Source organism: Ornatilinea apprima (assembly GCF_001306115.1).
GTDB lineage: Bacteria > Chloroflexota > Anaerolineae > Anaerolineales > Anaerolineaceae > Ornatilinea > Ornatilinea apprima.
The window spans coordinates 115344-219703 of sequence record NZ_LGCL01000026.1; the positions used below are offsets into that span (position 1 = coordinate 115344).

The 104360-nt window shown below is 55.0% G+C and carries 108 protein-coding genes, 1 tRNA gene and 1 other RNA gene (1 of these 110 only partly in view); 41 read left to right on the forward strand and 69 right to left on the reverse strand.

What is annotated here, in order from left to right; all coding sequences use genetic code 11:
- The 10 genes from pseB to ADN00_RS12235 all read right to left on the reverse strand — a co-directional run.
- Positions 1-446: the 5' portion of a UDP-N-acetylglucosamine 4,6-dehydratase (inverting) gene (gene pseB / locus ADN00_RS12190; RefSeq protein ID WP_075063268.1), read on the reverse strand. It extends 562 nt beyond the left edge of the window; only the first 446 of its 1008 coding nucleotides appear in the window; its start codon is at positions 444-446; its stop codon lies beyond the left edge, outside the window.
- A 37-nt stretch (positions 447-483) separates the two neighbouring features.
- On the reverse strand, positions 484-1071 hold the full coding sequence (locus tag ADN00_RS12195) for a GNAT family N-acetyltransferase (protein ID WP_075063269.1): 588 nt from the start codon (positions 1069-1071) through the stop codon (positions 484-486).
- 10 nt (positions 1072-1081) lie between these two features.
- On the reverse strand, positions 1082-1936 hold the full coding sequence (locus ADN00_RS12200) for a class I SAM-dependent methyltransferase (protein ID WP_075063270.1): 855 nt from the start codon (positions 1934-1936) through the stop codon (positions 1082-1084).
- Positions 1933-3552 (reverse strand): capsular polysaccharide export protein, LipB/KpsS family, encoded by a 1620-nt coding sequence (locus ADN00_RS12205; RefSeq protein WP_075063271.1) that lies wholly within the window; start codon positions 3550-3552, stop codon positions 1933-1935. Before ADN00_RS12205 ends, ADN00_RS12200 begins: the two co-directional genes overlap by 4 nt.
- A gap of 5 nt (positions 3553-3557) precedes the next feature.
- On the reverse strand, positions 3558-4823 hold the full coding sequence (locus ADN00_RS12210; RefSeq protein WP_075063272.1) for an ABC transporter ATP-binding protein: 1266 nt from the start codon (positions 4821-4823) through the stop codon (positions 3558-3560).
- Between the two features lie 26 nt (positions 4824-4849).
- Positions 4850-5701, reverse strand: a complete 852-nt coding sequence (locus tag ADN00_RS12215) for an ABC transporter permease (RefSeq protein ID WP_075063273.1) — start codon at positions 5699-5701, stop codon at positions 4850-4852.
- Positions 5702-5752: 51 nt separating this feature from the next.
- The gene (locus ADN00_RS12220) at positions 5753-6691 is read right to left on the reverse strand and encodes a GDP-L-fucose synthase family protein (RefSeq protein WP_082390110.1); all 939 of its coding nucleotides are present in this window, start codon (positions 6689-6691) and stop codon (positions 5753-5755) included.
- Between the two features lie 42 nt (positions 6692-6733).
- A complete protein-coding gene (locus tag ADN00_RS12225; protein WP_075063275.1) occupies positions 6734-7270 on the reverse strand; it encodes a winged helix-turn-helix transcriptional regulator in 537 nt (178 codons plus the stop codon).
- A gap of 144 nt (positions 7271-7414) precedes the next feature.
- Positions 7415-9100: an LIC_10190 family membrane protein gene (locus ADN00_RS12230; RefSeq protein WP_075063276.1), complete on the reverse strand. Its 1686-nt coding sequence runs from the start codon at positions 9098-9100 to the stop codon at positions 7415-7417.
- Entirely contained in the window at positions 9097-10749 is a 1653-nt protein-coding gene (locus ADN00_RS12235; protein WP_075063277.1) for an ArnT family glycosyltransferase, read from the reverse strand. Before ADN00_RS12235 ends, ADN00_RS12230 begins: the two co-directional genes overlap by 4 nt.
- Positions 10750-10885: 136 nt before the next feature.
- Between ADN00_RS12235 and ADN00_RS12240 the strand changes: the two genes are divergently transcribed.
- The 5 genes from ADN00_RS12240 (at position 10886) to ADN00_RS12260 (ending at position 16392) form a co-directional block, all read left to right on the forward strand.
- On the forward strand, positions 10886-11950 hold the full coding sequence (locus tag ADN00_RS12240; protein WP_075063278.1) for an NADH:flavin oxidoreductase/NADH oxidase: 1065 nt from the start codon (positions 10886-10888) through the stop codon (positions 11948-11950).
- 86 nt (positions 11951-12036) lie between these two features.
- Entirely contained in the window at positions 12037-12726 is a 690-nt protein-coding gene (locus ADN00_RS12245; RefSeq protein WP_075063279.1) for a TetR/AcrR family transcriptional regulator, read from the forward strand.
- A 52-nt stretch (positions 12727-12778) separates the two neighbouring features.
- On the forward strand, positions 12779-13720 hold the full coding sequence (locus ADN00_RS12250; protein WP_075063280.1) for an SDR family oxidoreductase: 942 nt from the start codon (positions 12779-12781) through the stop codon (positions 13718-13720).
- A 159-nt stretch (positions 13721-13879) separates the two neighbouring features.
- On the forward strand, positions 13880-15382 hold the full coding sequence (locus tag ADN00_RS12255; RefSeq protein ID WP_075063281.1) for a phytoene desaturase family protein: 1503 nt from the start codon (positions 13880-13882) through the stop codon (positions 15380-15382).
- A 32-nt stretch (positions 15383-15414) separates the two neighbouring features.
- Positions 15415-16392 carry a 2-hydroxyacid dehydrogenase gene (locus ADN00_RS12260; protein ID WP_075063282.1) on the forward strand — a complete coding sequence of 326 codons (978 nt, stop codon included), beginning with the start codon at positions 15415-15417 and terminating at the stop codon, positions 16390-16392.
- 51 nt (positions 16393-16443) lie between these two features.
- On the opposite strand, the gene ADN00_RS12265 is transcribed toward ADN00_RS12260, so the two are convergent.
- The 6 genes from ADN00_RS12265 to ADN00_RS12290 form a co-directional block, all read right to left on the reverse strand.
- A complete protein-coding gene (locus ADN00_RS12265; protein ID WP_075063283.1) occupies positions 16444-17115 on the reverse strand; it encodes a potassium channel family protein in 672 nt (223 codons plus the stop codon).
- Positions 17116-17132: 17 nt separating this feature from the next.
- Positions 17133-17780 carry a potassium channel family protein gene (locus tag ADN00_RS12270; RefSeq protein WP_075063284.1) on the reverse strand — a complete coding sequence of 216 codons (648 nt, stop codon included), beginning with the start codon at positions 17778-17780 and terminating at the stop codon, positions 17133-17135.
- A gap of 33 nt (positions 17781-17813) precedes the next feature.
- Complete coding sequence (locus ADN00_RS12275; RefSeq protein WP_075063285.1) at positions 17814-20666, reverse strand: cation-translocating P-type ATPase; 2853 nt, start codon at positions 20664-20666, stop codon at positions 17814-17816.
- A 235-nt stretch (positions 20667-20901) separates the two neighbouring features.
- Positions 20902-21984, reverse strand: coding sequence for an ABC transporter ATP-binding protein (locus ADN00_RS12280; RefSeq protein WP_075063286.1), 1083 nt, complete (start codon positions 21982-21984; stop codon positions 20902-20904).
- Between the two features lie 12 nt (positions 21985-21996).
- Positions 21997-22698, reverse strand: a complete 702-nt coding sequence (locus ADN00_RS12285; RefSeq protein WP_075063287.1) for an ABC transporter permease — start codon at positions 22696-22698, stop codon at positions 21997-21999.
- A gap of 3 nt (positions 22699-22701) precedes the next feature.
- Complete coding sequence (locus ADN00_RS12290; RefSeq protein ID WP_152966340.1) at positions 22702-23571, reverse strand: substrate-binding domain-containing protein; 870 nt, start codon at positions 23569-23571, stop codon at positions 22702-22704.
- 247 nt (positions 23572-23818) lie between these two features.
- Here ADN00_RS12290 and ADN00_RS12295 point away from each other — a divergent pair, with 247 nt between their 5' ends.
- From ADN00_RS12295 to ADN00_RS12310, 4 genes are all read left to right on the forward strand, one after another.
- Positions 23819-24154, forward strand: coding sequence for an STAS domain-containing protein (locus ADN00_RS12295; protein WP_075063288.1), 336 nt, complete (start codon positions 23819-23821; stop codon positions 24152-24154).
- A 3-nt stretch (positions 24155-24157) separates the two neighbouring features.
- Positions 24158-24589: an ATP-binding protein gene (locus ADN00_RS12300; protein ID WP_075063289.1), complete on the forward strand. Its 432-nt coding sequence runs from the start codon at positions 24158-24160 to the stop codon at positions 24587-24589.
- Positions 24589-28416: a GAF domain-containing protein gene (locus tag ADN00_RS12305; RefSeq protein ID WP_075063290.1), complete on the forward strand. Its 3828-nt coding sequence runs from the start codon at positions 24589-24591 to the stop codon at positions 28414-28416. Before ADN00_RS12300 ends, ADN00_RS12305 begins: the two co-directional genes overlap by 1 nt.
- A 91-nt stretch (positions 28417-28507) precedes the next feature.
- Positions 28508-29167: an HAD family hydrolase gene (locus tag ADN00_RS12310; protein WP_075063291.1), complete on the forward strand. Its 660-nt coding sequence runs from the start codon at positions 28508-28510 to the stop codon at positions 29165-29167.
- A gap of 74 nt (positions 29168-29241) precedes the next feature.
- Here the strand turns inward: ADN00_RS12310 and ADN00_RS12315 are convergent, their stop codons facing one another.
- Entirely contained in the window at positions 29242-29625 is a 384-nt protein-coding gene (locus ADN00_RS12315; RefSeq protein ID WP_075063292.1) for a septum formation initiator family protein, read from the reverse strand.
- 126 nt (positions 29626-29751) lie between these two features.
- Positions 29752-29835, reverse strand: a tRNA-Leu gene (locus ADN00_RS12320).
- A gap of 192 nt (positions 29836-30027) precedes the next feature.
- On the opposite strand from ADN00_RS12320, the gene ADN00_RS12325 reads away from it, so the two are divergent.
- The 4 genes from ADN00_RS12325 (at position 30028) to ADN00_RS12340 (ending at position 35180) form a co-directional block, all read left to right on the forward strand.
- Positions 30028-32334 carry a sensor histidine kinase gene (locus tag ADN00_RS12325; protein WP_075063293.1) on the forward strand — a complete coding sequence of 769 codons (2307 nt, stop codon included), beginning with the start codon at positions 30028-30030 and terminating at the stop codon, positions 32332-32334.
- Positions 32331-33017 carry a LysM peptidoglycan-binding domain-containing protein gene (locus ADN00_RS12330; protein ID WP_075063294.1) on the forward strand — a complete coding sequence of 229 codons (687 nt, stop codon included), beginning with the start codon at positions 32331-32333 and terminating at the stop codon, positions 33015-33017. The genes ADN00_RS12325 and ADN00_RS12330 overlap by 4 nt, the downstream gene beginning before the upstream one ends.
- Before the next feature lie 57 nt (positions 33018-33074).
- Entirely contained in the window at positions 33075-34109 is a 1035-nt protein-coding gene (locus tag ADN00_RS12335) for an LCP family protein (protein WP_075063295.1), read from the forward strand.
- A gap of 147 nt (positions 34110-34256) precedes the next feature.
- Positions 34257-35180 (forward strand): tyrosine-type recombinase/integrase, encoded by a 924-nt coding sequence (locus tag ADN00_RS12340; RefSeq protein WP_075063296.1) that lies wholly within the window; start codon positions 34257-34259, stop codon positions 35178-35180.
- On the opposite strand, the gene tilS is transcribed toward ADN00_RS12340, so the two are convergent.
- On the reverse strand, positions 35153-36664 hold the full coding sequence (gene tilS / locus ADN00_RS12345) for a tRNA lysidine(34) synthetase TilS (protein WP_075063297.1): 1512 nt from the start codon (positions 36662-36664) through the stop codon (positions 35153-35155). The two genes, ADN00_RS12340 and tilS, sit on opposite strands and share 28 nt — an antisense overlap.
- Positions 36665-36779: 115 nt before the next feature.
- On the opposite strand from tilS, the gene ADN00_RS12350 reads away from it, so the two are divergent.
- The 5 genes from ADN00_RS12350 (at position 36780) to ADN00_RS12370 (ending at position 41642) form a co-directional block, all read left to right on the forward strand.
- Entirely contained in the window at positions 36780-37559 is a 780-nt protein-coding gene (locus ADN00_RS12350) for a metal ABC transporter ATP-binding protein (RefSeq protein ID WP_075063298.1), read from the forward strand.
- Between the two features lie 4 nt (positions 37560-37563).
- Complete coding sequence (locus tag ADN00_RS12355; RefSeq protein WP_407944719.1) at positions 37564-38400, forward strand: metal ABC transporter permease; 837 nt, start codon at positions 37564-37566, stop codon at positions 38398-38400.
- 145 nt (positions 38401-38545) lie between these two features.
- Positions 38546-39694, forward strand: coding sequence for a response regulator (locus tag ADN00_RS12360; RefSeq protein ID WP_075063300.1), 1149 nt, complete (start codon positions 38546-38548; stop codon positions 39692-39694).
- Entirely contained in the window at positions 39691-40455 is a 765-nt protein-coding gene (locus tag ADN00_RS12365) for an SIR2 family NAD-dependent protein deacylase (RefSeq protein ID WP_075063301.1), read from the forward strand. The genes ADN00_RS12360 and ADN00_RS12365 overlap by 4 nt, the downstream gene beginning before the upstream one ends.
- Positions 40452-41642 carry a sensor histidine kinase gene (locus ADN00_RS12370; RefSeq protein ID WP_075063302.1) on the forward strand — a complete coding sequence of 397 codons (1191 nt, stop codon included), beginning with the start codon at positions 40452-40454 and terminating at the stop codon, positions 41640-41642. The genes ADN00_RS12365 and ADN00_RS12370 overlap by 4 nt, the downstream gene beginning before the upstream one ends.
- Positions 41643-41717: 75 nt before the next feature.
- On the opposite strand, the gene ADN00_RS12375 is transcribed toward ADN00_RS12370, so the two are convergent.
- Together ADN00_RS12375 and mutL are read right to left on the reverse strand one after the other, a co-directional pair.
- Complete coding sequence (locus tag ADN00_RS12375) at positions 41718-42581, reverse strand: DegV family protein (protein WP_075063303.1); 864 nt, start codon at positions 42579-42581, stop codon at positions 41718-41720.
- Between the two features lie 45 nt (positions 42582-42626).
- Positions 42627-44414 (reverse strand): DNA mismatch repair endonuclease MutL, encoded by a 1788-nt coding sequence (gene mutL / locus ADN00_RS12380; protein WP_075063304.1) that lies wholly within the window; start codon positions 44412-44414, stop codon positions 42627-42629.
- A gap of 180 nt (positions 44415-44594) precedes the next feature.
- Between mutL and ADN00_RS12385 the strand changes: the two genes are divergently transcribed.
- From ADN00_RS12385 to ADN00_RS12415, 8 genes are all read left to right on the forward strand, one after another.
- Positions 44595-45275, forward strand: a complete 681-nt coding sequence (locus ADN00_RS12385) for an HAD family hydrolase (RefSeq protein WP_075063305.1) — start codon at positions 44595-44597, stop codon at positions 45273-45275.
- Between the two features lie 165 nt (positions 45276-45440).
- Positions 45441-45799, forward strand: an RNA gene (gene rnpB / locus ADN00_RS12390) — RNase P RNA component class A.
- 650 nt (positions 45800-46449) lie between these two features.
- A complete protein-coding gene (locus tag ADN00_RS12400) occupies positions 46450-48024 on the forward strand; it encodes a hypothetical protein (RefSeq protein ID WP_075063307.1) in 1575 nt (524 codons plus the stop codon).
- Positions 48021-49322, forward strand: a complete 1302-nt coding sequence (locus ADN00_RS12405; protein WP_075063308.1) for a TolB family protein — start codon at positions 48021-48023, stop codon at positions 49320-49322. The genes ADN00_RS12400 and ADN00_RS12405 overlap by 4 nt, the downstream gene beginning before the upstream one ends.
- A gap of 238 nt (positions 49323-49560) precedes the next feature.
- Positions 49561-49863, forward strand: a complete 303-nt coding sequence (locus ADN00_RS19820) for a hypothetical protein (protein ID WP_152966341.1) — start codon at positions 49561-49563, stop codon at positions 49861-49863.
- 371 nt (positions 49864-50234) lie between these two features.
- Positions 50235-50915, forward strand: coding sequence for a hypothetical protein (locus ADN00_RS19825; protein WP_152966342.1), 681 nt, complete (start codon positions 50235-50237; stop codon positions 50913-50915).
- 242 nt (positions 50916-51157) lie between these two features.
- On the forward strand, positions 51158-51676 hold the full coding sequence (locus ADN00_RS19830) for a hypothetical protein (RefSeq protein ID WP_152966343.1): 519 nt from the start codon (positions 51158-51160) through the stop codon (positions 51674-51676).
- A gap of 313 nt (positions 51677-51989) precedes the next feature.
- Positions 51990-52604: an imm11 family protein gene (locus ADN00_RS12415; RefSeq protein ID WP_075063310.1), complete on the forward strand. Its 615-nt coding sequence runs from the start codon at positions 51990-51992 to the stop codon at positions 52602-52604.
- A 268-nt stretch (positions 52605-52872) separates the two neighbouring features.
- Here the strand turns inward: ADN00_RS12415 and ADN00_RS12420 are convergent, their stop codons facing one another.
- Positions 52873-53682, reverse strand: a complete 810-nt coding sequence (locus tag ADN00_RS12420) for a nucleotidyl transferase AbiEii/AbiGii toxin family protein (protein WP_075063311.1) — start codon at positions 53680-53682, stop codon at positions 52873-52875.
- The gene (locus ADN00_RS12425) at positions 53679-54317 is read right to left on the reverse strand and encodes a type IV toxin-antitoxin system AbiEi family antitoxin domain-containing protein (protein ID WP_075063312.1); all 639 of its coding nucleotides are present in this window, start codon (positions 54315-54317) and stop codon (positions 53679-53681) included. Before ADN00_RS12425 ends, ADN00_RS12420 begins: the two co-directional genes overlap by 4 nt.
- Before the next feature lie 371 nt (positions 54318-54688).
- Here ADN00_RS12425 and ADN00_RS12430 point away from each other — a divergent pair, with 371 nt between their 5' ends.
- From ADN00_RS12430 to ADN00_RS12455, 5 genes are all read left to right on the forward strand, one after another.
- Complete coding sequence (locus tag ADN00_RS12430; protein ID WP_075063313.1) at positions 54689-57061, forward strand: alpha/beta hydrolase family protein; 2373 nt, start codon at positions 54689-54691, stop codon at positions 57059-57061.
- Positions 57062-58145: 1084 nt separating this feature from the next.
- Positions 58146-59252 carry a class II glutamine amidotransferase domain-containing protein gene (locus ADN00_RS12440; protein WP_075063315.1) on the forward strand — a complete coding sequence of 369 codons (1107 nt, stop codon included), beginning with the start codon at positions 58146-58148 and terminating at the stop codon, positions 59250-59252.
- Positions 59253-59329: 77 nt separating this feature from the next.
- Positions 59330-60967 (forward strand): glutamate synthase-related protein, encoded by a 1638-nt coding sequence (locus ADN00_RS12445; protein ID WP_075063378.1) that lies wholly within the window; start codon positions 59330-59332, stop codon positions 60965-60967.
- Positions 60968-60988: 21 nt separating this feature from the next.
- Positions 60989-63313: an FAD-dependent oxidoreductase gene (locus tag ADN00_RS12450; protein ID WP_075063316.1), complete on the forward strand. Its 2325-nt coding sequence runs from the start codon at positions 60989-60991 to the stop codon at positions 63311-63313.
- Between the two features lie 144 nt (positions 63314-63457).
- Positions 63458-64000, forward strand: a complete 543-nt coding sequence (locus ADN00_RS12455) for a hypothetical protein (protein WP_075063317.1) — start codon at positions 63458-63460, stop codon at positions 63998-64000.
- Positions 64001-64054: 54 nt separating this feature from the next.
- Here the strand turns inward: ADN00_RS12455 and ADN00_RS12460 are convergent, their stop codons facing one another.
- Both ADN00_RS12460 and ADN00_RS12465 read right to left on the reverse strand, forming a co-directional pair.
- A complete protein-coding gene (locus tag ADN00_RS12460; RefSeq protein ID WP_075063318.1) occupies positions 64055-64621 on the reverse strand; it encodes a hypothetical protein in 567 nt (188 codons plus the stop codon).
- A gap of 13 nt (positions 64622-64634) precedes the next feature.
- Positions 64635-64967: a hypothetical protein gene (locus tag ADN00_RS12465; RefSeq protein ID WP_075063319.1), complete on the reverse strand. Its 333-nt coding sequence runs from the start codon at positions 64965-64967 to the stop codon at positions 64635-64637.
- 142 nt (positions 64968-65109) lie between these two features.
- On the opposite strand from ADN00_RS12465, the gene ADN00_RS12470 reads away from it, so the two are divergent.
- The 8 genes from ADN00_RS12470 (at position 65110) to ADN00_RS12505 (ending at position 75395) form a co-directional block, all read left to right on the forward strand.
- Entirely contained in the window at positions 65110-65484 is a 375-nt protein-coding gene (locus tag ADN00_RS12470) for a hypothetical protein (protein ID WP_075063320.1), read from the forward strand.
- A gap of 75 nt (positions 65485-65559) precedes the next feature.
- A complete protein-coding gene (locus ADN00_RS12475) occupies positions 65560-68232 on the forward strand; it encodes a CBS domain-containing protein (RefSeq protein WP_075063321.1) in 2673 nt (890 codons plus the stop codon).
- Between the two features lie 7 nt (positions 68233-68239).
- A complete protein-coding gene (locus tag ADN00_RS12480) occupies positions 68240-68788 on the forward strand; it encodes a GNAT family N-acetyltransferase (protein ID WP_075063322.1) in 549 nt (182 codons plus the stop codon).
- Positions 68789-69023: 235 nt separating this feature from the next.
- Entirely contained in the window at positions 69024-71090 is a 2067-nt protein-coding gene (gene fusA / locus ADN00_RS12485) for an elongation factor G (protein ID WP_075063323.1), read from the forward strand.
- 131 nt (positions 71091-71221) lie between these two features.
- Entirely contained in the window at positions 71222-72442 is a 1221-nt protein-coding gene (locus ADN00_RS12490; protein ID WP_075063324.1) for a glycosyltransferase 87 family protein, read from the forward strand.
- A 9-nt stretch (positions 72443-72451) separates the two neighbouring features.
- Positions 72452-72982, forward strand: coding sequence for an LOG family protein (locus ADN00_RS12495; protein WP_075063325.1), 531 nt, complete (start codon positions 72452-72454; stop codon positions 72980-72982).
- A gap of 71 nt (positions 72983-73053) precedes the next feature.
- On the forward strand, positions 73054-74487 hold the full coding sequence (gene proS, locus ADN00_RS12500) for a proline--tRNA ligase (protein ID WP_075063326.1): 1434 nt from the start codon (positions 73054-73056) through the stop codon (positions 74485-74487).
- Positions 74488-74582: 95 nt separating this feature from the next.
- A complete protein-coding gene (locus ADN00_RS12505) occupies positions 74583-75395 on the forward strand; it encodes a hypothetical protein (protein WP_075063327.1) in 813 nt (270 codons plus the stop codon).
- 39 nt (positions 75396-75434) lie between these two features.
- Here ADN00_RS12505 and ADN00_RS12510 read toward each other — a convergent pair whose 3' ends face one another.
- The 3 genes from ADN00_RS12510 to moeB all read right to left on the reverse strand — a co-directional run bounded on the left by ADN00_RS12510 (position 75435) and on the right by moeB (position 77637).
- Positions 75435-75953: a YbbN family protein gene (locus tag ADN00_RS12510; protein ID WP_075063328.1), complete on the reverse strand. Its 519-nt coding sequence runs from the start codon at positions 75951-75953 to the stop codon at positions 75435-75437.
- 179 nt (positions 75954-76132) lie between these two features.
- Positions 76133-76471, reverse strand: a complete 339-nt coding sequence (locus ADN00_RS12515) for a DsrE family protein (protein ID WP_075063329.1) — start codon at positions 76469-76471, stop codon at positions 76133-76135.
- A 14-nt stretch (positions 76472-76485) separates the two neighbouring features.
- Positions 76486-77637 carry a molybdopterin-synthase adenylyltransferase MoeB gene (gene moeB, locus ADN00_RS12520; RefSeq protein ID WP_075063330.1) on the reverse strand — a complete coding sequence of 384 codons (1152 nt, stop codon included), beginning with the start codon at positions 77635-77637 and terminating at the stop codon, positions 76486-76488.
- Between the two features lie 227 nt (positions 77638-77864).
- Here moeB and rpsO point away from each other — a divergent pair, with 227 nt between their 5' ends.
- Positions 77865-78137 (forward strand): 30S ribosomal protein S15, encoded by a 273-nt coding sequence (rpsO, locus tag ADN00_RS12525; protein WP_075063331.1) that lies wholly within the window; start codon positions 77865-77867, stop codon positions 78135-78137.
- A gap of 212 nt (positions 78138-78349) precedes the next feature.
- The gene (locus tag ADN00_RS12530) at positions 78350-80608 is read left to right on the forward strand and encodes a polyribonucleotide nucleotidyltransferase (protein WP_075063332.1); all 2259 of its coding nucleotides are present in this window, start codon (positions 78350-78352) and stop codon (positions 80606-80608) included.
- Positions 80609-80668: 60 nt separating this feature from the next.
- On the opposite strand, the gene ADN00_RS12535 is transcribed toward ADN00_RS12530, so the two are convergent.
- The 41 genes from ADN00_RS12535 to ADN00_RS12735 all read right to left on the reverse strand — a co-directional run.
- A complete protein-coding gene (locus ADN00_RS12535; protein ID WP_075063333.1) occupies positions 80669-82249 on the reverse strand; it encodes a UDP-N-acetylmuramoyl-L-alanyl-D-glutamate--2,6-diaminopimelate ligase in 1581 nt (526 codons plus the stop codon).
- Between the two features lie 79 nt (positions 82250-82328).
- Entirely contained in the window at positions 82329-83072 is a 744-nt protein-coding gene (atpF, locus tag ADN00_RS12540; protein ID WP_075063334.1) for a F0F1 ATP synthase subunit B, read from the reverse strand.
- Between the two features lie 31 nt (positions 83073-83103).
- A complete protein-coding gene (gene atpE, locus ADN00_RS12545; protein WP_075063335.1) occupies positions 83104-83340 on the reverse strand; it encodes an ATP synthase F0 subunit C in 237 nt (78 codons plus the stop codon).
- Positions 83341-83385: 45 nt separating this feature from the next.
- Entirely contained in the window at positions 83386-84378 is a 993-nt protein-coding gene (atpB, locus tag ADN00_RS12550; protein WP_075063336.1) for a F0F1 ATP synthase subunit A, read from the reverse strand.
- Complete coding sequence (locus ADN00_RS12555) at positions 84356-84682, reverse strand: AtpZ/AtpI family protein (protein WP_160317524.1); 327 nt, start codon at positions 84680-84682, stop codon at positions 84356-84358. The genes atpB and ADN00_RS12555 overlap by 23 nt, the downstream gene beginning before the upstream one ends.
- Positions 84683-84725: 43 nt before the next feature.
- Positions 84726-85310, reverse strand: a complete 585-nt coding sequence (locus tag ADN00_RS12560) for a hypothetical protein (RefSeq protein ID WP_075063338.1) — start codon at positions 85308-85310, stop codon at positions 84726-84728.
- A gap of 164 nt (positions 85311-85474) precedes the next feature.
- Complete coding sequence (mazG, locus tag ADN00_RS12565; protein ID WP_075063339.1) at positions 85475-86914, reverse strand: nucleoside triphosphate pyrophosphohydrolase; 1440 nt, start codon at positions 86912-86914, stop codon at positions 85475-85477.
- Between the two features lie 130 nt (positions 86915-87044).
- The gene (gene rpsI, locus ADN00_RS12570; RefSeq protein ID WP_075063340.1) at positions 87045-87440 is read right to left on the reverse strand and encodes a 30S ribosomal protein S9; all 396 of its coding nucleotides are present in this window, start codon (positions 87438-87440) and stop codon (positions 87045-87047) included.
- A gap of 15 nt (positions 87441-87455) precedes the next feature.
- Positions 87456-87890, reverse strand: coding sequence for a 50S ribosomal protein L13 (gene rplM, locus ADN00_RS12575; RefSeq protein ID WP_075063341.1), 435 nt, complete (start codon positions 87888-87890; stop codon positions 87456-87458).
- Positions 87891-87914: 24 nt separating this feature from the next.
- On the reverse strand, positions 87915-88694 hold the full coding sequence (truA, locus tag ADN00_RS12580) for a tRNA pseudouridine(38-40) synthase TruA (protein ID WP_075063342.1): 780 nt from the start codon (positions 88692-88694) through the stop codon (positions 87915-87917).
- 23 nt (positions 88695-88717) lie between these two features.
- Entirely contained in the window at positions 88718-89095 is a 378-nt protein-coding gene (rplQ, locus tag ADN00_RS12585) for a 50S ribosomal protein L17 (RefSeq protein WP_075063343.1), read from the reverse strand.
- Positions 89096-89102: 7 nt separating this feature from the next.
- A complete protein-coding gene (locus ADN00_RS12590; RefSeq protein ID WP_269083468.1) occupies positions 89103-90044 on the reverse strand; it encodes a DNA-directed RNA polymerase subunit alpha in 942 nt (313 codons plus the stop codon).
- A 77-nt stretch (positions 90045-90121) separates the two neighbouring features.
- Entirely contained in the window at positions 90122-90757 is a 636-nt protein-coding gene (gene rpsD / locus ADN00_RS12595; protein WP_075063345.1) for a 30S ribosomal protein S4, read from the reverse strand.
- A 29-nt stretch (positions 90758-90786) separates the two neighbouring features.
- Complete coding sequence (gene rpsK / locus ADN00_RS12600; RefSeq protein ID WP_075063346.1) at positions 90787-91191, reverse strand: 30S ribosomal protein S11; 405 nt, start codon at positions 91189-91191, stop codon at positions 90787-90789.
- 119 nt (positions 91192-91310) lie between these two features.
- On the reverse strand, positions 91311-91700 hold the full coding sequence (rpsM, locus tag ADN00_RS12605) for a 30S ribosomal protein S13 (RefSeq protein WP_075063347.1): 390 nt from the start codon (positions 91698-91700) through the stop codon (positions 91311-91313).
- A gap of 9 nt (positions 91701-91709) precedes the next feature.
- The gene (gene rpmJ, locus ADN00_RS12610; protein WP_075063348.1) at positions 91710-91823 is read right to left on the reverse strand and encodes a 50S ribosomal protein L36; all 114 of its coding nucleotides are present in this window, start codon (positions 91821-91823) and stop codon (positions 91710-91712) included.
- A 57-nt stretch (positions 91824-91880) separates the two neighbouring features.
- Positions 91881-92723, reverse strand: coding sequence for a type I methionyl aminopeptidase (gene map / locus ADN00_RS12615; protein WP_082390111.1), 843 nt, complete (start codon positions 92721-92723; stop codon positions 91881-91883).
- Positions 92723-93373: an adenylate kinase gene (locus ADN00_RS12620; RefSeq protein ID WP_075063349.1), complete on the reverse strand. Its 651-nt coding sequence runs from the start codon at positions 93371-93373 to the stop codon at positions 92723-92725. The genes map and ADN00_RS12620 overlap by 1 nt, the downstream gene beginning before the upstream one ends.
- Positions 93374-93377: 4 nt before the next feature.
- Entirely contained in the window at positions 93378-94709 is a 1332-nt protein-coding gene (secY, locus tag ADN00_RS12625; protein ID WP_075063350.1) for a preprotein translocase subunit SecY, read from the reverse strand.
- 25 nt (positions 94710-94734) lie between these two features.
- On the reverse strand, positions 94735-95187 hold the full coding sequence (rplO, locus tag ADN00_RS12630; RefSeq protein WP_075063351.1) for a 50S ribosomal protein L15: 453 nt from the start codon (positions 95185-95187) through the stop codon (positions 94735-94737).
- A complete protein-coding gene (gene rpmD, locus ADN00_RS12635; protein WP_075063352.1) occupies positions 95187-95390 on the reverse strand; it encodes a 50S ribosomal protein L30 in 204 nt (67 codons plus the stop codon). The genes rplO and rpmD overlap by 1 nt, the downstream gene beginning before the upstream one ends.
- Positions 95383-95907 carry a 30S ribosomal protein S5 gene (gene rpsE, locus ADN00_RS12640; protein WP_075063353.1) on the reverse strand — a complete coding sequence of 175 codons (525 nt, stop codon included), beginning with the start codon at positions 95905-95907 and terminating at the stop codon, positions 95383-95385. The genes rpmD and rpsE overlap by 8 nt, the downstream gene beginning before the upstream one ends.
- Before the next feature lie 35 nt (positions 95908-95942).
- Positions 95943-96308, reverse strand: a complete 366-nt coding sequence (rplR, locus tag ADN00_RS12645) for a 50S ribosomal protein L18 (protein ID WP_075063354.1) — start codon at positions 96306-96308, stop codon at positions 95943-95945.
- 14 nt (positions 96309-96322) lie between these two features.
- Positions 96323-96865: a 50S ribosomal protein L6 gene (gene rplF / locus ADN00_RS12650; protein ID WP_075063355.1), complete on the reverse strand. Its 543-nt coding sequence runs from the start codon at positions 96863-96865 to the stop codon at positions 96323-96325.
- 20 nt (positions 96866-96885) lie between these two features.
- A complete protein-coding gene (rpsH, locus tag ADN00_RS12655) occupies positions 96886-97299 on the reverse strand; it encodes a 30S ribosomal protein S8 (protein ID WP_075063356.1) in 414 nt (137 codons plus the stop codon).
- Between the two features lie 22 nt (positions 97300-97321).
- Positions 97322-97504: a type Z 30S ribosomal protein S14 gene (locus tag ADN00_RS12660; protein WP_075063357.1), complete on the reverse strand. Its 183-nt coding sequence runs from the start codon at positions 97502-97504 to the stop codon at positions 97322-97324.
- Between the two features lies 1 nt (position 97505).
- Entirely contained in the window at positions 97506-98048 is a 543-nt protein-coding gene (gene rplE, locus ADN00_RS12665; protein WP_075063358.1) for a 50S ribosomal protein L5, read from the reverse strand.
- 20 nt (positions 98049-98068) lie between these two features.
- A complete protein-coding gene (gene rplX / locus ADN00_RS12670) occupies positions 98069-98401 on the reverse strand; it encodes a 50S ribosomal protein L24 (RefSeq protein WP_075063359.1) in 333 nt (110 codons plus the stop codon).
- A gap of 26 nt (positions 98402-98427) precedes the next feature.
- Positions 98428-98799 (reverse strand): 50S ribosomal protein L14, encoded by a 372-nt coding sequence (gene rplN, locus ADN00_RS12675; protein ID WP_075063360.1) that lies wholly within the window; start codon positions 98797-98799, stop codon positions 98428-98430.
- A 3-nt stretch (positions 98800-98802) separates the two neighbouring features.
- Complete coding sequence (gene rpsQ, locus ADN00_RS12680) at positions 98803-99078, reverse strand: 30S ribosomal protein S17 (RefSeq protein ID WP_075063361.1); 276 nt, start codon at positions 99076-99078, stop codon at positions 98803-98805.
- A complete protein-coding gene (gene rpmC, locus ADN00_RS12685; RefSeq protein WP_075063362.1) occupies positions 99075-99287 on the reverse strand; it encodes a 50S ribosomal protein L29 in 213 nt (70 codons plus the stop codon). Before rpmC ends, rpsQ begins: the two co-directional genes overlap by 4 nt.
- Positions 99284-99712, reverse strand: a complete 429-nt coding sequence (rplP, locus tag ADN00_RS12690) for a 50S ribosomal protein L16 (RefSeq protein WP_075063363.1) — start codon at positions 99710-99712, stop codon at positions 99284-99286. Before rplP ends, rpmC begins: the two co-directional genes overlap by 4 nt.
- A gap of 50 nt (positions 99713-99762) precedes the next feature.
- On the reverse strand, positions 99763-100443 hold the full coding sequence (gene rpsC, locus ADN00_RS12695; RefSeq protein WP_075063364.1) for a 30S ribosomal protein S3: 681 nt from the start codon (positions 100441-100443) through the stop codon (positions 99763-99765).
- A 59-nt stretch (positions 100444-100502) separates the two neighbouring features.
- Positions 100503-100844, reverse strand: coding sequence for a 50S ribosomal protein L22 (gene rplV, locus ADN00_RS12700; protein ID WP_075063365.1), 342 nt, complete (start codon positions 100842-100844; stop codon positions 100503-100505).
- A gap of 5 nt (positions 100845-100849) precedes the next feature.
- Complete coding sequence (gene rpsS / locus ADN00_RS12705; protein WP_075063366.1) at positions 100850-101128, reverse strand: 30S ribosomal protein S19; 279 nt, start codon at positions 101126-101128, stop codon at positions 100850-100852.
- A gap of 49 nt (positions 101129-101177) precedes the next feature.
- Entirely contained in the window at positions 101178-102002 is an 825-nt protein-coding gene (gene rplB / locus ADN00_RS12710) for a 50S ribosomal protein L2 (RefSeq protein WP_075063367.1), read from the reverse strand.
- The gene (rplW, locus tag ADN00_RS12715) at positions 102002-102304 is read right to left on the reverse strand and encodes a 50S ribosomal protein L23 (RefSeq protein WP_075063368.1); all 303 of its coding nucleotides are present in this window, start codon (positions 102302-102304) and stop codon (positions 102002-102004) included. The genes rplB and rplW overlap by 1 nt, the downstream gene beginning before the upstream one ends.
- Positions 102305-102317: 13 nt before the next feature.
- Positions 102318-102944 (reverse strand): 50S ribosomal protein L4, encoded by a 627-nt coding sequence (gene rplD, locus ADN00_RS12720; protein WP_075063379.1) that lies wholly within the window; start codon positions 102942-102944, stop codon positions 102318-102320.
- A 51-nt stretch (positions 102945-102995) separates the two neighbouring features.
- On the reverse strand, positions 102996-103625 hold the full coding sequence (gene rplC / locus ADN00_RS12725) for a 50S ribosomal protein L3 (protein ID WP_075063369.1): 630 nt from the start codon (positions 103623-103625) through the stop codon (positions 102996-102998).
- A gap of 283 nt (positions 103626-103908) precedes the next feature.
- Entirely contained in the window at positions 103909-104217 is a 309-nt protein-coding gene (gene rpsJ, locus ADN00_RS12730) for a 30S ribosomal protein S10 (protein WP_075063370.1), read from the reverse strand.
- A 16-nt stretch (positions 104218-104233) separates the two neighbouring features.
- Positions 104234-104360: EF-Tu C-terminal domain-related protein (locus tag ADN00_RS12735; protein WP_456238514.1), on the reverse strand; the 127-nt coding region annotated here is incomplete at its 5' end.

Here is a 104360-nt window from a genome sequence, read left to right on the forward strand (position 1 = left end):
ACAAACAGTTTTTCGGCGGCCAGCTTGGTGGCGCCGTACAGGTTCACCGGGTTGACAGCTTTGTCTGTGCTGAGCGCCAGCACCTTGCGCACGCCCGCGTCCAGCGCCGCGTCGATCACGTTGCTGCTGCCCAGAATGTTAGTCTTAATCGCTTCCATCGGGTTGTACTCGCAGGCTGGCACCTGTTTCAGCGCCGCGGCGTGCACGCACACCGTTACCCCCTGCAGGGCGCGGCGCAGGCGTTCCTGATCGCGCACATCGCCGATGAAATAACGCAGCGAGGGATGGTCGTAGCCCGCCGCGCGCATTTCGTGCTGTTTCAGCTCGTCGCGGCTGTAAATGATAATTTTCGCCGGGTGATACTCTTCCAGCAAAACGCGGATAAACTTTTTACCAAACGAACCGGTTCCACCGGTTACCAGGACAATTTCTTTACTCCAGTCCATAGATATCAATCTCCACTTTCAAAAAAAGGATGAAAGGCTAATTCCTTTCAGAAATTGTATAACGCATCATCGGCCGCGTAGGCGAACGGCGTGCCACCTCCACAAATCCGGCCTCGAGAAAGCTGCTGGCTGTACCGTGGTAAGCAAACGCGTCCGGATAGGTCCGGTCACTCAGGTCCACCGGATAACCTTCAACGATTTTCGCTCCATGCTGCGCGGCAAAACCTACCGCGGCTTTCAGCAAACAGGTCGATATTCCTTGCTTGCGGTAAGCCTTGTCAACAAAAAAGCACACAACCGACCAGACATCTTCCTGATCAAGCGGTCGCAAAACCCGCGAGCGTGCCAATCGTCCGTACTCCGCGCGCGGAGCCACCGCTACCCACCCTACTGGTTTGCCACCAGCATACGCGATCAGGCCAGGTTCCGTGCCTTCTTCTACTATTTGCTTGAACGCAGCCCGGTTTGCTTCGCCTTGCTGCTCAGTGAACTGCCGGTGAGGCAAGCGGAAGAACATGCACCAGCAACCGCCATCCGCTCCACGTGGTCCAAATAATTTCTCCAGGTCTTCCCAGCGATCAGGCGTCAGCGGAAGTATTTCCAATCCAACCTCACTCGTGGACATGTTGATCTCCCTATTTGTAGATCACCACCAGCGGATACTGCCCTTTCTCGCCAAAGTAACGCGGATAGCGCTCCTCCAGCCAGAATAGCAGCCTCAGCCACAATTTTCCAGCCAGTTTGCTATGGATCATGGCTCGCAGCCAGCGCACGCTCACGCTACGCCACACGAACACCTCAAAGCGCCGCCCGTCCACGCTCTCACGCAGCCAGTTCATGTCCTGCTTGTGGATGAACGTACCCACCGGCTTCTTTTCCGCGTCTGGGGCAGTCTTGCCGTTGGCTTTTTCTTCGGGCTTGCCGTCTGGTTTCTGCGCCAGCTTTCCCAGGCGTTCCATCAACCGCACCAACCACAGCGAACGCGCCATCAGGGGCGAATACGTCCAGCCGTTGACCACCACACCACTGCGCCCAGGCATCAGTACCCGGTACAATTCCGCGTAGGCTTTGGCTTTATCTTCAAAGGGTAAATGGTGCAAGGTATGCAGCGACACCAGCCCATCAAATACTTCTTCCTTGAAAGGCAAGTTGGCCACATCCGCTACCACAAACAGACCATGTTCACCGATGCGCTTGCGTGCTTCTTTCAACGCCACAATCGAGATGTCTACGCACAAGCGATGCTGGTAACCAGCCGAATAGGTCAGATATTCCGGGTATTGAATCGGCCCCGACCCCGCGTCCAGCAGGTACTTGCCCTGGCTACGAATGTGCCGGTTGACGCGCAGATGGCATTTATGGATATATTCCCTCGAGACGGGGCGCAGGTCTTCATAGCGGGCGTTCTGGTAGAAGCCTTCCGACTCCATCTGCCACCCCACCTGGTTATAGAATTGGCGAACCTGCGCCTTTATTTCCTGCTCGCTCATTCTTCCTTCACTTCCTTGATCTGCGACCAATCCATCGGCTCACCCACCAGGTAAGAGAGCGTCTGCCCGTACGTTTCCAAACCGGCCGGCGAAAGCACATCGGCAATTGAGCGCTTCTCATAGTCTTCCCACATGCGCACCAGGTGCCAGGGGAAAGGCCGGGGAAATTCAAAGAAGAAGCGATAGGCATACGCCCAGGCTTTTTCCACCTGCTCGCGCGTCAGGCGGCTGGCTTTGGGCTCGCGCAAAATGCGTCCCACCATCTTGAAGTAATTCACCCACGAATCGGGATCATGCGTAAAGCCGCGCTCGCGGTAATGGGTTTGCCCGGCTACAATCACTGGCCGGCCGCTCATTGCCATTTCCAGCCCGACTGTGGTGGTGTACACCAGCCCCAGATCAGCCACTTCCACTAAATCATAGGTGTTGATTTTCTCCGAAGGCCCGATCAGATGAATATGCTCCGGTAGTTCCGGCGAAAGGTTTTTCACCACATCCACCATCGACTGGCCGTGAATCAGCAGTTCGCCGGGGTGCACGCGGATCACCAGCTGCACGTCTGGGCGCCCGATGAAGTATTGCACGGTGCGGCTGATCCAGTTGGACATGCTCTGGCTGAAGACCTGCCGTCCCAACGTCAGGCTGTCCCCCAGCACATTGGTCGCCAGCAGCACGATGGGCCGCTGGTCCAGGCCCAACTGCGCGCGCACTTTCTCACCGCCTTGAACCGGGGTATCCTGCCACAAACGAGAAAAATTCTGCCACAAGTCGGCTCGCTGCCGCGCGGCGAACATATCACGCACTTTCTGCAATTGAGCATCTGTCAACTGCTCCTCACTGCGCGCCGTCCACAGATCGTCAGTCTCCTGGCGCATGATCTCGCGGTTCTGTCCCACCCAAATGCGCTGGCGCTGATCGCCAAATTCATAGGTGACCACATCAATGCCCATGAATTTTGCCAGGCGGTAGATCACACCCAGCTCCATAATGGTTCCATTGGGAATAATCACCACATCGGGCTTGATATGCCGCAGCACCGCCATGCCGATCTGCGCCGCTTCCAGGTTGCGCTCGTAGCGAATTTTATAAATTTCGCTTTCCGGGTCAGCTTCTTCCACCTGGAGGGTATACTGGGTATCGTACTCGCTCACCTGGCGCACGGCTTCCATCATTTTTTCAGGCAAACCCCGGCTGGATGTGCGCACATTCATAAATGAAATGGTTTTCATCACCGGGTGCGCAAGTTCCAGCACTTTGCGCGCGTAAGCGTTCTGCCGCCGCAGATCAAAGCGGTTAATCGGTTTCTGCCAATCGGAATGCGGAATAAAACCGAGGGTAACCTCATGCCCCTGCCCGGCCAGGGTAATACCCAGGGCGGCTGCGTGTTCAATCCAGTAGTGCAGGGTGGCAAACACAAAGACCTTCTTGCCTTGCGGCGCGCTCTCGCGCAGCGCGGCCGCGGTTTGAACCATTTGCGGCAGGTTACTTTGCAGATTCTTGAGCGAAAAACGGCTTTTCAGCGGCTTACCGCGCTGGCGGAAAAGCCAATAAAGTTCAGCCGTAAAGGGCATTTCACCCAGGATCGTTTTCAGAGTCTCTTTTGTTGTCGCTGTCATCGCGCTTACTCAGCCTCAATCTTCCATTCAAATCTCGGGCGTACGGGTCCCAGGCGCGGTTCCGGCCACTGCATGCCCGGCGCGCCGGCTGCGTCCACATTAAAGGTGATTGCCTGGTCATCCTGAAAATAGCGCTTCACCCGGTAAGAACTGGCATTGATTCCCAATGCGTAACGGCCTTCGTTTAAGAAGTCGGGCGGCACAACACAGCGGCTGGTGTAATGTCCCGGCTGGCGCACCGCGTGCTGCTCAAAAAGCCCGCTGTCATCGGTGTCAAAACTGGTGAGGATATATTCGCCCCGCACCGTCATCAGGTAAAGCCCCACCCGCAAGCCGCTGATCGCCTGCTCAATTTCGTATTCAATTTCAATCTGCACCGGCTCGGTCGAGCGCAGCGTGTCTTTTACCTGCCCCTGCCCGTTGAGGACACGCACCGCCATCGGTCGGAAGGGATACGCCGAATCGGGCACTTCATCCGCTTCCCACACCCGCTCGCCTTCTTGCGACAGGCCGCGCGACAGGTAAAAATCCACGGCTTCCGTCGATGGCGCGCGCAGCACCACGTTCCCCTTGTCAATCACCATGGCTTCCTGGGTCAGGCGCAGCACCGCGGACATATTGTGGCTCACAAACAATACCGTCCGCCCGGCCTGGGCCACATCGTTCATTTTTCCCAGGCACTTGCGCTGAAATTCCGCATCGCCCACGGCCAGCACTTCGTCAACCACCAGAATTTCCGGCTCCAAATGCGCCGCCACGGCAAACGCCAGACGCAACTGCATGCCGCTGGAAAAGCGCTTCACTGGTGTATCGATAAACTTCTCCATTTCAGAAAAAGCCACGATTTCATCAAACTTGGACTCAATTTCATCGCGGTGCATACCCAGAATCGCACCGTTGAGATACACATTCTCTCGCCCGGTCAGCTCAGGGTGAAAACCGGTGCCCACTTCCAACAGCGACCCTACCCGCCCGCGGATCTCAGCATAGCCTTCGCTCGGCTCCGTTACCCGCGACAGAATTTTCAGCAGCGTGCTTTTCCCGGCTCCATTGCGTCCAATGATGCCCAGCACTTCGCCCTGCTTTACCTCAAAGCTCACACCGCGCAGCGCCCATAAAACATCCGGGTCTTGCTCACCAGAGCGCAGGCGGCGCGTGGCGCGCTCAAAACCGTCGCTCAGCGATTCGCGCAAGGTGCGGTACTTCAACTGTGGGGCCCCAAGACGGTATTTTTTTCCCAGGTTTTCCACCCGAATTGCGATGTTACTCATAAAGTTCTTTCTCCACCGGTTAGCGTTTACACCATGTCCGCGAATTGACGTTCCATGCGCCGGAAATAGATCATGCCGCTGATCAAGGCAAACAAAGCCACCGCGCTTGAGATGATTAAGCGCGGGCCGGGCGCGCCCTGTTCGGTGCCCAGGAGCGCCCAGCGAAAGCCCTCTACAACCCCAGCCATCGGGTTTAACGCATAGACCAGTTGCCATTTTTCCGGCAGCAGGCTGGCCCCGTACGCAATTGGAGTGATGAACATCCAGAACTGCGTCAGGAAAGGTGTGATGTAATTCACATCACGGTACAGCACATTGGCTGCCGAAAGCCACAACCCCACCCCAATCGAAGTGACCAGAGTGAGCAGCAGCAACGGAATGATCGTCCAGGCGTTGGCCGTCAGCCCATACCCGTAGTAGAACATCAGCCCCACCAAAATCAGCGACGCGATGAAGAAATCCACAAGGCCGGAAAGCACCGATGACAGCGGCAGAATGACCCGCGGGAAATATACCTTGGTGATCATGTGGCGGTTGTTCACCAGCGAGCGGCTGGCTACCGAGAGCGCATTGGAAAACAGCGTCCAGGGCAGCAGCGCGGTGTATGCGAAAATGGGATACGGAACACCATCCGAGGGCACGTTGGCCAGGTCGCCAAAGAAAATACTGAAGACGACCATTGTTAGAAACGGATTAAGCACCGCCCACAGCACGCCCAGCAACGTTTGTTTATACCGCACCTTCAGGTCTCGCCAGGTGAGGAAATACACCAGCTCGCGAAACAGCCACATCTCTTTCAGATCCAACGCTGAGAGTGCTTTTTTCGGCCGGATTACCGTAATGAAGGGGTCTTTTTTAATGATTGGTTGATTATTCATGAATCACATTCTATCCAGCCCCGCGGGGGAGTTCCCCGCGGGCAGGAGGGTTTAATGGTTTTCCCGGTACCAGGCAATGGTTTTTTGCAGGCCTTCGTCAAAATCGACCTTGGCCCGGAAGCCAAAGCGTTCCCAGGCGCGCGAGGTATTCAGCGCGCGGCGCGGCTGGCCATTGGGCTTGGTCGTGTCCCACACCAGTTGGCCTTCAAAGCCCACCTTGGCAGCAATCATCTCTGCCAGGTCTTTGATGCTGATTTCATAACCAGAGCCCAAGTTGACCGGGTCGGACTCGTTGTACTTTTCAGTTGCCATCAGAATGCCTTCGGCGGCGTCTTCCACAAATAAGAATTCGCGGGTCGGAGAACCATCGCCCCACACCACAATTTCTTTCGTGCCGGCCGCCTGCGCTTCCACGCACTTGCGAATCAGAGCCGGGATCACGTGTGATGAAGCCGGGTTGAAGTTGTCGCCCGGGCCGTAGAGGTTCACCGGCAGCAGGAAGATCGAATTGAATCCATATTGCTGGCGGTAGGCTTGCGACTGCACCAGCAGCATCTTTTTGGCAAGGCCGTACGGCGCGTTGGTTTCTTCGGGGTAGCCGATCCACAAATCGTCTTCGCTGAACGGCACCGGTGTAAACTTGGGGTAGGCGCACACCGTTCCAATGGCGACAAACTTTTCAACACCACGCTTCCAGGCTTCGTGCATCAACTGCACACCCATCATCAGGTTGTCATAGAAGAACTCAGCCGGGTGCTCGCGGTTGGCGCCAATGCCGCCCACATGAGCCGCCAGATGAATGATCACATCCGGTCTGGCGTCATCCAGCATCTGGCAGATGCTTTCGCGGTCAACCAGATCGTATCGGTCAATCGTAGGCACGAAGACCTCCTTCGCCCCGCGTTCCTGTAATTTTCGAACAACAACTTTTCCTAAAAATCCCGCCCCTCCGGTTACACAGAACCGTCGTTCACTCCAGAAATTCGTCATCTTTTTTTCGGTCCTTTCCATTCTGAGATCAAAACCTGCGTGTTATTCTGGATTGCTGCCTGATCGGTTTTGCAAATCTGCCAGGCGATCAGGAATCACGGCGCTGCCGTCTCCCCAATCGATGAAGACCTTCAGCCCGCGAATATGCAAAACCGGAGAACCGTCCTGGTGTTCGGCCACATCAAAACCCTGTTCCAGCGCGGTTAAACGGCATATTTCAGCCACATCGCCTTCTCCCTCCAGGCAGATGGTCTGAATACCATTTACTTTTACTTTAGCCAGAGCCTCGGTCATGCGCTGGCGCACCAGGCGATAAAGCTGAAAAGAAGATTGGATATAATCAATTGTCAGCCGGGCGCGGAGAGCGATGCCTTCGGGCGTGATGATATAGCGCAGTTTACGCCGCTCAACCCGTTGGACTTTCACATATCCTTTGGAGATTAACCGCTTAATGTGCCAGTTAATCGTGCCGACTGCGACACCGAGCTGGTCTGCCAGCGAGGCCTGGGTGGCTTCAGGTTCCACCTCAATTCGCTCAAGAATGACCAGATCGCGTTGATCGTTGGTTAATGTTCCCATAGAGCCTTTCAATATTCAACAATTGAATTATAACCGCAGAACGGCATAGGTCAAGGCTCGCCGCGCCTTCAGCCCCCACGCGTAGGTTAATAGTTGGATAAGAGTAGGCTATATGCGTGTATCAGATTCGGCTGGAACCGGGTCTTAATCCCCTTTACGGAAGCCATCGCCCCAATCATTACCGCGCCGCTCAACTGCCGGGTTGGGCTGCGGAATGCACGGAAACGGATCATACCAGCATTCCGTCCAGGCCTCTTCCGCCGCGCACAGCACCGTTCCGTTGACAATCTCGCACGGTTCGCTGGGCAGTACGCGGTAGGCCAGCGGCATGACCAAGCGCTGAGTAAAGCTCTTGGCCTCAAATGACTGCGCCAGAAACAGCGCCTGATAGCCTGCGATAGCCAGCGCGGCCAGCACCGGCATGGGCTTCATTCCCATTATATTCACTTGCGAGAGAATCCCCAGCGGATACACCAACGGCAGAGCGAATAATACAATCAAGTATCCATACCCAAAACGAAAGTCCGGGGCGGTCAACAGCCAATAAACAAACCCCAGGTACACCAGCGCGGTCAGCGGCAGCAGCGCAGAGATTTCATCCCGGTCTTTTCGGCGGGTGATGCTGGCCCAGGCATATTCAACCCCCATCAGCAGCGGCGCGGCGGCGGCCGCGAACAGAATCAGCCGGCGGTTGAGGGTGATATCCTGGTACCACATACGCAGCCACTGCGCCAGCGGCATGGCCAGCACTTCTTCACGGTCGAGGCGCGGCAAGCGCCCCCAGGCCAGCACCGCGCGTTGTTCAGCCAATACATCTGTCCGCGGAATCTGCCAGTCGAAGCCCAGGCCGGGCACGCCCGGCACCGGGTAAACCGGGTAACCAGAGTAGATGATATTGCGCGCCAGCCACGGCGCCAGAACCAGCGCGCCCATGACAACCCAGCTCCCCACAGCCGCTTTATCCCGCATGCCGCGAATGAAGATCAACAGAGCGAAAACCAGCAGCGGCGCGGCGCTGAGCTTGAGCGTGATGGCAAAAACGCTCATCGCGAACAGCACCACGTCCAGGCTGCCGGGCTTTCCTCTTCGCTCCAGCCACCCCGCGGCCAGCATCCAGGCCAGCAGAATCACTGGCAGGTCAGTCCCCGGCGACGAAATCTCTGCCCCCAGGATATAAAACACCAGCGGCAGCAGCACCGCTTTCAGAATATTGGCCGGGCTTGCCTCTCCGCGCAGCCAGCCGGCCAACCCACCGGCGAACAACCAGAGAGTGATGAAAACCAGCGCGGCCGGCAGCAGGTGAAAAGACTGCAGCCCTAAAAACGCGAAGCTGAACAGCGCGTTCGCCACCAGCCAGCTCGAATTAAACGCGAAGCGCCCGTGCAGGTTTCCCAAGCCGGGCACAGCCGCGAAGCTCTCTATCCAGCGAATGGCCTGCGCGTGGTAAATTCCCGTATCGGGATTTAACGAGTTGTGCGTGGCATTCTCCAAAATTCCCAGCCCGGCCAACAGCAGCACGCCCCCCACCAGCACCGGTAGTTGAAGTTCACTCCATTTTGGATAAAAACCGCTTTGCTTGCCGCCCAAAACGCCAATCACCAGCGCCCCAACCAACACCAGACCCAGCGCCGCGCCTGAGAGCGGCATCACCAGCGAAAGCAGCGAAGCCAGGCTGGTAACCACCACCCAACCCAGTAAAACCACCCAGGCCGGGTGAGGAGCCGCACCGGTAGAGCCGCTTAATCCCTTGTGCGCCAGCCACAGGCTGCCGCGCCCATACAGATAACAAACCACCGTGAATAAAAGAGTGATCAGGATTGCAGAGATCATGATTGTGGCTCCACCAGATAGATTTCCAATACGGGCTGCCCGGCTGCCGCAAACACATGCACCGGTTCAAAATGCTGATTCACATACTGCGCCTGCTCATTCCAATACCCTGGCCGGCGCAGCAGCATCACATAGAGGGGCTGCTTCTGTCCCAACAGCGATTCGAGGTCATCGGCGTGAATCACGCGCAGGTCATCACGCAGCCACAGCGGCGCGGTCATGTCCACCAGATAATCGGCTACCAGCACGTAAACCAGTCCGCCTTCCGGCGCGTTTTGATTCAGCCAGTCCATGCCCAGGCGGTAAGAAGACGCCCAGTAATCGGTAACCTCATTCTCGCCAAAGTGCTGCCGCGCGCCTGCCACCCCACCGATCAGCGGGCTGTAATAGATATAAACATGGGGGAAGAGTGTCAACCCAATCCAAACCAGCGAAACCAACCATCCGGCCGCAATACCGGCCAGCGCCCAGTTGCGCCGCCGCAGATCTTTCACCTGCTGCGCCAGCCACTGCGCCCCAATCCCGGCCAAAATCGCCGCCGCGGGCACATATTCCATGTAGTGGCGAATGCCATCAAAGTTGACCATGCCCGGCATGGAGATGCGCGCAATCGGAAAGACCAGCCACACCAGCAGCAGCCGCCATTTAGGGCTTTCTTTGCGCAGCATCATCCAAACACTCACCGCCATCCCGATCAGCAGAAAAGCCAGCATCCACAAAGGGATTGTCGTCAGGCTGTGAATCAGCGGCTGCGCGCTCCAATCTGCGCCCCCCGCGCGCCCTCCCTGGCTGAGAATAAACTCAAAATACTTGCGCACCGCGCTCACCGGGTTGTTCTGCACATACACAAACGGCCAGCTTGCCACATACAATGATAGCGCGGTAACGCCCATCAGAACGTATTGCCAGGCGTCGCGCAGCCAGAATGGGACCGATTCTTTCCAGGTTGTCGCGGGCAGCTTCACCTGCCACAATCCCAGAATCAGAATCAGCGGCGCGAAAGCCGCGTTGGCCTTGGTGCCCAGCGCAGCCGCGAATAAAGCCCCCACCAGCAGCGCCCGCCCCGCGTCCTGCCGCTTCAACCAGGTGTAGTACGCCATCACCAACAGGCCAAACCAGATTGTTTCGGGAATATCCTTGGGGTTAAAGTGCATGTCGCCCCAAAAACGCGGGAAGAAAGCCAAGAAAAACACACTGAACAGCCCCGCGGTTGCGCCCCACTCCTCGCGCACAAAGCGATACAGAAACCACAAAAACACGCCCGCCAGAGCAATCTTGAAAACATGAAACGCGTCCACCGCGTCCATCCAGCCCAGCGTGTAGCTCAACAAGTGCATGCTGGCCGCCGAGAGCGTGTCGGTTACCGGCGGAAACTCATGTGGAAACTCGCGCATGGGTGAAAGGAACAGGTTCAACGGCCGGTTGTGGATCGGCAGCTCCGCTTTGAAGTCCACAAAACTTTCGCGGAAGGTCGTCAGGTAAAACAGGTAGCGCTCACCAAAGAACAGGTTCCCCAGGCCTTCATCCCAGGTCAGCCCGTAGAATTTCAAAGTTGCCACCCCGCTGATCACGAAGACCGCGATCAGTCCGATCGCGGCCCAAGTTGCCCTTTGTTTGTGCCTGGCGTGCTTAATTTCGCTGGTTTGCATCGCTTTTTACCCACTCGGTTGATTTGAGAAAATTATAACCGAGACCAGGGGAAAACCTGCCCGCGATCCTGGTACGAATTCTTGAAGATTGAAGCCCTTTCTACTATAAATAAGTATCTTACCTCAGGAGAAAACCATGCCGCACCTCTTCGAACCCTTCCCATTGCGCGGAGTCACCCTGCGCAACCGCATCGGCGTTTCACCCATGTGCCAGTACAGCTACCAAGACGGCTTCGCGAATGACTGGCTGCTGGCGCATCTTGGCGCGCGCGCCGCGGGCGGCGCGGGGCTGGTGATTGCCGAAGCTACCGCCATTGAACCGCGCGGGCGTATCACCCCCTACGATGTCGGCATCTGGTCCGACGCGCAGATCGAGCCGCTGGCCAGAGTCACCCGCTTCATCAAAGCCCAGGGAGCGGTTCCCGGCATTCAAATCGCCCACGCCGGGCGCAAAGCCAATACCGACCGTCCCTGGGAGGGCGGGCAGCCCATCTCCGCGGGCGACCCGCGCTGGTGGCAGACCATCGGTCCCAGTCCGCTGGCTTTCTCGCCCCGCCACCAAACGCCGCAAGAGATGTCTGTTCAAGAAATTCAATCCACCCAGGCGCTCTTTCGCCAGGCCGCCCGCCGCGCGCTGGATGCCGGTTTTGAATGGTTGGAGCTGCACGCAGCGCACGGCTATCTGATTCACAGCTTCTATTCGCCGCTCTCCAACCAGCGCGCGGACGCTTATGGCGGCAGCTTCGATAACCGCGTGCGCTTTCTGTTGGAGACCGTGCAAACCATGCGCGCCGTCTGGCCGGAACGCCTGCCCTTCACCGTGCGCATCTCCGGCACCGATTGGGATGAAAACGGCTGGAGCGTGGACGATTCGATTGCGCTCGCTGCCCGCTTAAAATCCGAAGGTGTCGACCTGGTGGACTGCTCTTCCGGCGGGAATCTCTCCAATGCCAGCATTCCATTTGCCCCGCATTACCAGGTGCCCATTGCCGAAGCCGTGCGCCGCGGCGCGGGCATTCCCACCGCCGCCGTCGGGCTGATCAGCGACCCGCGCCTCGCCGACCAGATCATCCGTCAGGGGCAAGCCGATCTCGTCCTGCTGGGGCGCGAGCTTCTGCGCAACCCCACCTGGCCCATTCAGGCGGCTCAGGCTCTTGAACAGCCCGCGCCGGTGCCACCGCAATATCTGCGTGCTTATTAATCCATTTTCCCTCTTGACAATTTTTTATAAACGCTGTATATTTACATTGTAAATATACAGCGTTTAATATTAAGAGGGAGCACAACATGTCACCCAGACCGCGCCGCAGCGAACAAATTCAAGACCTATCCGAGCAGATTCTTGCCGCCGCCTGGCAGCAGATCGCCGAATCGGGCGCGCCCGCCCTCAGCCTGCGCGCCATCGCCCGCGCCCTGGGCATCACCGCCCCGGCCATTTACAACTACTACCCCGACCGCGACGCGCTGGTTACCGCCCTGATTGTCGACGCCTTCACCTCTTTCGGTGATTCACAAGCTGCCGCTCTACAAGGCATACCCGCCGCAGATCACCAGCAGCGCCTGCATGCTCTGGGTGCGGCCTACCGCCAGTGGGCCATCGACCACCCCGAGCGCTACCATCTCATCTTCGGCACGCCCATCGCTGGCTATGTGGCCCCCGCCGAAATCACCATGCCCGCGGCGGCCTGCGCCCTGAACATTCTGATTGGCGAATTGGACGCAGCCCACCGGGCCGGTAAATTGAACACCACGCACCTGTCCCCCATCACATCCGATTTGGCCGCCATGTTCACCGCCTGGCAAGCCGAGCGGGGAGCAGCCAGCGAAGTCGCGCTGTATCAGGCCTTTTGCGTCTGGTCCGCCATCCACGGCCTGGTCTTTCTGGAAATCAGCCATCAGTTCCCGCCCATGATCACCGATCCGTCGGCTTTCTGCCAATCGGCCATCCAGACCCTCGTCCGCCAGACCATTCTCTAAAAGATCAAAGCGAGCGCACGCCCTTATTACACTATTCATCAGGAGTAACAAAATGTCTCAGAACCATCTCATTTTTGGCGCCGGTCCGCTGGCGCAGTCCGTCATGCGCGCCCTTCTCAAGCGCGGAAAAACTGTCAAAATGGTTAACCGCTCCGGCAAGCGCCCGGCGGATGTTCCCGCTCAGGTCGAGTTCCTGGCCGGCGACGCCTACAACCCCGAATTTACCCGCCAGGCAGCCCAGGGAATGAACGTTATCTACCAGTGCGCGCAGCCCGCTTATCACCGCTGGGTGCAGGATTTCCCCGCCCTCCAGTCATCCATTCTTCAGGCTGCCGCCGCGTCCAAAGCCAAATTAATCGTCGGTGAAAACCTGTATATGTATGGCGACACGAAAGGCCAGCCGATTCACGAAGGCCTGCCCAACGCCGCGCATACCCGCAAGGGGAAAGTGCGCGCCCAAATGTCCGAAACTTTACTGGAAGCCCACCGCGCCGGTAAAGTGCGCGTGGTCATCGCGCGCGGCTCTGATTTCTACGGTCCCGCTGTGCTGTCATCCACCCTCGGCGAGCGCGCCATCAAACCGCTGCTGCTTGGCAAGCCCGCCGAAGTGGTCGGCGCCCTCGACCTGCCGCACACCTACACGTATATCTCTGACTTTGGCGAAGCCCTGGTCATTCTCGGCGAACGCGATGAAGCTCTGGGCCAGATCTGGCATGTACCCAACGCTCCCACCCTCACCCAGCGGGAACTGGTTTCCCTCTTCTTCAAAGAAGCCGGCCTGCCGCCGCGTTTCTCCGTGATGGGCAAGTTCATGATGTCGCTGGGCGGCCTCTTCATTCCAGAAGCCCGCGAATCGCTGGAAATGATGTACCAATTTACTCAGCCTTTTCATGTGGATGCCAGTAAATTCATCCGCGCTTTCGGAGACATTGCCACCCCGCATGAGCAAGCTATAAAAGAGACCCTGGACTGGTACCGCCAACGCCTCCATTAACGCCGCCGTCAAAACCATTCATGTTCAGATGATGCCCCTGCCCGCCTGTGCGGCGCGGGGGCGTCTTTTCACCTTTTCGAACGCCTGAAAATTTCTTCTCCAACGCAAGACGCAAATGCTATAATCACTTTATTCTCTTTCGCTTCCAATGAGGTCTATATGCCCACGTCCATCATTATCATCGGCGCCGGTATCGGCGGATTGTCGACTGCCATTTACGCCCAAATGAATGGCTTCAAAACTCAAATATTTGAACAACATGCTATTCCTGGCGGTGTCTGCACCGGATGGAAGCGTAAGGGTTATACCTTTGACGGCTGCATCCATCACCTGGCTGGCAGCCAACCGGGCAGCTCCCTTTACCGCATGTGGCAAGAACTGGGGATTATGCCGCATCCAATCCACTATCCTGAAGACTTGATCGCCATTGAAGACACCAACGGCCGCCGCATGATCGTTTACGCCAACATTGACCGCTTTGAGCAGCATTTACTTGAGCTTTCGCCGCAGGACAAAGCTCCCATTCTGGAATTCACCCAGGCCGCCAGGCAGTTTGTCCGCCTCAACCTGATGGATATGCTTCTGGCCTCCCCCATTCAAATGCTCAAAATCCTGCCTTCGATCGGCCTGCTAAAAAAATGGACCAGCCTCACCCTGGATCAATTTGCCCAGCGTTTCAGCGATCCCTTCTTGCGCCGCGCCTTCACCCAAATCCAATACGATTTCCCGAATATTCCTTGCATGATTGCGCTTATGTTTCTCGCCGGAGTGCACAGCCGTTTCCTTGGGTTTCCAGCAGGCGGCGGATTGGAGTTCGCTCACAAATTAGAGCAGCGATATCTCCATCTCGGCGGTCAAATCCATTATCATTCTCCCGTGGAAAAAATCCTGGTTGACTCTAACGGCGGCTCAAATCGCGCCGTGGGCGTGCAGCTTTCTGATGGCAGCCAGCACATGGCCGATTTCGTTATTTCCAACGCGGACGGCTACCACACCATCTACAACATGTTATCCGGCAAATTTACAACGCCGCTGATCGAGAAGTACTACCAGAATCCCCCTGCCAATCAGGTAATGAGCCTGCATATCTCCCTGGGCGTCGCTGCTGATTTCTTGCAGCAGCCTCACGCTCTTGTTTTATGGCTGCCCGAGCCAGTCCGCATCGCTGGAGAAATGACCGACCGCCTCGACCTGGAGTTCTACAACTTCGCTCCCGAAATGGCTCCTCAGGGTAAAAGTGTAGTGAAGGTAACCTGCCTGTCTTCTTACGAATACTGGGCGGCAGCCAAAGCCAATGGGCAGGCTGAGTACCAGGCCGAAAAAGAACGGGTAGCCGAACTGGTGGTGAGCCAATTACAGCACCGCTTCCCCGGCCTTCAACAGCAGGTGGAAGTGATTGACGTAGCCACCCCGCTCACGACCGAACGCTTCGTGGGTAGTCACCACGGGTACCAGGCCTGGCCGGTTCCTGACCAGTCTCCGCTGGAGATTCTGCAAGGAAAAGGTCTCAGCCGTACCTTGCCCGGTCTTGATCATTTTTATATGGTGGGGCAGTGGGCTGGGGGGTTGGGCCTGCCAAATGTGGCTGTCATGGGTCGAAAGATCATCCAGGAACTTTGCAAGCAAACCCACCGCCCCTTTCAAACGAAGCCGCTTGATTAGTCCATTTGCGATGAGATGATGCAGAGGTAACCATGAACAAAGTATTTGTAACCCGCCAGATCCCCGATATTGGTTTGGAATTGCTTGCCAGAGAGTGCCAGTTGGACGTTTGGCCCGGCGAACTTCCTCCCTCCCGCGCCGAGCTGATCGAGCACATTCAGCCTGCAGATGGGCTGCTGTGCCTGCTCAGCGACCGCATTGATGAAGAAATTCTTCAACACGCGCCCTCTCTAAAAGTCATCAGCAATTACGCGGTCGGGTTCGATAATATCGATGTTGCCGCCGCCACCCGGCGCGGCATCCCGGTGGGCAACACGCCCGGCGTGCTCACCCACGCCACCGCCGATTTCGCCTTTGCCCTGCTCATGGCGGCCGCCCGCCGCGTCCCTGAAGCTGACCGCTCGGTGCGCGCCGGCCAATGGAAAACATGGGGACCCAAAACCCTGCTCGGCGCAGACCTTTACCAGGCCACTCTCGGGCTGATCGGTTTCGGCCGCATTGGACAGGCTGTAGCCCAGCGCGCCCGCGGCTTTGATATGCGCGTGCTCGTCTACGACCCTTCCTTCAATCCTTCCGATCTTCCCGCTGGAGTCCAATCCGTTGCCCTCGACGTTCTGTTGAGCCAATCAGACTTCATCTCGCTGCACGTGCCCCTCACCCCGCAGACTCATCATCTCATTAACGCTCGCGCCTTCGAACAGATGAAACCCACCGCCATTCTGGTCAACACCGCGCGCGGTGCGGTGGTCGATACCGCCGCCCTGTATCACGCTCTGAAAAGCGGTCAGATAGCCTCGGCCGCCCTCGACGTAACTGACCCCGAACCCTTACCGGCTGACCATCCCCTGCTCGGCCTGGAGAACCTCGTCATTGCCCCCCACATCGCCTCGGCCAGCACGGCCACGCGGGATAAGATGGCCGTCATGGCAGCCGAGAACCTCCTGGCCGGTCTCAACCAGCAGCCTTTACCCAACTGCGTCAATCCACACGTTTACAATGATTCCCATTAAAACCAAAAGGGCTGGCAGGAATTGCCAGCCCAATTGATTCGCAAATCAGCGTTATTTAATAGGTTTGCCCAACAGGGCAGCCAGCACCGGGATTTGTTCAGTGCTGACCAGCGCCAGCACCTCATCCGTGGTTTGCAAAATGGTGTCGCCATGCGGCACAATCAGGCTGCCATCGCGGATGACCGCGGTAATGGTGCAGTCATTCGGGAACTTGATATCTTTCAGAGCTTTGCCATCCGCCGGCGCGCCCGGGGCAACTTTCTCTTCAACGATGGAGAATTTTCCTTTGCGCAAGCGCAGCAAGGTCATCATATCGCCCAACGACATTTGTTCGGCTACCAGCGTGCCAATCAGTTCCGCCTGGTTCAGCGCCACGTCTACGCCCATGTCAATGGTGTACAGCCAGGCGTTCAGGGGGTTGTTCACCCGGCCAATCACACGCGGCACGCCAAATTCCAGTTTTGCCAGGCTGGAAACCACCAGATTGGTCTCATCCTGCCCGGTCGCAGCCACCATCACATCGACGTGACGGATATCGGCTGACTCAAGCACGTTCGGGTCGCTGCCGCTGCCAAAGACAATCACTTCTTTGGGCAGTTTCCGTTCCAGCCGAGAGATCATCTCTGGCCGGTTTTCAACAATTTTCACTTTATATCCCTGGTCCAGCAAGAACGAAGCCAGGTGCATGCCAACATTTCCACCGCCAACAATCATTACAAACATGGTGTTCCTCCGCTCCCTTACTGTTCCAGCATTTTCGCCAGGCGGTCAGCCGCGGAAATGGTCGTAGCAATCTGCACAATATCGCCTTTTTCAAACGCGGTGCTCTGATCGGGCAGGAAAGTCTTTCCCCGCCGGGTAATCGAGACCACCTTGATCTGACCGGCAATGACCAGATCCCGCACCGGGTGACCCACCAGAAAAGTGTTGATCTCCGCCTGCACTATCTCCACCTCACCTGATCCCAGCGTTGCGACCGGAGTGAGCTGGTTGAAAGACAGCAGCTCGGCGAGTCTCAGGCTGCCAATCGTTACCGGAGAAATGGTCTGCAGCCCCAGCCGGCGGTAAATTTCTGCTTTGCGTGGATCATAAACTCGCGCCGCCACACGCGGTACGCGGAAAAATTGCTGCGCCAGCCGCGCCACCACCACATTGGCTTCATCACTCAAGGTAACCGCCGCCAAGCCGTCCGCGCGTTCAATACCGGCTTCCAGCAAAAGCTGCTTGTCAAACCCAATTCCCACATACGTTTTGCCTTTGAACCAGGTTCCCAATTCACGAAACGCTTCCGGGTCTTTATCCACGATTGTCAGATCATGCCCGCGCATCGACAAAATATGAGATAAATTTGCGCCAACCCGGCCACAACCAATGATCAAAATCTTCATCCAACACCTCCATGTTGGTCACTCAAGCGCCAATTAAGCCGCAATTTCTTTTCTTGCATCCAATTTTCGCACTGCCCACTTGCGCAGCTCATCCATCAACAGCAACGAAGGCATCCAGGCAAACAGGAACAACCAGTTCTGTAGCGGGAATGAGTTTGTGCCGATAAAACGGTGCATAAACGGCAGGTAAACAATCGCCGCCACCACCACCAGCTCACTGAGAATACCAAACCAGATCAGCCTGTTATTCCACATTGGCCGTTTGAACACTGAGTCTTTTTCAGTGCGCTGCGCCAGCAGGTTGCCAATTTGGGTGGTCACAACCGCGCCCAGTGCCATGGCTGTCGCCGATTCATACAACGCGCCACTGGTGGGTAAATCCAGCCACTGGCCCCAATAGCCATTGGTCCAGTACATATAATAGAAGCCTGCCATGGTTGCCAGACTTTGCACCGGTCCCAACCATAAATACGAGCGCAGCAGCAAGCCTTTGGAAATCACATGCTCTGAGAGCCGGCGCGGCGGGTTATTCATTACACCTGGTTCCGGCGGTTCGGCGCCCAGCGCCAGAGCAGGGACAATATCCGTACCCAGGTCCACCGACAAGATGTGCATCACATTCAAAGCCAGCGGAATACGCGTGCGCGACAGGGCGAACAAAATGAAAGGCACCGCCTCCGGCGTGTTGCTGGTGAAAATATAAGAAGTAAAGCGTTTTATATTGGCGTAAACAGCCCGTCCTTCTTCCACCGCGTTGACAATCGAGGCAAAATTGTCATCCGTCAAAATCATATCGGCGGCTTCTTTAGCCACGTCGCTGCCGGTGATGCCCATTGCCACACCGATATCGGCCTTCTTCAGTGCCGGCGCGTCATTAACACCGTCACCGGTTACCGCCACAATTTCACCTTTTTCCTGAAGGTTGCGCACCACACGCAGCTTATGCTCCGGAGCCACTCGCGCGAAAATCACTTCATCATCAAGAGCGGCTTTCAACTCATCATCGCTCATCGTTTCCAGGTCAAAGCCAGTGATCACCCGCGCGTTTGGCTGCTTGATAATGCCAATCTTGCGCGAAATACTCTCGGCGGTCAACCCATAATCGCCGGTGATCATCACAATGCGAATGCCCGCCCGGTGACATTTTTCCACAGCCTCCGATACTTCCGGCCGGGGGGGGTCAATCATCGCGGTCAAACCCAAAAAGGTGAGTGACTGCTCTACCGCTTCGTAAGACCAATCGCTGAACTCTCCATCCAGGCTGCGCTCGGCCAGAGCCAACACGCGCAGTCCGTCTCGTGCAAAGTTATCATTGGCTTCCATGATCGCGGCCCGCAGTTGATCTGTCAGCGGAAGTATTTCTCCGCCGAACCGCACATCCTGGCACAGCTCTAATACTTCTTTCGGCGCGCCTTTCACAAAAACCTGCTTTTCGCGCCCTCGGCCTGTGATCATATGGATCGTAGACATACGTTTGCGCCGCGAATCAAACGGCAGTTCGCGCACACGCGGGTAGGCGCGCGAGATCTCTTGAAGGTTCAAACCGCCTTTTACCGCCGCCACAACCAGCGCCGCTTCGGTCGGATCGCCAATAATGCTCCACTTGGTTTCGTTCCCGTCCTCTGCGCGTGGCTCTACCAGCTTGGCATTGGAGCACAACGCCGCGCCCAACAACACACGGTCCAGATCAATTTTTAGGATTGGGTCCAGTTTTGCGCTTCCATTACGAATTTCCCCAACCGGGTCGTACCCGATCCCTGTGGTGTGTAAACTGCGCAGAGCGGCATCAGGTGTCGCGCCATTCTGCGAAATGGTCGGCAACCAGATGTTGCGCACGGTCATTTCATTTTGGGTCAGCGTGCCGGTTTTATCTGTACAAATATAGGTGGTGCACCCTAGTGTTTCGACCGCTGAGAGTTTCTTAATCAGCGCGTGGCGCTTGGCCATCCGCTGCGTGCCCATCGCCAGCGCCAGGGTAACCGTAGGCAGCAGGCCTTCTGGCACAAAAGCCACAATCATGCCCAGCGCGAAGATAAAGCTTTCAGCCAGGTCAATACCCGCAACCAGCGCCGCGATAGCGAAGAACAACACACCCATCAGCACCGCGATCACCGTAACCATTTTGGTTACATTGACCATTTCCTTCTGCAACGGGCTCAGATCAGTGCCAACCGTCTGCGTTAAATGGGCAATTTTCCCAAATTCAGTGTTCATTCCTGTAGAAACGACCACCGTTTTCGCCGTGCCAGAAACCACGTTCGTCCCGGCAAACAGCAAATTCGGCGTTTCAGTGTAGGTGGTGTTCTCACGGAACAGCAGCTCTGAAGATTTGGAAACGGGTCGGGATTCGCCCGTTAACGTGGATTGGTCAACGCGCAGGTCCGCGTGTTGGACAATCCGGCAGTCCGCCGAAACTTTGTCTCCCTCACCAAACAGCACCACATCTCCCGGCACAAGGTCTTCGACCGGGATTCTGGTTTCTTCTGCCCCGCGCAGCACCCGCGCATAGGTAGGGAGCATCATTTTTAAGGCATCGGTTGCTTTTTCCGCCCGGAATTCTTGCCAGAAGGAAAACGCGCCGTTGATGATATTCACCATCCACACCGCGATTGCCAGTTGAGGCATTTCGGCGATCAGAGCTACTACTCCACCCACCCACAACAGAATGGCCATGAGATGCGTGAAATTCGCCAGAAATTTCTTGTAAAGAGGCGTGCCCTTTTCTTTTTGAATTTCATTCCGTCCGAATTCGGCAAGCCGGCGTTTAACCTCGTCTTCAGATAAACCTGAAGGGCAGGATTGCAGCAGGGCATAAACCTGTTCAGGCGAAGACGCAGGCACTTTGGATACAACTTCAGAGATATTCGATTTTGTTAGGGTATTCATACAACGTTACTTTTCACAATCCAACACACTAAGGACAAATACGCATTGAATTGAGAAGAGTTTGGCCACGATGGCTGTTGCATTTGACAGTCATATCGTTCCCCCTGTCAAACAGATCTCGCGGGGCAAAAGTATACACCTTTATTATCAAATATCATAGATGGAACTCATTAAAATAAAAAGGGGTGCACAAGGTTTGATTGCGTTTCTCCCCCTAAAATTTTCAAAGCGGCCCTCACCGCGCAATCAGGTGCACCGCGCTGGCCTTAAAACTAATCGATACCGGTAATCCCTTCTCAATTTGCATTTCCCGCGCGGACGCGCGCGTGATGAGCGCCACCACCGGGAACCCGCAATCCACCACCACCCGCTCCAGCGGACCCTGCGGTGTGGCTTGCAGCACGCGGCCGGGCAGCGTATTGCGCGCGCTCGATGGACTGGCATGCGATTCGTGCCACAAGGTTACATCTTCGGGGCGCAGGCACAACAGCACCGCCTGCCCTACGCGCACCTCGCCAACCGCTTCCAGCACAAAGCCGTTGGTTTTCACCTGTGCCAGGCCTTCTTTCTCCCCCACAACCTCACCCTCAATCACCGTTTCAACCCCAACAAAGCGCGCGATCTGGGGGTCAGTTGGCACCGCGAACACCTGATTAGGCTTGCCAATCTGGCGGATATGCGCGTCGAGCAGCACAGCCACCCGGTCTCCCAGCAACAGCGCTTCATCCCGGTCGTGGGTAACAAATATGGTAGTCATGCTGGTTTCTTTCAACAGCCCATAAAAGTCAGCCAGCAGCCGCTCGCGGGTGGGCGCGTCCAGCGCGCTGAATGGCTCATCCAGAAATAGAACATCGGGTTCCAACGCCAGGGCACGCGCCAGGCTGGCGCGCTGCGCCTCTCCCCCCGAAAGCCCTCGCGCGCGCCGCTTCCTCAACCCTATAATACCCAACCGTTCCAGCCAGTGCTCCACCCGTTGGTGAATCACCTGCTGGGGCGTGCCGCGAAAGCGCAGACCAGAAGCCACGTTTTCTTCCACGCTGGTATCCAGCAGCAGTGCATCCTGCATCACAATCCCAATCCGCCGGCGGTAAGCCAGCGCGTTCTCGCGCGTAACCGTCTCACCCCGAAAAATCAACTTTCCTTTATCTGGCTCGATCAATTTCGCAAGCACCATCAGCAGCGTGCTTTTACCAGCGCCATTGGGGCCAATCAGCGCCAGGGTTTCGCCGTCCAGCACGTCCAGCGCCGGCGCATCCAGGGCTATTTGCCCCCCTCTACGAACGATAATTTCTTCTACCCGTAAAATGGAATCCGTCATAAGGTCTACCCTTTACCGCCGGTTGGATCTGCTTTGTTGGATGGAGGTCAGCACCAGATTCACCGCGTAAGCCAGTGCCAGCAGCAGAAGGCTCAAAGCAATAGCCAGGGCAAAATTCCCTTTGCTGGTTTCCAAAACAATCGCCGTGGTCAGCACGCGCGTCTGATAGCGCAAATTACCACCCACCATCATCGAAGCCCCCACCTCCGAGATCACGCTGCCAAAACCAGCCATCAACGCCGCCAGCAGCGGCAGGCGCGCCTCGCGCCACAACATCAGAACCATCTGCCACCGCGAGGCTCCCAGCCCCAGCAGTTGAAACTGCAGGCGTAAATCCAACTGCTGCAAGGCCGCCACCGTTAAACCGGTAACCACCGGCGCGGCAATGATGATCTGCGCGATAATGATTGCCTGGGTGGTATACATCCAGCGCAAATCCCCAAGCGGGCCGCTGCGCCACAATAAAATCGAGACGCCCAACCCCACCACCACTGGTGGCAGCGCCATGCCAGTATTGATCAGGCTGATCCAGAACTTGCGAGACGGAAACTGCCCCAAGGCAAGTAGCGTGCCCAGGGGCAGTCCAATCAGCAAACTGATACCGGTGGCAATTCCAGAGATCTTTAACGAAAGCAGAGTAATTTCAAAGACTTCAGCATCACCGCTGAATAACAACCGGATCGCTTCCAAAACACCCTGCCAGATAAGTTCCATGGATTATTGCCCCAGGCTGGCCTCGTCTTTTCCCGCGTCCGGGAAGAACAGCGGCTGGCCGAAATCCTTTACACCAAATTCCGCGATGGCTTTCTGTGTGTCCTCAGCGGTCAAGAAATCCGCGAACGCATTCGCGCCATCCTCATTGATCTCAGGCCATTTTTCAGTATTGACCACGATCACACTGTAAATGTTTAGAAGACTGGCATCACCCTCGACCAAAATTTCAAGCTCCAGGGTGTCGCGCTGGGCCAGGTAGGTCGCTCGATCGGTTATAGTATATCCGATTTTTTCTGAAGCAACCCGCAACGTTTCCCCCATGCCCTGGCCTGTCTCCAGATACCATTGACCAGCCGGTTCCACACCCGCTTTGTTCCACAGGTTCAGTTCCATTTTATGCGTGCCCGAATCATCGCCGCGTGAGACAAACACAGCCTTGCTCGAAGCAATTTTTGCCATGGCTTCCGCCGCGGTTGCCAAACCTTTGATGCCAGCCGGGTCATCCACCGGGCCAACCATTACAAAATCGTTATGCATCACCAGATCACGTCGCTGGCCAAACCCGTTCTGCATGAATTCCTTCTCAGAAGCCGGCGCGTGAACCAGCAGAACATCTGCGTTGCCCTCTTGCCCCATTTGCAGCGCCTGGCCGGTGCCCACCGCCACCATTTTCACCTGGTAGCCAGTTTGCTCCTGGAACATGGGCAGCAGCGTGTCCAGCAAGCCCGAATCGCGTGTGCTGGTTGTCGTGGCCAGAATTAATTCCGAATTTTCTGTCGCTGGGGCTGCCGCTTCCGTAGGTACCACCGCATTGCAGCCCGCCGCATAAACCATCATCAAAATAAGCAAAACTGAGATAAATTTCTTTATCATGGCGTTACCCTTCTTGTATATTTGTATCATATCAATTATATATTCTTCTTTTCAGGCAACAAGATGACAGAAATCACCTCCGCCTTATGCCATTTTCACCCGCAGCTTATAGAATGCCCACCGCAAAAAAACAGCCGGGGTTGTTCTTGGAATATCCCCCAATTGCAATTAGCGGTTTTATCCGCTTCCCTCCTCATGATATAATCATTAAACTATGATGTAACTCACCTGTACTGGAGGATGACCCATGAATATTGAAACCAAATCCTACAAGCATTGCGACCTGATCGAAGTCGCCGGCCGCGTAGACAGCGCTACCGCCCCACAGTTAGCCGATGCCATCAACGCGTTAACCGACGCCGGGCATTTTCGCATCATTTTGGATTTTAGCAAATTGGAATTCATCTCCAGCGCCGGTTTGCGCGTCTTGATCAACGCGCAAAAGAACTGCAAGCGCTACAACCGGGGTGAAGTGATGCTCACTGCTGTGCCCCAAAATGTATATTCGGCACTCGACCTGGCCGGGTTCACCAGCCTTTTCACCATTAAAGACACGGTCATTGACGCCGTAGGAAGCTTCTAACCCTTGTCTGAACAGTGCTTTCACGCGGCATACCCAGGCCGCTTTTCCAGCCTTCGATTGATCTCATCCTTTGTGCGGGAAGCAGCCCAAAAAACCGGGTTGGATGACTGCACCATCTACGCGGTAGAGACCGCCGTCGATGAGGCCTGCTCGAACATCATCGAGCACGCCTACGGAGCCGAAGATTTGGGCGAAATCCAATGCGAATGCTGCGTGCTGCCCGACCGCCTTATTATTATCCTCAAAGATCAGGGGAAACCATTTGACCCATCGGCCATTGCCGCCCCCAACCTGGAAGTTCCATTGGACGAGCGCACAGATCACGGCTTGGGGTTGTATTTTATGCGTCAGATGATGGATGACGTGCGCTTCGATTTTGTCGAAGGCGTTGGCAACATCCTCACCATGGTCAAAATGAAGGAGAAACCAGGCTGATGCCGGCCTCTCCGCTGGTGGAAGACACTGATTGGAAGCAGCTGCTTCATCTCGGTGAAGAACTGCTCAAACATGCGCGCCCCGTTGAACAATGCGATCTTATCTGTGATGCTGTTCGCGCCCGCCTGAATGCATCGGCGCAAATCTGGCTTTCGCCCGCCTTTTACCCGCTTCCCGGCGAACCTGAACCTGAATGCCAAATTTCCACCCACGCCGCCCCCCTCGTTCAGGCGGCTTCTAACCAGGCTATACCTTTCGGTCAAACACCCAGCCAGGATCAACCCCAGCCAATCGATTCCTCAACTTCATTTTTATCCATCGCGTACCCCCTCATTTCACAAGACATGCTTTTAGGGGTCCTCGAAGTACATCGAGACTCAGATCCGGCTTTTTCCCTTGAAGAGATTGAACTCATCGAACGCATTGCCCGTCACGCGGCGGTATCCATGCAGGTTACGCGCAACACGGCGATCAAAAACTGGCGTTTCGAGCAATTAAACCTGGTGCGTTCGGTCAGCGCGCAAATCGCCAACCTGCTCGACCTGGACGAGCTTTGCACCCGCGTTACCTCACTCATCCAAAAGACCTTCAATTATTACCTGGTTTCTGTCTTTACCCTGGAACCCGATCAAGAGTTTCTCCAATTCCGTGCCTACGCCAGTGTTAATCCCCTGTGTGATGCCGATACCATCTTTCTCGACTCTATTCGGCTGGGTGAGGGTCTGGTTGGGGCAGTCGCCAGCATTGGTCGCGAGCATTATGCCCCCGATGTCAATCAGGATGAACTCTACCGCCCCGCCAACTGCCTGCCAGACACGCAGTCCGAAATTGCCATTCCCATCAAAGTAGAGAACCGTGTGCTGGGCGTATTGGACGTGCAGAGCAACCACAAGAACGCATTCCACCAGATGGACCGCCTGGTGCTGCGCTCGCTGGCCGACAACATCGCTTTAGCCGTCGAAGGCACGCATCTGTATCAGGACCTCCAACATCGTTTTGACCAGCTCTCCGCGGTTATCGAAGTCAGCACCGCTCTGGCATCCATTTTACAAAGAGACGAGCTGCCCCGCAAAGTGGCCGAACTGATTCAAAAGCATTTCGGGTTTCCCTACATCCATATTTTCAGCGTTCACAATGGGCGCCGCCTGGTGATCTACCGCACCGGCACAGGCGCGCGCAGCCAGTTCATGCAGCAGCAGGAGATCACATATCCTCTGGACGATCCTCAAGGCATCATCCCCTGGGTGGCGCGCGAGGGCAAACCGGCTCTAATCAATGACGTTACCACCGATCCGCGCTACCGTCCGCTGGAGCACATGCACGACAACACCTGCTCCGAGCTGACCCTGCCGTTGATTTTTGGCGACGAGATTTTAGGCGTGCTGGATATTCAAAGCGACCAGTTGAACGCCTTCAACACCGGTGATCTGCCGCTGTTTGAAGCCCTGGCCGCCTCAATCGCCACCGCGCTGCGCAACGCATCGCTCTATTTGGGCGAGCAATGGCGCCGCCAGGTAGCCGACAGCTTTCGCGATGTAGCCGGTCTGCTCTCCTCGAACACAGCCCTCGACCAGCTCTTGCAGACCATTCTCGATGAATTGGACCGCAACTTGCCCTGTGAAGCTTCGGCAATCTGGCTTTACGAGCAGGGACCCGACACAATCCGCACATTGAAGCTGGCCGCAGCCAAGTGCGTGGACTCGTCCGCCATCGGCCGCATCATCGAGCAGTCATCCGAAGCCTCTTTGTGGATGCAGCACGCCAGCCGCGAAACCGGCCCGATCATCCGCCAGCCCAGTGATCCTTTCGGCCCATTGGGATTAGCCAACCGCTACCCGCGCGATTATTCATCCATCGCGGCCCCGCTTCACATTGGAGACCAGCCGCTCGGCGTTCTTTCTCTGGCGCACCCCACCCCCGGCCGCTACGGTGGAGAAGCTCTTTCAATGGTTGAGACTTTTGCCAGCTATGCGGCCGTCGCCATCCAAAACCAGCGGCTTTACGCCGCCTCGCAAGAGCAAGCCTGGCTTTCCACGGTCATGCTCCAGGTAGCCGAAGCCTGTCAGGCGGCCAACAGCGTGGAGGACTTGCTCGCCACGACCGCCCGTCTCACCCCTCTGCTGGTGGGCGTGCGCCAGTGCGCCCTCTTCCAATGGGAAAAAAGCCGTCAGACCTTTGTTTTGAAGGCCGGTTACGGCATCGATCTCGACGCCCTTCAAAAAAATTTCCAGGAAGAAACCGCGTCCGCTTTTAAGCAGCTGCGCGAGCTGAATACCACTGTCTTCATTCAAAATCCGGCATCGGAATTAAACCTCGCTTCCATTGCCTACAACCCCACCTGCGACACCATTCTCATGCTGCCCTTGCAGGTCAGAGAGGAAGTTTTAGGCGCGTACCTGGTGGTTCACCAGGACACCTCCAAAACCGGCGTGCGCCAGGCGTTCAACCCGCAAATTTATTCCATCTTAAAAGGCATATCCCGCCAGGCCTCCATATCCCTGGAAAACCTGCTGCTGCTGGAAACCCGCCAGGAAGAAGGCTACATCACCGCGGTCATGCTGCAGGTAGCCCAGACCGTTGCCACCCTGACCGACCTGGAAGAAATCCTCGACACGATTGTCCATCTCATGCCCATTCTGGTCGGCATAGATTCGTGCGCCATTTACCTGAAAGACCCCAACGCGCAGCGCCTATACCCGGCGCGCGCGCATGCCTCCAACCGCGCCCTGGAGACGAGCCTCAACCAGACTTCTTACCACCCCGGCCGCTTTGCGCTGCTCGATCAGGTTATCTCCACCGGCCAGGTTTGGGCTGCACCCCTGCCGCAAAACAGCTCTTCTCTGGCAGATTGGAAATCCGCTCCTGCTCAGCCATTACAAGACCAGCATGATGAAATCAACCGTTCGTCCACTGCCTGGTTGGTGGCCTGCCCGTTGGGCAACAAAGGCGAAACGTACGGGGTTTTCCTTGCCAAAGACACCGGCATCGCGCCCTCTTTCCGCGAACGCCGCTTCGAGCTGGTCCAGGGGGTGGCACAGCAGATCGCCCTCGCCATCCAGAACGACCGTCTCAACCGTGAGAACCTGGAGCGCGAGCGCATGCAGCGCGAATTTCAACTCGCCCGGCAAATCCAGGAATCCTTCCTGCCCACCTTTATCCCTGAATTCAACGGCTGGGAGTTGGATACGCGCTGGCAAACCGCCCGCCAGGTTGGCGGCGACTTTTACGACGTCTTCAAACTCCCAGACGGGCGTTTGGGACTGGTAATCGCCGACGTGTCCGATAAAGGCATGGGGGCCGCGCTCTACATGACGGTCGCCCGCACCCTCATTCGCGCCAACGCGCTCAACGAGTCTTCGCCTGCGGCTGTCCTTGAGAAAGTCAACAACCTGCTCCTCCTCGACGCTCAAAACGGCATGTTTGTAACTGCCATCTACGCCATTCTCAATCCGCTGTCGGGCATCCTAACCCTCTGCAACGCCGGGCATAATCTTCCGCTGGTGATGCGCGCCGCGTCTGGCCAGGTGGAAGTGCTGCCGAAAGGCCGGCTGGCGCTCGGTGTGATGGAAAACACAACCGAAGAGAACCTTGAAATTCAACTCGAGCCAGACGACTGCCTGCTTCTCTATACCGATGGCGTTACCGAATCCTTCTCGCCAGACAGCCAACAATTTGGCGTTGACAACCTTTGCCAGGTGCTTGCCCATGCCATTGGCCGTTCTGCCAGCCAGGTGCTCAACAAAATTGATCACGCCTTGCAGAACTTCCGCGAAGGCCAGCCCCCCAGCGACGACATCACCCTGCTGGCGCTGCGCCGCAAACCCTGATCCCAAACTTTTTTCACAAAATCTTTTCCCCTTTCCGCGGCGGCATGGGGTAGAATAAACACGTTCAATCTTTAATGTTAAGGCAGGTGCTATGCAACAGGATAAATGGGCCATCATCTGGGATATGGACGGCGTGATCGTCCAATCGGCCAAACTTCATTACACGGCGCTCAAACAGGTTTTTGCTGCCCGCGGCTATCCGTATGAATGGGACGTCTTTATCTCCCAATTCGGGCGCAACAACAAAAGCATCGTTCGCGACGTCATTCCCACCGCCACCCCGCAAGAAGTGGATCAGATGGACAGCGAATTAATCAGCATTTTTCTCTCTCTAGTGCCGGGGAACGTTGCCTTGCTGCCAGGCGTGTTAGACTGGCTTCAACGCTTTCAGGCCTGGGGGTTTGCCCAGGGTATCGCCTCTTCCTCCCCCATTGAGAACATCAACCTCATCACCGCCACCACCGGCATTCAAAGTTATTTTGATATTATGAACTCCGGCGGCGAACTGCCCCCCAAGCCGAATCCCGATATCTATTTGCAAGTCGCCCAATCTGTCCATGTTCCGCCCCAGCGCTGCGTAATTATCGAAGACGCGCCGGTGGGCGTGCAGGGTGCGCAGCGGGCTGGCATGCGCTGCATCGCGGTGGAAACCAACCACCCAGCTAACCGCTTGCAAGGCGCCACCATTATCGTTCCAGACCTATCACACCTCACCGTAGAAGAGTTCACATCCCGCGTGATCGCCAATTAAACTGAAAGTCCATACCCAAAAAAGACGGCCCTTTTGACAAGGGCCGTCTTTTCATCTATTGTTTCTACACGCGTTCAATCGCCAAAAAAGATTGCCCGCCAGGCGTCAATCTCTTCCACCACCTGGGGTGTGGCGGTGGGGATAATCTCGGGCTGCTCGGTGGCATCTTTGGGCACCATCGGCACAATCACCACATCGCCTTCTTTCATCATGTGTCCTTCTTCTCTGGCCCATTCCTCCACCGCCGCGTCCGATTGAGCGTAGGCAATTTGAGTCTTTAAGACTGCTTCGGTGCTGGTTACCCAGTAGTAGCGCGTGGCCATTCGATTGCGTTCCTGATTCAGCCGGTCCAATTCCATTAGCCGCGAATTCAGGTCTGCAATCAGGACGATGAACAGCAAAATCAACCCTCCCAGAAGGAGCTGCCGTTTTTCAATCGGGAATCTGCGCTTTTCCATGCTGTTATCTTACCGTATCCCCTCGCAGGATTCAAGACTCACGCCCCTATCCTCATCCCCTGTGTTTCGCAGCCAGGGGGACACCTTTGTCAAAAGAAAAAATCCTTGCCTGCGCAAGGATTTTTGTGCCGAAGGAGGGATTTGAACCCTCACGAGAGTAATCCCACTACGCCCTGAACGTAGCGCGTCTGCCAATTCCGCCACTTCGGCATACCTCATTGATAGTCAGTATTTTATCGCTTAACTTTCAAATTTGTCAACCTGTTTGCTCATCGAATTTCAATATTTTTCTCAAATTTCGCTTTGTTCCGGCCATCCAGCCGGGAACGGCTCTTGCAACCATTCTGCCAAATCTTATGACCATGCTATAATGAAACAAGTTTACACGAGAGAGAAGACAGCATGAATACATTCATCCAGCAAGTCTTTGAAATTCTAACCTCTGCACCGGGCAGCCTGATCTATCACCTCATCCTGGTGTTCTCGATTGCCGCGGCGCTCCAGGTAACCATCACCGCCCGCGGACCCCGCGCAATAAAAACGCGCCTGCTGGCCGGTTTGGGTGTTTTGCTGGCAGGTCAAATCTTGCTTTTCATAACCTCAGGTCTGATCTGGCAGGGTGTATTAAACTCCCGTTCCATCCTTCCCCCGCTGGACCGGATTCTCTCCGCCTTGAGCCTGACCTGGATCATCTGGATGTGGGTATTTCCGCTACCGCGCCGCGTCCCCGATGTGATTCACGCTGTGCTGAACCTGGTGATCCTCTTGCTGGCACTCTTCACCTTCACGGCCTGGAACGCACAGAGTCCTCTGACTCCCTTTAACCTCTCGCTGTTTGATATTGGCTGGAACGCCTTTCTGCTGCTGATGGCCATCATCGGGATCGTAGCCCTGGCTATTGGCCGGCCTGCAGGCTGGGGCCTGCCCCTGGCCATGCTGCTGCTTTCCATCGCGGGCAGCGCCTATCATCTGGGCTGGATGCCGCCCGAAGGCGATTTTGCGCCGGCAATTCGCATTGCCGCCATTTGCGCCTTTCCCCTCCTGCCCGGACTGGCGTTGATCCTGCAATCCGCGGAACAGCCCTCATCTCCCGCCCTCCAACCTGCGCAACAAATCAACGGTTTCGTAGAGCGACGGCGCTACAACGCCGAGCCGCGCGCGTTTTATGCCTGGCTGCAGGTAGCCGTGGAAGAAAATCCGCAAAAAGTGTACCCGGCGCTCACCCATGCCGTGGCGCAGAGCATGCTGTCCGATTTATGTCTCTTCATCGTTCCTTCTCCCGCCACCCGCGATCTGGTCATCCAATCCGGCTGGGACCTGATCCGCGATGAAGCCATTCAAACCAATTACATTCTGGAACAGAGCAGCCTGCCCGCCATCACCAATGCTCTGCAGCGCGGACGCAGCATCACCCTCGACCCAACCTCCCACACCAATCTAGACCTGACAACCCTCAACCAGGCGCTTGGCCTTGCTCAAATTCACTCGCTCTTATTCATTCCCATTAACACCCCTGAAAAAGCCCTCGGCGGCATTGCCCTGCTGTCCATCTATTCAAAGCGCGATTGGAGCGCCGAGGATCAAAGCTATCTGCTCACCGCCGTGGAGGGCATCGCACACCTCATTCAGCGCACAGAATCAATCACCAGTCAAACCAACAGCCAGCAAAACTGGCTGGAAGAGGTTAACCGCTTGAAAGCAGAGCTGGAACAGATCCAGGCCGAAAAGGCTGCCAATCAATCCGAAGGTCTGTCATCGCCGTCCAGCGCGCAAATGGAAGATTTACTGGCCTTGCACAACGAATCGCAGTCATTAATCGCAGAGTTGAGACTGGAGAATCAAGACCTGCAAACTCAGGTGCAGCAGCTTCAGGCCACTGCCGCTGCCAACCTGGACGAACGCTCTTTGCAGCAAATAGCCGAGCTAAAAGACCGCCTCAGCATTGCTCAATCCACCATCGAAGACCTGCAGCACCAGCAGTTGGAGCAGCCCTCTGGCGGGGCGCTGCCGGCCCACCAACTGGAAAAATTGAGCCAGGTTCTAACCTCCATCATTGGCTATACCGACCTGCTGCTCTCCGAAACTACCGGCGCGCTCAGCGCCCTGCAGCAAAATTTCCTGGAGCGCATTCGCACAGCCACGGCTCAGATGAAAGATTTGCTTGAAACCCACACACCAGTCCAGGGGGCTGCGCCTTTCGCGACAGTTGATATCACTGACCTGATCGACGAGGCTGTGATGGAAATGCGTCCGCACCTGCGCGAGAAAAACCTTAATCTGCGGGTCGACCTTCCGCTGGAGATGCCCCCGCTCCATACCGACCCGAATGCTTTTCGACAGGTAGTGATCAACCTGCTCAAAAACGCGGTTCTTGTTTCTCGCCAGGAAGGCAATATTAACCTGTCAGCGCGCGTGGAGTCACAAGTCGAACGCCCTTCGCTTTTGATCCAGATCACCGATTTTGGCGGGGGTATCCCTGCGCGGGAACTTTCGCGTGTATTTAACCGTCCTTTGAATGGTGAGTCTTCCGAAATCGAAGGGGTAGGAGAAAACGGGGCGGGCCTGGCCATCGCCAAAACCCTCGTTGAGGCCAATTCCGGAAGAATTTGGGTAGAAAGCCAGCCTAACATCAGCACGACCTTTTATGTTCTGATGCCCTTCAATCCTGAACCCGAAATCTCTCCACTGAAACCAACCGGCGAGTTATGAAAATTGTTCAGCAAGTTGTAGCGGGTTTTCTAGTGGCATGCGTATCACTTGGATTGGTGATAGGCGCGTTTTCAGCCGCCTTTGCTGAAAGCGCCGTATTTTCAACAGCGACGCTGGAGTCCAGCCCTGAACCGACTCAACCGGCTCCCGCCTACATACCACTGCCAACCCGCACCCCCACCAAACAGCCTCCTCCCACCCTCACGCCAACCATAGCCTGTTTGCCGCCCGAAGGCTGGCAGAAATATGAAACCCAAAGTGGAGATACCATCGAAGAGCTGGCAGCCCGCTTCGCCATCACCAAAGAACAAATCCGCGCCGCCAATTGTCTGATCAGTGACCAGATCTTGCCGAACACCGAGCTGTACCTGCCGCGCGTCCCCGCGACGCTCACTCCGTCAGCTACCATTAATCCCACCGCCACACCCGGCTGTGGAGCGCCAGCAGGCTGGATCACCTATACGGTGCGATTGAACGACAATCTATTCCGGATTGGTTATAATTTCGGGATCAGCGTTCAAGAACTGCAAACCGCGAACTGCCTTGGAAACACACAAATTATCCGCCCAGGGCAAGTCCTCTATGTTCCCAACGTAGCCACTCGCACCCCTCTACCCAGCGCCACACCGGTTGAAGAGGATGATGATGAGGATAAGAAACCAACCCTCCCGCCGTATCCATAACCCACCATTCTCCAGACAGCGGTTTACATTATGAGAAATGGACATTAGCAAACAATTATGATCATCATGAAAAAACTTACTTTATTGGCTTGTATCTCTTTTCTGCTGGCCTCCTGCGCCATGCCGTTGGCCACCCAGGGCGGGATTGTCGCGAAACCCATCAGCTATGTTTTCGCCACCCCCAATCCCAATGCCACAACCACGCCCACCCCGTTCCAACCGCTCCCGGCGACGGCGACTCCCACGCTGGCTCCCGCCACGCCCACCCCGGAATTCACGTCCACACCCGAAGTGCGTTACTGGTGGACCGGACTGAAGCGCCCTGAAGGCCAAAAATTGATCCTCTTACTTGGCTCTGACTGGCGTTACGGCGGCGGTTTTCGCACCGATGTAATCATGCTCATCGCCCTTAACCCCAAAGAGAATACGGCCAATATCGTCTCCTTCCCGCGTGACCTGTATGTCTCCATCCCCGGCGTTGGGCAGAACCGGCTCAATGTGGCACATGCTTACGGTGGCTTTGACCTGATGGCGCAAACGCTTGAGCTGAATTTTGGCGTGCGGCCCGATTATTACATCATGACCAATTTTGATGGCTTTGTCAGCATCATCAACAACGTCGGCGGTATCAATGTGAATGCCTACTATAATCTGACCGACAAGTGCGATTTGCCGCAGGCATCGTATGACGGCTACTGCTCGGTCGGCCCCGGTACGGTTTATATGGACGGTAAAACCGCCCTCTGGTACGTTCGCTCGCGCTACTCCACCTCAGACTTTGACCGTACTCGCCGCGAACAGGAAGTGATCTACGCCCTCTTTGCCAAGCTGATCAGTCTGAATGCCATCTCACGCATTCCAGAGCTCTACAACATCTACCAAAGCAGTGTAGAGACCAACATCAACCTGGACACGGTAGTCTCTCTGGCGCCAATGGCTCCCATCCTTTTGGAAAAAGATGCCATTCGCCGCTTTTACATCGGTCCTCAGCAGGTTAGTTCGTACATCGTTCCAGAAAGCGGCGCGGCCGTGCTGCTGCCCAATGATGAAGCTATTGGAGCGGTGCTCAAACAGGCCATCTTCGAACCCTGATCGCTACTCATTTCCAGAGAACCTGAAACGTGGCAGACCAACCTGCCACGTTTTTTTGCCCCTGTCTGGAAAATCATATTTGACACCGCCAGGGAATTTGGGTACACTAATGACAGGGTAAGACTATACGAAACACAGGGAGCGATTATGCCATCCGACCGAAAATTCGCTGCTTCTCATATTACCTCCAGCACGCCGCTCTTGCCGGCCATCAACTCCTGGGAAATGTTCCTGATGGACCAGGGACGCTCTCCATACACCATTAAAGCGTTTAAGGGCGACTTGCAGTTGCTGGCCTCCTTCCTTCCCCCAGACGCGACGGTAGGTAGCACCACCACCACCGAAATCAATCATTTCCTCAAATGGCTCGAAGCTGGTCGTGGAGTGCCCTGCAGCCCAAAAAGCCTTTCCCGCCGCATCACCTCTATTAAGTCCTTTTTCCGCTGGCTCCAGCAAAATGGCGTGATGGTTGTCGATCCGGCTGAAAAGGTCGTCCAGCATTCGGTCATCAGCCCCCTGCCAGAAGTCCTCACCCCCGAAGAGGAGTTGAGCGTTGTCGAAGCGGCATTGAAAATGCGCCAGTCCCGCAAGCCGGATGCGCGCCCCTATACGTTACTCACGCTGCTGCTTTCCACTGGCATTAAAAAAGGTGAGTGTCTGGGCATTCATCTCAACCACGTCGATCTGGAAGCCCCGGAGACGGCCATTCTCTTTATTCGCTATGCCAACCCTTCCAGCCGCTATAAAGAGCGCAAAATTTCGCTGACCCCCGATTGGGTAGACGCCTATCAGGAATACCTCGCCCAATACCAGCCCAGCGGACAGATCTTCCCCTGGTCACCGCGCCGTCTCGAATACCTGCTGGAAGAGATCGGCAATAACGCCGGCCTGTCCAAGCATCTCTCTTTTGATATGTGCCGCTGGACCTGTGCCCTACGCGATTGGACCTCTGGCACGGAGTATGACAAAATTCGGCAGAAATTAGGTATCTCAAAAGTGCAGTGGCGTGAAGTCAGCATGAAACTGCGCCGCCTGGCCGGTGATCAACCCGAGGAAGCCTTACAAGACTGATCGGCCTCAATCCACAGGTGCAGAATCCGCTTGCTCTTCGCGGTAACCTGCGCGCATTGCGAGCGGCGCACACCCGGCACCCACACAATTTGATCTTGCGTGCAAACCAGCGGCCAGCGCCCTCGCAAGCGGGCCGCTATTTTTTCATTCACCATCAGGTCGGAGAGCTTCTGACTCTGCCCTCCCATGCCAAATGGCTGCAGCCGGTCTCCGGGCAAGCGCGTCCGCACCAACAGGGGCAGTTGCAGCGCGTCGCCATCAAACCACGCCTCCAGCTCCGACGCCGGGCGCGCGCTCCCAGTACCGGGGTCGCGCCACGCGCTGCGCAGGTACGCGCCACCCTCCAGCGCGACCTCACCCGGAACCGACAGGGGGCGCGCTGCCTCTCCGGCTGGCAGGCGCAGCCCGCTGTCCGGCAGCACGCTTTCTGCGGTGCAGAGAATTAACTGGCTGCCTTCCAAGCGCAGCTCAATCCCAGCGATCAAATCCATCGTCCGGCTGCGCGTTGGCTGGCGTAAGAAACCAACCGCGCGCTCAATCGCCGCATAATCAATATCTTTCAATCCTGGTCGCAGTTTCTTCAGCGCACGCCGGATTATGCGGCGCTGCCTTCCCAGCGAAAATCCCGCCAGAACCGGCCAATCCAACACGACCAACCCCTCTCCGCTGATAATGTTCGCTTCCTTCCAGGCTGCCTCATCGGCTTCTTCCAGATCGGCATTATCAGCCTGCAGAATATCCGCCGTCCGCCAAATCGCCTCGCGCGCGGACGGGTTCAATTTTTCCAGGAAGGGCAGCAGATCCCAGCGCACCCGGTTGCGGGTGTAGATCACATCGCGGTTGGTTGGGTCCTCCACGGGTTCCACACCTCTCTCAGAGCAAAAGGCTTCAATTTCGCTGCGCCAGGCAGCCAGCAGCGGCCGCACCACCGGAATCGTTTCGTCCCACTCCGGCAGCACCACCCGATAAGCCATTCCCGCCAGGCCGTCTGGTCCTGCCCCCCGCATAAAATTCATTAAGACCGTCTCCACCTGGTCGTCGGCGTGATGCCCCACCGCCACCGCTTGCGCGCCGGCCTTGCGCGCACATTCAAATAAAAAGGTGTAGCGAGCTTTACGGGCTCCCTCTTCAATGGAAAGAGATTGCTCGCGAGCCATCCGCCCCACATCCGCTTCACCCAGCCAGAAGACCGCCCCGGCAGCCTGCGCCAGCTCGGCTGCCTTCTGCGCGTCGTGGGCGGCGCTTTCTCGCAGATGATGGTTAAAATGCGCGGCGATCACCGGGTACCCCAGCTCCAACAGTGCCAGCAGCAGGCAGGTCGAATCCGCGCCGCCAGAAAAGCCGACCACCAGAGGCTGCGCGCGGCTCAAAAGGCAGCGCTGTTCGAGAATGATTTCAAGCTGTTCTAAACCCATACTGAAATTATAATCGCGAACCTTGCCATTCACGCCCCTGCCAGCGCCCTCATCCGCAATGGCTTTCATTCATCAGCACGCTGGCACAAATTTCTATTCCCATTCTACCGAATCGCTTATAGAAAATGATTTTCAATAAGATCATTTTTCGGGTATAATTAAAGAATACAAGGATAATAAAAATATGCAAAACAAACCGGTCATTCATATCCAAAACCTTTGGGCTGGCTACGGCAAAGATCCCATCTTGGAAAACATCCAGCTCGATATTTATCCGCAAGACTTTGTGGGGCTGATCGGACCCAATGGCGGCGGGAAAACCACCCTCATCAAAGTCATTCTTGGCCTGCTCGCCCCCGCGCGCGGAACGGTTGAAATAATGGGATTGCCCGTCGAACAGGGACGCAGATTTGTGGGCTACGTTCCTCAATTTGTGGAATTTGACCGCGCTTTTCCCATCTCGGTTTATGAAGTGGTGCGCATGGGCCTGCTTAACAAACGCCGCCTGCTCAACCCGTTTAAACCTGAGGACCATCAGAAAATCATGGACGCCCTGGAACAGGTTAACCTGGCAGGGCTTGCTCAACAACCCATCGGGGAACTTTCCGGCGGGCAGCGCCAGCGCGCTTATATTGCCCGCGCCCTGGTATCGCAGCCAGAAATCCTGCTGCTCGACGAACCCACCGCCAGCGTGGACTCACACACCAGTACCACAGTTTTTGAGCTGCTGCGTGAACTAAACCGGCGCGTAACCATTCTGCTGATCTCGCACGATATCAGCGCCATCTCATCCTACGTCAAAACCATCGGCTGTCTCAACCGCCGCCTGGCTTACCACGCCCAAAAGCAGATCACGGCCGATATGCTGCAAAGCACCTACCAATGCCCGGTTGACTTGATCGCCCACGGGCTTCCCCACCGCGTGCTTCCCAGCCACAACCAAGAGGAGTTGATCCATGATTGAATCCATCCTGGACGCATTACAATTCACCTTTATGCGAAACGCCCTGGCGGCCAGCCTGCTGGTCAGCATTGCCTGCGGCATCATCGGCACATATGTGGTGGTCAATCGCATTGTCTTCATCAGCGGCGGCATCGCCCATGCCGCGTACGGCGGCATTGGCCTGGGCTACTTCTTTAAGTTCAATCCCATCCTCGGCGCGATTGCCTTCAGCCTGCTGGCGGCCCTGGGAATGGGCGCCGTTCAACGTAAAACCCGCGAGCGCGCCGACACAATCATCGGTGTGATGTGGGCAATCGGAATGGCTGTTGGCATCATTCTGATTGACCGTTCGGCTGGCTATAAAACCGATTTAATGAGCTACCTCTTTGGATCCATCCTTAGCGTTCCCGCCGCCGACCTGGTTCTCATGGCCATTCTGGATGGATTAATCATTCTCGCGGTGATCTTCTTTTATAAAGAGCTGCAGGCCATTTCTTTTGATGAGACGTTCGCCTCTCTTCAGAATGTGCCCGTGAATCTGATTTACTTGCTCCTGCTGGCTTTAATCGCCGTCACCGTAGTGATGATGATGCGCGTGGTGGGGTTGATTATGGTGATTGCCATGCTCACCATTCCGGCTGCCATCAGCGGCATGTTTGTGCGCAACCTGAAAAGTATGATGGCACTTTCCGCGCTGCTGGGGATTGTTTTCTCCATCACTGGCCTGTGGATTTCATACACCTGGAATCTTACCTCCGGCGCCACCATCATCCTTGTCAGCGGGTTCGCTTACCTGCTCAGCCTGCTCATCCAGAGCCTGCGCCCCACTCAGGTAACCTTCTCCACCAAAGACAGTGAGTAACCTCTCCAGAAAGCTCTCTACCGATTAATACAAAATCTGACCGGCTTTCAAGATTGTTAATTGTGAATCTGCCCAAAACCGCGTTGCGTTAATTTTTAATCTATGCTAGACTGGCTATAAACCCAGCGGACAAAAGGGCTTAATTATGGCCGAAAAGATCTTAATTGTGGATGATGACCCCGAAACCTTGCGGCTGATCAAACTGATGTTAAGCCGCCAAGGGTATATTATTTTAACTGCTCAGAGTGGATTGGAAACCATCGACAAACTCAGGCAGGAGCTTCCAGACCTGATTGTTTTGGACGTGATGATGCCGGATATGGACGGCTACCAGGTTACCCGCCAGGTGCGTTCGGACCCGGATCTATCAGAAACTCCCATTCTGATGTTCAGCGCCAAAGGCCAGGTGGATGACAAAATTGCCGGGTATGACGCTGGCGCTGATGAATATTTGACCAAACCCATTCACCCCGCCGAGTTGATCGCTCGGATTAAAGCTTTACTGGCCCGCAGCCGCTCCCGCGCTTCCGAAGCAGATGTCAAGAAGGGACGCGTCATCGGTGTGTTGGCCCCCAAAGGCGGGCTGGGCGTATCCACGTTTGTTCTTAACAGCGCCATTGCCATGCGCAAGCATCAGAAAAAAGAGGTCATCGCCGTAGAAATGCGCCCAGGGCACGGCACCTGGTGCCTTGAACTGGGCCTGCCGCAAAACAAAGGCCTCAACAATCTACTGAAAACCCAGCCCGGTAAAATTGACGCCAACCTCATCCGCAACGAGCTAATCCGCACCAAGTACGGCGTGCCCCTTCTCACCACTTCCAACAACTTTACCGATCTGGACATGGCCGGCGCATCCGCCCAGATGTCCATCATCCTCGACCTGCTGCCAACCATTGCCCAATTTATCCTGCTGGATATTGGCGCGAATATTCTACCCAACCTCGACAGCGTATTGGCTTTTTGCAATGAGGTTGTTGTGATTACCGAACCGCAGCCCTACACGGTAGAACGCACCAAATCTCTGCTCAAAGAGCTGAATAATCACAGCTTTGGGCGCGCCAAAAACCTGCAATTGGCCCTGATCAACCGCGTGCGCGCCGATCTGCAGCTCACCGCGCAGCAGATTGAAACCGACCTGGGCGTTCCCATTGCTCAGGTGATTTCACCCATCCCGGAAATGGCTTACAACGCCGCCCTCAACAAAGTTCCACTGACCATCATGCAGCCCGACGGTCTGGTAGCCCAGCAGTTCAAGACCATGGCCGAGCTGATGGTTGAACATCTCGAAGCATGATTTCCCACTCTCCAGACCAGGCCATCGCCCAGGCGGCCAGTCTGCTGAAGCAGGCCCGTCACGCAGTCGTTCTCACCGGAGCAGGAATCTCCACCCCCTCGGAGATTCCTGATTTTCGTTCCGCGGGCAGTGGCCTATGGACCAAAAACGACCCCATGCGCGTGGCTTCGCTCACCACCTTTCACCGTCGCCCGCAAGACTTTTTTGATTGGCTCCAGCCCCTCGCCCGCCAAGCCTATTATGCCCGTCCCAACCCCGCCCATCTGGGCCTTGCCCGCCTGGAGCAGGCCGGGCTGGTGAAAGCCGTCATCACCCAAAACATTGACGACCTGCATCACAAAGCCAGTTCTCAAAACATCATCGAAGTTCACGGATCGATGCGCACCTTTGAGTGCCTGCGCTGCCAGGTGAGCTACCCGCTGGAAGACTTTGTTACCACCTTTATCGAGCGCGCCGAGCCGCCGCGCTGCGCGCACTGCAACAGCTTCCTCAAACCGGCCATCACCCTCTATGAAGAAATGCTCCCCGCCGAAGCCTGGAACAACGCCCAATGGCATTGTGAACACTGCGACTTGATCCTGGTCATTGGCTCTTCCCTCGAGACCGTTCCGGCGGCCCACCTGCCGGTCTTTGCCCTTGAGAACAATGCCCACCTGTTGATTAACACCTTCTCACCCACCCCGCTCGATCTTGAGGCCGAATTAGTCTTTCGTCAGGACGTGGTAGAATTCATTTCGCAACTGGTGCAACAGGTATTATGAATTCAGACCACAAACAAACCCTCATCCAATACCAGCGCATTCTGGAAATCTCCCGCCGGCTGACCTCTGAGCAAAGCCTGGATGCCTTGCTGTACACGATTGTTCAGGCCGCCGCCGAGATCAGCGCGTCCGAAGCGGCCTCCATCCTGCTCTATGATGAGCCCAATCAGCGCCTGCATTTCCAGGCGGCTACCAATATGGGGCCCGACACCATGCGCGGCATCAGCGTGCCCACCGAAAGCCTGGCTGGCTGGGTGGCGATTAACCGCGCGCCGGTCATCGTTCCTGACGTGCGCCAGGACAAACGCTGGTTCGGCGACTTGCAGCAAAAGAAATCCGGCTTTGCCACCCGCTCGTTGATTGCTGTTCCGATGATCGCCCGTGAGCGACTGGTGGGCGTGCTGGAAGTCTTGAACAAAATGGAAAACACCTACAATCAAGACGATCTGGAACTGCTTCAGATTCTCAGCGGCCAGGCTGCCCTGGCGATTGAACAAACCCGCCTTTACCAGCAGTCCGACATGATTGCCGAATTGGTACACGAGCTGCGTACCCCGCTCACGTCGATTGGCACCATCGCCTACCTGCTCCAGCGCCCCACCGTCGGCGAAGCGGAACGCCTGTCACTCGCCAAAACCATCCAGCAAGAGACGCAGCGCCTCTCCAACCTGTCTTCCAGCTTCCTCGACCTGGCCCGCCTCGAAGCCGGGCGAGTGGGGCTGTGCCTCACCGAGTTCAACTTATCGCAAATGATCGAAGAATGTATCGAGATCATTCGCCCCTCCGCCGCAGAGCAGAACATTGAGGTGATTTTCCAGGCGCAAACCCCGGAATTGACTGTGCGCGCCGACCCGAACCAGATCAAGCAGGTGTTGCTCAACCTGCTCACCAACGCGGTGAAATACAACCGCCCGCAAGGCAAAATCACCATCGCGCAGCAGATGGAAAATAAGGGCGTGTCCGTCTCGGTGTCCGACACCGGCATCGGTATTCCCCCCGAGCAAAGCGCGCACATCTTTGAGAAGTTCTACCGCGTCAGCGGCGAAGAAACCGCGAGCCGCGCCGGCACCGGCCTCGGCCTCTCCATCTGCAAGCGCATCATCGAAAATCACGGCGGCAAAATCAGCTTCACCAGCGCCCTCAACCAGGGCAGCACCTTCACCATCCACCTTCCCGCCTCAGCCTGATCCCCGCCTTTCTCCTCCCCCATACAACAAAAAACGGCGGTGGGGCTCCACCGCCGCTCTTACGTCATAATAAAATTATGGCAAATCCGCGAACACCGCCAGCGGCGCCACCGAAAGCCCAATCATACTCGGGCCGGTATGCGCGCCCAGCACTGGCGCGATAGCCACCGAAGGCTCAAATTTGCACTTGAATCGCTGGCTGATTTTTTCTTTCAGGTAAGCCAGCCCCTCCGGGTTGTGGCCGTTCAAGAGCTGCACGCGCAGTTCCGTGCTAGCGCCGTACATCTCTTCGATCACGTCCAGCATCTTGCCCACCGCGCGTTTAAGGGTAATTTCCTGCCCAAAGGTTTCATATTTGCCGGTGATTTTATCCACCCCGATAACTGGCTTAATTTTCAACAATGAAGCAATCAGCCCTTTAAGATGGCTGATCCGGCCACCGTGAACAAGATACTTCAAATCCGACAGTGTATAGAAGCCGTTGGCTTTTTCGCTGATTTCGTCCAGTTTTTTAATCACCTTCTCCAGCGGCCAACCGGCCTTAAACATTTTTGCCGCCGCTTCCACCTGCCAGCCTAACGGCACCGACAGCGTCTTGGAATCATAAAAAGTTACTTTGGCTTCCGGCACCAACTTGGCGCCTTCCATGGCCGCGTTCATCGTACCGCTCAAGCCGGAAGAGATGTGCAGCGAGAAGATCTCCTCGCCCATATCGGCCAGTTTGCGGTAGATTTTGGCAAAATCGCCCGGCGACGGCTGGCTTGTGGATGGAAACGCCTCGCTTTTCTCCAACATCTGGTAGAACTCCACCGCGGTCAGGTCTTCTCCGCCTTTATAGATATTGCCCTCAAAATAAATCATCAGGGGTAAGAAATCCACCTCTAAATCCTTTAACTGCTCGTCTGCCAGGTCGGCTCCACGGTCGGTTACAATTCTCATCTTGCTGCCTCCATCCTTCCAGATAATCGATCTCCACGAACGGGCTCAAAGGCTTCCCTTGCGCCCAAATTGTTTTTCCAGTAAATCCACCGAAAGGTGAATCATGGTCGGACGCCCGTGTGGGCAGGTGCGCGGATTGGCGCATGCTTCCAGGTCGCGCAGCAGGGTCTGCTGTTCCGCCGTCGAAAGCGTCTGCCCGCCCTTCACCGCCGAGCGCTTGCAGATGCGCGCCACCAGTTTGGCTTCCACCTCGGCCTGCAGGGGTGTCTCGTCCTCTTCAAAGTCTTCCACCACCACCCGCACCGCCGACTGCACATCGCTTCCAGCCAGCAGAGCTGGAATGGCGCTCACCCGAAACAGATTCGGCCCAAACGGTTCAATCTCAAACCCCAACTGCTGCAGCAGATCCAACTGGCTTTCCATCAGGCCAGCCTGCGCCGGTGAAAGCTGGATCGTTTCCGCCTCCAGCAATCGCTGCGCCGCCAACCCGCCCGCGCGCCGTTGCATCAACTTCTCAAACAGCACCCGCTCGTGCGCGGCGTGCTGGTCAATCAGATACAGTCCATCCGGACCTTCTGCCACCAGGTAAGTCGCCCCCACCTGCCCCACCAGGCGCAGAATGGGCATGTTCGCTGCCGGCAGCCGGGGCTGCGGGCCGCTCTCCGGCGCGGAAGGACCCGCCTGGAACAGCGCTGGCGAAACCCCAGTTGAGTCGCTGCTGCCTTCCTCAACCGGCTCCTCCTCCATGCCTACCTGGTTCCAATCCAACGCCGCCTGGTTGGAGCGCGCCGGGAAGGCAGCCGCCCGCTCGCCGCCCCACCCGCCAATGCTCAAATTCGGCACCGGAGAATAAGCCAGCAGACCGCGCCGCACAGCGCGCTGCACCGTGCCAAAGACCTTGTCGCTGCTGCGGAAGCGCACCTCGGCCTTGGCCGGGTGCACGTTCACGTCCACCTCTTCCGGCGGCACGTCCAAAAACAGCATCGCCAGCGGATAGCGCCCGACCATGATCAGGTTCTGGTAGCCATTCAACAGCGCCCGCGAGAGCGCAGCGTCTTGCACCCAGCGCCCATTGACAAAAAAAGTGATCTCTTTGCGGTTCGAGCGCGTGACCGCCACCGGGCTGATGAAGCCGCTCAGGCACATGCCGTCTTCCTGAAAAGTAACTTCGAGCATATTCTTGGCCAGCTCCACCCCATACAGGTTGGCCAGCACCTCGCGTCGGTCGCCTTTGCCGCTGGTTTGCAGCACAAGCTGACTGTCGTGCGTCAGGCGCACGCGCGTGGATGGGTAAGCGATGGCATAGCGCGTTACCAGCGCGTTGATCGCATTGCGTTCAGTTGCGTCTTGTTTCAGAAATTTCAAGCGCGCCGGCACGTTGTAGAACAGGTCTTCCACCCGCACCACCGTGCCAACCGGAGCGCCAACCGGCTCCATCTTGGCCCCCTTGCCGCCGTCCACCTTCAGCACCGCCCCCACCGCCTGGCTGGCTGGCCGCGAGGTTAAGCTGAAGCGCGACACCGAGGCCACCGAAGCCAGCGCCTCACCGCGAAAACCCAGCGTTTGGATGGCGAACAGGTCATCGGCCGAGCGCATTTTCGACGTGGCGTGGCGCATCACCGCCAGCGAAAGTTCCTCCGCCGGGATGCCCGCGCCGTCATCGGAGATTTCAATTAATCGTTTTCCGGATTGTTCTATGTGGATATCGATCTGGCCTGCACCCGCATCCAGCGCGTTTTCAAACAGCTCTTTCACCACCGATGCGGGACGTTCCACCACTTCACCAGCAGCGATTTGCGACGCGACTTCATCCGGTAAAATGTGAATGGCCATTAATACTCCCTCATTTTTTGATTATACCAACCTTTTTTAACCTTTCATTTTCACGGACAACTGCACGGGTCACGTTCCTGGTCACATTTTTACCGGTGTGACTCCTATGACTTCCACCCGCTTGACAATCTGCCACGCGCTTACTACAATCCATCTCAATTTGCACACTCTGAGGTTAACATGACAGACCCATCCATACAAGCCATTTTGTGGGACATGGACGGCGTGCTGGTCGACACCGGCGACCTGCACTACCGCACCTGGGCCTCCACCCTGGCGCTCTACGGCAAAACCATCGACCGCGCCTTCTTCGACCGCACCTTTGGCATGAACAACTGGGGCACCCTCGAAGCCCTTTTCGGTGAGCTGCCCGACCGCGCCTGGTGCGAGCGTTTCATCAGCCAGAAGGAAAGCGCCTTTTGTGATTTGCTGCGCGGCAATGTAACACCCATCGACGGCGTGCTGGACGCGCTGCAGCGCTTTCGCAGCCAGGGGCTCAAACAAGCCGTCGCCAGCTCGGCCCCCAGCGCCAACATTCAGATTATTTTGGAAGAACTCGGCCTCACCACCTTCTTCGATGCCGTCATCTCGGCCGCCAACTGGCCCGGCAAACCCAACCCCAAAGTCTTCCTCGAAGCCGCCAAAGCCCTGGGCCTGCCCCCCGCTCGCTGCCTGGTCATCGAAGACGCCATCTCCGGAGTGGAAGCCGCCCACCGCGCCGGCATGCCCTGCATCGCCATCACCACCACCAACACCCCCGCGCAGTTAGCCGCCGCCGAGTTAGTCATCCACTCCTTCCGCGACCTAGACAACAGCCCGTTCTTAAACCCTGCCCTGCATCGCGAGGATGAGGTCATTTAGCCCCCTCCATCTCCCCCGCCAAGCGGGGGAGTGATTAGACAGTCACAAATTAACCGCTCTTTCACCCTTCCCTGCAATGCGGGGAAGGGTCGCGCCCCTGGCGCGGGGATGGGGCCTTTCTATTCATTGACGCAATCCCCGGAAAAGGGTATATTCTTAACCACTCAGGCCGGTCGGGTGACCGCGGCGCGCCTCGCGCGCGTCGAGGAAAGTCCGCACTCCATAGAGCAAGATGCCGGGTAACACCCGGGGCGGGGCAACCTGCCGGATCGGGCCACAGAAACATACCGCCCCTCGGGGTAAGGGTGAAATGGTGGTGTAAGAGACCACCGGCGACCGCAGCAATGCGGCGGCCAGGCAACCCCCATCTGGAGCAAGGCCAAGCAGGTACAAAGCTCTCTTGTAGAGCGGGAGGCGGCTCGTCTTCCTTGAGTTCCGGGTAGGCTGCACGAGCGCGCCGGAGACGGCGCGCCTAGAGAGATGGTCACCGATGACAGAATGCGGCTTATAGATCGACCTGAGTGCTTTTCTTCTTCACCGCCAGAACCCCATCGAGGGGCAATGTGCGGCTTATAGACTGGCCTGAGTACTTCCTTTTCAAAATAATCGATAACAGAACCCCATCGAGGGGCAGTGTGCGGCTTATAGACTGGCCTGAGTATCGTTTTACTTTCATGGGGGAAAATATCCATCTATTTTTCTGAATTGATATATTATTAATCCATAGCAACTGTTGAGGGGGAAAGTTCAGCACGGATCAAACATGAACCCGCTCCCACCTCCGCCCCCGAGACTGGGCAAGCCAGCTACCTGATCAGCGAGCGAATTCATGAACCAAGAAACAATAATTTTCAACTTGCTTTTCGATTTGCTTTTCGATCTCATTTTAGAATTACTGATCGTTGTTGACCTCTACTACAGCATCTTGATTCTCTTTTTTCATCAAGAACGCTATCTTTTTGCCGCAAGACTTTCATTTACGCTTTTTCGTGCATTACCGATCAAGAAAAGTTTTAAAAAGAAAAGATTGGATTACGCGGCCACTGTCTACAAGCGAAGAATGAAAATCTACAGTATTTTTGCGCTGATCGGGGGTTTGCTGTTTTCAAACATATTAATCAGCGAAATTATTGAGCTAATCATCCAAACCAGGTCAATCATATAGTCGAAGAAAATGATCGAAAAAATACAAAGCGAACCGAATCCATACAACAAGCTTGAACCAACATACTCGCCTGTGAATAAGATCACTGACAGAATCTTGCTGATAACCCTGGCGATGACCGCCTTCTGTACTTTATGGTCAATCCCATATCTGAAAATCACTCAAACCAGATTTTCCAATGTCTTTTGGGAAGCAGTTCTATTGCCCATTATTTTCTTAACATTGGCTTTTATTATTTCAAAAACAATCAGCAAAGCCTTAAATTTTCAGATCCTCATCAGTGTTACCCTGGCAATTCCGCTAGTCCCCGCATTTTATAATCTGCTCAATTATCTTGATCTCAGTGGTGGCATTCGCCAATGGTGGTTTCTACTTTTGGTAGGCGTAATTAATGGGATTTGGTTCACTTACCATTCTTATTTGCGAGAGATAAAAATACTTCAAAGATTGGTTAATTCTGATCTGGCATCCTACAAATTAGATGTTAAGAATAAAACCTACAATCTTTTCATGAGACCCCCAATCTTTGTTTGTGAGCATTCCCCCGATGGACACAACTCGTTTAGACAAAAAATCTCGGCTGTCTCCGTCCTTCTTGCAATAACAACATGGTGTTACGTCGGTTTCCAGAACAAAACGAATGGATTGGCATTGTTTAGCATCGTAATATTGACAATCATCCTGGCTTACTTTCCTTTTCTTTTCAAGTTGTTTGCTGAGGCTCTGGTGATTAATCAGATCGAGAAAAGAAATGGCATCAGGTTAATGGTTGGCGACAGTCAATCACCTGTAACTGAAAATTCTCCTCAAAGGATTTGTACGGCAAAAAATCGGGGAGACTCTTTTTTTGCCTATCCAAAGAAGATAACCCGGGGTTGTTTTTATATCTTACTCATTGCCCAATTTTTTGGCATTTCAGTTTTTATGATTACACCCCCCCCACTGATCGATTACTTCCTCACATGGATAATTCCCGCTGCGTTCTGTTTGGCCACCCTCCTGACTGCCTTTTTCATTGAAAGGGCTTTATATCTGCAAATTCTGATGGCATGTACAGTAACCATCCAGCTTCTGCCGTTATATTATGGAGCTGCGATACATATGCAGGTTTTCGGTGGTTTCAGTGAGTGGCGGTTGGTCATCTATACCAGTCTGGCTGCCGGTATTTGGTTGTCAATCAGGACTTTTAACCAATATTTGAGAAGACTTACATTAATGTTTAACAACAGTGATTCAAATCAAAAATTGGATATAAAAAATCATTTCTACGATCTCACTATCGAGCCGCCGCCAATTGACCTGGAAAAAGAAAATCTCATGAAAGCTCTGGCTAAGCTCGTACAAGCTGCTGTGTACCCCACCTTGCCGATTATTTCCCGAATTCTGAGCAGAAACCTGAACGAACAGCAAGGGGGATCGTTTATGGTGGTTCTATTCCTTGTCATCCTTGTTTCATTTCAAAGCGAAATGATCAAATTCTTTGCCGAAGCCTATGAAATACATCGAATCGAGAAGCGCGCCGGTAAAAAGTTATACGTCAATTTCCCAATCAATATTCAATCACCTGTGCCAGAAACCCAATGAACCTCAAACACACACTCATCACCCTCACCCTGCTCCTCGCCAGCGGATGCGCCACCTCCGCTCCACGAAACACGTTCTCGACTGATCAGCCCGTTATGGCTGCTACATCCTCACCGGTTGCTGCTCAACCGACCTTAATCATCCCCAGCGTTGACCCGTCTCCTGATTACGTAAGGACAGGAGAGGAAAACCATCTCAAATTTGATGACCAATCCTGTATTTCGATGTTACCGGAATTGTTCTCTTCTGATTGTAAACAAATAACCTTTACAGAAACACTTGATTCGTTACCCGGTGATTTAGTGGTATATGATCATGAATCCCAAGAACCTCTCATCTGGGATTTTGGAGAATCTCCAGATTCACTGGAAAAGATCTCATATTCTTCATCCACTGAAATTCGGCCACTCGCATGGGATTTGTCGCCAACCCACGATTGGCTCTCGTATGAAAATGTGAAGCGAATAGATGACTTCACATTGAATGTATACAACCCAAGGACGGATAGAATTCTACAAACAGCAATTCAAGACTATTCTATGGCTGGTTATCCTTCCTCTTATTGGTCGGATGCTGATCATTATCTTGTGCCTTTGTCCAGGAAGAAAGAAAACTTTAGATGGATGGTATGGCAACCATTTATAGATGAGCAATCCATATTCGAATTGAAATTACCCGATATAGGTGATGCTCCTGATCAGTATTCGATTTTCCCCCAGTATCTACCAAACTCCAAAATTGTCATATACCCTTGCAACCAGTGTGGAACAAATGAATTTCAAGCTTACGATCTTGAATCCAACAAGGTGAAATGGACGCTGGACTTCGGTGAAGGCCGTGAGACAGGGCTACACTGGTCTTTCATTCCATCACCCGATGGGAAAAAGACCGTTTTCTATTTTGGCCTCAATAAACTCTGGATAGTGGACACCAATGGCGAAAGTCTATTAAAAATCTCACTGCCCTTTTCTGAAAGCTATAATTGGGTGGTCAGAGCTATCCGCTGGTCTCCAGACGGAAAGAAACTTGCATTCATGCGATACACACCGGATGGAAGCGACCCGATATTGACGATCATCTCAATCCATGAACACCAGCAAACTTCTTATTGTTCAAATCTCGGTGTGGGAAATATCCACTGGTCGTTTGATGGACAATATATCGTCCACTCCATTCAAGAACAAAACGACGATGGCGAAGTCACATCTTCCATTTTCTCCGTTGTTCAATTGGAAACAGGAAACACCTATCAGAAGCGATTCCCTGAAAATCTCAGTGTGATTGGTTGGCTTAAGTGATACAAAACTGCGTGTAAAGAATTTACTTAAAAGTCTTTGCAGCTCCTTTTGCAGCAATGGGTGCTCCGGAGGGAGGTCCGATTGGGGTAACTATCGGGTCAGGGCTTGGTTATGTAGGTGGGAATTTGTTAGCTTGCAGGTATTTAGACGGGGTGAATCAAGCCTATGTTTTTCCATGGATAATGGAATATATTCCATAAGCAACATTCATCCCCGAATTTTTAGGTGCTTATAACCGATGAGAAAGATATATTATTTTTTTGCTAGAATGACTACGAGGACCCTCATATTAATTCCGTATTTCTTTGCCTTTATCTGTTTAGGTTTAGGTGGACAAATTGGAAAATCCAGTCCGGTTTTGCACTTCATTCTATTCCCACTGACCTTTTTCTTTTTTGGACTGGCAGGAATTCCTATGATTGTGCGTAAAAAGGCCATTGTTTATAGAGATGGTTCGGCAGTCTTTTTTGGAATTATTCATTTGGTCGTTGGCTGGGGCTTAGCGTTTATCCCGTTGATTTACAATACATTTTTTCAATAACGAGTCCCGACTATCAAATGGAAAATTCGCGTTATGGTTTCTTAATGAGTTTATCGCTTTTCATCCAAAGCCAGGGCAGAAGGCAAAGTGTCAACGGCGTGGTGACCTTCTACCCAGGGCGGCGAACAAACCGCGAGGTGAACGGCGCAAATGTAACGGTCAAGGTGTTCAGCGCTACCATCGCCTACGTACGGTACAGGGCAGTAATGACTCACTGAATTGGGTATTAGGGGATCGCCTGTTGATAGACATGGGTAGTGGTCTGCAGAATATAACCGCAAATGGGTAGACTTTATTTGAGTGAATCCAAATGCTACAAGTCGGGAAGTATTAGAATAACTGTAGAAATTATTAGCAAGTGGGGCATTCCAATGAAAGAAAACGCTTCATTCTTTATCTTTTCGGATAATACATTTCATTCTAAAAGGTATACATGGGCGACAAGCATAATTCCTCGTTCACAAATGGTCAATCGTCGATGTCATTATTGTTCCGCTGTTGAAAATTATCCCTCCGGTGAATTTGATGTTGTTCTTGAAAATGGTTCTGAATTCCCCGATATGTTAGGTTGTGGAGCATACCCGTTCCTCATTCTTTCCGAAAGGGTTATTTCAACTCTTGTAGCTGAAAAAATATCTGCTTTCCATACTTTCAGCGTTGGGATTTCAGAAATAAGGTCGAAATCAAAAATGTTGATGGAAACGGATCCTCCAAAATATTACCGAGTTGAAATTGATGGGAATTGTCAAATTGATTTGGAAGCTAGTGGCTTAGAGCTGGTTCATTTTTGCCCTGAGTGCCACCATTTGGTAACAAATCCAAGAGTTCCTAATGGTCTACAAATCATTTCAGGGAGCTGGGACAAATCAGATGTGTTTAGGGATGTTCAATTTTACCCAAGAATTAATTTTTGTAATGAAAGCCTACCTGGAATCGTGAACCGTAATAAATTCACGAACTTCCGTTTTGAATTTATGCAAGGTCCGTGGAATTCATCTACTAAGGGGCTTAACATCACGAAATTGTTCAAACAGCTAAAGGAAAGTCGATGACCAATTTGACTATCTACCGGCTTGGGGTGATCACTTTAGGACAGGGTAAAGCTACTGGGCTTACAATGGTTTTGCACAGCTAATTGCTCCAATTTACCACGGTTTACTTCCGGCAGAACCATTTTCAACCAATGCCTGTTGGAACCAAACCCATCCTCCGGAAACGAAATTAACCCCAAAATAGCCGTTTTGCTTTTTATTTAGATTTGTAAGACCAATATGATAAACAAATTTTTTTTCTTATGATTTTACTCAGTATCTGTTTTTTGCCGAGCTGCAGTCCAAAGATTCAGCACGCTGATTCTTTCTATAATTACAACGACAGCGATTTTCCAAAGGATCATCTTCCAGTAATAGATCCGGTTGAGGCGACACGTGATGGGCCAAATTCTTCGTGGAATTTGGAACTACTCAATAGTTTACATATTGACTTGCCCAAAAGCCAGGAGCAAGAGGTTCGAAAGGTTTACATTTATTCTCGCGTAGCAGAACTAGAAAAATTTGCCGTGAAAGATGGGGCCATCATGGCGTATTCCGGTCATGTTAATCAGCAGGCTGACGCTTACATTCGGGAGAATTTTTATCATTGGTTCGTTATGATTCCGGGTGAGGACATCACCAAAGGTTTCCACACCGAAGATGAGTTTAACCGGTATATTGAAACAATTGGTATTCAGGATCCTGATTGGCAGACGCCAGATGACGCGTTTGATACGTTTTTGAAAACTGGTTGTTTAGATTGGTTCCCGGATTGCAAATAGATACTCAAAATCCAAGTTTTTTACAGAGAACAGGTGGAAATATCAATCCTCTCATAAAGATCAAGAATGAGTTTATCGCTTTCCGGCCAAAGCCAGTGCAGAAGGCAAAGTGTCAACGGCGTGGTGACTTTCTACCCAGGGCGGCGAACAAACCGCGAGGTGAACGGCGCAAATGTAACGGTCAAGGTGTTCAGCGCTACCATCGCCTACGTACGGTAAAGAGCAGTAATGATTCGCTGAATTGGATTCTGGGGGATCATTCTGTTCTCGAAAGACCTGAGATGGTACGTAAAATGTTTTGGGAGAGAATAAAATGAAGAAGTCACAATCTCAATTTTATGAATTAATATTTGATGGATACGCGATTGAAGATAATCCGTTGTCTATTTATTACGAAAGGAGAGACGATCAAGGATTTGACAATCGTCTCTTGAATAGAGGTAACTCGCTAGAAGACTTATGGCCACAGGATTTCACAATTTACCTTCGAGGGTATCAACCCGTTGACTATTTGATGTGTGGTCCAGGGTATGAGGTATTATCAAAATCTGCGGCAGATATTTTTCACTCAATCGCAAAAGATAGTATTGAACTATTGCCAGTGAATACTGTCATTAATGATCAACCTGTTGAACCAAACTCTTTTTTTGTTCTTAATGTTTTGAAGTCCTTTGAAGCTTTAAATTGGGAAGAAACTGTTTGGAGTTCTCCAAAGGTTCCATATGATGATCCTTCTGCTCATGGCAGGATTATTAAACCAGCTTTTAACATTCAATTGATTCAAGAAGAAGCTATCTTTTTGTTGAGTGTGCAAAAGAAGATAAAATCTGGCATCTACATATCCAGATATCTCAAGGAGTCATTAGAAGAAAGAAATTCTACAATTGGAATGGCCTTTACGCCAATAAAAGTTGTAATTCAAGCATAGACTATATTTGTTGTATTAGGTGACACAGTAATAAAAAACGGGTACCTTAACAACAAAATAGCATTAGATTGTCACCACCTAAACCGCGCAAACCGATGCGCGCAGCTGTACATCCAACCTGGCTTATAACGCTTTGGGGCGGGTTATATCCAAAACCCTCAGCGGCGCGGGTTACTGCGGCGATACCCCCACCGCTACCCCGGAGACCGGGCAAGCCAGCTATCTGTACAATGGCCGCAGCAAACCTGGCGTGCGGCATCGTCAAAGGTCACGCCTCTCTCAATAATCGTTCAAAATTGCCGGGGGTGAGCAAATCCAGATTAAAACTGGGTTCAACAAAAGGCCGCACATCGTTGGCAATGCTGGCCCAGTCAACCGATTCCAACCGGCGCCAGACGATCTCTTTCCAGGTCGCGCGAGTCAATGCCATCCCATCCCAATGGGTCTGCTTCAGGGCATTGTTTAATAGAATCAAATTCGGTTCAGGCCAGGTTGGGTCGCTTAAATACCAGAGTAAATCGTACAGGTCTCGTCCCTTGGTGTAAGCGCGCTGCAAAATCGCATGAAGTTTTCCTGAAAGCAAAGAGGCTTTATCGTGATGATGTAGCTGAAGGACAACAAACCGGCGCACCACCGTTGTAGCCAGCCCTGCTCCCGTTGGCGGGTTCGTATCGACTTCAATCTTCACCGCGAGAACTTCACTGCGCATGGGCGATAGACCCATTTCATAGAACAAACCGGGGAAACGGATAAAGGCGCTGTGAACCGTTTTTTGATCATTGACCTTAAGCTCAACCAAATACCCTTCTGGCGATAAATCAGCCCGGATGGATCGCAGGTAAGCACGGAAATCATAGTTATCGCGATTCCCTTCAAGCGCGAAGTCAAGATCCTCAGAGTAGCGCCCATGCGAGTAGAGGAAGTGCAGAGCGGTTCCGCCATGAAATGCCAGTGGAATCATTGCCCCGCATCTTTGCAGCGATTCCAAAATCCGCGCTTGCAGATATTCGCGGATGAGATTTCTTCCTTCCATTGGAGAAGCGGTTTGCTTAACCAGACTGAAAAGATACTCTTTCATAAATCCTCAAACCCACGCGATTCTCCAGCGATCCATTGTAAAACACCGGTGGCCGCCTTGCGCAATTTGGGGGTGCCGAATTTTTCAGATAGGTTCTTCAACCGTTGCGGGTCAATTTGCTCCGTATTCTGTAACCGCAATTCAATTAAATAAGCGAGTGAATCCCCCCCAGGTTGCAAATAAACCATGTCCAGCAGCGCTTTTTCGGGCGTCGCGACCAACGCGCTTTGATTTCCAAAATCAACCATTTGATAACCAAACAACAGCTCCGTTTTGAGATGTCGAAATTCATAAATACCCAGCGGGGTTTCCAACCTTTCCGGGCGGCCGGTGGAAACGCTGGTAGTGATATTCACTACGTCTGGAATGAGGCCGTAAAATGCGAGCGCCGATTGCAGGCTGACGTAAGACGCTCTCTGCAAACGGTTCGCGACCAGGAAAGGGTGTGGTTGTTTTTTCTGATAAGGCGGCGCAATGGAATAGAGTCCCCTTCGGATTTGGTAGATACGCCCGGATTTTACCCAGCGGGTGAGTTGCAAGCGGATCACCCTGGGGTCAACATTCCCGGCCAGCAGCAAAGAGGATTCAAAAAGCGGGTCATCGCCTACCAGTTTTAGCAGCGCATTGAATTCCATTTCAATATATTATCTTAATTGATAACTTAATGCAATATAAATCCAGATGCAAAATCAACCTCGGAACCAGCCAGAAGCGGGCCAAGAGATGAAGCTCAGGCTTCGACGTGGGCGTTACCGCCTTGGGCTGCGCGGCATCCTCAACGGGGTGCCGTCACTCCTGAAGTGCGACCCCGCTTCAGCAATTTGTGTTCAATCAACTTTGTCCTTCTCCAGACTGATCCCCAACAGCCTGCCCACCCGGTCAACCCAAACCTCCCCACCCGGCGAGGTTTTCTTTCTTCCAACTGTGCTATTCTTTTCCATAGAACACAACTCGTCCCGCTCATTTTCGTAAGCAGAATAAACGTTTCTTTCTCAGGAGTCGCCCCATGACCGAAACCACCCCTACCGCCGAACCAACCCCCAAACCCAATTTCTTCAAACGCCTCGGCGGTGCCATCTCCTCCGTCTGGCAGGCGGTCAAACCCCAGCCCCAAGATTGGAAAGGCGCCGCCGCCGGTCTGCTCTGCGCCGCCGGGCTGGCCTTTCTGGCCTTCCTGCTCCTGGAGTCCAACCCCGCCCAGGCCTGGTACGTTTTCCCTGGTTTGCTGCTCGCCATGCTGCTGCTGACTTTCCTCAGCACCATGCTGGTCGACCTGCTCCTCGGCTGGGCCAACGCCGTACCGCGCCATTTCCGCCTGGCCGCCTTTGCCGCGCTGATCCTCTTCGCCCTGGCGCTGATGAACGTCTCCAACCAACCCGCCCCGCTGATCGCCGCCTTCGCGCTCTGCCTGCTGGCTCCTTCCCTGCTGGGCGCGGCGCTGCACACCCTCTTCAGCGGGCGCTTTGCCAGCCACCCCCTGCCGCGGAAAATCACCACCCTGCTGGCGCTGGCGCTTGGGCTGGCGGGCATTGGCCTGGTGCTCTTCACCCTGCTCGTCCCCGGCAAGCCGGTCCCCGCGCCGGTCAACGCCGCCGCACAGTCCCCCGCCCCGGCCGCCCTGTCCCTGCCAAACCCCTCGCAGCCCGGCAGCTACCCCGTGCTCACCCTCACCTACGGCAGCGGGCAAGACCTGCACCGCCCCGAGTTTGGCGAAAACGTCGATCTCACGACCCACTCAGTTGACGGCTCGGCCTTCATCCCCGGTTGGAACGGTCCGCTGGGCTGGTTCCAGAAGCAGTATTGGGGCTTCGACGTAAAAACCTTGCCGCTCAACGGGCGCGTCTGGTACCCCGACGGCCCAGGCCCCTTCCCGCTGGTGCTGGTGGTGCACGGCAACCATGCCGCTGAAGACTTCTCCGACCCCGGCTATGAATATCTCGGCCAGCTGCTCGCCAGCCGCGGTTACATCCTCGCCTCCGTGGATGAGAACTTCCTCAACGGCAACTGGACCTGCTTCTTCGAAGCGCCCTACTGCAAAGACGAAAACGACGGCCGCGGCTGGCTGCTGCTGGAGCATATCCGCCAGTTTAAGCAGTGGAACAGCGCCGCCAACAATCCTTTCCAGGGCAAAGTGGACATGGATGCCATCGCCCTCATCGGCCACTCGCGCGGCGGTGAAGCCGTCTCGGAAGCGGCGGTCTTCAACCAGCTTCCCTACAACCCAGAGAACGCCAACATCAAATTCGATTACGGCTACAACATCCGCTCGGTGATCGCCATCGCCCCGGTTGACAGCCAGTACTGGCCCACCGGCATTGCCACCCCCATTCAGGATGTGAATTACTTGATTCTGCAGGGTTCGCATGACGCCGATGTAAGCTCTTTCGACGGCTTCCGCACCTTCAAACGCCTCAAATTCACAACAGGTGAAGACCTGTTCAAAGCCGGTCTGTTCATCTACGGCGCCAACCACGGCCAGTTCAACTCGGAGTGGGGACCCTTCGACCGCGGCGCGGTCTCCAACCAGCTGCTTAACACCGCTGCCCTCCTGCCCACCGCCGAGCAGCAGCAGATCGCCAAAGTGTATATCTCGGCCTTCCTGGATGCCAGCCTGCGCGGCGGGACCGGCTACCGCGCGCTCTTCGCCGATTACCGCGTTGGCCGCCAGTGGCTGCCCGACAGCATCTACCTCAATCTATACGAAACCGCGCGCGATCAGGCAGTGGCCAATTTTGAAGAGGATATCAATCTCACCACCGCCAGCCTGCCCGGCAGCCGCATCGCCAGTACCTCCCTCACCGTCTGGCGCGAGCAGCTCATGCGCGGCAAATTGTTCAACGACCTCAACACCAGCGCGGTGATTTTGGGCTGGTCCAAACAGGATGGCGACTCCAACGCCCTCTACACCATTCAGCTTTCCCAGGGCAGTGAGCTGCAAACTGATGAAAACTCCAGGCTGGTGCTCTCCCTGGCCGACACCGGCGAGAACCCCAACCCCAACGGCAGCAGCGCTGAAGAAACCACCCAACCCAACAGCAGCGGCGAAGAAACCACCCCTCAAAGCGAATCCGAACCGCAAACCCCGCAGCCGATTGACTTCTCGGTCGTCCTGCGCAGCGGAGACGAATCCGCCAGCCTGCCGCTCAGCACCGTCACCGCCCTGCAGCCGCAGTTTGCCGTCCAACTCACCAAATTTGCCTTCATCGAAGGCGCGCCTGAGAAAGAACCCGTCTTCCAGACCATCGAGATTCCCCTGCAGGCCTTCCTGGCGGTCAACCCTCGTCTCGACCCCGCCAACCTCAGCGCCATCAGCCTCGTCTTCGACCGCACCCCCGCGGGCGTCATCGCCCTCGAAGAACTTAGCCTGCGCAATCCATAGCGTACCCGCTTGATCTTGATTAATATCTTCACCCCTTCCCTGGTTTTACCGGGGAAGGGGTCGGCGCAGCCGGGGGATGGGGTCTCAAGCATCTCCGCAACCACGGATTTCGGTAGGGGCTGCATAATATGCAGCCCTCCAACAAACAGTCCACCGCAGCCACCGCATCTTCACCCCTTCCCTGGCTTTCTCGCCGGGGAAGGGGTCGGCGCAGCCGGGGGATGGGGTCTCAAGCATCTCCGCAACCGCGGATTCCGGTAGGGGTTGCATATTTTGCCGTTCCATCGCAGCCACCGCATCTTCACCCCTTCCCTGGCTTTCCCGCCGGGGAAGGGGTCGGCGCAGCCGGGGGATGGGGTCTCAAGCATCTCCGCAACCACGGATTTCGGTAGGGGCTGCATAATATGCAGCCCTCCAACAAACAGTCCACCGCAGCCACCGCATCTTCACCCCTTCCCTGGCTTTCTCGCCGGGGAAGGGGTCGGCGCAGCCGGGGGATGGGGTCTCAAGCATCTCCGCAACCGCGGATTCCGGTAGGGGTTGCATATTTTGCCGTTCCATCGCAGCCATCGCATCCTCACCCCTTCCCTGGTTTTACCGGGGAAGGGGTCGGCGCAGCCGGGGGATGGGGTCTCAAGCATCTCCGCAACCGCGGATTCCGGTAGGGGTTGCATATTTTGCCGTTCCATCGCAGCCATCGCATCCTCACCCCTTCCCTGGTTTTACCGGGGAAGGGGTCGGCGCAGCCGGGGGATGGGGTTGGATAAATATTTATTAACAACTCTTTAATTGTCTAAACAATCATTATCAAACTGTTAACACATACCCTATTGAAATCTTTCCCCCGCGAGGTATTCTATACCTTAATATTTTCACCAGAAATTCTTCCGCATCTGGTCATTTCTCCCAAATCATCCACAATCAGAGCGTTCTGATTCGGCCCTCACTCGGCCATCAATTCAGCTATTTCATGTCAACGGGTCTTGCCCGCTGGCCGGGGGAAAGCCATACCACCTTTCATACCAATCAATCCAACCCCACCCGCGGCGCCTGCAAACGTCGCGCGGTGATCTGGAGGCTCAGCATGTGCCGGTTGGCCGCACTCAAATCCACTCAACCCCTTTCCCCCGTTCTGGCCCTGCGCATGATGCAGGCCATGCAAAAAGGCCACGACAATTCCGGTTTTGCCATGGTCATGCAAGACCTCGAAGGCGCCTTTGCCGACTTCAAAAAATACCCGCTGCTCTCCATGGCCTGCACCAGCCAGGGGCTGGAAGCCGCCGAAGAAATTCTCGAAACCCTCGGCTTCACCCTCAAATTCGACTGGCAGCCCGACACAGTCAGCGCCGCCGGCCTCGACTTTCGCAAGATGCCGCATTACGTCTTCCGCAACTACCGTTATCCCGAAGCCTTCCAGCAAAAGCCCTTTTCCGAGCAGAAAGCCCTGCTGGTGCAGACCCGCCTGCACTTGCGCCAGGCCCTCGCCGCCATCGACGGCGGTTTTGTCTACTCCTTCTGGCCGGACGTCCTCACGCTGAAAGAAATTGGTAACCCGTCGGATATCGGCACCTACTTCGATCTGTGGAAGGAAGAATCGCGTCTCACTGCGCGTGTCATCTCCGCCCAGTGCCGCCAGAACACCAACTACAAAATTGTGCGCTACGCCGCCCACCCCTTCTTTCTGGAAGGTTACACCCTGATGGCCAACGGCGAGAACACCAACTACCAACGCAACAAAGAGTTTCAGCAGAATCTGCACCCCGGCTACCTCGGCTTCGAGTCCGATTCGCAGTGCTTCCTCTATACCCTGCATTACATTCGTGAAAAACTCGCCTGGCCGCTCAAATATTACAAGCACGTCATCACTCCCCTGCCCTTTGAAGAGATGCGCGCCCGCCCCGACGCCGACATCCTCCTGCGCGTGCGCCAGGCTTGCTCGCACCTCGAGATCAACGGTCCCAACACTATCATTTTCGTGCTCCCCGCCGGCGAGATGGGCCTGGTCACCGACGCCAAAAAGCTGCGCCCGGTGGTGATTGGCCGCCACGAAGAGAAAGTCATTACCGCCTCTGAAGTTTGCGGGGTGGATATGGTTATTCCCCAGCGCGACCCGGCCAGCGACATCTACCCATCTGAGCGAGAAATGCTGCTCATTAACAACCAGTTGGAGATCGAACAATGGATTCAATAGACCCTTTTCAGCGACCCAACCTGACCATGAAAGTCCCCGGCCGTGAGGGCAGCCTCAGTCTGGCCTCCGCCTTCTCGATTCAACCCACCTACGTCCGCGACACCCACCTGATCGATTTCCCCTGGAAAATTGAATGGAACCCCGAAACCTGCATCCGCTGCGGATCGTGCGTCTCCACCTGCACCTTTGGCGCCATCCGCCCGCACCTGCAGCGCGTCAAGCGCACCCTCAGCTCCGGCACCTCTCCCGAACCAGTTGCCAACGCCGAAGTGGTGATGACCATCAAGCAGGTCGCCAACCCCAAGCGCACCTGCCGCGGCTGTATGATGTGCGTCAAAGTCTGCCCAACTGCCTCCATCAAGCCTGTCTTCAATGAACACAACACCTTCAGCCTCATCGCCCGCCGCGGCGGGTCTTCGCTCAAGCGCGGCGGCCGCGGACACAACATTCCCACCCACGTTTTTGACGAAATCAAAGTCGGGCGCATCAGCCAGATGACCGACCCCTCTCTCGATGCCGCCCGCCACACCTTCGACATGCTCACCCCGCTCGGCCGCGGCCTGGGACCAGACGAGCTGCCTTTTCAAGTGGATGAAAACGGCAATCTTACCCAGCAGGGCTTCACCCCACCCATCCGTTGGATTTACCCGGTCATGATCGGCGATATGTCCATCGGCGCGCTCTCCTGGCGCATGTGGGAAGCCCTTGCTCTGGCCATCACCTACCTCAACGAAGAGCTGGGCATGCCCGTGCGCATGAGCTCCGGCGAGGGCGGCATGCCCATGCGCCTGCTCACCTCCGAATACCTCAAATACTTCATCCTGCAAATCGGCTCCGGGCACTTCGGCTGGAACCGCATCATTCAAGCCATGCCCCACATGGTTACCGACCCGGCCGCGGTCTTGATCAAAATCGGCCAGGGCGCTAAGCCTGGCGACGGCGGTCTGCTGCCCGCCGAAAAAGTGGCCCGCCACATTCAATCCATCCGCGGCGTGCCGCGCGCCGACCTGATGAGCCCGCCCAATCATCAGGGGCTTTACTCCATCGAAGAGAGCGTGCAGAAGATGTTCCTCTCCATGAACGCCGCCTTCAAATTCCGCGTCCCGGTGGGTATCAAGGTCTCGGCCAGCTCAACCACCGTGCCGGTCTTCAACAACCTGGTGCGCGACCCCTACCAGATCGTTGGCGGCTTCTTCATTGACGGCATTCAGGGCGGCACCGGAGCGGCCTACCAGGTCAGCCTCGATCACACCGGCTACCCCAGCCTGAGCAAACTGCGCGACTGTTACCTGGAAGCCGCCAGCCAGGGTCGCCAGGGGCAGATTCCCCTCTTCGTCGGCGGCGGGTTTGGCGCGTCCGGCGAGCTGGCCGCCGACGCCTTCAAAGCCATCTGCCTGGGCGCCAACGGCGTCTTTGCCGCGCGCATCTTCCTCCAGTTGGCGGGCTGCGTGGGCAACGAGAAGGGCCGCTGCAACGCCTGCAACACCGATAAATGCCCGGCCGGCATCTGCACGCAAGACCCGCGCCTGGTCGCCCGCCTGGATGTGGACGCCGTTGCCGAGCGAGTGGTCAATTACTTCGTCGCCCTGGATATGGAGCTGAAAAAGCTCATGGCGCCCATCGGCAACTCCAGCCTGCCCATCGGCCGCAGTGACGCGCTCATCTCGCTCAACAAAGACGTCGCCGACCGCCTGCAAATCGCCTACGCCTGCTGACCGGCTGTGAGGAACCGAGCCATGAACCACGAATTCAAAATCTCCACCTACCAGAATAACCAGCGTGTCTCCACCCGCGACATGCTGCAGCAGATCTATGCCGCTCTGCAGAACGGCGTCACCGAATTCGAAATTGACGCTTCCGGCCAGCACAACATCGGCGGCCCACTGTGGAGCCCCGACGGCGAAGAGCTGCACTTCACCGTGCGCCACCCCGGTCAACGCGTCGGTTCGATGGGCATGCCCGGAACCCACATCCGCGTCGAAGGCTCAGCCCCCGCCGACGTAGGCTGGCTCAACGCCGGCGCGTCCATCACCGTTTTGGGTGACGGCGGCGACACCACCGGCCACTGCGCCGCGGGCGGTGTCATCTACATTGCCGGGCGCGCCGGAACCCGCACCGGCTCGCTGATGAAGTTCGACCCCGATTATCCCGCCCCGCAGCTCTGGGTGCTCAAAAACACCGGTTCCTTCTCATTTGAATTTATGGGTGGCGGGTACGCCATCGTCTGCGGCCTGGGCTGCGAAGACCTGCCCTCGGTCATTGGCGACCATTCTTGCGCTGGCATGGTCGGCGGCGTGGTCTATGTTCGCGGCCCGGTCAGCGGATTGCCCGACTCAGTGGTACGGACTCAACTGAATGAAGAAGACTGGCAGTTTCTGGGCGAGGGCATACCGCGGTTCCTTGAAGCCATTGGCCAGCCCGACCTGCTGCCAACACTGCTCAACCGGGCAGAGTGGCAAAAAATCACAGCCAAACCCGCCGGCGTCGCCCACCACACACATCTCAGCGTCGAAGAATTCCGCGCCACGCGCTGGATCAGCGGCGGCCTGTTTGGCGATGTGGTCGAAGACCACGGCAAAGTCATCCCCCTTGTTTCCACCGGCAGCTTCCGCGCCTATTCGCCGGTGTGGAGCAATGCCGAATATGCCGCCCCTTGCGAATACGCCTGCCCGGCGGGCATCCCCACCCAGCAGCGCATTCACCTGCTGCGCAAAGGAAAAATCCGGGAAGCGCTGGAGCTGGTTCTTCAATACAGTCCCTTCCCTGCCTCGGTGTGCGGCAGCGCCTGCCCCAATCCCTGCATGACCGCCTGCTCCCGCGGCGCGATTGATTACCCCATCCTGATCAACGAACTCGGCCGCCGCTCCCTCGAAATCCCCGCGCCCGAACCGGTCTGGCCGCTCAATAAACACATCGCCGTTATCGGCTCCGGGGTGGGCGGCCTCTCAGCGGCCTGGCAATTGGCTCTCAAAGGCTACAAAGTCACCATCTACGAGCGCTCCACCTCTCTGGGCGGCAAAATGTTCCACGCCATCCCCCACGACCGCCTGGAGAAAGACGTGGTGATGAAAGAAATCCGCCGCATTCTCAGCCTGGGGGTCAAGGTGGAATACGGGGTTGATGTAACCCCGCAGAGATTCAACGAAATCTATGCCGCCTCCGATGGTGTGATCGTTGCCACCGGCGCGCACTCCCCGCGCAGCATGAACTTCTCCGGCTCCGAGCACACCTATTCCGCCCTCGATTACCTCACCAGTGTCAATCAATCCGATACGCTCATTTCCGTGCGCGACAAATCGGTGGTGGTGGTCGGCGCGGGTGATGTGGGCATGGACGTGTGCTGCACCGCCTGGAAAGAAGGCGCGCGCAGTGTAACCGCCATCGACATTCAAAAACCCGCCTCCTCGCCCCGCGAACTGCAAGCCGCCCTGAAGAAAGGCACGCAAATTCTCTGGCCGCGCGAGATCAGCAGCTACCACAACCGCAAACTCACCTTCAAAGATCACGACCCGCTCTACGCCGATGTGGTCATTCTCTGCATTGGTGAGATTCCCGACACCGAATTCGTTCCCGAATTTCTTCCCCGCGTACGCGGCAAGTGGCTGGCCGTGGACGAATGCGGCCGCACCAGCGACCCCAAGATCTACGCCATTGGCGACGTGGTCAGGCCCGGTCTGCTGGCCGAAGCCATCGGCGCCGGGCGCATTGCCGCCCTCACTCTCGATGCCAGCCTGCGCGGCGAAGTGTTTGAAACCCGGCGTAAAACACAAATCCCGCGTGACTATCTGGAACTGATTTACTTCCCGCCGCGTGTCTCGCCGCCCAAAGACCCGCTTTCCGAAGCCGATCGCTGTATCTCTTGCGGCACCTGCCGAGACTGCCAGATTTGCGTGCATATCTGTGAGCAGCAGGCCATCTCGCGCCACGAAAACCTGGACGGCAGTGTGGAATACCGCGTTGACGACGAGCGCTGTATTGGCTGTGGATTCTGCGCAGCGGCCTGTCCCTGCGGAATTTGGGGCATGGTTCCCAATTTAATCGGTGGCAAAGAACGCGAATAAGTCCTTATTTCGCCAGCATCTCATCTCCTTTCTCCCGCCGCGAGTTGGTTTTTTTCCTAAGACCAGCTCGCGGCACCTTTTCACGGGCAGGCAGCCCACGCTCCAAAATATGGTATGATCTCTGCAAGGAGGCATGGATTGGCGATGACCGACAACGATAAAAGCTGCCTGGCCGCGGCGCTCTTCATCTTTGCCCTGTTCTTCCCCCTGGTGGCTCTGGCGATTGGCTGGATCGGTTGGGATTTCAAAACCGGCGCGTATGCCGCGCTGGTTACCTTTGGCGTGCTTGCCATCCCGGCCGCGATTCTATTCCTCACCGTGCGCGATCCTTCCGCCTGGGTATCCAGCCTGCCGCTCCTGCTGGGAACGCTCTACACCATCCTGCCCGATGCCATCCTTGGCGGCGTGGATGACGGCGCGGTTTTCTCCCTCGGCGCGCTGCTTTCCTTCTTACTCTGGCGCAGAAAAGACGCCAGCCTGCCCACCTGGCTGCTCATTCCCATTGTCATCAGCGCGGCCTACACCTTTCTGGGCGGCTTCATCCCCGGCCCCTTCGACGAGATTCTGGTCTACCTGGTGAGCGCAGTGGTCAGTTGGATTAAAATGAGCCAGCCCGGCTCCTCCGCCCCCTCCAGCGCCGCTGACATCATTGAAGCCGAATGGCGCGACCTCACCCAAAACAAATAGAAAAAGCAGGCCGCCGCTGCGCGCCTGCCTCATCCATTTATACCCAGTTTGTGCTCATGAGAAGAGCATGTTCATCATCTCATCCGCGGGCACGGCTTCGCTGCTGCCAGCGATGAAGACCACATCGTCCACAGCGCAGTAATAGGTCTCGCCCCAGCGTTCCGTGGCACGCTCAATCTCTTTTTTGTCCCTTTGCACTTCCTCATGCTGTTCTCCGTGCTTTGCCAGCAGCCGCTTGCGATTCATCGCGTACAGGGTAATCGCCGCCGCAAACACCCCCAACGCCGGCAGCAGTGCGCCCCGCTGCTGGGTAAAGATGTGCCACAGCAGTACCAGCGCCAGAAAACTCATCACCAAAACCACCTGGTCGGGGTGCAGCCCGCGCGGCTGGACCAGGCGCTTGGTGGGCGGGCCAAACCGTTTGGACAGCTTGCGCATGGCTTCACTGCCGCTGACCTTATTCCCGGCATGTGCGCTCACCGAAGGGTCCAGCCGCTCGTCGGCTGTCTCCTTTAACCGGTTGCCTTCCAGGCTTTCCACAAAAATCTTGGTCACCTTGTAAACCCGCGTGTTGTTACCACACACCGGGCAGGTGATCACAACCTCATCAGAAGAAGTCACCGCGCCTCCCGCCTTATCGGATCGCGAATGCCGACATTAACACACCGCTGGTTACCAGCATCCACCAATATTGAGAATACTCCACCGGCACGCTGGGAACCGCTCGAATAATTCCGCCGGCCAAAATCATCACCAACCCAAAGGTAATCAGCGGCATGCTGGTTACTTTTACACCCAGGTTCTTTTGCAGCTCGGCTTCAATCTTTTTGGTGCTCTTTCCCTTTTTCTTCTCACGCTCCACTAAAGAGCGCAGTCGGCGCGCTTTCCCCCACTGCAGCAGCATCAAACGCACATAGAACAATACCACCACCACAATCGTTACGATCGTTCCAAAATCCAGTTTCATTCAGCCAGTCTCCTCATTGTTGGGGTTGCAAACGATTATCAATGAAGCCGTCCCGCTTGTCAATCATTTCTTACGCGTGTCTTTTCAATCCCCATCACTTCAAGTATAACTGATCTAAAGACAAGCACTCCGGAGGGTCTCCATGTCCGAAAATCCCAATCCCGATCTATCAGATGAACTGCGCCAGTTTGGCCAATCACTAAAAAATTTCTTCAAATCCGCCTGGGAAAGCCAGGAGCGCCAGCAGATTCAAAATGAGATTGAACACAGCCTCGACGAAGTCGCCCGCGCCCTCAACCAGGCCGCCGACGATTTCACCCAGAGCCGGCAGGGCCAGCAGCTCAAAGCCGAGTTTGATGACCTCAAGCAGCGAGTTGAGTCGGGTGAGCTGAGCGATAAAATCCAAAACGATCTGAAGAACACCCTGCGCCAGGTCACCCAAGAGCTTGACCAGGCCGCCAGCCGCTGGTCTCAACCGTCCAGCGCGGGCGATGAGTCTGAGCAGCAGCCATCCTGATCGCCCAACGGCAGCCATCATTTCCCAGCCGCCCCGCGACCGGTGCGGCGCTTTGTTTTGGTTTACAATAAAGCTATGCAAGTCATCCTCACCCACGAACAATCCGATTTTGATGCCATTGCCTCTCTGCTTGGCGCGGCAATTCTCAATGAAACGGCCCTGCCCGTTCTGCCGCGCCGCCTCAACCGCAACGTTCAGGCTTTTATCAGCTTTTACGGCATCGAACTGCCGTTTGTTCACCCCAATGATTTGCCCGCCCAGCCCATCGACACCGCCATCCTGGTAGACACGCAATCCCTGCCCTCTCTGCGCGGCTTCACCGACCAGACTCAGGTGCAGGTCTACGACCACCATCCCCTCAAAGCCAACACTCCCAAACAGTGGAACGTGCACACTGAAAAGTTAGGCGCGACCACCACTTTTTTTGTAGAGCAGCTCTGCGAGCACAGCGGCGGAATGAACGTCATCCACGCCTCATTGTTTCTGCTGGGCATCTATGAAGATACCGGCTCGCTGACCTATGAAAGCACCACCCCGCGCGACGTTCGCGCGGCGGCAGCCCTCCTGGAACGCGGCGCGAACCTGCGCATCGTCGCCGAGTATCTCAATCCACCGCTCTCCCCCGACCAGCGCCTGCTCTACGACCAGCTCCTCGACTCGCTCAAGGTGCTGCAGATTAACAATCAGCAAATCGCCATCGCGGTTGGGTCCGCCCGCAAGATGGAAGAGGAAATCTCCAGCGTGGCCCACAAAGTGCGCGACCTGATCGACCCCGACGCACTGTTCATTCTGGTCAGCACCAAAGACGGCATCCGCCTGGTGGCGCGTTCTACCACTCCGCACATCAACGTTGGCCGCATCGCCGCCCAGTTCAATGGCGGCGGGCACGAACGCGCGGCCGCCGCGCTAATCAATCCTTCTCCTGTGAAATCCGAAACGGAAGAAAAACAGCTTCTGGAAGATAGTCTGGAAAAACTCCTCCAAATCCTCCCGGAATTTGTTACCCCGCCGATTTCCGTCGGGCAGCTTATGTCCGCCCGCCCGTTGGTCATCTCCCCAGATACCTCCGTGCAAGACGCGGCTCAGATCATGCAGCGCTACGGCTACGAAGGCTATCCGGTGGTGAAAGACAATAAGGTGATTGGCCTGCTCACCCGCCGCGCGGTTGACCGCGCCATCGCCCACAAATTAAACCTCACCGCCGGCAGCCTGATGGAAGCTGGCAATGTGTTCGTCTATAAATCGGACTCACTGGAGCAGCTTCAACGGGTGATGACCGAAACCGGCTGGGGGCAGGTGCCTGTCATCAGCCAATCGAGCGGTGAGATCATCGGCATTGTAACCCGCACCGACCTTCTGAAAACCATGACCGGCGGGGCTATCACCCCCTCAGACCGGCGCAAAATGGCCGCCCGCCTCGAATCGGCCATGCCGCCCGCGCGCCTCGCCCTGCTCAAACAGGTCGCGCAGGAGTCGTACCAGCAAAACACTGCGGTTTACATCGTCGGCGGGTTTGTGCGCGATCTGCTCCTCAACCGCCCAAGCCTCGATTTCGATATTGTCGTTGAAGGCAACGCCATCGCTCTGGCGCGCACCCTGGTAGACACGTTTGGCGGCCGGATCATCAGCCACCGCCGCTTCGGTACCGCTAAATGGTGGCTGGATGAAATTCGCGAATCGCTTGCCCACCGCCTGTCCAACGGCGCCAAAATCAATCCCGATGATTTACCGCCCAGCCTGGACCTGATCAGCGCGCGCACCGAATTTTACAATTACCCAACCGCCCTGCCCACCGTCGAACGCTCCTCCATCAAGCTCGACCTGCACCGCCGCGACTTCACCATCAACACCCTCGCTCTGCGCCTCGACGGCCATCACTATGGAGAGCTGTACGATTACTGGGGCGGTCTTTCCGACTTGCAGCGTGGCGTGATTCGCGTGCTGCACTCACTTTCTTTTATAGACGACCCCACCCGCATGCTGCGCGCGGTGCGTTTTGAGCAGCGCTTTGAATTTCACATCGACAATCGCACCCGCCAATTGATGGAAGAAGCCCGCGACATGCTGCGCCAGGTCAGCGGCAACCGCCTGCGCCACGAGCTTGACCTGCTGCTGGCTGAGCCCCGCGCCGACGCCATGCTGGCCCGTCTTCACAACCTGGATCTTCTTCAGGCCATTCATCCCCATCTCTCCTGGAGCGAAGACCTTTCCACCCCTTTGCGTAAAGCCACTCTCCAGCCCATCGATCCCGTCTGGGAGCTTGGTCCTCAGCCGCCTGGCAGCCCCCTGCGCCTGAGCCTGGCTTATCTCGTCTGGCTTGGCCGCCTCGAGCAATCCAAAATCGGTGAAATCTCCAAACGTCTGCGCTTTACCAGCCAGCTTCAAAAACAATTGGAAGAGACCGCTTATCTTCACCACCACCTCGCCGAACTTGAAACCTGTTCGCCCAGCCAGGTGGTGGAGCGTCTGCAAGCCCTATCAAGCCTGTCGATTTATGCCGTCTTCCTGCTCAATCCGCAGTCACCCGCCCTCGAACAAATCACCGGATTTATTTCGCGCTGGTCAAAAGTGCATGCCCAAACCACCGGCCACCAGCTTCGCCAGGCCGGGCTAGCCCCCGGGCCGCGATACAAACAAATACTCACCGCGCTGCGCAGCGCCTGGCTCGACGGCCAAATCTCTACCCCAGCGGAAGAGCAACAATTGCTTGAGCAGCTCATTCAGACCTTGGACTCTCCCCATTCATGAATCAGCCATGACCGCCTCACCCTCTTCCCACCCGCCATCTTTCCTTTCGAAAATCATTTTTCGCTCAATAAGAGAGGAAGACCTGCCCCAATTGGAATGGGAGGGTGAATACAGCCACTTCCGCCAGGTCTACGCCGCCGCGTACCGCCGCAGCCTCACCGGGCATACGCTCATCTGGGTCATTGAAATCCCGGAAAAACAGATTATTGGTCAGGTCTTTGTGCAGTTGAACAGCGACCGCCCCGAACTGGCCGATGGTTCCAGCCGCGCTTACCTATATGCCTTTCGCATTCGGCCGGAATACCGCAATCTTGGCCTCGGCTCAATTGTTCTTGATCTGGTGGAAGAGAGCATGGCTCAAATGGGGTTTCTCTATCTCACCCTCAATGTGGCCAAAAACAACCTGGATGCCCAACGTCTCTACCGCCGCAAAGGATATGCCGTCATGGCGCACGAACCGGGCCGGTGGAGCTACACCGACCATCAAGGCGTACTTCGCCATGTGGTTGAGCCAGCCTGGCGAATGGAAAAAAAGTTAAAGCCGCCCAAATCCTGATCCAGCACAGCCCAATCCATCTATTAGCCGCGCTCCCTGCCGCCGCCCGCGAGAAATTCCGCGGGCGGCGCTCTCATCATTCTTTCATTTTAAGCATCCAAACCAGACAATTTCCATTTTTACCTGTTATAATTAGTCCGGTTGCAGAAGTTAACATTTTTGACAGGATGCGAACATTCCCTTAAAATTAGACTTCTGGGAACGATAAAAATCTTTTTGGAAGGGTTGCTATTCAATGAAAGAATATACTTCAGAGTCCATCCGCAACGTTGTGTTGGTATCTCACTCCAGCGCGGGGAAGACGATGCTGGCAGAATCCTGCTTGCACGTCACCGGTGGCACAACCCGTCTTGGTAAGATTGAAGACGGCACCACTGTAGCCGATTTCGATGAAGAAGAAATTCGGCGTGGTATTTCTGTCTACACTTCCGTAGTTCCGGTTGAGTACAAAGATACCAAAATCAACCTGCTCGACACTCCTGGCTATTATGACTTCATCGGCGAGACCATCTCCGCCCTCAGCGTGGCCGACAGCGCGGTTGTGCTGTTGGATTCGGTCGCCGGCCGTGAAGTGGGCACCGAAGTGGCCTGGGATTACTGCGACCGCCTCAACCTTCCTCGTTTGCTCATCATTAACAAAATGAATCGGGATAACGCGAATTTCCAGAAAGCTCTCGCGACGATGGAAGAGTTCTCCGAAACCCGCCTGATTCCGATTCAAATTCCCTGGGGCGAAAAAGCAGATTTCAAAGGCGTGATCGACCTGATCGGCATGAAAGCCTATAAAGGCGACGGCAAGACCGTGGTAGACATCCCCGCCGACATGAAAGACGCCGCCGAAGAAGCCCAACTGCAGCTCATCGAAGCTGCCGCCGAAGGCGACGACTCGCTTATGGAAAAATATTTCGAAGCCGGAACGCTTTCACAAGAAGACATTCTATCGGGTCTGCGCAAAGTCGTGCGCGCCGGCGCTTTTGTGCCCGTTTTGGCTGCCGCTGGCTCTGCTCAAATCGGCGTCATTCCTTTCCTCGACACCGTTCTCAGCCTGCTCCCCTCCCCGGTAGATGCCCCCGCCCGCAAAGCCCAGGGTAAAGCTGGTGAAGAGACCCTCACCGCTGCCGATAACGGCCCGTTGGCCCTCTATGTGTGGAAGACCACAGCTGATCCCTTCGTTGGTAAACAGACCTACTTCCGCATCTTCTCTGGCATGATCACCTCCGATTCGCGCGTTTGGAACCCGGATAAAGGCATTGAAGAGCGCTTCGGCACCGTCAGCATTCCGCGCGGAAAAGAACTATTTTCGGTAAAAACCGTGCATGCCGGCGACATTGCCGTGGTTCCCAAGCTTTCCGAAACCAGCACCGGCAACACCTTGTGCGATAAAGCGCACACATTGACCATCGCCCCCCCCGAATATCCGCACGCCCTGTACCGGGTGGCGGTATTCCCCAAGACCCAGGCCGACTCAACCAAGATCAGCCCCTCGCTCACCCGTTTATGCGAAGAGGATATGACCCTCAGCTGGCAGAATGATCCAGCCACCCGCCAGACCATCCTACAGGGTATGGGCGAACAGCATATTGAAGTTGCCATCCGCCGCGCCGAGACCAAATTGCAGGTCGGTTTCACCACCGAAGCCCCCAAAGTGCCATACTTTGAGACCATTCGCGGCAAAGGCCAGGCCATGTACCGCCACAAAAAACAATCGGGTGGTTCCGGCCAGTTTGGCGAAGTTCATCTGCGTGTCGAGCCCCTTCCCGATGGCGAGTTTGAATTTGTCAACGACGTTTTCGGTGGCGCGATCTCCAACAACTACATGCCCGCCATTGAAAAAGGTATCCGCAACGTGATGAAAGACGGTATCATTGGCGGTTACCCGGTATCCGGCGTCAAAGTGGCCGTCTTTGACGGCAAAGAGCACCCGGTGGATTCCAAACCAGTCGCCTTTGAAATCGCGGGCCGCCAGGCTTTCAAACTGGCCTTCAAAGACGCCGACCCCGTGCTGCAAGAGCCGATCATGAACGTGCGCATCACTGTTCCCGAGAGCATGATGGGTGACATCATGGGCGACTTGAACACCCGCCGTGGGCGCGTGATGGGCATGGAATCGGAAAAAGGCAAATCCATTATCAACGCCCAGGTTCCGCTGGCTGAAATGCTGCGCTACACCACCGATTTACGTTCCATGACCGGCGGCCGAGGCCTCTTCACCATGGAACTCGCCCATTACGAAATCGTGCCGGCCCACATCACCATGGAAATCGTGGCCAAACGCAAGCAGGAAGAAGAGGAAGAAGAATAGTCTTCTCCGGTCTCCAATCAGGCAACCAACAGTCCGGGCCGCAAACGCCCGGGCTGTTTTTCTTCTTACGATATAATAAAGATGTTGTTTGCCTGCTCTCACCCAAACCGGTCTGTCCACAGGTGCCGCGCATGTCCTCATCCCAGAAATATCTCACCTTTTTTGTCGGCCTGCTGCTTCTCACCGCCATCCTGGCTGTAGCCATCCACACCCTGACGGCCGGCAACACCATCGGCGCTGACTTCATGGTGTTTTACCTTGCCGGGCGCTCCAGCTTCATCGAAGGCAACGGCCCCTACACCGCCGAGAATAACCTGCTTAGCCAGCTTGCCATCAACGAACGCCCCGCTGACCCCAGCGAAGACCAACTCACGTTCAGCTACCCGCCTTACGTTCTCCTGGCGATTTTCCCTCTGGTCTATTTACCCTTTACCTGGGCGCAGGCCGTGTGGATGGCCCTTCTCCTTGTGCTGCAGATCTTGCTGCCGCTCTTCTTATTTCCCCGCGCTCCTCGCTGGGCGGTTGCCACCTCTTTCCTCCTTTACCCTATCACCCTGGGATTCATTCTTGGCAATTTTGCCGCGCCCATCGGCGTTTTTCTCCTCGCCGTGTACGCGGTTTTGTTTAATCAAGAACAATCGCCCTCCCACATCGCAGACGCGCTGGCCGGTATGGGTTTGGCCTGGTGCACGGCCAAACCGCAGTTCTCCTGGCTGATCATCCTTTTCCTGCTTCTGGCCGCGCTCAAACAGCGCCGCTGGTGGCTGTTAGGAGCCTTTTCTTGCGCGATGGTGACCTTCCTGGCCGCATCCTTCCTCATTCTGCCTTCCTGGCCTGTCGATTGGGTCAGCCAGGTGCTCTACTACGCCCAGACCAACCGCACCCTTCTCCATCTCACCCTGCTGCTGCAACTGGTCCTCCCCGGACCCCTCAGTACGGCGTTGACCCCTGTATTGGTTGGCCTGGCGCTCATTGGAGCGGGCTTTGTTCTCTATCGCTGGTGGCAGGGGAAAACCTCCGCGCTGGCAGCCCTCAGTTGGGTAGCGCTGATCACCTACCTGGTGCACCCGCGCGGCGTCGCGTACGAACAGATCACCTTTCTCATTCCCTTCTTGCTGTGGGTTTTCACACCGGCAGCGCCGCGGCTCACCCTCACGCGGGGGATGTCGTGGATTCTAGCCATTGCCGCTTCGTGGCTGGGCTTCTATGGAGCCCGCTTCGCTTCCGGTTATTACGCCCTGCCAGAATGGATTCTGGCTTTCTACGTTCTTTGGATGATCCTCTATCTCACCCACTGGCAAAAAGCAGAGCGCCCTCTGCCGTCTCAAACAACCACTGCGCCTTTAGAATAGGAGCCCTCCATGCGAATTTCCGTGTTTGGCAGCGCCCGTCCGCTGCCCGAAAGCCAGCTTTATCAAGATGCCTACCAGCTTGGCCGTTTGCTTGGCAGCCAGTCGTGGACGGTACTCACCGGCGGCTACATGGGCACGATGGAAGCCGTCTCGCGCGGCGTGGTCGAGACAGGTGGCCACACCATTGGTGTTACCTGCGCCGAAATTGAGAAATGGCGCAACAATGGTGCCAACCCCTGGGTGCAGGAAGAAGTGCGCCTGAACACCCTGGTTGAGCGCATTCAATACATCACCGATCACTGCGACGCCGCACTGGCCTTGCCCGGCGGCCCCGGCACACTGACCGAAATCAGCCTTTTGTGGAATCGCCTTATCATCCAGGCGCTCCCACCCATCCCCCTCATCCTTATCGGGTCCGGATGGCAGCAAACCCTTGATGCTTTCTGGCAATCGCAGCGCGAGCACCTTTCACCAGAAAGCATGGATTTCCTCACCCATGCCCCGGATGTCCGCTCGGCGTTCGACCTTCTGGTAAAATAGATCTATTCTTTCAGCTCCCGCGCGGAAGCCGAAGTCATCTTATTCATCCACTACCACCTATTGAGAGCCTTATGTCCGAAGAAAAACTTCCCAAACGCAGTGAAAATTTCTCCGAATGGTACAACCAGGTGATTCTTCGCGCCGAAATGGCCGACTACTCACCTGTACGCGGCTGCATGGTCGTGCGCCCGTATGGTTGGGCCTTGTGGGAAAATATTCAAAAATCCCTCGATGCGCGCTTCAAAGCCACTGGCCATGTCAACGCCGCTTTCCCGCTCTTCATCCCTATGTCTTTTCTGGAAAAAGAAAAAGAGCATGTAGAAGGCTTCTCGCCTGAACTGGCCGTGGTTACCCACGGTGGTGGGCAGCAGTTGGAAGAACCGCTGGTCGTGCGCCCCACGTCAGAGACGATCATCGGCCACATGTACGCCAAGTGGATCAAATCGTACCGCGATTTGCCCGTGTTGATCAACCAATGGGCCAACGTGGTCCGCTGGGAAATGCGCACTCGTCTCTTCCTGCGCACCCTCGAATTTTACTGGCAAGAAGGCCACACCGCCCATGCCACCCATGCGGAAGCGGAAGAAGAGACGTTGAAGATTCTCGACCTATACACCGATTTCGCAATCAACGACGCTGCTATTCCCGTGCTGCCCGGTCAGAAAACCGACAAAGAGAAATTCGCCGGCGCGCTGCGCTCGTACACCATTGAAGCCATGATGGGCGATACCCGCGCTCTCCAATCCGGCACCTCTCATAATCTCGGCCAGAATTTTGCCAAAGCCTTCGATATCCGCTATCTCGACCAGACCAACCAGCTCCAACACTGTTGGACCACCTCTTGGGGCGTCTCAACCCGGCTGATCGGCGCCATCATCATGACCCACGGCGACGACCAGGGCCTGCTTCTGCCGCCCAAACTGGCACCTATCCAGGTGGTGATTGTGCCCATTTACCGCAATGACGAGCAGCGCGCCCTGGTCATGCCGTATGTGGAACAGGTTCGCCAGCAGCTTTCCGCTTTCCGCGTTCAGGTTGACGACCGCCAGGAGCTCACCCCTGGTTTCAAATACAACGACTGGGAACTGCGCGGTGTGCCCCTGCGCCTCGAAATTGGATCGAAAGACGTGGAAAAGCACAGCGTCATGGCCGCCCGCCGCGATATTCCTGGAAAAGAAGGCAAAACCATCCTACCTATGGACAATATCGCTACCGGCGTTGGCGACCTGCTGCAAACCATTCAAGACGCCCTGTTGGAACGTGCCCGCGTCTTCCGGGATGCCAACATCCACCAACCCAATGACTACCTAGCCTTGCAAGAGGTGGTGCAGAACGGCTGGGCATTTTCCTGGTGGTGTGGTTCGCGGGAATGCGAGGACAAAATTCAAGAAGAAACCAAAGCTACCATTCGCTGCGTCCCCCTCGAGCAGCCCGGCGGCGAAGGCCAATGTGTTTGCTGCGGCAAACCCGCCAGCAAAAAGGCCTATTTTGCCCGCGCCTACTAACCAATGGATTGCTGTTCAAAAGGCGGGGGGATCCCCGCCTTTTCTCTTCTCTGATCTGCGCGCTCTGAAAACGATTCGCCATTGGAAAAAAATGCATGCCTGCCGTACCGCTTAACCAAATTCAAGCTCAAATCGCTGAACTCTCTTGGAAGTACACCCGCGCGCCGGAATATGTGGAAGGCCTGCGCGATCTCTTCAACCAGTATGGCAGCCTGGTATTTAAGAAAGGCCAGGTTACGCGCAAATTGCGCGCGTATCCCTCTTTCCATGTCCCCCCTGTCTTGATGAACCAGCTCGAGATGTCTCTCATCGCCAATCACCGCCGCTACCCGCAAGCCAGCCTGGCCCTGGTAGACGCCCTGTGGCAGGAAGAGATGATTGAACCCAAAACCCTGGCCGCTGCTCTGCTGGGGCGTGTCGACGTTGGAGAGCCGGAACCGATCATGCAGCGCATTCTCCTTTGGTGCCAGCCCGATCTTCATCCCCTGGTTCAAGAGGTCGTCTTTGATCATGCCACCCTGACCCTGCGAGAGCGCTACGCGGCCGTTTGGCTGGCTCAGATTGAAGCCTGGGCAGATCACCCAACCCAAACGATTCAAAATATGGGGCTGCGCGCCATGCTCCCCCTGGCAAAAGACCGCCAATTCAACAACCTGCCGCCCCTATTTCGCCTGCTCACGCCGTTGGTTCAATCCTTCACCCCCGACCAGCAGCCCGTACTGGCAGAATTGATCACCGCCCTGGCACGCCGCACGCCGGTGGAAATGTCCTTTTTGCTCCGGCAAATATGCCAGCGCGGCGTCTCAAGCGCATCGCTTCGCATGCTGCGCCGCCTTTTGCCGATCTTTCCCCTTCACGAGCAGGAACAACTTCGCCAGGCGATCAAAGACGCTTCTCCCACATCCTGACGGTACACGCGCCAGCCTGGCGCGTTCTTAATGAAGTTCTCAGCCTTCCTTAAATTCAGATGGAGAAGGCTCGCGCAGCGCTTCCACCACCACGTTTTCAAAATCCTCATCCGGCGTCCCGCTGATTCTTCCCACCTCCAGCCCATTACGCACCACCAGCAGCGTCGGATACTCCTTCACTTTCCAAATGGCAGCGACATTGGTCAGCTTCTCATTCTCTTTCTCCAGATTGAAAAAACGCACAGCCTGAGAGTAACCCGCTTCATCCATCAAGAGAAAAACCCTCTGCGCCATCATCCGGCTGTCAGAAGATTGTAAATTCATAAACACCAGCAGTTCGCTGCCGTCCTGCAATCTCTGAATATCACTAACCAGCTCACCGTCCAGCTCTTGCGCACCTTTCAGATCAGTTTGCCAGTTTGCCAGCGCTTCAATATCTGCCCGGGTTACCCAGCCCTCCAAACCAGAAGGGCTGTAACCCGTCTCTGCCGGGCTGCACGCGGAAAGGCACATCACAACCAGGAGCACCACGCCAATCCAATAATCTCTGTTTATCATCTCGAATGGACTCCTCATCCGACCCGTATCATTATGATAGATTCAGAAGAAAAATGGCACATCAATCCAAAAATATCCCAGCCGTTAATGCGCCGGGATATTTATATCACACCCAGATGGCTGATCCAATCCATCTGGTAGAAGATCTGCAAATGCACGATTCGCGTGGCGAATGATGATCACACACTGATCACATGATCCGCCATTTGTATTGCAGTCAGTATATCCCCCATGCCCCCAACGACCCCGACTTTTACTTGATCGGTTAACCGAAAGAAATCAAGACAGGTCAGGCATAATACCAGTTCCACGCCTTTCGCCTCCAGCTCTTGTAATTCCTCCAGCGCCTCAGAGCCACTGCAAGCCAGTTTTACACCTTCGGTATAGAAGAGAATCTTTCCAGGGAGATTTCCAGATTCAATGGTAAGGCGCAAAAATTTCTTTGCCAACTTGCTTTGCAGTTCCACCGGTGCGTGCCCCATGCCATTTCGGCTGAATACAATGACAGCATTTTTCATTTTTTCCTCGATTCTCAGTATTCTTTCATCGTTGGGTCAATTTCCCTGGCCCAGGCCAGGATTCCACCCGCCAGGTGGCGAGCTTTTTCAAAACCTGCTTCGCGCAGAATCCGAAGCGCCCACAAAGAGCGAACCCCGCCGCGACAATACAAAACCAGATCTTCATCTCGCCCCCAATCATCCAAGTGATGGGCAATCTGATCATGTGGAACCAGCTGCGAGCCTGCGAGCACCGCGATTTCCACCTCTTCAGGTGTTCTTACATCAATTAATCGGATTGGCCTTCCATTTTTTATTTCCTCTGCTAATTGAGCCGGAGAAATTTCCCAGCTATCATTGATTGATGCGTCTATCTTTGGCAGCGGCTCGCCGCAAAAACTCGCGGTGTCCATCAGTTCGCGAATTTCGGGTTGAGCGCCGCAAATCTTGCAGGCCGGGTTTTTGCGTAAATCAATCAAATCAAAACGAAAAGTCAACCCATCCACCATCAACAAACGATTCACTGCCGGCGTTCCAGCTCCCGTGATCAGCTTTACCGTTTCCAGCGCCTGCAAAGTTCCAATCAGCCCCGGCAGCACCCCCAGCACGCCGCCCTCCGCGCAGCTCGGGGTCGTACCCGGCGCAGGTGGCTCAGGGAACAGGCATCGGTAACAAGCTCCCTGGCGTGCATCAAACACCCCAACCTGTCCATCAAATCGGTATACCGCTCCATACACATATGGCTTGCCCTGCAAAACACAAACATCATTTGCAAGATAACGCGTCGCAAAATTATCGGATCCATCCAGCAAGATATCATACTGTCTGGAAAGTTCCAGCGCGTTCTTGCTGGAAAATACTTCGGGGTGAGCAATCACTTCAATATCTCCATTCAACCCAAGCAGGCGCGCCCTGGCCTGTTCCACCTTCAGCTTGCCCACCTGACTTTGGTCAAACAGGATCTGCCGCTGCAAATTCGAGTAGGAAACCCAGTCATAATCGATCAGACCAATCCGGCCAACCCCGGCTGCTGCCAGATACAAAGCTGCCGGTGATCCCAGCCCTCCCACACCAACGATCAACACCGAAGCATTCTTCAATTTTCTTTGGCCCTGCAAGCCCACACCAGGTAGACTCAGATGGCGCGAATAGCGCAATACTTCTTCAGATGACAGGTCAGGAAGCATAATCCCTCACAAATGATGAACTCAAGCCATTATACGTTCAAATTACCAGGCCCGGGAGCCTAGAACAAGAGAGAACTGACACATCTGCAAACACCCACCCCCTCCATGGCTCAACCTTCCCTCCGCTCCAAACCTCTGGTATAATCACACCAATGACTGGTCCGGTTCGCGGCTTTGGCTGCTGGCCTGGAGACCTGCACAAAACATCAGAAAGGAGATGCAGTGTCATGACTTTTACAAAAGAGCAAAAAGCAGAGGTAATTGAAAAGTACCGCCGCGACGAAACCGACACCGGTTCGCCTGAGGTACAGGTCGCGATTTTGACTTATCGCGTCAATCAACTTACCGATCACCTTCGCACCCACAAGCACGATGAATCTTCCCGCCGTGGTTTGCTCAAACTGGTTGGCCAGCGCCGCCGTTTGCTCAGCTACCTCAAGTCGAAAGATTACAACCGCTATGTGGCCCTTGCGGACAGTCTCAACATCCGCAAGAAATAACATACAGCCGTCTTGATCGTGTGCGAGTAGATGGAAAAGTGGTTCTTTCCATCTACTCCTTTTTTTAGTACAATTAGGTATCGGGCAGTTTTGCCCCAATCAATCACCACCCGCCGCCGGTTGGGTATTGAAAAAAGATGATGAGGCGTCTCCTCTTCGCCTGTTTTCAGTCCCTGACCTCGCGAGGGTGGATTAGCGAGGAAAAAACGTAAATGATGCAAAAACAACCAAATATCTTTTCGACCACAGTCAGTGGCCGAACCCTGACCTTTGAAACCGGTCGTTTTGCCGGCCAGGCAGGTGGAGCAGTAACCGTTCGTCTTGACGATTCGGTCGTGTTTGCTGCCGCCACCATGTCTCCCAAGGCCCGCGAGGGGATCGATTTCTTCCCCCTTTCCGTCGACTACGAAGAGCGCCTGTATGCCGGCGGCCGTATTCCCGGTTCGTTCTTCCGCCGCGAAGGCCGCCCCAGCACCGACGCCATTCTGGTTTCACGCCTGACAGACCGCCCCATTCGCCCCCTGTTCCCCAAGAACATGCGCAATGAGGTTCAGGTGGTTATTTACTCCTTCTCTGCCGACGAAGACAACCCGCTCGATATTCTGGCCATCAACGCCGCTTCAGCCGCGCTGGCCATCTCCGATATCCCGTGGGAAGGCCCCGTTGGCGCCGTCCGCGTAGGCTATATCGACGGTCAGTTCATCATTAATCCCACCTATGCCCAGATTGACGCCTCCGCGCTCGACTTGCGCATTGCCGGCACCCGCGACGCCATCCTCATGGTCGAAGCTGGTGCGAATGAACTCCCTGAAGACCTTATGGTCAAAGCCTTGGAAATCGGCCACCAGGCCATCCAACCCATTGTTGATCTGATCGAAAAAATGGCTGCCGAAGTGGGCAAACCCAAGAGTGAGATCATCCAAAACGTTGTCGATGAAGATCTCAATGAAAAAGTCTACCAACAGGTGAAGGACGAAATCTACAATCGCCTTGAAGCCCCTCACACCAAAGCTGAACTGTACGATTCCATCGACGCCCTGGAAAAACAGATCGTCGAAGACTATACCAAAGACAGTGAAGACGATGCCCTGGCTGGCAAAGTCAGCAGCGCGTTCCAAGAAGCCTACAAGCGCGTTGTTCGCGACCGCATCCTCCTGGAAGGCAAACGCCCCGATGGCCGCGCTAAAACCGAAATTCGCGATATCTGGTGCGATATTAACCCCATTCCTCGCGCGCACGGTTCGGGCATCTTCACCCGTGGCGAAACCCAGGTGCTGACGCTGGCCACGCTTGGCACCCCCAAAGAAGCGCAGGAAATTGATTCTCTGGCGCCGGTAACCACCAAGCGCTACATGCACCACTACAACTTTCCTTCCTTCTGCACCGGCGAAGTGAAACCGCTGCGCGGCCAGTCTCGCCGCGAAATCGGCCACGGCGCCCTGGCAGAGCGCGCCCTGGTTCCGGTCATTCCCGACGAGCAGGATTTTCCCTACACCATTCGCCTGGTGTCCGAAGTCCTTTCCTCAAACGGATCGTCTTCGATGGCCTCGGTGTGCGGCTCCACCCTCGCTCTCATGGATTGCGGCGTGCCGATTAAGGCGCCCGTTACCGGCATTGCGATGGGTCTGATTAAAGAAGGCGACAAATACACCATCTTAACCGATATCGCCGGTATTGAAGATCACCTGGGTGATATGGATTTCAAAGTTGCCGGCACAGAAGAAGGCATCACCGCCCTGCAGATGGACATTAAAATTAAGGGCATCACCCCGCAGATCATGTCTGAGGCCATCGCCCAGGCCAACGCTGCCCGCGAAATCATCCTTGAGAAAATGCTGGATGTCATCGACCAGCCGCGCCCCGAACTGAAATCCTTTGTCCCGCGCATCACCATTGTAAAAATCCCCGTGGAAAAAATTGGCGCGATCATCGGCCCAGGCGGCAAGAACATTCGCTCCCTGCAGGAAGAAACCGGCACCAAGATCGATATTGGTGAAGACGGTTCGGTTTTCATCGCCGCCACCAATGCAGACGCCGAACAGGCTGCTCGCGAGCGCATTCTGATGTTCTCCGAAACGCCCGAGATTGGCCGCATTTACACCGGCAAAGTGGTGCGCGTGGTTGATTTTGGCGCGTTTGTTGAGATTTTACCGCACGTTGACGGCATGGTTCACATCTCCCAGCTCGACACCGAACGTGTGGAACGCGTCGAAGACATCGTCAGCGTTGGCGATGAGATCACCGTTATGGTTACCGACATCGATGCTGGCGGCAAAATCCGTCTCTCGCGTGTGGCCGTTCTGGAAGGCTGGACCGTAGAAGAAGCCATGGAAAATGATCGCGGCGGCAAACCGCGCTCTGGCGGTGGTGGCCGGCCTGGTGGCAGCAGTGGACGCCGTGATGGCGGCGGCAACCGCCGGGATGGCGGACGGCGCGATGGTGGGCGTCGCGACAGCGGCCGCCCTCACTAATCGGCTCTAATGACAAAACAAAACCGGGTGCTTTTTGCGCCCGGTTTTTCTATCCCACAATTAAGCCGACTTACGGCTGGTTGGCAAGGATGGCATTTGAGGCCCAGGTTGATGAAGAAACTCAGCCAACGCTGCCCGCATTGCAATCCGGTCATCCCAGGCATATTCCGTGGTGCCAAAACACATCGACTGCTCGTGCCCTTTGCCACAAGCGATTACCAAATCACCGTCTTTCGCCATTTGGAGCGCGAAACGGATGGCGTCCCCACGGTCTGGCACCCGGAAGAATGATATTCCTTCTTCCGCGCCCACTTTCGCAGCCGCCGCGGCCATCTCAGCCAAAATATCGTCCAGCGACTCGGTGCGGGGGTCTTCAGCGGTAAATATAGATATATCCGCGAGGCGCGCTGATTCTTCGGCCATCAAATGCCGCTTCTCCCGATCCCGCAACCCCGCAGAACCAAACACAGCAATCACACGACCCTTGGTTAATCTGCGCGCTGTTTCCAGGGCTTTCCGTAAAGCGTTTGGCGTATGCGCAAAATCCACCAGAGCGGTAAACTTTTGTCCAAGGTTAATCCGCTCCATCCGCCCGGGAATGCCGTGCACAGCCGCAACACCGCGCGCTGCCACCGGCGGGTCAATTCCCAACCCATAAATCGCTGCCGCTGCCGCTGCCAGGATATTGGACACATTGTAATCACCTACCAGAGGGCTGACAATCGGCAGGCGAAACGTATCTGAAACCAGATCAAAATGCAGTCCGCACGCGTCAAAGCAGATGTTCTCACTCCAGATGGTCGCCTGATTGGAGGTCTGCCCGTAACAGACCAGGTTTTCTACCGGTTTTTGCCGTAAATATTCATACGACATGTCATCCCGGTTAATGACTGCAACACGGGGATTGCCGTGTTTTTTTGGCGCGGTTTCGGCCAAATAATCAAGCAGCCGCCCTTTTGCGGCGCGGTAAGCCTCATACGTCCCATGATAATCCAGGTGTTCATGGGTGATGTTGGTCACCACCGCCACATCAAACTCACATCCTGTTACCCGGTCTTGTGCCAGCCCATGAGAGGTTGTCTCCAGGACTACATAGCGCAATCCCGCGGTTACCATGCGCGAAAGCAGCCGTTGGATCTCTGGCGCGTCAGGTGTGGTTACATGAAACCCGGTATCCAAAATCTCATCACCAATCACCGCGTTGACCGTTGAAATGATCCCGGTTGGGTAACCGGCCTGGAGCAAAATGTTGTAAATCAGGTTGGACGTCGTCGTCTTGCCATCCGTGCCGGTAACACCAATCACCGTCAGCTGCCGCGCCGGGAAACCAAAAAACGCCGCTGATAAATATGCGCTGGCGGCACGTGAATCGCTCACCTGAATATAGGGCACGTCAAATTTTCCCTCCAGTGCCTCGCTGCCCACAATCGCGGCTGCGCCTTTTTTGATCGCCTCAGGAATGTATTTGTGCCCATCGACCATATCTCCCACCTGGGCCACAAAAAGGTTTCCCGGGGTCACCTTTCGCGAATTTTGCTGCACGCCGGTGATCGAAACAGCAGGAATTTCCTTTAGTGACAATACTTCAATTGGAATTTTTTGAAATAGCTGTGCCAGGTTTTGTTTCACGAATCCGGGCATACGGTCTCCTTAAATCAACACAGGGTTTTGGCGGTCACTTTTGCCTGCCAAAACCCTGGTTCAGTAAATTGAGTAATCCCTACTTTAATCCTCGGTAGAGATCTTCCAGTTGGCCGGCAACAGAACCGTTAATCACATGGTCGCCGATTTTTATAATTACACCACCTAAAATGGATGGGTCTACCTCGTATTGTACCTTAATCTCACCCTGGATTTGCTCTTTTAAATTATTTTCAATAATTTCAACTTCATCCGGCTCCAGAGGTAACGCGCTGATTACATGCACAAAACTGCCTTTTTCAGACCGGCCATCCAGAACCACCAATTTTTTATCCCGAATGCCAGAGAAAAACTCTTTGAGCAGCGCGTGCTGCCGCGCTTCGTCCTGAATCAACGACTCTTGAATCAAGCGGTGCGCCGCTGCAATGGCCAACACGCTTACCTGGTGGCGCAGCTTGAAGAAAACATCATCCCGCTCGCGTTCCATCTCTTTCAACATGGAATCGCGTTCAGCCTGGGCTTCAGCCGCGGCGGTTTGCCGAATATCCAGTGCGTTACGCTCCGCGCGTTCGTTGGCTTCCTGGACGATCTTATCGGCTTTCATATGCGCTTCGCTTATGATCTTTTTCGCCTCTTCTTCAGCGCGTGCTCGCGCCTCTGAAGCAATGCGTGAATCATTCATGCTCTGCGCCAAAGCGTCTTGCCGGTTCTGGATCACTCGGAAAATGGGTTTCAGCACCCAGGCGTAAACCACCACCATGATAATCCCAAAATTTAAGATCTGGACGAGAATGTACCCCAAGTTTAACCCTAATTGATCCATGGGGAACTCCTTTCTTTCTAACCGATAATTCTTAGAAAACAAACAGGATCAACAGAGCCACAACCAGGCAGTAAATCGCTACCGCCTCAGCAAACGCAATGCCCAATATCATGTTGGTTTGGACATTTCCAGAAGCGTCTGGGTTGCGCGCCATACCTTGCACAGCCCCATTCACCAGGATTCCAATGCCCGCGCCAGCGCCAATCGTCCCGATCATTGCCAGGCCAGCCCCAATCAGTTTTGCAGCCGCTACAATATCTCCAGTCATTAGTAAAATCCTCCTCAGATGAAAAAGAATAATGTTTTCAAAGGATCAGGCTTCGTGTTCCTGGTGTTTTTCATCATCACCATGCCCGTGCAACGCCATCGACATAAACACCATCGCCAGCATACCAAATACAACCGCCTGAATCGCGCCCACAAAGAACTCCAGTCCTAAGAACGCGGATTGCGCAACAACAGGCAGCAGAGAACCAATCACAAACAGCATCACCGATCCGGCGAAAATATTGCCAAACAACCGGAAAGAGAAAGAGAGGATCTTGGAAAGCTCAGAGATGATCTCCAGAATGCCCACACCCCAATCAATCAGGCCGAGCATGGGTTTAGTAAAGATGGTCTTTACATTCCAGAATTTTTCAAGGTACTTAACTCCTTGCGCCTTGAAGCCAAAATACTGCACCATCACCATCACAATCAACGCCAGCGCCACGGTGAAGTTCAAATCAGTGGTAAGCACACGCACAAAAGGCACCACAGCAAAACCTTCTCCGGGGGCAGGCTCACCCTGCACCAGTGTAGTCAACCCCAACACCTGGCGTACCGGGTGCCCCTCTTCGCTGTGATGCAGAAAGCCAATGCTGTCCACGCCTGGGATCAGCTCCATCCAGTTGGCTACCAGTACAAATAGGAAGATGGTGAAAAACCAGGGGAAGATTTGCTTGGCCCACTTTTTTCCGGCGGTATTTTCGGTCAGATTATAGATATACTCAACCAGGGCTTCCAGTGCCAAAACAAAACCGTTGGGAACTTTATCCTCGTTGCTATATTGCTTTCGCACCATCAGCGCGATCCCCAGAATGATCAAATCGACAAGGATCATCGCGACCATGGTGTTGGTCAGGTAAAAATCTCCCAATACCGGTAAACTGAAAAGCGGGTGCTCTGTCAGTGCCTCGGCGGGGAGAATAATCTCCGGGCGAACCGGGGCAATCAGACGCGCGCCAATAATCTGCAAAATGATTAACCCCAGAACAATCCACCGGAATTTTCCATAGCGCCATTTAGGCTTCGTAATCTCTTCCAATTCCGACTTCCTCCTTCTCGAACTTTGTCTCTTCACCGGTTTCGCCCTGTGATTTCCGCACCTGATAGCGGCTCAATACCGAGCGCAGTATCCACAATGTAGACCCAATGGACACAGGAATACTCACCAGCATGGTCACCAGAGTCAACAGCGGTTTTGTATTCAAGGTCCGATCTAAGAATAAACCCAAGACTAACGCCAAAACAATAATTAGCACCGTCGCGCATCCCACCTGGCCGGTAACCAGGAGGACCACTTTGCGGTATGCTTTCGAGTCAATTTGTTGGACAGGTTCTTTTTCCATCATCAGAATTGTTGCGATTATATCACCAATCTGGTCTTATTTATTAATCCAGCCTGGCTCGCCGCCTACCCAACGCGAGCCGGCTGCAGCCAGCAACCAGAAATAAGCCCACGCCGATCCATCGTTGCGGCCCCAAGGCCAACCCTGGGATCATCGAACGAACTGGAATATCCAACGGTTTCGCCAGCAAAGCTGTGCGCGCTTTCTGCTGCTCTGCCGGCCGCACAAAGGTCGCGTGCACCCACATCGTTCCGCTGACCGCGCCGCTTTCCATTTCATCATCCGAAATTTGCCAGCGCAGTTCCTTCCAATCCGTTCCCTGAATAGGCATAGCCAGCTCACCAATGGGTAACGAGTTTCCGCCATTAATCGCAAGGTTGGCTTCCAGGATCAGGTTCAGCGCTTCCGTTTGAGATCCAAGATTCGTTCGCAGGCGAATTTCGCTTTGGCCGCCCTGCCAGAGCCAGGTTGGCGCATCCACAATCAGCTCGCGGCCTTCCAGCAGCGCGATCAAGTCGGTGGGCAAATTCAATGTGCGCGGGTTCAAAACAACCCGCTGAACATCGGTCTTTACTGGCAGCCAGCTCAGTCCGAATAGAACTGCGCCGGCGATCATTCCTGCAGCCATCAACCACCTGCCAAGATGGGTCATCAATCCTCGCTCATCCAATCTCAGGAATTAGTCGCCATACCGCAATTCGGTTGGTAATGTTCTACTTGCATTATCATTATCGACCATTTTTTGCAGAGTTTACCCGCATTTCGACTTCTTGAACCATTTTTACACTTTTTTTATTCTTCCAGCCGCTTCGACTCATCCCAAAACGCGTCCATTTCTTGCAGCGACATATCTGTCAGCTTGCGGCCAGTTTCTTTCGCGCGCTTTTCCACGTGCGCAAAACGCCGCTTGAACTTCGCGTTCGTTTCCCTTAAAGCCGATTCCGCTTCAATATCCATCCAGCGCGCCAGGTTGACAATGCTGAAAAGCACATCCCCCAACTCTTTACGGCGTTCATCGGGGCTGGCCGCGCTTTTAAATTCTTGCAGCTCTTCCGCCAGCTTCTCGGTAACTCCCTCAATATCGTCCCAGTCGAATCCAACCCGCGCCGCGCGTTCTTGATACTTCTGCGCCTGGCTGAGGGCTGGTATGGCTTTGGGAACACCGTCCAACAGGCCATTATTCTTCTGCTTACCGTTGGCGGCGCGCTCCGCTTCTTTCAGTTTTTCCCAGTTCCTTAAGACTGTTTCGCTGCCTTCTACCTCACTCACGCCAAAAACGTGCGGGTGGCGGTACACCAGTTTGCGCTGAATATCCTGCAGCACCTCTGTCATCGTGAAGTTGCCGCTCTCAAACGCAATTTGCGCGTGCAATACAATCTGCAGCAGCAGGTCTCCCAGCTCTTCGCGCAGAGCAGCGGGGGCTTGGCTGTCAATCGCGTCCAGCGTTTCATAAGCCTCTTCCAACAGCGATGAGCGCAGGCTCAAGTGCGTCTGCTCGCGGTCCCACGGGCAGCCATTTGGCGCGCGCAGATGGGCGATCAGGTCTTGAAATGCCTCAAACGACCCATCTTGTGCAACTGGCGGGAGATAAAGGGTGGTAAAAGCATCCCAGTGGTCTTCCTCGCCAAGTTTTTGCAAGGTGCACTCGCGCACGTGCTGGTCTGCCCAGCCCGCATGGTGAACCACAACCAACCGGTGATCTGCCGGGTAAACCGCCTGCAGCCTTTCCGCCAGTCTCAATGCCATCTCGCCATCTTGCAGGCGGGTTAAAAACCAACCCTGGCATGGATTCAAAGGCGGATGATAATATTGCAGGACCTGGCTGGATTCCACCCTACCGGTGATCTCCTCTGCACCCAGTTGAACCGCCGCGGCTGCCGCAGATAACAGGCTCAATCCGCCGATCACGCGCACTGAAATACCCTTCAGCCCTGCCTGCTGAGCAACCCTGCGGCATACCGCGCTGTCTTCCAGCGGATTTCCGGCTGAGGCCAGCGTAAGGCCGCCCAATTGATCAACCAGCGCGCAAATTTGTTCCGCCTGGACGCGCGGTGATTCACCCTGCCCTGCCAGAGGCAGCAGTACCCGCCCCTCCAACGCGGGGTGATTGGGGGGTTCACAGGCCATCAGGGTTGGGCAGATCTGCAGCCAATCCCATGCCTCACGCGTTAACCATTTGGGGTCTCCCGGCCCTAAACCCACAATCACCAGACCAGCCGATTCTTTTTCCATGATTCCTCATTCCCCAAAATGCGTCAGACTATCCAGCCTGATCACAAATTCCAGAAAAAACAAAGCAGTGTTCTCTGGCATAATGAACCAGAAAACACTGCATCGAATGATCAAACAACCACCAAAAGGCTTAACGTTTGGTGTAGGTCGGGGCCTTGCGGGCGCGTTTGAGACCTGGTTTCTTGCGTTCCTTTACGCGCGGATCGCGGGTCAGGAAGCCGCCTTTGCGCAGCAGAGGGGTTAAAGTATTGTCATACTTCACCAGTGCGCGAGCCAGCCCCAGAACAACAGCGCCGGTTTGGCCGGTAACGCCGCCGCCCATCACCTTGACAGTCACATCGAACTTGCGTGATTCATCGCCCAACACATTCAAAACCGACTCGATCATTTCTTTATCGCCCAGGCGGGTGAAGAAGTCTTCGATCGGTTTCTCATTGACAACAATGCTGCCAGAGCCGCTCATCACACGCACACGCGCGGTGCTTTCTTTGCGACGCCCAACGCCTTCAAAATATTGAACGCTCATTTTCCATCAGCTCCTTTAAGCAACAGGTTGGGGGTTCTGAGCTTCGTGCGGATGCTCATTCCCGGCATAAATCTTCAATCGTTTCAGCAATTTGCGCCCCAGGCTGTTGTGCGGGAGCATACCCCACACAGCATGGCGAATGACGCGGTCAGAATGTTGGACCATCTGATCCTTCATGCTGGTCGCGGTCAGGCCGCCGGGGAAATTACTGTGTCGATAATACATCTTGTTCTCAAGGCGTTTTTGCGCAATGGAAAGCTTATCGACATTAATCACTACAACAATATCGCCCATATCCACACCTGGGGTAAAGGTGGGTTTGTGCTTGCCCAGAAGGTAAGAAGCAATCTGGGTCGCCAGGCGGCCAACGTTTTGGCCCTCTGCATCCACCAGCAGCCAATTGGGCTCTGTTTTTCCCTTTATGACGTAGGTCTTTTCCACGTTCACCATCTCCAATCGCTTGTTCTTGTCGGCTCAAATCTCATCCGATTTGGTTACTTCACTCTTCAGCCCATCCAGCGAATAACACACTTGATAAAGGTTCAACCCTTGCGGTGGTGCCAGGCCAGGGGTCTGCGGCTGAGCAGCTTCTATCGCGTGCTCAAAGGCTTGCAGGCTCAACATACGCTGACCTGCCAGCACAGACCAAAAAACCAGGCGCCGCACCATGTGATACAAAAAGGCATTGGCCGTAATCTCCAACTGCAGACCTCCGGCTAGCATCCGCCAGCCTGCCCGGTAAACCGTACGAATTGTGCTGCCTTGCTCTCGGGGCGGGGAACCAAAAGCAGCAAAGTCATGCGTTCCGGTGAGCAGCCTTGCAGCCGATTGGAGCAAATCGCAATCAACTGCGGGCCAAACGCGCCAGGAATAGCGCTCGCGGAGAGGATCCCGCTCTGCCTCGCAAAAAATCTGATAGCGGTATGTGCGGGCTGTCGCATCGTAGCGCGGGTGAAAATCATCTCGCGCCACTGCAATTGCCCTCACCGCCACATCCGAAGGCAGATTAGAATTCATCGCCCGGCCCAGCGCTTCGGGTGAATGGCGCCAGTCAAAATCAAATGCAATCACCTGCCCAGAAGCATGCACCCCTGTATCGGTTCGTCCGGCCGCCAAAATCGTCCGATCTTGCCAGCCAATCCTCCGCAGAGCTGCCTCAACTTCCGCTTGCACGGTGCGCGCTCGTTCTTCCTGGCGCTGAAACCCGTAAAAGTGCGTGCCGTCGTAGGCTAAAGTAACTTGGTAACGTGCCATCCCATACCGGTTATCCGGATGGTTTAATCTTCAACCAATTCCAAGCGGACCATTTCAGCAGAGTCACCCTGCCGCAGTCCCAACCGGAACATCCGCGTGTAACCGCCGTTGCGGTTCGCAAAGCGCGGGCCAATATCTTCAAACAACTTCTTCACCACGGTCGCGTTCTCCAGGCGGGAGGCGGCCAGGCGGCGCGCGTTGACTTTCTCAACATCGCTGGCCTTTTCCGCGTTGCGCGCCAGGGTAATCAACTTCTCCGCGTCGCCGCGAATTGCCATCGCTTTTGCGCGTGTGGTTTGAATTTTCTCATGGGTGAAGAGTTGATTAATCAACGTGCGGCGCAGCGCGTTACGTTGGTCTTTCGATCTGCTCAGTTTATAACCAGCAACTTGGTGTCGCATCTCTTAATCACTCCGTATCAGTTTCATCTCGCAGGAAACCTTTTTCCCGCATTTTATCGCGCAATTCATCCAGACTTTTCTCACCGAAATTGCGGATCGACATCACAGCCTCATCACCCTTTTCCAGCAGCTCAATCACGTTGCCCACCGTGGTGATGCCCGTGCGCTTCAGAGAGTTGAAGACACGCACCGACAGGTCCAGATGTTCAATAGGTGTATCAATCGCTTCACTGGTCAGGCGGCTTCCCGTTACTTCCACTTCCTTCTTTACCATCAGCATTTCTTCATTGACACCCGAAATGTAGCGCAGGTGATCAATCAGAATGACCGACGCGGTAGAAAGGGATTTCTCAGGAGAAACCGTTCCGTCCGTCCAAATTTCCAGAGTCAGCTTATCGTAGTTAGTGCTCTGACCAACCCGGGCCGATCCAACCGTCCAGTTCACCCGTTTAATCGGGCTGTAAATTGCGTCTACAGGTAACTCGCCAATCGGCAGGCGGCCGGTGCGCTCATTGGCCGGGGAATACCCGCGCCCGCGCTCTACCACCATATCCAGGTCCAGGCGCGCAGTCGGATCGTCGACGGTGAACAGGTACAATTCGGGGTTGGTGATTTCCACTTCGGCCGGGCATTGAATATCCGCCGCCGTTACTACACCCTCGCCACGCACATCCAGGTGCAAATGAGCCTGATCCACATCATGGAGGATCATGCGCAGCTGCTTGATACGCAGCATCACCTGAATGACATCTTCGCGCACACCCGGAATGTCGCTGAACTCATGCAACACATCCGTAAAGCGCACCGAAGTAACCGCTGCTCCTTCCAAGGAAGAAAGCAGAACACGGCGCAGCGCGTTCCCAATTGTGACACCGTAGCCACGTTCCAGCGGCCCGATCACGAACTTACCATAATTCCGAGCTTCAGCTTCCCGCTCGATTTTCGGCATTACCATATTACTTAGAGCTGTCACAAAGCACCCCTTCTCGATGCACCTTTGATTCCCGCGCACCGAAATATCAGGCTTTAGCGCGAGTAGTACTCAACGATCAACTGTTCGTCCAGGTTACCGTCGATCTCAGCGCGCTCCGGCAGGCGCAAAACACGACCCGTCCAATTCTTCAGATCGCGTTCCAGCCACAAAGCACTATTACGGCTTTCAGCCACCTCTGCGAGGTCCTTGAACATGGGTTTCTTGGCTGATTCTTCACGAACTTCAATGCGATCGCCAACCTTCAACAAAGTTGAGGGCACGTCGGTGCGGCGGCCGTTGACCATAAAGTGTCCATGAGAAACCATTTGACGAGCCTGATTCCGACTCGCGGCCAGACCCATGCGGTATACCACATTGTCCATACGCAGTTCAAGCGTTTGCAGCAAATTCAAGCCCGTCAGGCCGCGTTTGCCCAAAGCAACCTCGAAGTAGCGGCGGAACTGTCGTTCCAGCACGCCATAAATGCGGCGCGCTTTTTGTTTCGCGCGCAGCTGGCGGGCGTAATCCGATTCGCGACCGCGAACATTGTGCGCGCGGCCGTGCTCGCCAGGAGCGTAGGCGCGGTGCTCAAAAGCGCATTTGGGGGTAAAGCAGCGCTCACCCTTGAGGAACAGTTTTTCACCTTCTCGCCGGCACAATTTGCAAGCCGGTCCAATATATCGAGCCATAAGATTTCTTCCCTCTTACAAGATCTAAATTATACGCGGCGCTTTTTGGGCGGGCGGCAACCGTTGTGCGGCACCGGGGTCACGTCAGAGATCGAGCGGACTTTCATGCCCATACCCTGAATAGCGCGGATCGCAGACTCACGGCCGGGGCCGGGGCCTTTGATGATAATATCCACTTCTTGCACACCCATCGTCTGGGCAGACTTGATCGCCTGTTCAGCAGCCAGGCGCGCCGCGAACGGCGTGCTCTTGCGCGAGCCCTTGAAGCCCGCCGACCCAGAGCTGGCCCAGCAAACGGCATTGCCCTGCTGATCTGTAACGGTCACAATCGTGTTATTGAACGATGCAAAGATGTGCACCTGCGCCGATGATAAACTTCGTTTGATCTTTCGAGGAGCTCCTCCTCGGCGCGTCGAACGTACTGATTGAGCCATAATACCTCTCTATCAACCTTTCAACCATTTTATCGCGTCAAAATAACCCTGGTTTTCATTCCCGACTGGGCAGCCGTGGGGAGGGAAGGACCCCAACCAGTCGGTTCAGTAGACCAAAACTATTTCTTCGCTGCTCCACGGCGGCGGCCGCGACCGGCAACCGTCTTTTTCGGTCCCTTGCGCGTGCGCGCATTCGTGCGGGTGCGCTGACCGTTTAGCGGCAGGTTGCGGCGGTGTCGCAAGCCGCGGTAGCAGCCAATTTCGATCAGGCGCTTAATATTCATCTGCACTTCGCGGCGCAGATCGCCTTCTACTTTATAAGACTTCGCGATATACTCGCGCAGCGCATTGGCCTGATTCTCGTCCAGATCTTTTACGCGAATTTCTGGCGCAACGTCGGTCGCTTCGAGAATAGTCTTGGCACGCGTCGGCCCGATACCGAAAATATAGGTCAACGCTACGTCAATCCGCTTATTGCGCGGAAGATCAACACCTTCTATACGAGCCATAATTCCTACCTATCCCTGTCGCTGCTTATGATTTGGATTTTCGCAAATCACGAACAAGTTGCCGTGTCGTTTCACAATTTTGCACTTCGCACAGCGCTTCTTAATGGAGGCTGTTACCTTCATGCTTCACTCCTTACTCAAGAATAATTACAAAATCATTCTGTCCAGCCAAAGACGTTATTATACCGGGTCTTGCCTTGATTGTCCAGTTTCAAAACCATCGCCGATCTGAACCGGCGGTTTCCCGTTTGCCAGCAGGGTGAGAATCATCGGGCCGTTCTCGGTTACCGCCACGCTGTGCTCAAAGTGCGCCGTCAGCGAGCGGTCTGCCGAGATGACCGTCCAACCGTCTTGCAGCACCTTTGTCCGCCAGGTTCCCACCAGAACCATTGGTTCCAGTGCGATGGTAATCCCAACTTTCAAAGGCATCCCGGTGCCTGGCACCCCATAATTGGGCACCTGCGGTCCTTCGTGCATCTTTCTTCCCACACCATGCCCGGTGTATTCGCGGGTTACATACAGCTTGTGGCTGGTCACGTACTTCTCAATGGCCGCAGACACATCCCCGGTGGTATTGCCCGCAACCATCTTCGCGATCCCCACATAGAGAGATTTTTCTGTCACTTCGAGCAAGTTTCTGGCTTCCGCTGAAATTTCTCCAACACCCGCCGAAAACGCCGAATCCGCAACAAATCCCTCATACACCGTGCCACAGTCCACCGAGACGATATCCCCTTCCTTCAGTTTTCGCTTCGTTGTAGGGATACCATGCACCAGTTCCTCATTGATGGAAATGGTGGTGCTGGCCGGATACGGAATAGGTCCGGGCACACCAATGAACGGGGAATACACTCCGTATTTGCGATGCACCTCTTCCACCGCCGCGTTCAAATCTGCGGTGGTGGCGCCGGGGCGAATGGCTGCCGCTGCGGCAGCCAGCGCCTCTGCGTTGATCCGGCCAGCCTCACGCATAATCTCGATTTCGTGCTGGCTTTTAATGTTAACGTTCCGTTCCCAAGACATTAGCCGACCTTCTTAATCACCTCAAGCAGTGATTGGGTTACATGCTCAATCGGCAGCGTGCCATCGACTTCAGCCAAAAGGTTTCGCTTCTGGTAATACTCGATCAGCGGCGCGGTTTGAGATTCATACACCCGAATACGATTTTTCACTGTTTCGGGCTTATCATCTTCCCGTTGATACAGCGCCGCGCCGTCAGTGTCGCAGACGCCCGTTTGCTTGGGTGGGTTAAAGACACTGTGGTAAACATACCCACATGTCGGGCAGGTCCAACGTCCGCTCAACCGTTCCACCAGCACCTCGGCCGGCACAGTGATCAGCGGAACAACATCAATCTGCTTACCCTGTTTTGCCAGCATCACCGAAAGCGCCTCGGCCTGGGCAGGCGTGCGCGGAAAACCATCCAACAGAGCGCCTTCGGCACAATCGGGCCGGCTTAACCGCTCTTCAATCATCGAAATGGTTACATCATCCGGCACCAACTCGCCCCGATCCATATAGCCCTTCGCCAGCTTGCCTAACTCGGTCTCTTTCTTCAAATTCTCGCGAAAGATATCGCCAGACGAAATATGAGCCAGTTTTAGCTCTTGCGAAATCGCTTGCGCCTGTGTTCCTTTTCCAGCGCCGGGAGGTCCGAGCAATACAACGTACATGGTTCTACCCCTTGATCAAGCTGTCATCATAACCGTGCAATTTCAGCTCGGTATCGATGATATTGAAAGTATCGCGAACAACACCAACCACGATCAGCATACCTGCGGCAGAGATCAGCGACAGGCCTGCCTGTTGAATGTTGAGCAGCTCACCCAGAATAAAGGGCAAAACAGCCACAAAGCCCAGGAACAAAGCCCCCGGCAGCGTGATACGCCGTTGCACTTTAGTCAAATAGCGCTGGGTGGGGCCGCCGCGCGTAACACCTGGAATTTGAGCGCCCTGTTTCTTCAGATTGTCGCCATAGTTTTGCTGGGCAAACAATACGTCCGTGTAGAAGAAAGTGAACAGCACCACCATCACAAAGTACATCAATGAGTACCACGGGCTGTTACCACCAAACACATCCGAAACACCCTTCGCCAGGTTGGCCACCCACTCGGTTTTCGAAGCCAGGAAGAAACTGGCTACAATCGCCGGAAAGGTGAGCATAGACTGGGCAAAGATCAGCGGGATCATACCGGCCATATTGACCATCAAAGGCAAGTTGCTGCGCACCGGCATAGACATGCGGTTGCCAATCCGTCGGCCGGGGAACATCACCGGCACATTGCGGCGGCCTTGTTGCACAAACACAATCGCGAAAATCGTCAGCGCCAGAATGACCAGCATAATAATCGCCAGCCACCAACCGCGCTGCTGATCACGCAAAATCGCGTTCAGGCTCTCAGGCAGGCGCGAAACAATACCCGCGAAGATGATCAACGATAAACCCTGATTCGGAATACCATACTCCGAAATCAATTGTCCCAACCAGATACCAAACATCGTACCCGCGATCATGCTCAATAAAGCCGTTGCGGTCGAAAGCAGCAAATCGCTGCTAAACCCAATCTGCAAAATCGGCGCACCGGCGATTGAATTGAAAATGTTGATCTGTCCCACAGCCGAAAGCAGCGCCATCGGAACAGTCAAAATCACCGTCCACTTCTCCATCCATTTTTGGCCTTCGCGCGGGTTTTCCTTCATCTTCGCTTCCAATGCCGGAATAATCGGCATTAGAAGCTGAAGGATGATTTGCGCGGTAATGTAGGGGTAAACACCCATCGCCAGAACAGAAAAGCGGGAGACCGTACCACCCGAAAGCAGGTCGAGTAAACCAACCAGATTCCCAGCCGCGCCGCCAGCTTGCGTCAACTGTGACAACGCCAAACGGTCGATACCCGGAACAGGGATGTTCGCCGCCAGACGGTACAGAATCAACAAACCCAGCGTGATCAGGAGTTTCTTTCGAATATCCTCTGATGTCCAGAGATAGCGCCAAGCTGATCGCTTCATGCGTGGGTCTCCTTTACTAACAGTGTTAGCCAATAATCTCGACGCTGCCGCCGGCCGCTTCAATGACCGCTTTAGCGCCTTTGCTTACACGCTGGGCTTTCACCGTCAGCGCCACAGTCAGCTCACCCCGGCCCAAAACCACAACCGGGTTTTTCGGCTTGCTGATCAATTTTGCATCGGCTAACAACTCTGGTGTAATCACCGTACCAGCCTCAAAGCGGGCCAGCTGCTCCACATTGATTTCGTTATATTCAACCCGGTTAATCGGAGTGAAGCCTTCACCACGCATAAAGGGCAAGCGGCGGTAGAACGGCAGGTTACCGCCCTGGCGGTACAATTTGCCGCCAGAACCATTGCGCGCACCCAGGCCTTTGGTACCGCGGCCGGCGGTTTTACCCTGACCGGCAGCATGGCCGCGGCCAACGCGTTTTGGTTTCTTTGTGGCGCCTTCATTTGGCTTAAGATCGTTCAGTTTCATCACTCTACCTGCTCTTCCACTTTAACCAAGTGATTAATCTTTCGCAGCATTCCTTGCAGCGTGGCAGAGTCTTCTTGCACAACACTCTGATTGATTTTGTGCAGACCCAGCGCGCGCACGGTAGCTTTATGTTTTTCAGTGTTGCCAATCACGCTGCGAACCAGCGTGATGCGAAGTTTCTTCGGCTCGCTTTTCTTAGCCATTCTTCCTCCGCTCCCAGAACGGCAAAAGCTCTTCCACTGGTTTACCGCGGTGCGCGGCTTCTACCTTCGGGTCTTTGATCGACTCAAGCGCCTGGAAGGTGGCCTTTACCACATTCAAAACATTCGTGCTGCCCAGCGACTTCGTCAAAATATCGCGAACACCAGCAGCTTCCAAAACAGCGCGTGTGCTGCCGCCCGCAATAACGCCCGTTCCACGAGAAGCGGGTTTCAACAAAACTCGCGCACCGGCCACACGCCCCATCACCTCATGCGAGATGGTGGTGCCAGACAGGGCAACTTTGTGCATATTTTTGCGGGCGCGTTCGCTCGCTTTGCGCATCGCATCCGGCACCGCATTGGCCTTACCAATTCCCAGGCCCACATTGCCGTTATTGTCACCAACAACCACAGCCACGCGGAATTGGAAGCGACGGCCACCTTTTACAACTTTGGCGACACGCGCAATTTCAATCACGCGCTCGTCCAGTTGGTCTTCCATCGGTTGGAAATTATCCATAATCTTTGGCCCTCTACTACCTTTCGATTATTGCCTTAGAACTCAAGGCCTGCCTCACGGGCTGCCTCTGCCAATGCCTTTACACGGCCAATATATTTGTAACCGCCGCGGTCAAACACAACCTGCTTCACGCCTTTTGCCAAAGCGCGCTCAGCAACCAGTTGGCCAACCAGTTTGGCCTGTTCCGACTTCTTCATCCCATCCAGCTTTTCGCGCAGCTCGCGATCCACCGAAGAGGCCGAAGCCAGGGTTACACCAGCCACATCATCAATTACCTGGGCATTGATATTGGCAAGGCTGCGGAATACCGACAACCGTGGACGCGCAGGCGTCCCACTGATGTGTTTTCGAACGCGATTGTGTCGGCGTTCACGAGCTTCAGATCGAGTCATCTTTGTCATAGCTCACCTACCTGTTAAGCCTTGCCGGTCTTGCCAGCTTTGCGGCGCACCTGTTCACCCAAATATCGAATACCCTTACCATGATACGGTTCGGGCGGGCGTACTTTGCGCACTTCGGCTGCAGCCTGACCAACTACTTCTTTATCGGCACCCATTACCTTCACAATACGAGTCTTTGTATCAACATCAAAGCTCAAGCCTGGTTTGGGTTCCACAACAACCGGGTGAGAGTACCCCACATACAATACCAGGTTCTGGCCGTTCATCTCGGCCCGGTAACCAACACCCTGGATTTCTAGTGATTTCTCAAAACCAGTACTCACACCGGTGACCATATTATTAATTACCGCACGGGTCGTTCCATGAAGCGCGCGGGCGCGCGGGGTTTCGTTCGTGCGCGTTACGGTTAAGATGTTGTCTTCAACACTCACCGCCACCTCAGGCAAATGCTCATAGCTGAGCTGACCTTTGGGGCCTTTCACGCTCACTGCGTTTCCCTGAATATCCACCTGCACTCCGGCTGGAATTACCACGGGCATACGTCCAATTCGAGACACAGTATCCTCCTTAACTCAGGCTACCAGACCTTACAGATAATTTCACCGCCCACGCCAAGTTTGCGCGCGCGCTGACCGGTCATTACGCCTTTAGGGGTGGTCAGAATTGCAATACCCAAACCGGACAAAATCCAGGGGATATCTTGCTTCTGAGTATATACACGGCGGCCAGGGCGGCTTACCCGCTCTAAACCAGTGATCACCGACCGTCGTTCGCGGCGTTCACCCACATATTTCAGCTTTACCCGCAAAGTAGCGAAGGTGGGCTTTTCTCCATCAGCAACCTCAAAGTCACTGATGTAGCCTTCTTCTTTCAGTATGCGGGCAATTTCCGCCTTCATCTTCGACGAGGGCATTGCCACAACACTCTGGCCAGCCATCACGCCGTTACGAATGCGTGTCAACATATCAGCAATCGGATCATTTACGCTCATTCTTAATTACCTCCGGGCTGGCTTACCAGGATGACTTTCGCACGCCGGGTATCTGACCTTTTAAGGCTAACTCGCGAAAGCAGATTCGGCAAAGGCCAAATCGGCGAATATAACCGCGCGGCCGGCCACAGACTTTGCAGCGATTACGAACCTGGTTCGAAAATTCTCGCCGCTGTTCACGATACGTCATGCATTTCTTCGCCATACTAATCCTTCCTAAAGGGCATACCCAGCAGTTTCAGCAGCAAGTACGCCTGATCGTCGGTCGTCGCAGTCGTTACAATGGTTACTTCCATTCCGCGAATCTTGTCGATCTTGTCGTACTGAATTTCAGGGAAAATCAACTGCTCTCGCAGGCCCAGCGTGTAATTGCCGCGCCCGTCAAAGGCGTCTGATGATACTCCCCGAAAGTCGCGTACGCGTGGCAGAGCAATATTTACCAGCCGGTCCAAGAAAGACCACATGCGGTCACCCCGCAGCGTAACTTTCGCACCGATCAAGCGGCCTTCGCGTAGTTTGAAATTCGCGATGCTTTTGCGCGCTTTGATGATGATCGGTTTTTGGCCCGTGATCGTTGTCAGATCACCTGCTGCTGCCTCTAATGCCTTCGGGTTATCTAATGCTTCACCCAACCCAATGTTCACCACAACCTTCTGAATGCGCGGAACCTCGTTAATGTTCTCCAGGTTCAGCCCCTTCTTCAAGGCAGGCACAACTTCTTTTACATATTGTTGCTTCATATTATTCATTGCTTACGCTCCCAGGCGGGTTAATCGTCGATCAGGGCGTTGCATTTTTTGCAAACCCGTCGCACCGCGTCATTTTCGCGCAGAAGACCCACACGGGTAGCTTTACCACACTTCGGGCAAACCACCATCACATTCGAAATGTGCAGCGGCGCCTCAAAACGTACCCGGCCGGGGTTAATGGTGCGGCCTTGCGATTGAACCTGGCGCTGGTGTTTGGTGCGCATGTTCACGCCCTGCACCACCACGCGGCTCTCATCCGGCAGAACCTTAATCACTTCGCCCGTTTTCCCTTTATCTTCGCCGCGGCCGCTAATGACCTTGACGAGATCACCTTTACGAATTTTGACTTTCATGATTGTTTCGCTCCTCTATTCGCTTCCTAAAGTACTTCCGGGGCCAGAGAGACGATCTTCATGAAGCCCTTCTCGCGCAGTTCGCGGGCCACTGGGCCAAAGATGCGGGTGCCCTTGGGGTTTTGGCCGTCGGTGTCCAGAATGACGCAGGCGTTATCGTCAAAACGAATGGAAGAGCCATCTTCGCGGCGCCATTCTTTCGAGCAGCGCACAATCACAGCCTTCACCACATCGCTTTTCTTTACATTGCCCTGCGGCGCAGCCGACTTCACCGTCGCCACAACCACATCACCAATCTGACCATAGCGGCGCTTTGAGCCACCCATCACATGGATCACCAGCACTTCACGCGCCCCAGTGTTATCAGCCACTTTCAGACGAGATTCTTGTTGTATCATCGCTTATTCTCCTTCAACAACATCCGAAGTCTCGCCTATGCGCTTCGTGATCGTCTCTACCACCCAGCGCTTCTCCCGAGAGAGCGGCCGGCTTTCGATGATCTGCACTTCATCGCCAATCATGCAGCCCAGTTCATCGTGGGCTTTCACACGCTTGGTCGCGTGCACAACCTTTTTGTAGAGCGGGTGACGATAAGTCCGCGCAATTTCGACCACAACGGTCTTCATCATTTTGTTGCTTGTTACTACACCTGTTAATCGGCGTCGAGTAGTCGTCATTTCTCACCTTCCCGCTGGCCGGCAGATTTTTGCTCGCTCAGTATGGTTTCAAACTGGGCAATCAAACGCCGCGTTTTCTTCAGACGGCTCGTGTCTGTCAGCTGACCCGTTACCGATTGGAACCGCAGGTTCATCAACTCGTGGCGGGCATCATCCAGCTTTGCTTGTAATTCGGCAGTCGACAATAATCGCATATCTTTTACTTTCATGCCTGTTCTCCTCCAATTTCATGACGGCCAACTACTTTCGTCTTGATGGAGAACTTATAGGAAGCCTGGTGCAAAGCCTCTTGCGCCACGTCTGAAGGCAAACCAGCAATTTCAAACATAATGCGTCCAGGTTTCACCACTGCCACCCAATACTCCACATTTCCTTTACCTTTACCCATACGGGTTTCAGCGGCGCGATGAGTGTAGGGCTTATCAGGGAAGATGCGAACCCACAACTTTCCGCGGCGGCGCATAACACGCACCATCGCGCGGCGTGCGGCTTCGATCTGGCGGGCCGAAACCCAACCAGGCTCCAAAGCCTGCAACCCATAGTCGCCGAAGGATACTTCCGCCCCGCGCAGCGCTTTACCGCGCATGCGGCCGCGCATCATTTTGCGGAACTTAACTCGCTTTGGCATCAACATAGTCTCTACCTCTTTTTTTCAATCCACCTGGGGTTGTCCCAGTGTTTTGCTTATTCGCTAACGTACACACCCTCGGTGGGTTGCACTTTCTCTTCGATCTCGCGCGAGAGAACATCGCCACGGTAGACCCACACCTTGATGCCGATCTTGCCATACGTGGTCAAAGCCTCGGTCTGGGAAAAGTCGATGTCAGCGCGGAGAGTCTGGAGCGGCACACGGCCTTCTCGCAGCCACACGGTGCGCGCCATTTCAGCGCCCGCCAAACGGCCCGAGACGGAAATCTTAATTCCAAGCGCTCCCTGGCGCATGGCCTGCTGGATGGCGCGTTTCATCGCCCGGCGGTAGCTCACGCGGCGCGCTATCTGCCCGCCCACGTTCTCGGCCACCAGATACGCGTCCAGATCGGGCGATTTAATCTCTTTGATTTCGAGATCGATGCGCTTTCCGGTCAACGCTTCCAGATCCTGGCGAATTTTCTTCACAGTCTCGCCTTTGCGGCCGATCAAAATACCCGGCTTGGCCGTGTTCACCACAACTTTCACCTTGCCAGGGAAGCGTTCCACCTCCACACGAGACACGCCCGCGCGGCCAGCTTCCTTCATGATCAGCTCACGAATCTGGAAATCCTGATGCAGCTGGTCAATATACTGGGGACCATCAGCGTACCAGCGCCCGTCCCAGGTCTTATTGATGCTCAGACGAAATCCAATCGGATGTACTTTACGACCCATAATATCTCCTGGTGTCTTTCCTATCTCATCACCTGGCAGTGCCAGGTGAACCTATCTCACTACTTCCGCTCTCGCAAAACCACTTCGATGTGAGAAGAGCGGCGTAAGATCGGCTTGAAACGCCCGCGCGCTCCAAACCGCCGCCAGCGGCGGGTAGGCGCTTCGTCAGCCGTGATCTTGTACACGTACAGATCATCTCGGCTCAAACCGAAATTCTCTTCCGCGTTTGCCACGGCAGAAGCAATCAACTTGCGAACCGGCAGTGCGGCTGCTTTGTTGGTGAAGCGCAGTAAATCAATCGCTTCCACTGCCGCTTTGCCGCGAACGGTATCGATCACCAGGCGGGCCTTTTGGGCAGAAATGCCACAGTTACTTAATTTAGCACGAATATCGGTTGCCATTTTGCCTACCTCTTCTTAGATGACTTCTCGGCAACGTGGCCGCGGAAGTGGCGGGTGGGCGCAAACTCACCCAACCGGTGCCCAACCATGTTATCTGTGACGTAGATCGGCACATGGCGACGGCCATCGTGCACCGCTATCGTGTGTCCTACCATTTGCGGGAAGATCACACTCGCCCGGCTCCAGGTGCGCAGCACCTTCTTCTCGTTCCGAGCATTCATATCTTCAATTTTTTTCAGAAGTTTGGGCTCGATAAACGGCCCTTTTTTCAGCGATCGTGACATACTTGCGTCCCTCTGTCGCTCAATCTAACCGGTCAGCCTGTTGCCCCGCTTATTTGCGGCGGCGAACAATGTACTGATCAGTCTTCTTATTCCGACGGGTCTTATAACCCAGCGCGGGGCGTCCCCACGGAGTCTTCGGACCGGGCATACCAATCGGCTGGCGCCCTTCACCACCACCATGCGGATGGTCGCGGGGGGTCATCGCAGTACCGCGCACCGATGGGCGGATGCCCAGGTGGCGTTTGCGACCGGCTTTTCCCAGCTTCACATTGCTGTGATCCAGGTTGCCGACCTGACCGATGGTTGCGTAACAACCCTGACGTACCAGGCGCATCTCGCCCGAGGGCAGGCGCACCGTGGCATAATCACCTTCCTTCGCCAGCAGCTGAGCCGCGGCGCCAGCCGAGCGAACCATCTGCCCGCCTTTGCCTTCTTTCAGCTCAACATTATGGATCATGGTACCCACAGGAATGTTCGCGATGGGCAACGCGTTGCCAGGGCGAATTTCTGCTTCGGGGCCGTTCACCACTTTATCGCCCACTTTCAAGCCCACCGGGGCCAGAATGTAGCGTTTCTCGCCGTCCACATAATGCAGCAGCGCCAGGCGAGCGGTGCGGTTGGGATCGTATTCGATCGATGCAACAGTCGCAGGAACGTTCACTTTATCCCGTTTAAAATCGACCAGGCGAATTTTTTGGCGGTGACCGCCGCCCTGATGGCGAACGGTAACGCGGCCATACATATTCCGACCGGCGTTCTTTTTGCGGGGAACAACCAGTGAGCGCTCAGGGGTACTCTTCGTGATCTCTTCAAAAGTGTAGCCCGTGCGATGTCGCGTACCGGGTGTGATTGGTTTGTAAATCTTGACAGCCATTACTCTACCCCTTCAAAGATCGCGATGCTATCTTCCGGCGCGAGGGTAACAATTGCTTTCTTGTACGCCGATTGGCGGATCGCCATCCGGCGGCTGCGCGCGCGGCGGGTGCTCTTCGCGGGAACATTAACAATATTCACGCGCAGCACCTTCACATCAAACAGCTTGCTCACAGCATCTTTTACCATGCTGCGTGTGGCATTGGGCGCCACTTCGAACACATACTGGTGCAGCTTGCTAACCTGGTAATTGCTTTTTTCGGTTACCAGCGGTCGGCGGAGAACATCATAAATCGTATTCATTGTTTCCTCCTACCTACCCTAAATGGTTCGAGATCGACTCAAGTGATGCAACCGGCATGACCAGTTTTTCATACTTCAGCAAATCACGAATATTCAAGTAGCCCGAAAGCATAATCTTCGCGTCTGGAAGATTGTTCGTCGCGCGGATCACGCCCTCATAAGCTTCTTTTTCAGGGATCAAAATCAACGCGCTGCAATCACCCACCAGCGTATCCAGGGCTTTCGCCATCAAACGCGTCTTGGGTTCCGGCAGTGCCAACTGATCCAACATCACCACATTCGCCTCAGCTGCCTTCACAGACAGCGCCGAGCGTAAAGCCGCCAGGCGCATTTTGCGCGGCATTGCTTTGGTGTACTTGCGCGGATGCGGTGTGTGGATGCGGCCACCACCCTTCCACTGTGCAGCCCGGATGGAACCCTGTCGTGCCCGGCCAGTGCCCTTCTGGCGCCACGGCTTGCGTCCACCACCCGATACTTCACCACGCACTTTGGTGTCGTGCGTGCCCAGGCGGGCGTTCGCCATCTGGCGCACGAATGCCTGGTGCATCAAGTCTACATAAACTGGGGCTTCAAAGATCGCTCCCGGTAATTCCACCGAGTCCACCTTTTTGCCCTCCATGTTATAAACATCTACTAACATAGTCACTTCGCTCCCTTTAATGTGCTGAAAAAATGTCATCCTTGCGTCAGACTATTTTTTCCGCGCCTCCTTGATCAGCACCAGACCACCACGCGGCCCAGGAACGGCGCCACGCACACCAATCAGGTTGCGCTCAGGGTCTACCAGCGCGACCATCAAGTGAGACTGGGTTACGCGCTCATTGCCCATGTGACCCGGACCACGAGAGCCCTTGAACACACGCCCTGGGGTTGTGCCAGATCCACGTGAACCAGGCGCGCGATGACGATCCGATTGACCATGTGTCTTCGGACCACCGCGGAAACCGTACCGTTTCACACCACCCTGGAACCCGCGGCCTTTGCTCGTACCGGTAACATCCACATGCTCGCCAATCGCGAACTGCTCAACCGACACTTTTTCCCCTTCAGACACACCAGGTTCTTTGGCTCGAAACTCGCGCAGGAAGCGCAGTGGGGGCAAGTTGTTCTTCTTGAGGTGCCCCAAACTACCACCAGTGAGGCGTTTCGGCTTCACTTCTTCGAAACCCAGTTGCACGGCGGAGTACCCGTCGTTTTCGGGCGTGCGCACTTGGGTAACAAAGCAAGGCCCAGCTTCAATGAGCGTTACCGGCACAGCCGCGCCGTTCTCATCGAAAATCTGGGTCATACCGATTTTCTTGCCTATCAGCCCTTTAAACATCTCAGTTTTTCTCCTTCGTAAGGTTGAAGTTGCAAGAGACTGTCAGCCTGGGCTTGGCCGCATCATCTCTTATATGCAGTGCAGTCAGTCAGCCTGCTGCGTCACTCCGCATCGTGTCGTGCGCCCACAGAGCCGCTCTTGCACCGCATGGTCGAACCAGACAATGCTTTGTCTGGCAAACCTCGTAATTATACTGCTATTCTTTTTTTTTGACCAGTCATCAGGCGACAAGTCTTTTCTACCCGCCACCTGATGAACCGGTCATTTCATTCTTGTAAACCTGTTAAATCTTGATCTCAATATCCACACCGGCCGGTAGATTCAAGCGCATCAGCATGTCGATCGTTTTCGCATCGGGGTCCAACACGTCAATCAAACGATTGTGCGTGCGCACCTCAAAATGCTCGTGCGAATCTTTATCGATGAACGTTGAGCGGCGAACCGTAAATTTTTCAATCCGGGTCGGAAGCGGCACCGGTCCCACAACCCGCGCCCCGCTGCGTTCCGCTGTATCCACAATCCGCTTGGCGGATTGATCCAGCACACGATGATCGTATGCTTTCAGACGAATGCGAATTCGTTGCTTTGCCATACCTTACACCTATTTTCTAAGCCAGAATCTTGGTGATAACGCCGGCGCCCACGGTCAGACCGCCTTCGCGGATCGCGAATTTGGAACCCTGCTCGAGCGCAACCGGAACGATCAGTTCAGCGGTCATGTTGATGTTGTCGCCG

What these genes read in the sequence shown, in the direction of transcription:
- ADN00_RS12195 (WP_075063269.1), bottom strand. Translation starts at nt 1,071, where the DNA reads ATGTCCACGAGTGAGGTTGGATTGGAAATACTTCCGCTGACGCCTGAT.
- ADN00_RS12200 (WP_075063270.1), bottom strand. Translation starts at nt 1,936, where the DNA reads ATGAGCGAGCAGGAAATAAAGGCGCAGGTTCGCCAATTCTATAACCAG.
- ADN00_RS12205 (WP_075063271.1), bottom strand. Translation starts at nt 3,552, where the DNA reads ATGACAGCGACAACAAAAGAGACTCTGAAAACGATCCTGGGTGAAATG.
- ADN00_RS12210 (WP_075063272.1), bottom strand. Translation starts at nt 4,823, where the DNA reads ATGAGTAACATCGCAATTCGGGTGGAAAACCTGGGAAAAAAATACCGT.
- ADN00_RS12215 (WP_075063273.1), bottom strand. Translation starts at nt 5,701, where the DNA reads ATGAATAATCAACCAATCATTAAAAAAGACCCCTTCATTACGGTAATC.
- ADN00_RS12220 (WP_082390110.1), bottom strand. Translation starts at nt 6,691, where the DNA reads ATGACGAATTTCTGGAGTGAACGACGGTTCTGTGTAACCGGAGGGGCG.
- ADN00_RS12225 (WP_075063275.1), bottom strand. Translation starts at nt 7,270, where the DNA reads ATGGGAACATTAACCAACGATCAACGCGATCTGGTCATTCTTGAGCGA.
- ADN00_RS12230 (WP_075063276.1), bottom strand. Translation starts at nt 9,100, where the DNA reads ATGATCTCTGCAATCCTGATCACTCTTTTATTCACGGTGGTTTGTTAT.
- ADN00_RS12235 (WP_075063277.1), bottom strand. Translation starts at nt 10,749, where the DNA reads ATGCAAACCAGCGAAATTAAGCACGCCAGGCACAAACAAAGGGCAACT.
- ADN00_RS12240 (WP_075063278.1), top strand. Translation starts at nt 10,886, where the DNA reads ATGCCGCACCTCTTCGAACCCTTCCCATTGCGCGGAGTCACCCTGCGC.
- ADN00_RS12245 (WP_075063279.1), top strand. Translation starts at nt 12,037, where the DNA reads ATGTCACCCAGACCGCGCCGCAGCGAACAAATTCAAGACCTATCCGAG.
- ADN00_RS12250 (WP_075063280.1), top strand. Translation starts at nt 12,779, where the DNA reads ATGTCTCAGAACCATCTCATTTTTGGCGCCGGTCCGCTGGCGCAGTCC.
- ADN00_RS12255 (WP_075063281.1), top strand. Translation starts at nt 13,880, where the DNA reads ATGCCCACGTCCATCATTATCATCGGCGCCGGTATCGGCGGATTGTCG.
- ADN00_RS12260 (WP_075063282.1), top strand. Translation starts at nt 15,415, where the DNA reads ATGAACAAAGTATTTGTAACCCGCCAGATCCCCGATATTGGTTTGGAA.
- ADN00_RS12265 (WP_075063283.1), bottom strand. Translation starts at nt 17,115, where the DNA reads ATGTTTGTAATGATTGTTGGCGGTGGAAATGTTGGCATGCACCTGGCT.
- ADN00_RS12270 (WP_075063284.1), bottom strand. Translation starts at nt 17,780, where the DNA reads ATGAAGATTTTGATCATTGGTTGTGGCCGGGTTGGCGCAAATTTATCT.
- ADN00_RS12275 (WP_075063285.1), bottom strand. Translation starts at nt 20,666, where the DNA reads ATGAATACCCTAACAAAATCGAATATCTCTGAAGTTGTATCCAAAGTG.
- ADN00_RS12280 (WP_075063286.1), bottom strand. Translation starts at nt 21,984, where the DNA reads ATGACGGATTCCATTTTACGGGTAGAAGAAATTATCGTTCGTAGAGGG.
- ADN00_RS12285 (WP_075063287.1), bottom strand. Translation starts at nt 22,698, where the DNA reads ATGGAACTTATCTGGCAGGGTGTTTTGGAAGCGATCCGGTTGTTATTC.
- ADN00_RS12290 (WP_152966340.1), bottom strand. Translation starts at nt 23,571, where the DNA reads ATGATAAAGAAATTTATCTCAGTTTTGCTTATTTTGATGATGGTTTAT.
- ADN00_RS12295 (WP_075063288.1), top strand. Translation starts at nt 23,819, where the DNA reads ATGAATATTGAAACCAAATCCTACAAGCATTGCGACCTGATCGAAGTC.
- ADN00_RS12305 (WP_075063290.1), top strand. Translation starts at nt 24,589, where the DNA reads ATGCCGGCCTCTCCGCTGGTGGAAGACACTGATTGGAAGCAGCTGCTT.
- ADN00_RS12310 (WP_075063291.1), top strand. Translation starts at nt 28,508, where the DNA reads ATGCAACAGGATAAATGGGCCATCATCTGGGATATGGACGGCGTGATC.
- ADN00_RS12315 (WP_075063292.1), bottom strand. Translation starts at nt 29,625, where the DNA reads ATGGAAAAGCGCAGATTCCCGATTGAAAAACGGCAGCTCCTTCTGGGA.
- ADN00_RS12325 (WP_075063293.1), top strand. Translation starts at nt 30,028, where the DNA reads ATGAATACATTCATCCAGCAAGTCTTTGAAATTCTAACCTCTGCACCG.
- ADN00_RS12330 (WP_075063294.1), top strand. Translation starts at nt 32,331, where the DNA reads ATGAAAATTGTTCAGCAAGTTGTAGCGGGTTTTCTAGTGGCATGCGTA.
- ADN00_RS12335 (WP_075063295.1), top strand. Translation starts at nt 33,075, where the DNA reads ATGATCATCATGAAAAAACTTACTTTATTGGCTTGTATCTCTTTTCTG.
- ADN00_RS12340 (WP_075063296.1), top strand. Translation starts at nt 34,257, where the DNA reads ATGCCATCCGACCGAAAATTCGCTGCTTCTCATATTACCTCCAGCACG.
- tilS (WP_075063297.1), bottom strand. Translation starts at nt 36,664, where the DNA reads ATGAAAGCCATTGCGGATGAGGGCGCTGGCAGGGGCGTGAATGGCAAG.
- ADN00_RS12350 (WP_075063298.1), top strand. Translation starts at nt 36,780, where the DNA reads ATGCAAAACAAACCGGTCATTCATATCCAAAACCTTTGGGCTGGCTAC.
- ADN00_RS12360 (WP_075063300.1), top strand. Translation starts at nt 38,546, where the DNA reads ATGGCCGAAAAGATCTTAATTGTGGATGATGACCCCGAAACCTTGCGG.
- ADN00_RS12365 (WP_075063301.1), top strand. Translation starts at nt 39,691, where the DNA reads ATGATTTCCCACTCTCCAGACCAGGCCATCGCCCAGGCGGCCAGTCTG.
- ADN00_RS12370 (WP_075063302.1), top strand. Translation starts at nt 40,452, where the DNA reads ATGAATTCAGACCACAAACAAACCCTCATCCAATACCAGCGCATTCTG.
- ADN00_RS12375 (WP_075063303.1), bottom strand. Translation starts at nt 42,581, where the DNA reads ATGAGAATTGTAACCGACCGTGGAGCCGACCTGGCAGACGAGCAGTTA.
- mutL (WP_075063304.1), bottom strand. Translation starts at nt 44,414, where the DNA reads ATGGCCATTCACATTTTACCGGATGAAGTCGCGTCGCAAATCGCTGCT.
- ADN00_RS12385 (WP_075063305.1), top strand. Translation starts at nt 44,595, where the DNA reads ATGACAGACCCATCCATACAAGCCATTTTGTGGGACATGGACGGCGTG.
- ADN00_RS12400 (WP_075063307.1), top strand. Translation starts at nt 46,450, where the DNA reads ATGATCGAAAAAATACAAAGCGAACCGAATCCATACAACAAGCTTGAA.
- ADN00_RS12405 (WP_075063308.1), top strand. Translation starts at nt 48,021, where the DNA reads ATGAACCTCAAACACACACTCATCACCCTCACCCTGCTCCTCGCCAGC.
- ADN00_RS19820 (WP_152966341.1), top strand. Translation starts at nt 49,561, where the DNA reads ATGAGAAAGATATATTATTTTTTTGCTAGAATGACTACGAGGACCCTC.
- ADN00_RS19825 (WP_152966342.1), top strand. Translation starts at nt 50,235, where the DNA reads ATGAAAGAAAACGCTTCATTCTTTATCTTTTCGGATAATACATTTCAT.
- ADN00_RS19830 (WP_152966343.1), top strand. Translation starts at nt 51,158, where the DNA reads ATGATTTTACTCAGTATCTGTTTTTTGCCGAGCTGCAGTCCAAAGATT.
- ADN00_RS12415 (WP_075063310.1), top strand. Translation starts at nt 51,990, where the DNA reads ATGAAGAAGTCACAATCTCAATTTTATGAATTAATATTTGATGGATAC.
- ADN00_RS12420 (WP_075063311.1), bottom strand. Translation starts at nt 53,682, where the DNA reads ATGAAAGAGTATCTTTTCAGTCTGGTTAAGCAAACCGCTTCTCCAATG.
- ADN00_RS12425 (WP_075063312.1), bottom strand. Translation starts at nt 54,317, where the DNA reads ATGGAATTCAATGCGCTGCTAAAACTGGTAGGCGATGACCCGCTTTTT.
- ADN00_RS12430 (WP_075063313.1), top strand. Translation starts at nt 54,689, where the DNA reads ATGACCGAAACCACCCCTACCGCCGAACCAACCCCCAAACCCAATTTC.
- ADN00_RS12440 (WP_075063315.1), top strand. Translation starts at nt 58,146, where the DNA reads ATGTGCCGGTTGGCCGCACTCAAATCCACTCAACCCCTTTCCCCCGTT.
- ADN00_RS12450 (WP_075063316.1), top strand. Translation starts at nt 60,989, where the DNA reads ATGAACCACGAATTCAAAATCTCCACCTACCAGAATAACCAGCGTGTC.
- ADN00_RS12455 (WP_075063317.1), top strand. Translation starts at nt 63,458, where the DNA reads ATGACCGACAACGATAAAAGCTGCCTGGCCGCGGCGCTCTTCATCTTT.
- ADN00_RS12465 (WP_075063319.1), bottom strand. Translation starts at nt 64,967, where the DNA reads ATGAAACTGGATTTTGGAACGATCGTAACGATTGTGGTGGTGGTATTG.
- ADN00_RS12470 (WP_075063320.1), top strand. Translation starts at nt 65,110, where the DNA reads ATGTCCGAAAATCCCAATCCCGATCTATCAGATGAACTGCGCCAGTTT.
- ADN00_RS12475 (WP_075063321.1), top strand. Translation starts at nt 65,560, where the DNA reads ATGCAAGTCATCCTCACCCACGAACAATCCGATTTTGATGCCATTGCC.
- ADN00_RS12480 (WP_075063322.1), top strand. Translation starts at nt 68,240, where the DNA reads ATGACCGCCTCACCCTCTTCCCACCCGCCATCTTTCCTTTCGAAAATC.
- fusA (WP_075063323.1), top strand. Translation starts at nt 69,024, where the DNA reads ATGAAAGAATATACTTCAGAGTCCATCCGCAACGTTGTGTTGGTATCT.
- ADN00_RS12490 (WP_075063324.1), top strand. Translation starts at nt 71,222, where the DNA reads ATGTCCTCATCCCAGAAATATCTCACCTTTTTTGTCGGCCTGCTGCTT.
- ADN00_RS12495 (WP_075063325.1), top strand. Translation starts at nt 72,452, where the DNA reads ATGCGAATTTCCGTGTTTGGCAGCGCCCGTCCGCTGCCCGAAAGCCAG.
- proS (WP_075063326.1), top strand. Translation starts at nt 73,054, where the DNA reads ATGTCCGAAGAAAAACTTCCCAAACGCAGTGAAAATTTCTCCGAATGG.
- ADN00_RS12505 (WP_075063327.1), top strand. Translation starts at nt 74,583, where the DNA reads ATGCCTGCCGTACCGCTTAACCAAATTCAAGCTCAAATCGCTGAACTC.
- ADN00_RS12510 (WP_075063328.1), bottom strand. Translation starts at nt 75,953, where the DNA reads ATGATAAACAGAGATTATTGGATTGGCGTGGTGCTCCTGGTTGTGATG.
- ADN00_RS12515 (WP_075063329.1), bottom strand. Translation starts at nt 76,471, where the DNA reads ATGAAAAATGCTGTCATTGTATTCAGCCGAAATGGCATGGGGCACGCA.
- moeB (WP_075063330.1), bottom strand. Translation starts at nt 77,637, where the DNA reads ATGCTTCCTGACCTGTCATCTGAAGAAGTATTGCGCTATTCGCGCCAT.
- rpsO (WP_075063331.1), top strand. Translation starts at nt 77,865, where the DNA reads ATGACTTTTACAAAAGAGCAAAAAGCAGAGGTAATTGAAAAGTACCGC.
- ADN00_RS12530 (WP_075063332.1), top strand. Translation starts at nt 78,350, where the DNA reads ATGATGCAAAAACAACCAAATATCTTTTCGACCACAGTCAGTGGCCGA.
- ADN00_RS12535 (WP_075063333.1), bottom strand. Translation starts at nt 82,249, where the DNA reads ATGCCCGGATTCGTGAAACAAAACCTGGCACAGCTATTTCAAAAAATT.
- atpF (WP_075063334.1), bottom strand. Translation starts at nt 83,072, where the DNA reads ATGGATCAATTAGGGTTAAACTTGGGGTACATTCTCGTCCAGATCTTA.
- atpE (WP_075063335.1), bottom strand. Translation starts at nt 83,340, where the DNA reads ATGACTGGAGATATTGTAGCGGCTGCAAAACTGATTGGGGCTGGCCTG.
- ADN00_RS12555 (WP_160317524.1), bottom strand. Translation starts at nt 84,682, where the DNA reads ATGGAAAAAGAACCTGTCCAACAAATTGACTCGAAAGCATACCGCAAA.
- ADN00_RS12560 (WP_075063338.1), bottom strand. Translation starts at nt 85,310, where the DNA reads ATGGCTGCAGGAATGATCGCCGGCGCAGTTCTATTCGGACTGAGCTGG.
- mazG (WP_075063339.1), bottom strand. Translation starts at nt 86,914, where the DNA reads ATGGAAAAAGAATCGGCTGGTCTGGTGATTGTGGGTTTAGGGCCGGGA.
- rpsI (WP_075063340.1), bottom strand. Translation starts at nt 87,440, where the DNA reads ATGAGCGTTCAATATTTTGAAGGCGTTGGGCGTCGCAAAGAAAGCACC.
- rplM (WP_075063341.1), bottom strand. Translation starts at nt 87,890, where the DNA reads ATGGTGAACGTGGAAAAGACCTACGTCATAAAGGGAAAAACAGAGCCC.
- truA (WP_075063342.1), bottom strand. Translation starts at nt 88,694, where the DNA reads ATGGCACGTTACCAAGTTACTTTAGCCTACGACGGCACGCACTTTTAC.
- rplQ (WP_075063343.1), bottom strand. Translation starts at nt 89,095, where the DNA reads ATGCGACACCAAGTTGCTGGTTATAAACTGAGCAGATCGAAAGACCAA.
- ADN00_RS12590 (WP_269083468.1), bottom strand. Translation starts at nt 90,044, where the DNA reads ATGCCGAAAATCGAGCGGGAAGCTGAAGCTCGGAATTATGGTAAGTTC.
- rpsD (WP_075063345.1), bottom strand. Translation starts at nt 90,757, where the DNA reads ATGGCTCGATATATTGGACCGGCTTGCAAATTGTGCCGGCGAGAAGGT.
- rpsK (WP_075063346.1), bottom strand. Translation starts at nt 91,191, where the DNA reads ATGGCTCAATCAGTACGTTCGACGCGCCGAGGAGGAGCTCCTCGAAAG.
- rpsM (WP_075063347.1), bottom strand. Translation starts at nt 91,700, where the DNA reads ATGGCTCGTATAGAAGGTGTTGATCTTCCGCGCAATAAGCGGATTGAC.
- rpmJ (WP_075063348.1), bottom strand. Translation starts at nt 91,823, where the DNA reads ATGAAGGTAACAGCCTCCATTAAGAAGCGCTGTGCGAAGTGCAAAATT.
- map (WP_082390111.1), bottom strand. Translation starts at nt 92,723, where the DNA reads ATGTCTTGGGAACGGAACGTTAACATTAAAAGCCAGCACGAAATCGAG.
- ADN00_RS12620 (WP_075063349.1), bottom strand. Translation starts at nt 93,373, where the DNA reads ATGTACGTTGTATTGCTCGGACCTCCCGGCGCTGGAAAAGGAACACAG.
- secY (WP_075063350.1), bottom strand. Translation starts at nt 94,709, where the DNA reads ATGAAGCGATCAGCTTGGCGCTATCTCTGGACATCAGAGGATATTCGA.
- rplO (WP_075063351.1), bottom strand. Translation starts at nt 95,187, where the DNA reads ATGAAACTGAACGATCTTAAGCCAAATGAAGGCGCCACAAAGAAACCA.
- rpmD (WP_075063352.1), bottom strand. Translation starts at nt 95,390, where the DNA reads ATGGCTAAGAAAAGCGAGCCGAAGAAACTTCGCATCACGCTGGTTCGC.
- rpsE (WP_075063353.1), bottom strand. Translation starts at nt 95,907, where the DNA reads ATGGATAATTTCCAACCGATGGAAGACCAACTGGACGAGCGCGTGATT.
- rplR (WP_075063354.1), bottom strand. Translation starts at nt 96,308, where the DNA reads ATGACAAAGATGACTCGATCTGAAGCTCGTGAACGCCGACACAATCGC.
- rpsH (WP_075063356.1), bottom strand. Translation starts at nt 97,299, where the DNA reads ATGAGCGTAAATGATCCGATTGCTGATATGTTGACACGCATTCGTAAC.
- ADN00_RS12660 (WP_075063357.1), bottom strand. Translation starts at nt 97,504, where the DNA reads ATGGCGAAGAAATGCATGACGTATCGTGAACAGCGGCGAGAATTTTCG.
- rplE (WP_075063358.1), bottom strand. Translation starts at nt 98,048, where the DNA reads ATGAATAATATGAAGCAACAATATGTAAAAGAAGTTGTGCCTGCCTTG.
- rplX (WP_075063359.1), bottom strand. Translation starts at nt 98,401, where the DNA reads ATGAAAGTCAAAATTCGTAAAGGTGATCTCGTCAAGGTCATTAGCGGC.
- rplN (WP_075063360.1), bottom strand. Translation starts at nt 98,799, where the DNA reads ATGATACAACAAGAATCTCGTCTGAAAGTGGCTGATAACACTGGGGCG.
- rpsQ (WP_075063361.1), bottom strand. Translation starts at nt 99,078, where the DNA reads ATGACGACTACTCGACGCCGATTAACAGGTGTAGTAACAAGCAACAAA.
- rpmC (WP_075063362.1), bottom strand. Translation starts at nt 99,287, where the DNA reads ATGAAAGTAAAAGATATGCGATTATTGTCGACTGCCGAATTACAAGCA.
- rplP (WP_075063363.1), bottom strand. Translation starts at nt 99,712, where the DNA reads ATGTTGATGCCAAAGCGAGTTAAGTTCCGCAAAATGATGCGCGGCCGC.
- rpsC (WP_075063364.1), bottom strand. Translation starts at nt 100,443, where the DNA reads ATGGGTCGTAAAGTACATCCGATTGGATTTCGTCTGAGCATCAATAAG.
- rplV (WP_075063365.1), bottom strand. Translation starts at nt 100,844, where the DNA reads ATGGCAACCGATATTCGTGCTAAATTAAGTAACTGTGGCATTTCTGCC.
- rpsS (WP_075063366.1), bottom strand. Translation starts at nt 101,128, where the DNA reads ATGTCACGATCGCTGAAAAAAGGGCCGTTTATCGAGCCCAAACTTCTG.
- rplB (WP_075063367.1), bottom strand. Translation starts at nt 102,002, where the DNA reads ATGGCTGTCAAGATTTACAAACCAATCACACCCGGTACGCGACATCGC.
- rplW (WP_075063368.1), bottom strand. Translation starts at nt 102,304, where the DNA reads ATGAATACGATTTATGATGTTCTCCGCCGACCGCTGGTAACCGAAAAA.
- rplD (WP_075063379.1), bottom strand. Translation starts at nt 102,944, where the DNA reads ATGTTAGTAGATGTTTATAACATGGAGGGCAAAAAGGTGGACTCGGTG.
- rplC (WP_075063369.1), bottom strand. Translation starts at nt 103,625, where the DNA reads ATGTTTAAAGGGCTGATAGGCAAGAAAATCGGTATGACCCAGATTTTC.
- rpsJ (WP_075063370.1), bottom strand. Translation starts at nt 104,217, where the DNA reads ATGGCAAAGCAACGAATTCGCATTCGTCTGAAAGCATACGATCATCGT.